111 protein-coding genes and 1 tRNA gene (2 of these 112 cut by a window edge) are annotated in these 111942 nt (G+C 66.5%); 76 read left to right on the top strand and 36 right to left on the bottom strand.

Annotated elements, in window-relative coordinates:
• A protein-coding gene (locus tag V5F89_RS08280) for an ABC transporter permease (protein ID WP_338445183.1) crosses the window boundary here: on the top strand, positions 1-853 show its 3' portion. The gene continues 50 nt to the left of window position 1, outside the view; 853 of the gene's 903 nt are visible here — the last part of the coding sequence; its start codon lies beyond the left edge, outside the window; it ends in the stop codon at positions 851-853.
• Positions 854-885: 32 nt separating this feature from the next.
• On the opposite strand, the gene hspQ is transcribed toward V5F89_RS08280, so the two are convergent.
• Positions 886-1266, bottom strand: a complete 381-nt coding sequence (hspQ, locus tag V5F89_RS08285) for a heat shock protein HspQ (RefSeq protein ID WP_338445184.1) — start codon at positions 1264-1266, stop codon at positions 886-888.
• 160 nt (positions 1267-1426) lie between these two features.
• On the opposite strand from hspQ, the gene V5F89_RS08290 reads away from it, so the two are divergent.
• Positions 1427-1516: transfer RNA gene (locus V5F89_RS08290), tRNA-Ser, on the top strand.
• A 210-nt stretch (positions 1517-1726) separates the two neighbouring features.
• Here V5F89_RS08290 and ruvX read toward each other — a convergent pair.
• From ruvX to pyrE, 7 genes are all read right to left on the bottom strand, one after another.
• A complete protein-coding gene (gene ruvX, locus V5F89_RS08295; RefSeq protein ID WP_338445185.1) occupies positions 1727-2212 on the bottom strand; it encodes a Holliday junction resolvase RuvX in 486 nt (161 codons plus the stop codon).
• Positions 2194-3333 (bottom strand): DUF3089 domain-containing protein, encoded by a 1140-nt coding sequence (locus V5F89_RS08300; protein WP_338445186.1) that lies wholly within the window; start codon positions 3331-3333, stop codon positions 2194-2196. The genes ruvX and V5F89_RS08300 overlap by 19 nt, the downstream gene beginning before the upstream one ends.
• Positions 3333-4445 carry an AI-2E family transporter gene (locus V5F89_RS08305; RefSeq protein ID WP_338445187.1) on the bottom strand — a complete coding sequence of 371 codons (1113 nt, stop codon included), beginning with the start codon at positions 4443-4445 and terminating at the stop codon, positions 3333-3335. Before V5F89_RS08305 ends, V5F89_RS08300 begins: the two co-directional genes overlap by 1 nt.
• A complete protein-coding gene (lepB, locus tag V5F89_RS08310; protein WP_338445188.1) occupies positions 4432-5331 on the bottom strand; it encodes a signal peptidase I in 900 nt (299 codons plus the stop codon). The genes V5F89_RS08305 and lepB overlap by 14 nt, the downstream gene beginning before the upstream one ends.
• The gene (acpS, locus tag V5F89_RS08315; protein WP_338445189.1) at positions 5328-5729 is read right to left on the bottom strand and encodes a holo-ACP synthase; all 402 of its coding nucleotides are present in this window, start codon (positions 5727-5729) and stop codon (positions 5328-5330) included. Before acpS ends, lepB begins: the two co-directional genes overlap by 4 nt.
• 136 nt (positions 5730-5865) lie before the next feature.
• Complete coding sequence (locus V5F89_RS08320) at positions 5866-6594, bottom strand: pyridoxine 5'-phosphate synthase (protein WP_338445190.1); 729 nt, start codon at positions 6592-6594, stop codon at positions 5866-5868.
• Position 6595: 1 nt separating this feature from the next.
• On the bottom strand, positions 6596-7174 hold the full coding sequence (pyrE, locus tag V5F89_RS08325; protein WP_338445191.1) for an orotate phosphoribosyltransferase: 579 nt from the start codon (positions 7172-7174) through the stop codon (positions 6596-6598).
• 183 nt (positions 7175-7357) lie between these two features.
• Here pyrE and coxB point away from each other — a divergent pair, with 183 nt between their 5' ends.
• The 8 genes from coxB (at position 7358) to V5F89_RS08365 (ending at position 13688) form a co-directional block, all read left to right on the top strand.
• Entirely contained in the window at positions 7358-8401 is a 1044-nt protein-coding gene (coxB, locus tag V5F89_RS08330) for a cytochrome c oxidase subunit II (protein ID WP_338445192.1), read from the top strand.
• A gap of 24 nt (positions 8402-8425) precedes the next feature.
• Positions 8426-10132: a cytochrome c oxidase subunit I gene (gene ctaD, locus V5F89_RS08335; RefSeq protein ID WP_338445193.1), complete on the top strand. Its 1707-nt coding sequence runs from the start codon at positions 8426-8428 to the stop codon at positions 10130-10132.
• Between the two features lie 75 nt (positions 10133-10207).
• Positions 10208-11125: a heme o synthase gene (locus tag V5F89_RS08340; RefSeq protein WP_338445194.1), complete on the top strand. Its 918-nt coding sequence runs from the start codon at positions 10208-10210 to the stop codon at positions 11123-11125.
• Complete coding sequence (locus V5F89_RS08345; protein ID WP_338445195.1) at positions 11122-11247, top strand: hypothetical protein; 126 nt, start codon at positions 11122-11124, stop codon at positions 11245-11247. Before V5F89_RS08340 ends, V5F89_RS08345 begins: the two co-directional genes overlap by 4 nt.
• Before the next feature lie 3 nt (positions 11248-11250).
• Positions 11251-11835 (top strand): cytochrome c oxidase assembly protein, encoded by a 585-nt coding sequence (locus V5F89_RS08350; protein WP_338445196.1) that lies wholly within the window; start codon positions 11251-11253, stop codon positions 11833-11835.
• Between the two features lie 64 nt (positions 11836-11899).
• On the top strand, positions 11900-12721 hold the full coding sequence (locus V5F89_RS08355; RefSeq protein ID WP_338445197.1) for a cytochrome c oxidase subunit 3: 822 nt from the start codon (positions 11900-11902) through the stop codon (positions 12719-12721).
• Entirely contained in the window at positions 12721-13122 is a 402-nt protein-coding gene (locus tag V5F89_RS08360; protein WP_338445198.1) for a DUF983 domain-containing protein, read from the top strand. Before V5F89_RS08355 ends, V5F89_RS08360 begins: the two co-directional genes overlap by 1 nt.
• Positions 13119-13688 (top strand): SURF1 family protein, encoded by a 570-nt coding sequence (locus tag V5F89_RS08365; protein ID WP_338445199.1) that lies wholly within the window; start codon positions 13119-13121, stop codon positions 13686-13688. Before V5F89_RS08360 ends, V5F89_RS08365 begins: the two co-directional genes overlap by 4 nt.
• Positions 13689-14126: 438 nt before the next feature.
• Here the strand turns inward: V5F89_RS08365 and V5F89_RS08370 are convergent, their stop codons facing one another.
• Positions 14127-14606: an SRPBCC family protein gene (locus V5F89_RS08370; RefSeq protein ID WP_338445200.1), complete on the bottom strand. Its 480-nt coding sequence runs from the start codon at positions 14604-14606 to the stop codon at positions 14127-14129.
• 49 nt (positions 14607-14655) lie between these two features.
• Between V5F89_RS08370 and V5F89_RS08375 the strand changes: the two genes are divergently transcribed.
• Genes V5F89_RS08375 through V5F89_RS08410 form a run of 8 tightly spaced genes read left to right on the top strand, consistent with a single transcriptional unit; the run spans position 14656 to position 19793 of the window.
• A complete protein-coding gene (locus tag V5F89_RS08375) occupies positions 14656-15021 on the top strand; it encodes a helix-turn-helix domain-containing protein (protein ID WP_338445201.1) in 366 nt (121 codons plus the stop codon).
• Between the two features lie 48 nt (positions 15022-15069).
• Positions 15070-16467 (top strand): threonine synthase, encoded by a 1398-nt coding sequence (gene thrC / locus V5F89_RS08380; protein WP_338445202.1) that lies wholly within the window; start codon positions 15070-15072, stop codon positions 16465-16467.
• On the top strand, positions 16467-17357 hold the full coding sequence (locus V5F89_RS08385; protein ID WP_338445203.1) for a class I SAM-dependent methyltransferase: 891 nt from the start codon (positions 16467-16469) through the stop codon (positions 17355-17357). Before thrC ends, V5F89_RS08385 begins: the two co-directional genes overlap by 1 nt.
• A 9-nt stretch (positions 17358-17366) precedes the next feature.
• Positions 17367-17741, top strand: a complete 375-nt coding sequence (locus V5F89_RS08390) for a dihydroneopterin aldolase (protein ID WP_338445204.1) — start codon at positions 17367-17369, stop codon at positions 17739-17741.
• Positions 17738-18085, top strand: coding sequence for a Rossmann fold domain-containing protein (locus V5F89_RS08395; protein WP_338445205.1), 348 nt, complete (start codon positions 17738-17740; stop codon positions 18083-18085). Before V5F89_RS08390 ends, V5F89_RS08395 begins: the two co-directional genes overlap by 4 nt.
• A gap of 4 nt (positions 18086-18089) precedes the next feature.
• The gene (gene moaA / locus V5F89_RS08400; protein ID WP_338445206.1) at positions 18090-19094 is read left to right on the top strand and encodes a GTP 3',8-cyclase MoaA; all 1005 of its coding nucleotides are present in this window, start codon (positions 18090-18092) and stop codon (positions 19092-19094) included.
• The gene (locus V5F89_RS08405; RefSeq protein WP_338445207.1) at positions 19091-19345 is read left to right on the top strand and encodes a MoaD/ThiS family protein; all 255 of its coding nucleotides are present in this window, start codon (positions 19091-19093) and stop codon (positions 19343-19345) included. The genes moaA and V5F89_RS08405 overlap by 4 nt, the downstream gene beginning before the upstream one ends.
• A gap of 4 nt (positions 19346-19349) precedes the next feature.
• Positions 19350-19793 carry a molybdenum cofactor biosynthesis protein MoaE gene (locus tag V5F89_RS08410; RefSeq protein WP_338445208.1) on the top strand — a complete coding sequence of 148 codons (444 nt, stop codon included), beginning with the start codon at positions 19350-19352 and terminating at the stop codon, positions 19791-19793.
• A 1-nt stretch (position 19794) separates the two neighbouring features.
• On the opposite strand, the gene V5F89_RS08415 is transcribed toward V5F89_RS08410, so the two are convergent.
• A complete protein-coding gene (locus tag V5F89_RS08415; RefSeq protein WP_338445209.1) occupies positions 19795-20304 on the bottom strand; it encodes a hypothetical protein in 510 nt (169 codons plus the stop codon).
• 197 nt (positions 20305-20501) lie between these two features.
• Between V5F89_RS08415 and rplU the strand changes: the two genes are divergently transcribed.
• The 3 genes from rplU (at position 20502) to V5F89_RS08430 (ending at position 22015) form a co-directional block, all read left to right on the top strand.
• A complete protein-coding gene (gene rplU / locus V5F89_RS08420; RefSeq protein ID WP_338445210.1) occupies positions 20502-20996 on the top strand; it encodes a 50S ribosomal protein L21 in 495 nt (164 codons plus the stop codon).
• A gap of 12 nt (positions 20997-21008) precedes the next feature.
• On the top strand, positions 21009-21278 hold the full coding sequence (gene rpmA, locus V5F89_RS08425) for a 50S ribosomal protein L27 (RefSeq protein ID WP_338445211.1): 270 nt from the start codon (positions 21009-21011) through the stop codon (positions 21276-21278).
• A 203-nt stretch (positions 21279-21481) separates the two neighbouring features.
• Positions 21482-22015, top strand: coding sequence for a GNAT family N-acetyltransferase (locus V5F89_RS08430; protein ID WP_338445212.1), 534 nt, complete (start codon positions 21482-21484; stop codon positions 22013-22015).
• A 138-nt stretch (positions 22016-22153) separates the two neighbouring features.
• On the opposite strand, the gene V5F89_RS08435 is transcribed toward V5F89_RS08430, so the two are convergent.
• Together V5F89_RS08435 and V5F89_RS08440 are read right to left on the bottom strand one after the other, a co-directional pair.
• Positions 22154-23029 (bottom strand): metal-dependent hydrolase, encoded by an 876-nt coding sequence (locus V5F89_RS08435; RefSeq protein WP_338445213.1) that lies wholly within the window; start codon positions 23027-23029, stop codon positions 22154-22156.
• Between the two features lie 179 nt (positions 23030-23208).
• Complete coding sequence (locus tag V5F89_RS08440; protein WP_338445214.1) at positions 23209-24117, bottom strand: metal-dependent hydrolase; 909 nt, start codon at positions 24115-24117, stop codon at positions 23209-23211.
• A 30-nt stretch (positions 24118-24147) separates the two neighbouring features.
• On the opposite strand from V5F89_RS08440, the gene V5F89_RS08445 reads away from it, so the two are divergent.
• Positions 24148-24747: a TetR/AcrR family transcriptional regulator gene (locus V5F89_RS08445; RefSeq protein WP_338445215.1), complete on the top strand. Its 600-nt coding sequence runs from the start codon at positions 24148-24150 to the stop codon at positions 24745-24747.
• Here the strand turns inward: V5F89_RS08445 and V5F89_RS08450 are convergent.
• Positions 24713-25471: a folate-binding protein gene (locus V5F89_RS08450; protein ID WP_338445216.1), complete on the bottom strand. Its 759-nt coding sequence runs from the start codon at positions 25469-25471 to the stop codon at positions 24713-24715. The two genes, V5F89_RS08445 and V5F89_RS08450, sit on opposite strands and share 35 nt — an antisense overlap.
• 39 nt (positions 25472-25510) lie before the next feature.
• On the opposite strand from V5F89_RS08450, the gene pyrC reads away from it, so the two are divergent.
• Positions 25511-26557 (top strand): dihydroorotase, encoded by a 1047-nt coding sequence (gene pyrC / locus V5F89_RS08455; RefSeq protein ID WP_338445217.1) that lies wholly within the window; start codon positions 25511-25513, stop codon positions 26555-26557.
• Positions 26558-26560: 3 nt separating this feature from the next.
• Here pyrC and rarD read toward each other — a convergent pair whose 3' ends face one another.
• Positions 26561-27469 carry an EamA family transporter RarD gene (gene rarD / locus V5F89_RS08460; RefSeq protein WP_338445218.1) on the bottom strand — a complete coding sequence of 303 codons (909 nt, stop codon included), beginning with the start codon at positions 27467-27469 and terminating at the stop codon, positions 26561-26563.
• Positions 27470-27660: 191 nt separating this feature from the next.
• Here rarD and V5F89_RS08465 point away from each other — a divergent pair, with 191 nt between their 5' ends.
• Positions 27661-28128, top strand: coding sequence for a glycine zipper 2TM domain-containing protein (locus V5F89_RS08465; RefSeq protein ID WP_338445219.1), 468 nt, complete (start codon positions 27661-27663; stop codon positions 28126-28128).
• 185 nt (positions 28129-28313) lie between these two features.
• Here the strand turns inward: V5F89_RS08465 and moaB are convergent, their stop codons facing one another.
• The 3 genes from moaB to V5F89_RS08480 are packed head-to-tail and all read right to left on the bottom strand — an operon-like array spanning position 28314 to position 31391.
• Positions 28314-28853 carry a molybdenum cofactor biosynthesis protein B gene (gene moaB, locus V5F89_RS08470; protein ID WP_338445220.1) on the bottom strand — a complete coding sequence of 180 codons (540 nt, stop codon included), beginning with the start codon at positions 28851-28853 and terminating at the stop codon, positions 28314-28316.
• The gene (locus tag V5F89_RS08475) at positions 28853-30631 is read right to left on the bottom strand and encodes a lytic transglycosylase domain-containing protein (RefSeq protein WP_338445221.1); all 1779 of its coding nucleotides are present in this window, start codon (positions 30629-30631) and stop codon (positions 28853-28855) included. The genes moaB and V5F89_RS08475 overlap by 1 nt, the downstream gene beginning before the upstream one ends.
• Positions 30618-31391: a hypothetical protein gene (locus tag V5F89_RS08480; RefSeq protein WP_338445222.1), complete on the bottom strand. Its 774-nt coding sequence runs from the start codon at positions 31389-31391 to the stop codon at positions 30618-30620. Before V5F89_RS08480 ends, V5F89_RS08475 begins: the two co-directional genes overlap by 14 nt.
• An 86-nt stretch (positions 31392-31477) precedes the next feature.
• Here V5F89_RS08480 and V5F89_RS08485 point away from each other — a divergent pair, with 86 nt between their 5' ends.
• The 7 genes from V5F89_RS08485 (at position 31478) to V5F89_RS08515 (ending at position 39692) form a co-directional block, all read left to right on the top strand.
• The gene (locus tag V5F89_RS08485; RefSeq protein ID WP_338445223.1) at positions 31478-33124 is read left to right on the top strand and encodes an electron transfer flavoprotein-ubiquinone oxidoreductase; all 1647 of its coding nucleotides are present in this window, start codon (positions 31478-31480) and stop codon (positions 33122-33124) included.
• A 69-nt stretch (positions 33125-33193) separates the two neighbouring features.
• Positions 33194-34012 (top strand): 4-(cytidine 5'-diphospho)-2-C-methyl-D-erythritol kinase, encoded by an 819-nt coding sequence (locus V5F89_RS08490; protein ID WP_338445224.1) that lies wholly within the window; start codon positions 33194-33196, stop codon positions 34010-34012.
• Positions 34009-34737 carry an N-formylglutamate amidohydrolase gene (locus V5F89_RS08495; RefSeq protein ID WP_338445225.1) on the top strand — a complete coding sequence of 243 codons (729 nt, stop codon included), beginning with the start codon at positions 34009-34011 and terminating at the stop codon, positions 34735-34737. The genes V5F89_RS08490 and V5F89_RS08495 overlap by 4 nt, the downstream gene beginning before the upstream one ends.
• 147 nt (positions 34738-34884) lie before the next feature.
• Positions 34885-36741, top strand: a complete 1857-nt coding sequence (ilvD, locus tag V5F89_RS08500; protein WP_338445226.1) for a dihydroxy-acid dehydratase — start codon at positions 34885-34887, stop codon at positions 36739-36741.
• Positions 36738-37115 carry a hypothetical protein gene (locus V5F89_RS08505; protein ID WP_338445227.1) on the top strand — a complete coding sequence of 126 codons (378 nt, stop codon included), beginning with the start codon at positions 36738-36740 and terminating at the stop codon, positions 37113-37115. Before ilvD ends, V5F89_RS08505 begins: the two co-directional genes overlap by 4 nt.
• Positions 37102-38490, top strand: coding sequence for an NAD(P)H-hydrate dehydratase (locus tag V5F89_RS08510; RefSeq protein ID WP_338445228.1), 1389 nt, complete (start codon positions 37102-37104; stop codon positions 38488-38490). The genes V5F89_RS08505 and V5F89_RS08510 overlap by 14 nt, the downstream gene beginning before the upstream one ends.
• The gene (locus V5F89_RS08515; protein WP_338445229.1) at positions 38487-39692 is read left to right on the top strand and encodes a class I SAM-dependent RNA methyltransferase; all 1206 of its coding nucleotides are present in this window, start codon (positions 38487-38489) and stop codon (positions 39690-39692) included. Before V5F89_RS08510 ends, V5F89_RS08515 begins: the two co-directional genes overlap by 4 nt.
• Here the strand turns inward: V5F89_RS08515 and V5F89_RS08520 are convergent.
• The 4 genes from V5F89_RS08520 to V5F89_RS08535 all read right to left on the bottom strand — a co-directional run bounded on the left by V5F89_RS08520 (position 39689) and on the right by V5F89_RS08535 (position 42425).
• Positions 39689-40474 carry a hydrolase 1, exosortase A system-associated gene (locus tag V5F89_RS08520; protein WP_338445230.1) on the bottom strand — a complete coding sequence of 262 codons (786 nt, stop codon included), beginning with the start codon at positions 40472-40474 and terminating at the stop codon, positions 39689-39691. The genes V5F89_RS08515 and V5F89_RS08520 overlap by 4 nt on opposite strands.
• Positions 40471-41058: a hypothetical protein gene (locus V5F89_RS08525; RefSeq protein ID WP_338445231.1), complete on the bottom strand. Its 588-nt coding sequence runs from the start codon at positions 41056-41058 to the stop codon at positions 40471-40473. The genes V5F89_RS08520 and V5F89_RS08525 overlap by 4 nt, the downstream gene beginning before the upstream one ends.
• A 101-nt stretch (positions 41059-41159) precedes the next feature.
• Positions 41160-41441 carry an acyl carrier protein gene (locus V5F89_RS08530; RefSeq protein ID WP_338445232.1) on the bottom strand — a complete coding sequence of 94 codons (282 nt, stop codon included), beginning with the start codon at positions 41439-41441 and terminating at the stop codon, positions 41160-41162.
• A 33-nt stretch (positions 41442-41474) separates the two neighbouring features.
• Entirely contained in the window at positions 41475-42425 is a 951-nt protein-coding gene (locus V5F89_RS08535; protein WP_338445233.1) for a GNAT family N-acetyltransferase, read from the bottom strand.
• A gap of 62 nt (positions 42426-42487) precedes the next feature.
• On the opposite strand from V5F89_RS08535, the gene V5F89_RS08540 reads away from it, so the two are divergent.
• The 13 genes from V5F89_RS08540 (at position 42488) to V5F89_RS08600 (ending at position 59262) form a co-directional block, all read left to right on the top strand.
• Positions 42488-44014, top strand: a complete 1527-nt coding sequence (locus tag V5F89_RS08540; protein ID WP_338445234.1) for an acyl-CoA ligase (AMP-forming), exosortase A system-associated — start codon at positions 42488-42490, stop codon at positions 44012-44014.
• Positions 44011-45252, top strand: coding sequence for a pyridoxal-dependent decarboxylase, exosortase A system-associated (locus V5F89_RS08545; protein ID WP_338445235.1), 1242 nt, complete (start codon positions 44011-44013; stop codon positions 45250-45252). Before V5F89_RS08540 ends, V5F89_RS08545 begins: the two co-directional genes overlap by 4 nt.
• Positions 45253-45426: 174 nt before the next feature.
• Entirely contained in the window at positions 45427-46071 is a 645-nt protein-coding gene (locus tag V5F89_RS08550; RefSeq protein WP_338445236.1) for an XrtA/PEP-CTERM system exopolysaccharide export protein, read from the top strand.
• Positions 46072-46087: 16 nt separating this feature from the next.
• Entirely contained in the window at positions 46088-47608 is a 1521-nt protein-coding gene (locus V5F89_RS08555) for an XrtA system polysaccharide chain length determinant (RefSeq protein WP_338445237.1), read from the top strand.
• A gap of 10 nt (positions 47609-47618) precedes the next feature.
• A complete protein-coding gene (locus tag V5F89_RS08560) occupies positions 47619-48695 on the top strand; it encodes a capsular biosynthesis protein (protein WP_338445238.1) in 1077 nt (358 codons plus the stop codon).
• Between the two features lie 4 nt (positions 48696-48699).
• Positions 48700-50346 (top strand): preprotein translocase subunit YajC, encoded by a 1647-nt coding sequence (locus V5F89_RS08565; RefSeq protein WP_338445239.1) that lies wholly within the window; start codon positions 48700-48702, stop codon positions 50344-50346.
• 13 nt (positions 50347-50359) lie between these two features.
• Positions 50360-51532, top strand: coding sequence for an XrtA/PEP-CTERM system-associated ATPase (locus V5F89_RS08570; protein ID WP_338445240.1), 1173 nt, complete (start codon positions 50360-50362; stop codon positions 51530-51532).
• Between the two features lie 10 nt (positions 51533-51542).
• Positions 51543-52415 carry an XrtA system polysaccharide deacetylase gene (locus V5F89_RS08575; protein ID WP_338445241.1) on the top strand — a complete coding sequence of 291 codons (873 nt, stop codon included), beginning with the start codon at positions 51543-51545 and terminating at the stop codon, positions 52413-52415.
• Positions 52412-53470, top strand: coding sequence for a FemAB family XrtA/PEP-CTERM system-associated protein (locus V5F89_RS08580; RefSeq protein ID WP_338445242.1), 1059 nt, complete (start codon positions 52412-52414; stop codon positions 53468-53470). Before V5F89_RS08575 ends, V5F89_RS08580 begins: the two co-directional genes overlap by 4 nt.
• Entirely contained in the window at positions 53470-54708 is a 1239-nt protein-coding gene (locus V5F89_RS08585; RefSeq protein ID WP_338445243.1) for a TIGR03087 family PEP-CTERM/XrtA system glycosyltransferase, read from the top strand. The genes V5F89_RS08580 and V5F89_RS08585 overlap by 1 nt, the downstream gene beginning before the upstream one ends.
• 28 nt (positions 54709-54736) lie before the next feature.
• On the top strand, positions 54737-56257 hold the full coding sequence (gene xrtA / locus V5F89_RS08590) for an exosortase A (protein ID WP_338445244.1): 1521 nt from the start codon (positions 54737-54739) through the stop codon (positions 56255-56257).
• Positions 56258-56267: 10 nt separating this feature from the next.
• Positions 56268-58166 (top strand): XrtA/PEP-CTERM system amidotransferase, encoded by a 1899-nt coding sequence (locus V5F89_RS08595; protein ID WP_338445245.1) that lies wholly within the window; start codon positions 56268-56270, stop codon positions 58164-58166.
• A 271-nt stretch (positions 58167-58437) separates the two neighbouring features.
• Entirely contained in the window at positions 58438-59262 is an 825-nt protein-coding gene (locus tag V5F89_RS08600; protein WP_338445246.1) for a crotonase/enoyl-CoA hydratase family protein, read from the top strand.
• A 115-nt stretch (positions 59263-59377) separates the two neighbouring features.
• On the opposite strand, the gene V5F89_RS08605 is transcribed toward V5F89_RS08600, so the two are convergent.
• From V5F89_RS08605 to V5F89_RS08625, 5 genes are all read right to left on the bottom strand, one after another.
• Positions 59378-60076, bottom strand: coding sequence for a pirin family protein (locus V5F89_RS08605; RefSeq protein WP_338445247.1), 699 nt, complete (start codon positions 60074-60076; stop codon positions 59378-59380).
• Between the two features lie 67 nt (positions 60077-60143).
• Positions 60144-61256: a cell division protein ZapE gene (gene zapE, locus V5F89_RS08610; protein WP_338445248.1), complete on the bottom strand. Its 1113-nt coding sequence runs from the start codon at positions 61254-61256 to the stop codon at positions 60144-60146.
• Positions 61253-61708 carry a PaaI family thioesterase gene (locus V5F89_RS08615; protein WP_338445249.1) on the bottom strand — a complete coding sequence of 152 codons (456 nt, stop codon included), beginning with the start codon at positions 61706-61708 and terminating at the stop codon, positions 61253-61255. The genes zapE and V5F89_RS08615 overlap by 4 nt, the downstream gene beginning before the upstream one ends.
• A gap of 2 nt (positions 61709-61710) precedes the next feature.
• Positions 61711-62493, bottom strand: a complete 783-nt coding sequence (locus V5F89_RS08620; RefSeq protein WP_160732288.1) for a succinate dehydrogenase iron-sulfur subunit — start codon at positions 62491-62493, stop codon at positions 61711-61713.
• A 70-nt stretch (positions 62494-62563) separates the two neighbouring features.
• A complete protein-coding gene (locus tag V5F89_RS08625) occupies positions 62564-63571 on the bottom strand; it encodes a phosphoribosylglycinamide synthetase (protein WP_338445250.1) in 1008 nt (335 codons plus the stop codon).
• A gap of 113 nt (positions 63572-63684) precedes the next feature.
• On the opposite strand from V5F89_RS08625, the gene V5F89_RS08630 reads away from it, so the two are divergent.
• A complete protein-coding gene (locus V5F89_RS08630; protein WP_338445251.1) occupies positions 63685-65160 on the top strand; it encodes a hypothetical protein in 1476 nt (491 codons plus the stop codon).
• Between the two features lie 16 nt (positions 65161-65176).
• Here the strand turns inward: V5F89_RS08630 and V5F89_RS08635 are convergent, their stop codons facing one another.
• Together V5F89_RS08635 and V5F89_RS08640 are read right to left on the bottom strand one after the other, a co-directional pair.
• Positions 65177-66193, bottom strand: coding sequence for a phosphoribosylglycinamide synthetase (locus V5F89_RS08635; protein WP_338445252.1), 1017 nt, complete (start codon positions 66191-66193; stop codon positions 65177-65179).
• A 154-nt stretch (positions 66194-66347) separates the two neighbouring features.
• Positions 66348-69155, bottom strand: coding sequence for a ribonuclease E/G (locus V5F89_RS08640; RefSeq protein ID WP_338445253.1), 2808 nt, complete (start codon positions 69153-69155; stop codon positions 66348-66350).
• 438 nt (positions 69156-69593) lie between these two features.
• Between V5F89_RS08640 and V5F89_RS08645 the strand changes: the two genes are divergently transcribed.
• The 6 genes from V5F89_RS08645 (at position 69594) to V5F89_RS08670 (ending at position 77044) form a co-directional block, all read left to right on the top strand.
• Positions 69594-70463, top strand: coding sequence for an N-acetylmuramoyl-L-alanine amidase (locus V5F89_RS08645; protein WP_338445254.1), 870 nt, complete (start codon positions 69594-69596; stop codon positions 70461-70463).
• 60 nt (positions 70464-70523) lie between these two features.
• Positions 70524-73040 (top strand): penicillin-binding protein 1A, encoded by a 2517-nt coding sequence (locus tag V5F89_RS08650; protein WP_338445255.1) that lies wholly within the window; start codon positions 70524-70526, stop codon positions 73038-73040.
• Between the two features lie 32 nt (positions 73041-73072).
• A complete protein-coding gene (locus V5F89_RS08655; RefSeq protein ID WP_338445256.1) occupies positions 73073-73612 on the top strand; it encodes a peroxiredoxin in 540 nt (179 codons plus the stop codon).
• Between the two features lie 70 nt (positions 73613-73682).
• The gene (gene prfB / locus V5F89_RS08660) at positions 73683-74810 is read left to right on the top strand and encodes a peptide chain release factor 2 (RefSeq protein WP_338445257.1); all 1128 of its coding nucleotides are present in this window, start codon (positions 73683-73685) and stop codon (positions 74808-74810) included.
• A gap of 59 nt (positions 74811-74869) precedes the next feature.
• Positions 74870-75610 carry a class I SAM-dependent methyltransferase gene (locus V5F89_RS08665; protein ID WP_338445258.1) on the top strand — a complete coding sequence of 247 codons (741 nt, stop codon included), beginning with the start codon at positions 74870-74872 and terminating at the stop codon, positions 75608-75610.
• Between the two features lie 27 nt (positions 75611-75637).
• Complete coding sequence (locus V5F89_RS08670; RefSeq protein ID WP_338445259.1) at positions 75638-77044, top strand: NAD(P)H-dependent flavin oxidoreductase; 1407 nt, start codon at positions 75638-75640, stop codon at positions 77042-77044.
• Between the two features lie 45 nt (positions 77045-77089).
• Here the strand turns inward: V5F89_RS08670 and V5F89_RS08675 are convergent, their stop codons facing one another.
• Positions 77090-78394, bottom strand: coding sequence for an ammonium transporter (locus V5F89_RS08675; RefSeq protein ID WP_338445260.1), 1305 nt, complete (start codon positions 78392-78394; stop codon positions 77090-77092).
• 14 nt (positions 78395-78408) lie between these two features.
• Positions 78409-79431, bottom strand: a complete 1023-nt coding sequence (locus V5F89_RS08680) for a D-glycerate dehydrogenase (protein WP_338445261.1) — start codon at positions 79429-79431, stop codon at positions 78409-78411.
• Positions 79432-79523: 92 nt separating this feature from the next.
• Between V5F89_RS08680 and V5F89_RS08685 the strand changes: the two genes are divergently transcribed.
• Entirely contained in the window at positions 79524-79991 is a 468-nt protein-coding gene (locus V5F89_RS08685) for an SH3 domain-containing protein (protein WP_338445262.1), read from the top strand.
• A gap of 70 nt (positions 79992-80061) precedes the next feature.
• Here V5F89_RS08685 and V5F89_RS08690 read toward each other — a convergent pair whose 3' ends face one another.
• Both V5F89_RS08690 and V5F89_RS08695 read right to left on the bottom strand, forming a co-directional pair.
• The gene (locus V5F89_RS08690; RefSeq protein ID WP_338445263.1) at positions 80062-80475 is read right to left on the bottom strand and encodes a hypothetical protein; all 414 of its coding nucleotides are present in this window, start codon (positions 80473-80475) and stop codon (positions 80062-80064) included.
• A gap of 96 nt (positions 80476-80571) precedes the next feature.
• The gene (locus V5F89_RS08695; RefSeq protein WP_338445264.1) at positions 80572-81768 is read right to left on the bottom strand and encodes an acetyl-CoA C-acyltransferase; all 1197 of its coding nucleotides are present in this window, start codon (positions 81766-81768) and stop codon (positions 80572-80574) included.
• A gap of 144 nt (positions 81769-81912) precedes the next feature.
• Between V5F89_RS08695 and V5F89_RS08700 the strand changes: the two genes are divergently transcribed.
• From V5F89_RS08700 to V5F89_RS08795, 20 genes are all read left to right on the top strand, one after another.
• Entirely contained in the window at positions 81913-83343 is a 1431-nt protein-coding gene (locus tag V5F89_RS08700) for a coniferyl aldehyde dehydrogenase (protein ID WP_338445265.1), read from the top strand.
• Between the two features lie 150 nt (positions 83344-83493).
• The gene (locus tag V5F89_RS08705; RefSeq protein ID WP_338445266.1) at positions 83494-83868 is read left to right on the top strand and encodes an NADH-quinone oxidoreductase subunit A; all 375 of its coding nucleotides are present in this window, start codon (positions 83494-83496) and stop codon (positions 83866-83868) included.
• Positions 83869-83871: 3 nt separating this feature from the next.
• On the top strand, positions 83872-84414 hold the full coding sequence (locus V5F89_RS08710) for an NADH-quinone oxidoreductase subunit B family protein (RefSeq protein WP_338445267.1): 543 nt from the start codon (positions 83872-83874) through the stop codon (positions 84412-84414).
• Positions 84415-84424: 10 nt separating this feature from the next.
• A complete protein-coding gene (locus tag V5F89_RS08715; RefSeq protein WP_338445268.1) occupies positions 84425-85273 on the top strand; it encodes an NADH-quinone oxidoreductase subunit C in 849 nt (282 codons plus the stop codon).
• Positions 85270-86484 carry an NADH-quinone oxidoreductase subunit D gene (locus tag V5F89_RS08720; RefSeq protein WP_338445269.1) on the top strand — a complete coding sequence of 405 codons (1215 nt, stop codon included), beginning with the start codon at positions 85270-85272 and terminating at the stop codon, positions 86482-86484. The genes V5F89_RS08715 and V5F89_RS08720 overlap by 4 nt, the downstream gene beginning before the upstream one ends.
• 120 nt (positions 86485-86604) lie before the next feature.
• On the top strand, positions 86605-87273 hold the full coding sequence (gene nuoE / locus V5F89_RS08725) for an NADH-quinone oxidoreductase subunit NuoE (RefSeq protein ID WP_338445270.1): 669 nt from the start codon (positions 86605-86607) through the stop codon (positions 87271-87273).
• Positions 87273-87413, top strand: a complete 141-nt coding sequence (locus tag V5F89_RS08730; RefSeq protein ID WP_338445271.1) for a hypothetical protein — start codon at positions 87273-87275, stop codon at positions 87411-87413. The genes nuoE and V5F89_RS08730 overlap by 1 nt, the downstream gene beginning before the upstream one ends.
• Entirely contained in the window at positions 87410-88705 is a 1296-nt protein-coding gene (gene nuoF / locus V5F89_RS08735) for an NADH-quinone oxidoreductase subunit NuoF (protein WP_338445272.1), read from the top strand. The genes V5F89_RS08730 and nuoF overlap by 4 nt, the downstream gene beginning before the upstream one ends.
• Before the next feature lie 117 nt (positions 88706-88822).
• Positions 88823-90820 (top strand): NADH-quinone oxidoreductase subunit NuoG, encoded by a 1998-nt coding sequence (gene nuoG, locus V5F89_RS08740; protein WP_338445273.1) that lies wholly within the window; start codon positions 88823-88825, stop codon positions 90818-90820.
• A gap of 217 nt (positions 90821-91037) precedes the next feature.
• The gene (nuoH, locus tag V5F89_RS08745) at positions 91038-92096 is read left to right on the top strand and encodes an NADH-quinone oxidoreductase subunit NuoH (RefSeq protein WP_338445274.1); all 1059 of its coding nucleotides are present in this window, start codon (positions 91038-91040) and stop codon (positions 92094-92096) included.
• Complete coding sequence (gene nuoI, locus V5F89_RS08750; RefSeq protein WP_338445275.1) at positions 92093-92578, top strand: NADH-quinone oxidoreductase subunit NuoI; 486 nt, start codon at positions 92093-92095, stop codon at positions 92576-92578. Before nuoH ends, nuoI begins: the two co-directional genes overlap by 4 nt.
• 143 nt (positions 92579-92721) lie before the next feature.
• Entirely contained in the window at positions 92722-93345 is a 624-nt protein-coding gene (locus tag V5F89_RS08755; RefSeq protein WP_338445276.1) for an NADH-quinone oxidoreductase subunit J, read from the top strand.
• The gene (gene nuoK / locus V5F89_RS08760) at positions 93342-93647 is read left to right on the top strand and encodes an NADH-quinone oxidoreductase subunit NuoK (RefSeq protein WP_338445277.1); all 306 of its coding nucleotides are present in this window, start codon (positions 93342-93344) and stop codon (positions 93645-93647) included. Before V5F89_RS08755 ends, nuoK begins: the two co-directional genes overlap by 4 nt.
• A gap of 6 nt (positions 93648-93653) precedes the next feature.
• Complete coding sequence (gene nuoL, locus V5F89_RS08765) at positions 93654-95717, top strand: NADH-quinone oxidoreductase subunit L (RefSeq protein WP_338445278.1); 2064 nt, start codon at positions 93654-93656, stop codon at positions 95715-95717.
• Positions 95717-97279 (top strand): NADH-quinone oxidoreductase subunit M, encoded by a 1563-nt coding sequence (locus V5F89_RS08770; RefSeq protein ID WP_338445279.1) that lies wholly within the window; start codon positions 95717-95719, stop codon positions 97277-97279. Before nuoL ends, V5F89_RS08770 begins: the two co-directional genes overlap by 1 nt.
• Positions 97279-98739: an NADH-quinone oxidoreductase subunit NuoN gene (gene nuoN / locus V5F89_RS08775; protein ID WP_338445280.1), complete on the top strand. Its 1461-nt coding sequence runs from the start codon at positions 97279-97281 to the stop codon at positions 98737-98739. Before V5F89_RS08770 ends, nuoN begins: the two co-directional genes overlap by 1 nt.
• Positions 98736-99446, top strand: coding sequence for a biotin--[acetyl-CoA-carboxylase] ligase (locus V5F89_RS08780; RefSeq protein WP_338445281.1), 711 nt, complete (start codon positions 98736-98738; stop codon positions 99444-99446). Before nuoN ends, V5F89_RS08780 begins: the two co-directional genes overlap by 4 nt.
• 12 nt (positions 99447-99458) lie before the next feature.
• Positions 99459-100250, top strand: coding sequence for a type III pantothenate kinase (locus V5F89_RS08785; RefSeq protein ID WP_338445282.1), 792 nt, complete (start codon positions 99459-99461; stop codon positions 100248-100250).
• Positions 100247-101896 carry a ribonuclease J gene (locus V5F89_RS08790; RefSeq protein WP_338445283.1) on the top strand — a complete coding sequence of 550 codons (1650 nt, stop codon included), beginning with the start codon at positions 100247-100249 and terminating at the stop codon, positions 101894-101896. Before V5F89_RS08785 ends, V5F89_RS08790 begins: the two co-directional genes overlap by 4 nt.
• Before the next feature lie 4 nt (positions 101897-101900).
• A complete protein-coding gene (locus V5F89_RS08795; RefSeq protein ID WP_338445284.1) occupies positions 101901-102170 on the top strand; it encodes a DUF1467 family protein in 270 nt (89 codons plus the stop codon).
• Here V5F89_RS08795 and V5F89_RS08800 read toward each other — a convergent pair.
• Entirely contained in the window at positions 102159-104798 is a 2640-nt protein-coding gene (locus V5F89_RS08800; protein WP_338445285.1) for an ATPase, read from the bottom strand. The genes V5F89_RS08795 and V5F89_RS08800 overlap by 12 nt on opposite strands.
• 71 nt (positions 104799-104869) lie before the next feature.
• Here V5F89_RS08800 and V5F89_RS08805 point away from each other — a divergent pair, with 71 nt between their 5' ends.
• The 4 genes from V5F89_RS08805 to V5F89_RS08820 are packed head-to-tail and all read left to right on the top strand — an operon-like array spanning position 104870 to position 108836.
• Positions 104870-105178 carry an Hpt domain-containing protein gene (locus tag V5F89_RS08805; protein ID WP_338445286.1) on the top strand — a complete coding sequence of 103 codons (309 nt, stop codon included), beginning with the start codon at positions 104870-104872 and terminating at the stop codon, positions 105176-105178.
• Between the two features lie 60 nt (positions 105179-105238).
• Complete coding sequence (locus V5F89_RS08810; protein WP_338445287.1) at positions 105239-106456, top strand: hypothetical protein; 1218 nt, start codon at positions 105239-105241, stop codon at positions 106454-106456.
• Positions 106457-106465: 9 nt separating this feature from the next.
• Positions 106466-107428, top strand: a complete 963-nt coding sequence (locus V5F89_RS08815) for a hypothetical protein (RefSeq protein ID WP_338445288.1) — start codon at positions 106466-106468, stop codon at positions 107426-107428.
• A gap of 4 nt (positions 107429-107432) precedes the next feature.
• Complete coding sequence (locus V5F89_RS08820) at positions 107433-108836, top strand: HAMP domain-containing sensor histidine kinase (RefSeq protein WP_338445289.1); 1404 nt, start codon at positions 107433-107435, stop codon at positions 108834-108836.
• Positions 108837-109693: 857 nt separating this feature from the next.
• On the opposite strand, the gene V5F89_RS08825 is transcribed toward V5F89_RS08820, so the two are convergent.
• The 3 genes in view from V5F89_RS08825 to gltX are tightly spaced (at most 22 nt apart) and all read right to left on the bottom strand, a layout consistent with a single transcriptional unit that may run on beyond the window.
• Positions 109694-109885, bottom strand: coding sequence for a hypothetical protein (locus V5F89_RS08825; RefSeq protein ID WP_338445290.1), 192 nt, complete (start codon positions 109883-109885; stop codon positions 109694-109696).
• A 1-nt stretch (position 109886) separates the two neighbouring features.
• Entirely contained in the window at positions 109887-111173 is a 1287-nt protein-coding gene (locus V5F89_RS08830) for a citrate synthase (RefSeq protein WP_338445291.1), read from the bottom strand.
• A 22-nt stretch (positions 111174-111195) separates the two neighbouring features.
• Positions 111196-111942: the 3' portion of a glutamate--tRNA ligase gene (gene gltX, locus V5F89_RS08835; protein WP_338445292.1), read on the bottom strand. The gene runs 666 nt beyond the window's last position; 747 of the gene's 1413 nt are visible here — the last part of the coding sequence; the start codon falls outside the window, past its right edge — the gene reads right to left on this strand; the stop codon is at positions 111196-111198.

Genomic DNA, 111942 nt, shown 5'->3' on the forward strand with positions numbered 1-111942 from the left:
ATCCATCGTGGAGGAAATTCCCGGCGACCTGCGCCGTTTTCCGCCCCGCGGAGTGCCCGTGTTCGACGGGATCAACCGCATCGGACTGTGGAGCCTCTATATGAAGGAGGTTCGCCGATTTCTCAAGGTCCAGACGCAAACCGTCTGGGCACCTGCGGTCACCACTTTGCTGTTCCTGGTCATCTTCAGCGTCGCGCTCGGGCGTGGGGGACGCGAAGTGCTGGGGGTGCCCTTCGCCACTTTCGTCGCCCCCGGCCTGATCGTCATGGGCATGATGCAGAACGCTTTCGCCAATGCCAGCTTCTCCCTGCTGGGCGGGAAGATCCAGGGGACGATTATCGACGTGCTGATGCCCCCCCTGTCGGAAGGGGAATTGATGGCCGGCATCGTCGGTGCCGCCGTGACGCGCGCGATCATGGTCGGCGCCGCCGTGGCCCTGGCCATGGCGTTCTATCCCGGCGTCAGCCTGGCGGTGGAGCATGTCTGGGCGGTCGTCTGGTTCGGCCTGATGGGGGCGGTCATGCTGTCGCTCATGGGCCTCCTGACCTCGATCTGGGCGGAAAAGTTCGATCACAACGCCGCGATCACGAATTTCATCGTCGCGCCGCTCGCTCTGCTCTCGGGCACGTTCTACGTGATCGATAACCTCGCCCCGGTGTTTCAGACGATCAGCCGCGCAAATCCGTTCTTCTACGTGATTTCCGGCTTCCGCTACGGTTTCCTGGGAGAAAGCGATATCGGCAACAGCGATGCGGCCCTGGTGCAGAGCGCGCTCGGCCTCGGCTTGCTCAACCTGGTCCTGGCCTATGCCTGCTACCGCGTGCTCAGAACGGGCTGGAAGCTGAAAGCCTGACGCTCTGCCGGCCGATCCGCCCGACGGCGCGATCAGTGAGTCAGCGAACGGCGCATCTTGTAGCGCCCGTTGCGGAAATCCTCGAACAGTTCGGCCACGTTGGGGTGGTCGACCGGTCCGCCGTCCGCATCGGGCACCAGATTCTGCTGGCTGACATAGGCGACGTACGAGGAATCCTCGTTTTCCGCGAGCAAGTGGTAGAACGGCTGGTCGCGGCGCGGGCGGATATCCTCCGGAATCGCCTCGTACCACTCCTCGCTGTTGGAGAAGACCGGGTCGACATCGAACACGACGCCGCGGAAATCGAACATGCGATGGCGCACCACGTCGCCTATGCCGAAGCGGGCGCGTGCGTGGCGTGGCATTTCGATGAACCGGCCCGCCTGGGCGGAAAAGAACTGCGATCGTTCCATTGCAGCGGCGAATATAGGATTTCGCAGCCGCGAAACAAGCGTGCCGCCGCGGTCATCCCCCGCGAACCGGGAACAAGGGGCTTGGCAAGCCATGACCGCTCCGCTAACCGGCCCGCTCCCGACGCGACCGGGGGCACGGTCCCCAAGCGCTTTCTCGTGCGGAGAGGTGCCGGAGTGGTCGAACGGGGCGGTCTCGAAAACCGTTGTGCCCTTACGGGTACCGAGGGTTCGAATCCCTCCCTCTCCGCCACTTGCATGCAGGCCGCGGGAACGCCCCCGGGCCCGATCCTTCGGCCCATTTCCGCTCGCCGCCTGCGGGTGGGCGGCTGTCGAGCGCGGATACCTGTTGTCCCGCTCGGCGCTCGGCGCCCCGAACACCCGTTCGTCGCCTCTGGCGAAATCCCGGAAACCTGCGAATCGCCAATCGTTTCGTGGGGGATTGCTGGAATGTCGATCCGTCCTAAAACGCCGCGCCGGTGAGGGCATCGATCGCGCCCTGGAGGATCACGGCGGCCGCGTGGCTGTCGATCCGCTCGGCGCGTTTGCGCCGGCTCAGGTCCTGTCCGATCATGTCGCGTTCCGCGCTTGCGGTGGACCAGCGCTCGTCCCACAGCAGCACCGGCAGGCCCAGGCCGCTCGCGAGGTTGCGCGCATAGGCGCGGCTCGACTGGGCCCGCGGCCCCTCGCTGCCGTCCATATTGCGCGGCAGGCCGACGACGAGGCCCTTGACCGCACGCTCGCGCACCAGAGCCGCCAGGGTTTCCAGATCGCGCCCGAACTTGCCGCGCGCGATTGTCTTGCCCGCGGTCGCGAAGTGCCATCCGGCATCGCAGGTCGCCGTGCCGATGGTCTTCGTGCCCAGGTCGAGGGCCAGCAGGGTGCCGCCGTCGGGCAGGGCGGCGGCGAAATCGGCGCTGCTTTCGGTTATCAGGGGCGGTTCGACCACGCCGAAACCCGCCGCGAGACGTCCTGCTTCACGTTTTCCCAGAACAGCGGGATGTCGTAGACGTGATAGTTGTTGCCCGGCAGGACCGCGCTGCCGATTTCCGGCGGGTCGCCGATCAGCAGCAGGCCCTGTTCGCTGCATCGCGCGGGAACCGCACCGGGCACCAGCTCCCCGCTGGAATAGTCGGCCTCGGGAATCAGCGTGCCCAGGTTCGCCTCGGCCGGCGCCGCCCCGCCGATTCCCCCGGTCAGCGGATTGGTGCAGAGGATCGGGCTGTCGCCGCGTATCGTGCCGTCGAATCCGGCCGAACCGCTGTAGGCTTCGATCACGCGGCCGGGATCGGCCGGTTCGGCGAATGTCGACCAGCTCAATATGCAGCCGGCCTGCGAGGCGGTGGCGCAGGCGGGGAAGCCCAGCGCGGGAAGGTCGTGCTCGACCGAAATCGGCCAGCCGATGGCGTAGACCGCGGCGACGCGCCCCTTGAGCGCACTGTCGGCCAGCTCTTCGCGCAAGAGGCGCAGCAGGTGCAGCGCGCCCTGGCTGTGCCCGGCGAGCACGATCGGCGTTTCCGCGTCGACGCTGGCGACGAAAAAGTCGAAAGCCTGCTTCACGTCGGCATAGGCGGCGTCGATCGCCTGACGCGCCTCGTCCGAATCGGTCAGGAACGCGCCGAACGTCGCCTGGCGATAGCGCGGCGCCCAGATCTCGCTCGCCCGGTTGAACGGGCTGGCCATGCCGCGGACGTAGATCCTGGCGATCCGCTGCGATTCGGCATCGTCGAGCGGGGCGTTCCACTGCGCGCGGTCGAGATAGCTGGTCGGATGGATGAAGAAGACCGCGAAGTCGCCGGGCGCGTTCGCGTCCTCCGCGGGCAGTTGCCGCCCTTCGCCCTGCATCGCCGGCTGCCAGCGCGCGGCATCGTCCAGCCCGATGCCGGGGCGCGACAGCCACATCGCCGGGTCCTGATAGGCGTTCGTTTCCAGCGGCGCCTGCTCGACGAATGCGGTGCCGGGGACGTAGGCGATTTCGGCCAGGTCGTCCCAATAGAAGCGCAGCGCAAACATCGCCGCGATCGCCAGGACGATGAGGATGGCGACGAAATAGAGAAACTTGCGTGCCATCAGTCCTCCGGCCCGGTTGAAGGGGTTTCGCTGTTCAGCCGCGCGGCGCGCCGTTCCAGGCCGACCTTGATCATGGCGAGCAGGGGGTCGGCCAGGGCCAGGCCGAGGATGCCGAACAGGACGCCGAAGATCAGCTGCGCGCCCAGTACCAGCGCGGGGGCCAGGTCGACCGTCTTCTTGGCGATCATCGGGATCAGGACGTAACCGTCGAAGTTCTGCACCAGCAGGTACACGAAAATGGTGTAGAGGCCCATGTCGGTGCCGCCGGAGAAGCCGACGAGCACCATCAGGACCCCCGAAATCAGCGCCCCGATATTGGGAATGAACGCCAGCAGACCGGTCAGCAGCCCCAGCAGGACGGCCATGGGCACCGGGCCGATCCCGATGAGCTGGCCGCCGTATGCCAGCAGGGCCCAGGTGAATATCCCCTCGGCGAACATGCCCACCAGACGCCCGGCGAGCAGGCGGCGCATGGTGAACGACATGCTTTCTATCGTTTCGTGGAAAACCTTGCGCTGTTGGGGCGGGACCATCCACGCCACGCCGCGTTCGTAGAGGTTGGGGTCGATGGCGATATATACCCCGATGATCAGGATCAGCGCGATCGTGGCGAAGCCGCCGAAAATGCCGCCGATCGCGCGGGTGACCGTGCCCACCCCGCTGACCAGGTTGCCGGCGACGTTCTGCACGTCGTTCTGGCTGATGGCGAAACCCTGTTCGCGCAGCAGGCTCAGCAGCCGCCCGACCTGCTCGCCGATGATCGCGGGAAACTGCGCCGCCTGTTGCGAAATCTGCGATCCGGCGAAATAGCTGAGCCAGGCGAGGAAGGCGACCATCGCGACGATCACCATCGCCACGCGCCAGCCGCGCGCGATCTTGAGATAGCGGCCGAGCAGCCGCGAGCCGCCGTCGATCATGGTCGCGAACACCATCGCGCCGAAAATCACCAGCAGCGACTGCGAGATATAGACGGCGAGCGCGAACAGGCCGACGACCCCTGCCCAGACGAGCGCGCGCATCGCCTCGAATCGCAATTCGGGGCTGCGGATGTGAGCCGGGCTCTTGCCCATCGATACCTTCGGCGCGCCGCGCGCTTCGCTAGTCTCGCTCACTCTCGGTGCCCCTGTCGGCGATTGCGGGACGCAGTGTGCTCCAGGCGCGGTCGCCGCGCAAGGATGTGAACCAGGTGACGGGATTGAACCCGGTCGTGCCGTCCAGCGAGAACGTGATGAACTCCGCGCGGCCGCCGACGTTTTCCAGCGGCACCGGCCCCATCAGCCCGCTCGGGTCGTAGGCGCGGCTGTCGGCCGAATGGTCGCGGTTGTCGCCCATCACCATGACATGCCCTTCGGGAATCACGATCGGGCCGAAATCGTCGAGCGTCTGCTGCTTGTGGTCGATGATCAGGTAAGTCGCCCCGTTGGGCAGCGTTTCGCGCAGCGTCGGCGGCTCGCACACTTGCGTGCCGTCGGGCAGCGTGGCGGTGTAGTCGAGCGGCATTCCGGTGCGCGGATCGCCGCCGAAATCGCACCGCATGTTGGCGTCGATCGGAATCCGCAGCGGCGGCTCCACCTCCTGCGGGACAGGAACGCCGTCGATCACGATCTGCCCGCCGCGCACTTCGAATGTGTCGCCGGGCAGGCCGACGACGCGCTTGATATAATCCTCGTCCCGCACCGGGTGCACGGGGATCACGATGTCCCCGTATTCGGGCGTGGCCGGCCAGATACGCCATTCGCCGCGCGGCATCAGGTGGAACGAGATCGAGGCCCAGCTCCAGCCATAGGGATATTTGCTCACCACCAGGCGGTCGCCCACCAGCAGGTTGGGCAGCATCGATTCGCTGGGGATGTAGAACGGCTTGGCGATGAAGCTGTGGAAGCCCAGCACCGCGAGCAGCATCACGGCCAGCCCGCGGATTTCGGACAGCCAATCGATCTTTTCCTTCTTCTTCGTCTTGTCGGCGGTGTCGGTCACGGCGGAAGATGCGCTGCTCATAACGGTCGGGCCTCGATGATCACGAAGGCCTGGGCCCATGGATGGTCGTCGGTTAGGGTGAGATGAATGACGGCCTCATGGCCTTGCGGCGTCAATTCCGCAAGCCGCGCGGCCGCGCCCCCGGCCAGCGCGAGCGTCGGCGCGCCGGACGGAGCGTTCACCACCCCGATATCCTTGTGGAACACCCCGCGGCGAAAGCCGGTGCCGACGGCCTTGGCGAACGCCTCCTTCGCCGCCCACCGCTTGGCGTAAGTGCCGGCGCGTGTATAGGGGCGCCTGGCGGCCTTGGCCCGCTCGACATCGGTGAAGCAGCGCGCCTCGAACTTCTCGCCCCACCGCTCCAGCGAGGCGGCGATCCGCTCGATATTGGTGAGATCCGATCCGAGGCCGATGATCACGACGGGTTCCCCAGCCCGTCGCCCCGGACTCGATCCGGGGTCCCGCTTCCTTCGGGCGCCGCGCAAGCAGAAGCGGGACCCCGGCTCGGGGGCCGGGGTGACGAGAAGCTGGCTGGCGAGGCTATCGCACCCGCCATCACCGCGCCTCGTCCATCAACGCGCGCATCGCGCGGACCGCCTGTTCCAGCCCGACGAAAACCGCCTCGCCGACCAGATAGTGCCCGATGTTCAGTTCCGCGAGCTGCGGGATGGCGGCGATCGGCTGGACGTTGTCGTAGGTGAGCCCGTGGCCGGCATGCGGCTCGATCCCGTTCTTCGCCGCCAGCGCGGCCATGTCGGCAATGCGCTTCAGCTCGCGCGCGCGATCTTCGCCCGTGGCATGGGCATATTCGCCGGTGTGGAATTCCACCACCGGCGCGCCCAGGCGCAGCGCGGCGTCGAGCTGGCGCTCGCTCGCCTCGATAAACAGGCTGACCCGGATACCCGCATCCAGAAGGCGGGCGACCACCGGGGCGAGCTGATTGTGCAGTCCCGCTGCATCCAGCCCGCCCTCGGTCGTGCGCTCCTCCCGCTTCTCGGGGACGATGCAGGCCGCATGGGGGCGATGCCGGAGGGCGATTTCCAGCATTTCCTCGGTCGCGGCCATTTCGAGGTTCAGCGGCAGCTCGGTCGCGGCCTGGATTCGGGCCAGATCCTCGTCGCGAATGTGCCGGCGGTCTTCGCGCAAGTGCGCGGTGATGCCGTCGCCGCCGACCGCCGCGACGATTTCGGCCGCGCGCACCGGGTCGGGATGGTCGCCCCCGCGCGCATTGCGGATCGTGGCGACGTGGTCGATGTTGACGCCGAGGCGGAGAGGAGCCGGCATCCTACTTCCTGCTGCCCGGCTTGGTCACGGGTATGGCCGCGAGTTCGGGCGGAACCTCGTCTTCCGCATATGTCGGGAAGGCGATGTCGAGCAGCGCGTGATAGGGCACGTCGAAAGCGACCCCTTCGGCCCGCCGATCGACCAGCGAGACGAGGCCGACGACATGGCCGCCGGCCGCTTCGACCGCTTTCATCGCCTCGCGCGAGGAAAGGCCGGTGGTCACGACGTCTTCCACCACCAGCACGTTTTCCCCCGGCTCCAGCCGGAACCCGCGACGCAGCTCGAACGTCCCTTCCGGCCGTTCGAGGAAGATCGCCTCCTTGCCCAGCGCGCGGCCCATTTCGTGCCCGATGATGATGCCGCCCATGGCCGGGGAGACGACTTTCGCGACCGCGCTGCGCAAGTCGCGCGGCATTTTCGCGGCCAGTGCCGCGGCCAGCCGGCTGGCGCGCATCGGGTCCATCAGGACGCGGGCGCATTGCAGGTAATAGGCGCTGTGCCGGCCGGAAGAGAGCTTGAAGTGCCCTTCGAGCAAGGCTTCGCTGGCGCGGAATTCGTGCAGGACTTCGTCTTCTGTCATCGATGCTTACCGTCCGTTCCCGGGGCAGAATCCGGCGCTTCTGGCCGGTTGGGGATTTTTCTCCTAGAAGCGCTTGAGACAGGGGGCAAGCGCGCGTATAGGCCCGCGCAGACCTGTCCCCCGACGGGGTTTTCGCGGCTGCGCATGTGGCCTCCAACGACAAGAACGGAAAGCGTCGGACAGATGAAATTCGGTGATTGGCCCGGCCGGGCTGCGCGGCTTGCAACTATTCTCTGGGCGGCTCTCGTGCTGGCCCTCGCGCCCCAGGCGGCGCTCGCCCAGGCGGAGCCTGAGGCGCCCGTGACGGAGGCGGTTGCAAGCGATGTTCCCGCTGCGGCTGCGGCGACGGACCAGGCGGATGCCGCCGCCGCCGACGCCGCGGGCGGATACGAGCCGCTCGGTCCCGAATGGATCAGGGGGCAGCCGACGCCCGGCGGCTGGGACGTTCAGGAACAGTTTTCCCCGATCGGCAGGTCCGCGACCGGCCTGCACGTCGGGCTGATGTGGGTCATGGGCGTGATCAGCCTGTTCGTGCTCGGGCTGCTGCTCTGGGTCATCGTCCGCTATCGCCGCGGCGCGAACCCGACGCCGTCCAAGACGACGCACAACACGCTGATCGAGGTTGTCTGGACTCTGGTGCCGGTGCTGATCCTGGTGGCGATCGCCATTCCTTCGATCTCGCTGCTCACCAAGCAGTACGAATCGCCGCCGGAAGACGCGGTCACGATCAAGGTGACCGGTTATCAATGGTATTGGGGGTACGCCTATCCCGACAACGGCGGGTTCGAAGTGATCTCGAACATGATGCCGGAGGACGAGGCGCGGGCGAAGGGCTTCCCGGCGCAGCTGGAGGTCGACAACCGCATGGTCGTGCCGGTCGATACGCCGCTGCGGATCCAGACCACGGCCGCCGATGTCATTCACGCGTTCGCGGTGCCTTCGCTGTGGTTCAAGATCGACGCCGTGCCGGGCCGCCTCAACGAGCGTATGCTGACGATCGACGAGCCGGGCATCTATTACGGCCAGTGCTCGGAGCTGTGCGGGGCGCGGCACGGCTATATGCCGATCGCGGTCGAGGCCCTTCCGCGCGACCAGTGGGAGGCCTGGGTCCGCTCGCAGCCGGGCGGGACCGTGGGCGAGCCAGAGGCCGCCGCTGCGGCAGCCCCTTCCGAAGCGGGTGAAACCGCCGATGCCGAGGCTGCCGATCCGGCCGCCGCGACCAACTGATTTACGTCGAAGAGAAACGCGATCATGGCTACTACCGCTGAAGCCTTCCAGGCCCACACCGATGACGCTCATCACGATGCCGATCACAAGCCCGGCTTCTTCGCGCGTTGGTTCATGTCGACCAACCACAAGGACATCGGCACGCTTTACCTGATCTTCGCGATCGTCGCCGGCATCCTGGGCGGGGCGATTTCGGGCATCATGCGCGCCGAGCTGGCCGAACCCGGCATCCAGGTGCTGGGTTACTGGGTCAACCTGATGGGCGGGGAGGCGAATTTCGACGCCAACCTCCACATGTGGAACGTGCTCATCACCGCGCACGGCCTGATCATGGTCTTCTTCATGGTCATGCCGGCGATGATCGGCGGGTTCGGCAACTGGTTCGTGCCGCTGATGATCGGCGCGCCCGACATGGCCTTTCCGCGGATGAACAACATCTCGTTCTGGCTGACCGTGGCGGGGTTCTGCTCGCTGCTGTTTTCCGCCTTCGTGCCGGGCACGGCCGCGGGTTACGGCGCGGGCACCGGGTGGACGGTCTATGCCCCGCTGGCGACATACGGACATGACGGTCCGGCGGTCGATTTCGCGATCTTCGCGCTCCATCTCGCGGGTGCCGGCTCGATCCTGGGCGCGACCAACTTCATCACCACGATCTTCAATATGCGCGCACCGGGCATGACGCTGCACAAGATGCCGCTGTTCGTGTGGTCGGTGCTGGTCACCGCCTTCCTGCTGCTGCTGGCGCTGCCGGTTCTGGCCGCGGCCATCACCATGCTGCTGACCGACCGCAATTTCGGCACGACGTTCTTCGATCCGGCCGGGGGCGGCGATCCGCTGCTCTACCAGCACTTGTTCTGGTTCTTCGGCCACCCCGAAGTGTACATCATGATCCTGCCCGGCTTCGGCATGGTCAGCCAGATCGTGGCCACGTTCAGCCGCAAGCCGGTGTTCGGCTATCTCGGCATGGCCTATGCGATGGTCGCGATCGGCGTGGTCGGCTTCGTCGTCTGGGCGCACCACATGTATACCGTGGGCCTCGACGTGAACACGAAGATGTATTTCACCGCCGCGACGATGGTTATCGCGGTGCCCACGGGCGTGAAGATCTTCAGCTGGATCGCGACGATGTGGGGCGGCAGCCTCGAGTTCAAGAGCCCGATGGTCTGGTCGCTCGGCTTCATCTTCCTGTTCACCGTGGGCGGCGTGACCGGGGTCTATCTCGCCAACGGCGGGATCGACGATGTCGTGCACGACACCTATTTCGTGGTCGCGCACTTCCACTACGTGCTGTCGATGGGTGCCGTGTTCTCGCTCTTCGCCGGGTTCTATTACTGGTTCCCGAAGATGAGCGGGCGGATGCACAGCGAATTTCTGGCCCATGTCCACTTCTGGGGCTTCTTCATCGGCGTGAACGTGATCTTCTTCCCGCAGCATTTCCTCGGCTGGCAGGGTATGCCGCGGCGCTATCCCGATTTTGCCGAGGCCTATGCCTACTGGAACCACATCTCGTCGGTCGGCTACGCGATCATGGCCGTGTCGATGCTCGTGTTCTTCGCCAACCTCGTCTACGCCTTCACGGCGGGTCGCCGGGCGCCGGCGAACTACTGGGGCGAAGGCGCGACGACGCTCGAATGGACGCTGTCGAGCCCGCCGCCCTATCACCAGTTCGAGACGCTGCCGGTGATCGAGGAGCATCACGACTATCACGATCACCGCCCGGCATCCGCCTGACGCCCCGGCCTCTCCCCGATCGGGGGAGGGCGGTGCCGATCGGTCGGGCGGGGCGGGGCCGGGCCGGAGAAAGATATGACCGCGACCACGACCCGAATCCCGGCGGCCGACTGGCGCGATTTCTTCGCGCTGACCAAGCCGCGGGTGATGAGCCTGGTGATCTTCACCGGGCTCTGCGGCCTGCTGGCGGCGCCCGGCGCGGTCCATCCGGTGATCGGGTTCGTTGCGGTGCTGTGCATTGCGCTCGGCGCGGGCGGCGCGGCGACGCTCAACCAGTGGTGGGAGGCGGATCTCGACGCGGGGATGAAGCGCACGGCCGGCCGGCCGATCCCCGCCGGCCGCCTGGCGCGCACCGATGCGCGCGATTTCGGCGTGGCGCTGTCGGTCGGCTCGGTTCTGCTGATGGGGCTGGCGGTGAACTGGCTGGCCGCGGCGATCCTCGCGATCTCGATCGTCTACTACGCGGTCGTCTACACCGTCTGGCTGAAGCCGCGCACGCCGCAGAACATCGTCATCGGCGGCGGGGCAGGGGCCTTTCCGCCGATGATCGGCTGGGTCGCGGTGACCGGCGAGATCACGGCGATGCCGATCCTGCTGTTCGCGATCATCTTCATGTGGACGCCGCCGCACTTCTGGGCGCTGGCGCTGTTCGTCCAGTCGGATTACGCCAAAGTCGGCATTCCGATGATGCCGGTGGTGAAGGGCGAACGGTCCACGCGGCGGCAGATCCTGGTTTACGCTCTGCTCCTGCTTCCCGTCGCGCTCGCGCCGTGGTTGATCGGCGGCACGGGGGCGATCTATGGCGCGGCGGCGGCGGCGCTGACCGTGCTGTTCGTGCTGCTGTCGCTGCCCGTGGCGTTTCGCGAATCGCAAGCCGGCGACCGGATGCGGCCGGAAAAGCGGCTGTTCGGCTATAGCGTGCTATACCTGTTCGTGCTGTTCGCGGCGCTGGTCGCGGATCGCGTGGCCCAAACCCAAGGATGGATCGCATGACACCCGAAGAGCAGGAAGCGTTCAAGAAGCGGCAGAAAGGGCGCAACGTCGCGCTCGCGCTGGTTCTCGGCTTTTTCGTCGTGCTGTTCTACATCCTCACATTCGTGAAGATGGGAGACTGACCGATGACGAGCGCCGCGCTCGAACGCAAGAACCTGCGCGTGGGGCTGCTCGGCTTCCTCGCCGCGGGGGCGATGCTGGGCCTGGGCTATGCCGCGGTTCCGCTGTACCAGCTGTTCTGCCAGGTCACCGGCTTCGGCGGGACGACGCAGCGCGCGACGGAAAGCGATGCCGACCTGGCCGCCCGCCTGGCCCAGAGCGCGGGCGCGCAGACGATCTCGGTCCGTTTCGACGCCACGACCTCGCGCAACATGCCCTGGACTTTCGCGCCTGAGAAAGTGACCGAAACCGTCCAGATCGGCGAGCGCGAGATGGCCTTCTTCGTCGCTCGCAACGACAGCGGCGAACCGATCACCGGGACCGCGACGTTCAATGTCGAGCCCGAGCAGACCGGCAAGTATTTCAACAAAATCCAGTGTTTCTGCTTCACCGAGCAGACGCTGCAACCGGGCGAGGAAGTGCGCATGCCGGTGCTGTTCTTCGTCGACCCGGCGATCCTCGACGATCCCAACGCGCAAGGCGTGGAGCAGATCACGCTGAGCTACACCTTCAACCGCAAACCCGAGCCCGCTTCGACGGGCGCATCCTAACACTGGACCAACGCCGCGCCGCCGATTAAGGGCCGCGCAACCGTTTAGACAGGACCTGCGATCAATGGCCGGAACCAAGAACCACGATTATCACATCCTTCCCCCCGACATCTGGCCGCTGATCGGCTCGCTGTCGGCGCTGGTCTTCACCAGCGGCCTGGTGCTCTACATGCACGAAATGGCGAACTGGCAGATCGTGCTCGGGCTTGGCATCGCGGGACTGATCGCGACGTTCTTCAGCTGGTTCGGCAATATCGTGAAGGAAGCCGAAGGCGGCTATCACACCCCGGTGGTGCAGCTTCACATGCGCTACGGCATGATCCTGTTCATCGCGTCGGAAGTGATGTTCTTCGTCGGCTGGTTCTGGAGCTGGTTCGATTTCGCCCTGTTCCCGAGCGAGATTTCCGAAGTGATCGGCGGCCAGTTCCCGCCGGTCGCGATCGAAGCGGTGATGAACCCGTTCGACCTGCCGCTGCTCAACACGCTGATCCTGTTGTGCTCGGGCACCACGGTCACCTGGGCGCACCACTCGCTGATCCACGGCGATCGCGACGGGCTGAAGAAAGGCCTGTGGCTGACGATCCTGCTGGGCATCCTGTTCAGCGCCATCCAGGCCTACGAATACATGCACGCGCCGTTCGCGTTCGGCGAGAACACCTACAGCTCCGCGTTCTACATGGCGACCGGCTTCCACGGGTTCCACGTGATCGTCGGCACGATTTTCCTGATCGTCTGCCTCGTGCGCACCTACAAGGGGCACTTCACCCCGCGCCAGCACTTCGGCTTCGAAGCGGCGGCGTGGTACTGGCACTTCGTCGACGTCGTGTGGCTGTTCCTGTTCGTGACAGTCTACGTCTGGGGCAGCTGGGGCGCGCCCGTCCATTGATGGATGCGCGCGAGCCATCCGCCGACCCATCCGCCGACAAGGGGCAGCCCGGCACCGCCGCGGCTGCCCTTTTCGGTTTGTGTCCCCGCTGCGGCGGCAAGACACTCTTCGCCCGTGGGGTCCGCTTCGCCGAGCGCTGCGGCGCCTGCGGGCTGGACTATTCGAAGTTCAACGTGGGCGACGGGCCGGCCGCTTTCCTGACGCTGGCGATCGGCGCGCTCATCACCGGCCTGGCGATCTGGCTGGAGCTGGCAGTGCAGCCGCCGTTCTGGGTCCATGTCCTGCTGTGGGTGCCGATCACCGCGCTGGCGGTGGTCTTCGGCCTGCGGATCGCGAAAGGCTGGCTGATCGGCGCGGAATATCGCAACGCGGCGAAGGAAGCGGGCGGGCCGGACGTATGACGCGCAAGGTCCCGATCGTCCCGACGATTATCGTGCTGGCCGCAGTCGCGACGATGATCGCGCTCGGTTTCTGGCAGCTCGACCGCAAGGCGCAGAAAGAGGCGCTGCTCGCCCGTTACGAAGCGGCGCGGACGATCTCGGCCGCCGTGCCCTGGCCGCGCGATGCGCAAGAGGCCGAACAGAACCTGTTCCGCCACGCGCAGCTCGATTGCGAGCGCGTGCTCTCGCTCTCCAGCCGGGCGGGAACCAGCGCAGAAGGGCGCAAGGGCTGGGCGCATATCGCCCGCTGCGCGATCGGCAGCGGCGAAGAGGCCGACATCGCGATCGGATGGTCCGAACGGCCAGCTACGCCCGACTGGCAGGGGGGCACGGTCGAAGGGGTGATCGCCTCCGGCCCTCGGCTCGTCGCCGATCGGCCGGTGGCCGGGCTGGCCCCGCTGGCTCCGCCCGACCCGGCGAACGTGCCGAACAATCACCTCGCCTATGCCGGGCAGTGGTTCTTCTTCGCGCTGATCGCACTGGTGATCTACGTCCTGGCGCTGCGGCGGAGGTGGCGCGAGGCCTGAAGGCCTTTTTGGCCTGGTCACCCGGGACTGAAGCTTATTGCCTTGCGCCCGTCATGCTGAACTCGTCAGTATCCATCGTGCCTCCAGACATCGTCGGTGCAAAAAGGAGGAATGGACCCTGGAAGCGAAGCTGTGCAAAGCACAAGCAAGTTCAGGGTGACGAGCTTTCGATGAAAGCGACTCCAGGCGGGTCGGTTCTTTACCATGCCGACATGGGCTTCGAAGAAGGGTGGGGGGCGGCGATCGACCAGCTCGCCGCCGTGGCAACGACGCTGCGGGCGTAGCCAGGCGCAGTCGAGCGGCCACGAAGCGCGTATTCGCGGCCCCTCCCTTTCCCGATCCCCCGCGAAGGCGGGGGCCTCGGGCCGTCGGGCGGAGCGCCGGCGGCCCGAGGTCCCGGCCTTCGCCGGGACACGCGAGGGGGCCGCGGATCGCGGCCTACTTGTAAAAGCCCTCGCGCAAGTTGATGCCATGCTCCAGCCAGGCCTTCATCGCGATCAGCATCCCGGTCCAGCCTTCGCAGTTGTTGTAGGAACCGCGCCGCCCGCCGGGCGTGTCGCGCCAGCCTTCCTCGGCGATTTCGACCAGGGTGCGTCCGTCTTCGATGGGCTTGAACAGCATGGTGACGGTGGTCTTGTAATCCGCCGGCTGCATCGTCGCGCCGACTTCGCCGCTTTCCCCTTCGCTCGCATCCCATTCCAGAACGATCTTCTCGTTCGGAACGACCTCGATCACCTCGACCGGGAAGGCGCCGGGGAAATCGTGGAAATCCCATGTCACCGTGGCGCCGGTTTCCAGCCGCCCTTTCGCCCCGCCGGTGGTGAAGAAGCACGACAGCTTCTCCGGGTCGGCGACCGCTTCGAACACGTCCTCCACCGGCTTTGCGATCCGGCCGGACACTCTGAAATTCACCTGCATGATTCACGCTCCTCTTGAGATGCGATCAATTATGTTATAAAAATCTAACATGTCAAACGAAGACGAACTCGATCGTGTTTTCAAGGCGCTGGCCAACCGGGTGCGGCGGGAAATCTGCGATGCGCTGAAATTGCGGCCGCTCACCACCAAGCAGCTGTGCACCTCGTTTCCGGCGCTGGATCGCACCACGGTGATGATGCACTTGCGCGTGCTGGAGGAGGCCGGGCTGGTGGTGCCGGTGCGCAAGGGGCGCGAGCGGTTCAATCACCTCGACGCCATGCCGATCCAGGCGATCCACGAACGCTGGATCGGCCCGCACGCGGCGGCCGCCGCCGCCGGCCTCCATCGCCTCAAGCGCGGGCTGGAGGCAAAGGACGAGAGTGCCGGAAAGAAGCAAAGCCACGGTCAAGCCTAGCCGGTGTTGCTTGCGGGGCGCGCGGGGCGCGGCTAGTCGCTCGGTTCGATGGACTACATCTCAACACGCGGCAGCGCTCCGGCGCTCGATTTCGAAGGCGTTACGCTCGCCGGTCTGGCGAGCGACGGCGGGCTTTACCTGCCGCGCGAATGGCCGCGCCTTTCGCAAGACGAGATCGCGGCGCTCGCCGGGCTGCCCTATCCCGTGCTGGCCGCGCGGATCATGCAGCCTTTCGTGGGCGAGAGCCTGTCGCCCGAGCGGCTGCTGGCGCTGTGCGAGCAGGCCTATGGCCGCTTCGCGCACACGGCGGTGACCCCGCTGGTCCAGCTCGACCAGCGCAACTGGCTGCTCGAACTGTTCCACGGGCCGACGCTGGCGTTCAAGGATGTTGCGCTGCAATTGCTCGGCCTGCTGTTCGAGGAATTTCTGGGCCGCAAGGGCGGGCACCTGACGATTGTCGGCGCGACCAGCGGCGACACCGGATCGGCCGCGATCGACGCGGTCGCGGGGCGCGAGGGGGTGGAGATCTTCATGCTCCATCCGAAAGGGCGGGTCAGCGACGTTCAGCGGCGACAGATGACGACCGTGCTCGCCCCCAACGTCCACAATATCGCGATCGACGGCAGCTTCGACGATGCCCAGGCGATGGTGAAGCGCATGTTCGCCGATCCCGCGCTGACCGGGCGCTTCGGCCTGGGCGCGGTCAATTCGATCAACTGGGCGCGGCTGATGGCGCAGGTGGTCTATTACTTCGCCGCCGCGCTCCAGCTCGGCGGGCCGGCACGCAAGGTCGCTTTCGCCGTGCCGACCGGCAATTTCGGCGATGTCTTCGCCGGCTATGTCGCCGCGCGCATGGGCCTGCCGGTCGAACGGCTGGTGGTCGCGACCAACGTCAACGATATTCTCCACCGCGCGCTCACCGACGGGGACTATTCTGCCGGCGCGGTGACGCCCACCGCCGCGCCGTCGATGGATATTCAGGTCAGCTCCAATTTCGAACGCCTGCTGTTCGATGCCGGCGGGCGCGACGGGATCGCGCTGGCCGAACAGATGAAGGGGTTCGAGGCGAGCCGGGCGATGCGGCTCACCAATGCCCAACGGCAGGGCGCTTCCGCGCTGTTCACCAGCGCGCGCGCCGATCCGGGCGACATGGCGCAGGCGATGCGCTGGGCGTGGGAAAACTGCGGCGAGACGATCGATCCGCATACCGCGATCGGCCTCCATGCCGCGCGGCAGCAGGATCTGCCGGACGATGTGCCGGTGGTCACGCTCGCCACTGCGCATCCGGCCAAGTTCCGCGACGCGGTGGAGCGCGCGACCGGCTTCCGCCCGCCGCTGCCGCTGCGCGTCGGCGAGCTGTTCGAGCGGGAGGAGCGGATGGTCGAGCTGCCCGGCGATTACGACGCGGTCGCGGCCTATATTGCCGGGAACGCGACGCCGCGCTGATGGCGAGATTGATCGAACAGCCGCTGGTCATGGCAGGGGAGGGGTGGTCCGATTACGGGCTGGTCGACAGCGGGCACGGGCGCAAGCTGGAGCGTTACGGCCCCTATCGCTTCATCCGTCCCGAACCGCAGGCGATGTGGGCTCCGCGCGATGCCGACTGGCAGGCGCATGGCGAATTCGTGCCCGGCTCGGACGAGGACGGCGGCGGGCGCTGGCAGTTCGCGCAGGACGTGCCGCGCGAAGGCTGGCCGCTGGCGTGGGAAGGGGTGCGCTTTACCGCGCAGTGCACGCCGTTCCGCCATCTCGGTTTCTTCCCCGACATGGCGCCGGTCTGGCGCTGGATGGGCGAACGGCTCGGCGGGTGCGAGGATGCGGAGCTGCTCAACCTGTTCGGCTATACCGGGGTCGGCACGCTGGCGCTCAGCCGCTTCGGGCGCGTGGCGCATGTCGATGCGTCGAAGAAGTCGGTCGCCCGGGCGCGGGCGAACGCGGCGCTGTCGGGGCTGGAGGACCGCCCGGTCCGCTGGCTGGTCGACGATGCGGCGAAGTTTACCGCGCGCGAGGTGCGGCGCGGGCGGCGCTACGACGGGATCATTCTCGATCCGCCCAAGTTCGGCCGCGGCCCGAACGGGGAAGTCTGGCGGCTGGAGGAGGGCCTGCCCGGCCTCGTCGCCGACTGCCGCCGGCTGCTCGATGCCGACAGCCGCTTCCTGTTCCTGACCGTCTATGCCGTGCGCATGAGCAGCCTCGCGCTTGGCGGTCTTCTTACCTCCGCCATGCAGGATCTGCCGGGGGAAATCCAACACGGCGACCTTTCTGTGCGCGAAGATGGCAAAGATCCCCGCCTCCTCCCCACCGCGATCTTCGCGCGCTGGTCGAATACAGGCTAAGCGCAGCCGATGGCCGATTCGCTCATCCTCGAAGTCGCCGATCTCGAACACGATGTCCTGACCGGGATCTATTCGGAAGAGACCGGCAAGCCGCAACCGCTGCGGATCACGATCCGCGCGCGGCTCAAATGCGCGCCGCACTACGCGCCCGACACGCCGCTCGATGCGAGCAAGAATTACATGGATCTGAAGTTCGCCGCCACCGAGGCCCTGCCGCCGGGCGTTCACTTCAAACTGATCGAAGCGGTCGCCGACCATATCTGCGAAACGCTGTTCCTTCAGGATTCGCGGGTCGAGGCGGTGACGGTGAAGATCGTCAAGCTGGCGATTGCGGAAGCCGGCGAGAAGATCGGCATCACGCTAACCCGCGAGCGGCGCGAATGAAAGCGATCGCGGTCGACGACCTGCCCGGCGATCCCCTGGCGGCGGCGGCCGTGTTCCACCAGCACTGGCTGCCCTATGCCGAGGAGGTTCTGGAATCGGGCGACGACCTGTTGCTCGTTTTCGCCCCTGCCGATCACACCCACAGTGAATGGCGCCGCGCCGCAGTGGCGGGTCTGGCCCGCAAACATGCGCCGCGCCGGGTGAACGCGGTGGCTGCCGGCCAGCAGGAGGCCGCGCGGCAGGCGCAGGCCTATCTCGCTGCCGCTCCCGGCGTGACCGGGCAATACCTGCCGCTCGCCGAACCCGGTGGGGGTGGCTTCCCGGAACTGCATAGGGCAGGTTAGGCCCATGAACGTCAGCGCGCCTCTGGTAGACACCCATTGCCGCAGGATCGACTACCTGCGCCTTTCGGTGACCGATCGCTGCGATTTGCGCTGCACCTATTGCATGCCAGAGCGGATGCAGTTTCTCCCCCGCCGCGACATCCTGAGCCTCGAGGAGCTTCATCGGCTTGCACTGGGTTTCATCGCTCGCGGGATCAGGCGCATTCGGCTGACCGGGGGCGAGCCATTGGTCCGGCGCGACGTCATGGACCTGGTGCGCGCGCTGGGGCGACGGATCGGCGACGGGCTGGACGAACTGACGCTGACCACGAACGGTCTCCAGCTTGCGGCTCATGCCGATGCGCTGGCGGCGGCTGGGGTGCGGCGGATCAATGTCTCGCTCGACACGCTCGATCGCGCGACCTTTGCCCGGCTCGCGCGGCGCGACCGGCTCGACGATGTGCTCGCCGGGATCGCGGCGGCCCGGGCGGCCGGGCTGGCGGTCAAGATCAACACCGTCGCGCTGCGCGGCGTCAACGAACGGGAGATTCCCCAGCTCGCCGAATGGGCCCACGGGCAAGGGCACGCGATCACCCTGATCGAACTGATGCCGCTGGGCGAAGTGGAGGAGGATCGCTTCGACCGCTACCTGCCGCTTTCGAGCGTCCGTTCGGCGCTGGAGAAGCGCTGGACCCTCACACCCTCGCCCCACCGCACCGGCGGGCCCGCGCGCTATGCCGAGATTGCCGAGACGGGCGGGCGGATCGGTTTCATCACTCCCCTGAGCGCCAATTTCTGCGACGGGTGCAACCGCATCCGCGTCACCGCGACCGGGCAGCTCTACCCTTGTCTTGGCGGGGCGGAGCGAGTCGATCTGCGCGCCGCGCTGCGATCGGGAGACAGCGAAGCGGCCATGGCGCGCGCGCTGGACACCGCGATGCGGATCAAGCCGGCGCGTCACGATTTCCGTATCGACGCACCGGGTGCCGCCCCCGCGCAACCCCGGCACATGTCGGTGACGGGCGGATGAAGCTGGTCTTCCTGGGAAAACTGGCGGACCTGGCGGGGTGCGAGGAGCACGATTTTTCCGCCTCCGGCGCGCGCGATTGGCACGGACTGAGTGCGTGTCTTGGGAGGCTGGGGGGCGATTCCCTGATCGAGGCCGCCGCTTCCGACAGCGTGAGAGTCGCGGTCAACGGCACGCTGATCGCCGACAAGCATGGATTGCAGGTGGGCGAGGGGGACGAAGTGGCCTTCCTGCCCCCGGTCAGCGGCGGCTGAGCGAATGCGCGACTTGCGCCTGCTTCACGCCCCCTTCGATCCTGCGGAGCCGGCCGATCGCCTCGCCGCGGCCTGCCCGCAAGCCGGAGCGATCTGCAGTTTCGTCGGGCAGGTCCGCGCCGATGGCGAAGTCGAGGCTCTCGAACTGCAACATTACGAACCGCTGACGCTGCCGGGCATCCACGCGCTTGCCGACAGAGCCTTTGCCCGTTTCGACCTGATGGGGCTGGTCATGCTTCACCGGGTCGGCCGGCTCGCCCCCGGCGAAGCCATCGTCTGTGTCGCGGCCGCCGCCCGTCACCGGCGCTCTGCCATCGAGGGGGTCGATTACTGCATGGACCACCTGAAGTCCGCGGCCTGGCTTTGGAAGCGCGAGAAACGCACCGACGGCTGGCACTGGATCGAACCGCGTGCAGAGGATCGACGCGACCTCGCCCGCTGGCGCTAGATCAAAGCGCGCTGCGAAGCTCTTCCAGCACGGCATCTTCCTGTGCGATCATATCCGTAACGTCTTCGCGCGTATCGGCGATCGCCTCCTGCAGCTCGAAAGCGAGCACGGCATCGGCGAAAAGAAGGTCGAGATCGCCCAGCGCGATCGCCACGCGACTGCGATGCGAATCGAGGTCGGCCAGCGCAACCTGGGCGCTGGCATATCGGTCGCTCTCCACCGCTGCGCCTCGAGCGGCGCGTACCGCCTGCCGCGTTCCGGGCACGGCCGCCAGGAACGCCTGGTGCGCGCTGCCGGCTTCGGACCGCAATTGCCCGAGGCGCGCGAGAAGGTCCGCGCCGGGCGGGGCGGGCTGGGCGGGCGGTGCTTCGGGCTGCGGCGCCGCGAGGCTGCCCCCGATGCGTTCGGCATCGCGGATCGCGAGCGACGGATAGTTGTCTGCGCCGGTCGCACAGGCCGCCAGCGGGACGGTAAGCAGTACGGGTGCGAAACGGAGATGGACTGACATCATGTCCATGCTCTAGCACGGTGGCGGCCGCGCGCCAGACACGATGGGTGCGGGCGGGCACCTGTCGGAATCCGTCGTTGACTTGCGGCATCGGTTCCCTTAACGGCACCCATCTTTCCGGGAGCCGCCCTGCGCGGCGCATCGGACGCGTTCCTTCCACGAAGGCGGGGACACAAGCAACGAGATTGGAAGTTAGCACCATGTTCGCAGTAGTGCGCACGGGCGGCAAGCAATACCGGGTTGCCGCCGGAGACAAGATCGCGGTCGAGAAGCTCGCCGGGGAAGCCGGCGACACGGTGACGCTGGGCGATGTCCTGCTTGCAGGCGAGGGCGAGAAGATCGCCGACGCATCGAAAGTGTCCGTTTCGGCCGAGATCATTGCTCAGGCGAAGGGCGAGAAGGTGGTCGTGTTCAAGAAGCGCCGCCGCCACAACTATCGCCGCAAGGCCGGGCATCGCCAGCAGCTGACCTTGCTGCGCATCACTGCGGTGGGCGACGCGAAGGCTTCGCCGAAGAAGGACGAGGCGAAGGAAACGCCGAAGAAGGCTGCTCCGGCCAAGAAGGCCGCGCCTGCGGACGCGACCGAAACCGCGGAGAAGAAGCCGGCGGCGAAGAAGGCCGCCCCGAAGAAGGAAGGCGCCACGAAGAAGGCGCCGGCCAAGAAGGCTCCGGCCAAGACCGAAGCCAAGAAGTAAGGATCACGAACGATGGCACATAAGAAAGCAGGCGGTTCGTCGCGTAACGGTCGCGATTCGGCTGGCCGTCGCCTTGGCGTGAAGAAATTCGGCAGCCAGGGCGTGATTCCGGGCAACATTATCGTGCGTCAGCGCGGGACCAAGTTCTATCCCGGCGCCAATGTCGGGATGGGCAAGGATCACACGCTGTTTGCGCTCGCCGAAGGCGTGGTGCGATTCCACACCGGCAAGCTCGGTCGCAAATACGTATCGGTCGACATGCTGGCGCAGGCCGCAGAGTAACCGGACGATTCGATAACGGGATCGTCCAGACGGGACGGTCCCAGCCGGGGCAAACCGCCGGCAGACGAAGAGGGAGATGGGGCCACCCGTCTCCCTCTTGTCGTATCTCCCTCTCATATCGGCGAAAATCGTTTTTCGCCGCCATGCCATTGTCACGCATCCGCCTTACCGGGCGTGACGGGGGCGAAGAGGAGAGAGCGCAGATGTTCCATCGCAGCCAAAGACTGCTCCTGAGACCGCCGTGGCCCGAGGACTGGAGCGAAATCCTCGGCGGAATTGCCGACGAAAGCGTCGTGCGCAATCTTGCGCGCGCACCCTGGCCCTACCGCCCGCATCACGCGCGCGAATTCGTCGCTCGCCCCGTGCCTCCGCATTTCCCGCGCTTCGTCGTGGCTCGTGCCGACGATTCGGCCATGGTCGGCTGTGTCGGGATCGATCCGGCCGGGGAGGTGGCCGAACTGGGTTACTGGATCGCGCGCCCTTACTGGGGGCGCGGATATGCGACCGAGGCCGGCCGGGCGGTGCTCGAAATCGCGCGGATGCTGGGGCATCGGCGGATAGTCGCGAGCCATTTTCTCGATAATCCGGCATCCGGCCGGGTCCTGCGCAAGCTTGGCTTCGCCTGCACCGGTTCGGTCCGCCTTCGGCACAGTTGCGGACGCGGGGGCGAAGCGCTCGCCGCAGAATATGCGCTGGATCTCGAAGGCGAATGCGAACCGGGGATGCGCGCCGCGTGATTCCTGGCGTACATGAGCCCCGCGAGGCGGGGAACTCGGGCCACCGGGCTCCGCCTGACAGCCTGTGCCCGGCGGAGCGCCAGTGGCCCGAGGCCCCATCCTTCGCTGGGGCTCGGCACTTCGGGCTCGGCGCCGCGATTACTCCGTCGGCAGCAATGCGTCCGCAAAATCGCCTTCGTAGAGGCCGATCAGTTCGCGATCGTCGTGATCCCAGGGGTGGAAGCCGGGCCTGAAATAGGCGAGCCAGGCGGGAAAGATGCGGCGGACCACCCCGGGGCTGACCACGAGATAGCGGAACAGGCCCCAGCGGGCTTTCCAGCCGGTGATCCCGTCCTGGGCGAGCAGGTTCATCGAATCTTCCCAGCGATTCTTGAAAAAGCGGCCTGTGACGATCAGCATCATCAGACTGCGGACTTTCCATCGCCGCCATTTCGACCAGTCGCGGGTGGCGTGGTTCCAGGTGTCGAAAGCCACGCCCTTGTGCTCGATTTCCTCGACCGCGTGCCAGCGCCACATATCGCGGACCTCCGCATCGGCCGCCGCAAAATGGCGGGGATTGGCGAGGAATTCGTGCGCCATCATCGCCGTATAGTGCTCCAGCGCCATCGTCGCGGCGAGATTGAGGATTTCCGGCCGTCCTTTGGTCAGGGCCAGCATCTCCTCCACCCGCTTGTCGATCGCCTTGATGTCGTAGCCCGCGTTCTCGGCCAGCTTGTTGAACGCGATATGCTCGCGCGTGTGGTTGATTTCCTGCTTCACAAAGGCGCGGATTTCGGCGTCGAGTTTGGGGCCGGCGCCTGCGCGATGCGCCTTTACCGCCTCGATGAAGAAGGCTTCCCCGCGGGGGAATGTCGCGGAAAGGGCATTGTGCCAGGCGGTTCCGAAAGGCTCGCCGGCCCACCAGCGGCGCGGCGTGGTCTCGCGATTGAACCGCTCGTCCCGGACCGTAATCGTCAGGTCGGCGGGCGTCGGTGCGGAAGAGCGTTCGAGAGAGATTTGGGCAGGGGCGTTCATGGGAAGCTCGCTAGTTATTGACACATGTGTAAGTAATTTCTGCTTACACATGTGTCAATAGTGCGGATCCTCGCGCAGGCAGGGGGCTCGGGCCGCTGGCGCTTTGTCCGATCGTCTGAAGCCCGGCGTTCGTTGGTTCTCGGGAAAGGGCTCGACAGGGGCAAGGTGGGCGCCCCGCCTTACTCCGCCGGCATCACCGCGTCGGCATAGGGGCTGTCGAACTTGCGGATCAGCGCCCGATCGTCCTGCTTCCACGGGTGGAAGCCGGGCAGCAGGATCTTGGCCCAGTCGAAGAACATCCGCCGCATCATGCCGGGCGCAATCCACAGGTGCCGGAACAGCAGCCACCTGGCGCGCAAGCCGGTGATCCCGTCCTGCCGCAGCAGACCCAGCGCATCGCGCACGCGATTGTTGAAATAGCGCCGCGTGATCAGCAAGGCGAGCAAGGCGCGCACGCGATAGCGTTTCCATGCCGACCATTCGCGTGTGGCATGGAGCCAGACGTCGTAAGTGATGCCCTTGTGCTCGATCTCCTCGATCGAATGCCAGCGCCACATCTCGGCGATTTCCGGGTCCACCCCGTCGAGATAGCGCGGATCGGTCAGCAGGCAGTGGCTGATCGCAGCGGCGAAATGTTCGAGCGCGATGGTAATCGCGAGATTGAATTCGGCCGGGCGCCCCCTCGTCAGGGCGAGCATCTCCTCGATACCCTTGTCGATGCTCTCGATATCGTAACCGTGACTCTGGGCCAGATTGTTGAATGCGACGTGTTCGCGGGCGTGATTCGATTCCTGGCGGGTGAAGGCACGAAGCTCGGCCGCCATGCGGGGCGGAACCTTGTCGTCGTAATACTTCATCACCTGGATGAAGAACTTCTCGCCGCGGGGAAGGCTTGCGGAAACCGAGTTGTACCAGGCGGTTGCCACCGGATCGCCCGAATGCCACCACCGTTCCGGCCGGCCGTCGCGGCAGAACTTGCGGTCGCGAATGCTAAGGGCGTGGTCGTCGGGTGTTGCGCTGCCCGACGTGCGCGGAACCTTGCCGCCGGCGTCGGGGCGTTCTAGGCCGCTCGCTTGGTCCGCGTTCATGGACCTGCATTTTATTGTTCAAGGAACCGCATGGCAAGTCGCAAGCGCCTGACCCCCGAAGAAAGCCGCCGGGCCGCGCTCGAGGCCGCACGGCGGCTCTTGATCGAAACCGGCCCGCAGTCGGTCACGCTCAAGGCCGTTGCGGGGCGGATCGGGCGAACCCACGCAAATCTGCTGCATCATTTCGGCTCAGCCGCGGGGCTGCAGAAGGAACTTGCCAAGCATCTTGCGGAAACCGTGTGCGAGAGCATCAAGGACGCGGTCCGCGCCAGTCGTGCCGGGCTCGGCTCTCCGCGCGAAGTCGTCGACCTCGCTTTCGATGCGTTCGACAAGGAAGGCGCAGGGGCCCTGGCAAGCTGGATGATCCTGACCGGCAACGAAGACGCGCTGTCGCCGATCGTGGAAACGATTCATCAGCTGGTCGACGAAATCGCGCCCGAGGAAGCGACCTCACACGGCGATGTGGCGAGAGTTCACGAGGACACGCTGGCGCTGGTCCTGATGGCGATGGGGGACGCGCTGATCGGCTCCGCCCTGTCTCGTTCGCTGATGCTGCCCGAAACCGCGGCGCGGGACCGGGCGGAGCGGATGCTGCTCAATTCGATTGCGACCGCGAGTCAGCCGAACTGAGCGCGCTCCCCATCCAGTCGGGCGCAAGCGAGGGATCGATCGCATCGACCCGCAAGTGGTCGACGGCCAGGCCCAGCGCGGGATAGGCGGCGCGGCGCCGCTTTTCCTCCGACCGGTCGAGCGGCACGACCAGCAGGCGGCGATTGACCTTCTGGCGCCAGTTCATCCGCGCGGTATTCTCCTGCCCGACATAGCACCCCTTGTCGAAGCTGACGCCGTTCAGTTCGATCGCATTGGTTTCGAGCCAGAGCACGTCGCCCAGCTCGGCCTGTCCCTCGGGGACGCCGAGGGCCAGCCGGTGGGCGCGCCATTCGTCGTCTGCCGGCGCGTCGTCGGGCGAAACCGGCGCTATCCAGCGCTGCCCCAGGTCCGCCAGGCGCGGATCGGACGCGGCGCCATCGCCGATCTGCCGCCGCCAGTGCACCGCGAGGCCATCGTCGATGCCGATCGCGATCTTGCGCCGCAGCCGATAGAGCGACAGGCGCTTCACGAGGTCCTCGGCCCGTTCGGCTTCGCAGTCGAGCAGCAAGTCGCGCTCGCCGCCGGGCCAGACGAGCACGTCGAACAGGGCCTTGCCCTGCGCCGTCAGCAGGGCGGCATAAACGGGCAGCGGCCCGGCCACGTCGTTGGTCAGCAAACCCTGAAGGAAGGCGCCAACGTCCTCGGCATCGTCTTGCGGGGAGAGGCGCACTATGGCGCGATCGAACAGGCGGGTTGCGGTCATGGGTGACAGATAGGGCGCTGCCGGCCTAAGGGAACCCCCATGAACGCGACCCCCGAATCCCTGACCATCCGCCGGCCCGACGACTGGCACGTGCACTTGCGCGACGGCGCCCTTCTGCAAGCGGTTACGCCTTATACCGCACGACAGTTTGCGCGGGCCATCGTGATGCCCAATCTCGCGCCGCCCGTCACCGGGGTGGAGGCCGCGAGCGCCTATCGCGAACGCATTCTCGCTGCGGTGCCCGAGGGGGTGGCATTCGCCCCGCTGATGACATGCTATCTGACCGACGATACCGATCCCGACGAACTCGCCAGGGGCTTCGAGCAAGGGGTGTTTACCGCGGCCAAGCTCTATCCGGCGAACGCCACGACCAATTCCGCGCACGGGGTGACCGACGTGGCGAATATCCGCAGCGCGCTGGAACGGATGGCATCCATCGGGATGCCGCTGTGCGTCCATGGCGAGGTGACCGATGCCGAAATCGACGTCTTCGACCGGGAAAAGGTCTTTATCGATCGGGTGCTGGAACCCCTCCTTATCCGCCTGCCTGCGCTGAAGGTGATCTTCGAACACATCACGACGGCAGACGCAGTCCAGTTCGTCGTTTCGGCTGGCGAGAACGTGGCGGCGACGATCACGCCGCAGCACCTCCACATCAATCGCAATGCCATGCTGGTCGGTGGAATCCGGCCGCATGCCTATTGCCTGCCGGTGGCGAAGCGCGAACGGCACCGCATTGCCCTGCGCGAGGCCGCGACCTCGGGCTCCCCCAAATTTTTCCTCGGCACCGACAGCGCGCCCCATGCGCGCGATGCAAAGGAAAGCGCCTGCGGCTGCGCGGGCATCTTCAACGCCCCCTTCGCGCTCGAAAGCTATCTCGAGGTGTTCGAAGACGAGGGCGCGCTGGAAAATTTCGAAGGCTTCGCCAGCGAGCATGGCCCGCGCTTCTACGGATTGCCGCTGAACGAGGAACGGATCACGCTGGAACGCACCGGGATGCAGGTGCCCGATGAGATCGACGCGCTTGGTACGCCGATCGTCCCCTTCCATGCGGGCGAGAGGCTGCGCTGGGCCATGCGCGCCTGATCTTCAGGCCTGCAGCACCTTGTCGGCTTTGCGACGGGAAAGAATGTCCCAGACGAAAATTGCGATCGCCGTCCAGATCAGCACGAAGCAGGCGATCTGCACCGTCTGCAGCGGCTGATCGAAAACGGTGAGGCCGAGGACGAAAACGATCGTCGGCGCCAGAAATTGCAGGAAGCCGATCGTGGAGTAATCCATCCGCCGCGCGGCAATCGCGAACAGCAGCAGCGGGATGGCGGTCAGCGCGCCGCCGAGGACGATGGTAAAGCTCAGCTCCGGCGATTGGGCGAATGCCGACCCGGCCGGGGAGGCCGCGTACCACAAGGCGATTGCCGCGGCCGGCACGAGCAGCAATGTCGATTCGATCGTCAGCCCCGGCAATGCGCCGACATCGACACGCTTGCGCAGCAACCCGTAAGTTCCGAAGCTGAGACCGAGCGTAAGACTGATCCACAGCGTGGTCAGCGCGCCGCCGAGAAGAAGAGCGACTCCCGCAGCGGCAATCGCCACCGCGAGCCATTGGCGCCGGCTCAACTTCTCGCCGAGAATGAAAGTGCCCAGCAGCACGTTGATCAGCGGATTGATGTAGTAGCCCAGGCTGGCGGCATAGAGGTAATCGTGCTGGATCGCCCAGACGTATACCAGCCAGTTCAGTCCGATGAGAACCGAACTTGCTGCCAGCGTGGCAAGGCTGCGCGGGTTGGCAAACGCCCGCAGGACCTCTCGCCCCTGCCGCCGGATCGCGACGATCACGAGGCAGATCGGCAGGGTCCAGATGATTCGCCAGCCCACGAATTCGAACGCGGGCACTTCGCGCACGAGCAACAGATAGAGCGGCAGAAAGCCCCAGATGAAGTAGGCCGAAAGCCCGGCGGCGAGGCCCGATTGCCGGGTTTGGGGGATCTCACCGCTCATTTCGCAGGTGATCTAGGCATCGCGCCGGAGCTGCGCAACGATCATTCCGCCTCCGCGCGAACTCGGCTCGTCGCAAAATGAACTTGCTGCAATGTCCGTTGCGATCCGTTCATGGAGGGCTCGATATTTATGAACGGATCGAGCGGACGACCTTCCCCGAGTGTCCGGCGAAACGATGAGAGGAACGAGCGATGACCAGGATCAGTCTGAAGTTCGCCGCGCTTGCGATTGCGGCGCCGGGCCTTGCGCTGGCGATGCCGGCCCAGGCCGCCGAGCCGGCCCGAGCCTATCAGGCGGTGCACGGCGCGACCTATGAAACCGACAGTTACAACCAGTGGCGCGATCGCGACCGCTATCGTGACCGCGACTACCGCGATTATCGGCGGTACGATCGTGGCCGTTACGACCGCGATCGGTACGACCGCGACCGATACGACAGGGTGAGCCGCGATGCGCGTATCTGGCGCGGCCGCGACGGGCGATACTATTGCCGTCGCGACGACGGCACGACCGGTCTGCTGATCGGCGGTGCCGTGGGCGGCCTCTTGGGTCACGAGATTGCCGGCCGGGGCGACCGCACCCTCGGTGCGATCCTGGGCGCGGCTGGCGGCGCTCTGCTTGGGCGCGAAATCGATCGCGGAAGCACTCGCTGCCGCTGAACGATCACCGACGATCTTCGGCTGCACCCACCTGCAGCCGCAGCGCGGTTGCCACCGGCCGCGGAAGACGCCTCGCTGTCAGACGGCAGTGGGGCGTCTTCGATTGACGGCGCCTGGAGTGGTTTTCAGCAAGGCTGAAGCGGCCGGTGCCGTCTCAATGAAAGCGTCCCTAGGGGTGCCCGCGATCAGACTTCGCGCAGGCGCGGCATCAATTCCGCGAAGTTGCACGGGCGGTTGCGGCTGTCGAGCTGTTCGGCGAGAATTCCGTCCCAACCGTCCTTCACCGCGCCGTTGGAACCGGGCAGGGCGAAGATATAGGTCCCAGCGGCGACGATGGCGCAGGCGCGGCTTTGGATCGTGCTGGTGCCGATGGATTTGTAACTGAGCCAGCGGAACAACTCGCCGAAACCCGGAATGTCGCGCCCGGCGTGGTCGCGGCGAACTTTCTCGAGCGCTTCGGGGGTGACATCGCGGCCGGTCAGCCCGGTGCCGCCCGTAGCGACGATCGCGTCGATCCGGGAATCGGCCATCCAGGCTTCCAGCCGATGCGCGATTGCATCGCTATCGTCGCGAACGATCGCCCGCTCGACCAGCCTGTGGCCGGCGCCTTCGATCCGGCCTGCGAGGATATCGCCCGACGTATCGTCGGCTGCCGTGCGGCTGTCGGATACCGTCAGCACTGCGATCCCGATCGGCGTGAAGGTGCGGTCGTAATCGATGGGCATCAGTCGCGCGATGTCAGGCGCACGCCGCCGCCGCCCGAAAGCTCCGGGAAAGTCGGCCACATGCCCTGCGCCAGAGCGATCCGGCTTTCCGAAGCGCCGCCGGCCTGCCGCTCGTACATCCAGTAATTGCGCATCACGATCGCGACATAGCCGCGCGTTTCCCAATAGGGGATGCTTTCCATGTAGAGCAGGGGATCGCCCTGGTCGCGGATCTCGGTGTTCCACCGGGTGACCGGCGAAAGGCCGGCGTTGTAAGCGGCCATCACTTTCGGCAGCAGGCCGCCGGTGGCGCCGGAATCGCGCAGCATCTGCAGGTGTTCCTGGCCGAACGCGAGATTGATTTCGGGCCGGGCGAGATCGCTGGCATTGCCCGAAACGCCCAGTTTCGCGCGGTGATCGATCGCAGCGGCGGGCATGATCTGCATCAGACCGCGCGCGCCGGCCGGGCTGACGGCATCGGCCCGAAACACCGATTCCTGCAATGTATGGGCATAGGCGAGCGCGGGATCGACGCGCCATCCGTTCACCGGCTGCCATTTCGGGGCGGGATAGCGCAGCGCCGGTTCGGCCCGCGCACCGCGCGGCGCATTGTGCGCCATCCACAACTGTGTCGATGGCAGGCCCATTTCGCGCGCGAGCCGGGACAGCTCGTCGTAGTTTTCCGGGTCGCCGATCTGCGCCTCGTGCCGCAAAACCTCGTCGGCGAGACGATCGCGTCCGATCTCGGCCAGGGCCACCGCGATACGCACGTTCTCGATCTCGCGCAGCTTGCGCCAGTCCTCCATTGCGAAATCCGCGCTCGCGTGGTTCTGCGGGAGATGCTGGCCGAGCTGCTCGCGGGCGAGCATGCCGTAAAGCGTCTCGTCGAGCCGTGCGGCACCGCGCAAGCGCTCGGCTGCCTTCTCCGGCTGGCGGCACCGGATCGATGCACGGCTCGACCAGTAGAATGCGGCTGCCGTCAGCTCGTTGTTGGTGGAACCGCGCGCTGCCCGTTCGAAGCTGTCGGCGGCGGTCTCGCAATCGTTCAACCGCCATGCCGCCAGTCCGGCCACCCAGTCGCCTTCCGCGACCCAGGCGCCCGAGCCGTCGCGCACGGTCTGCGCCATGGCGAGCGCGGCCGGATCGTTGTTCTCGATGTAGTAGCTGAAAGCCACGCGCTGCCGCCATTCGGCGCGAGCGGGCGGGCTGAGCAGGGCATCGACGCCGTCGAGGAGCTGGCGTGCGCCGTCGGGGTCGTCGTTGCTGATCCGGTCGAGAATGGCCTGGCGCACATCCGCCGGCATTGTCCCGTCGTCGACGGTCGAGGGCCGTACCCGTTTCGAGGCGTACGGCTGCCTGACGAAGCTCTGCCGCTGCGGAAGATAGGGGGCCGACATCAGGCCGCGCTTCAGCCCCAGATTGCCCATTTGCTCGGCATGCGGCAGGCGGCTGCCCTCTGCCAGCCAGGCCTGGATCGCGGGCAATTCCACCCGCGGGCTGGTTGCAGCCAGGTAATATTCCGCTTTCGCCACCTGGTGCAGCGGGCCGTCGGAGCGCTCTGCCAGCATGGCCTCCACCCGCGACCAGTCCTGCCGATCAATCGCCTGGAACAGGTCCGTGTAGTATTCGCGGTCGGGGCGGCTGAGCAGTTCGGGAACATTGCTGTTGAGGGCACGCGAACGGAAATACTCGGCGGCACTGCTGTTGGCGGCCGCCGGCGTCGCAACGACCGCGGAAGCGAAGAGCGCTGCAGTGGCCGCTATCAGCGTCAACCATCGGGTCGGGTCAGGTTTCGCCATAAGTCCAATCGAGCCAGCATCGCCAGAACCGCTCGCGCCGCCGTGCCGATCGGCGCATATCCGCGAGCCCTCCGGCACCCATCGCGGGAATGCTTGTTCCTTCATGGTTAATATTGCGTAAAATTGCAGGGCCTTGCGTCATATCGTGCCCCAGAAGCGGCGGAATGTTGCGCCCGAGAAAAAGGATTCTGCCCGGTTTCACCAGCCCGACATGATGAATCAGAAGCTCGCCCAGGCCGGCGGCACGAATGGCGTCCCAGTCCGGCGCGACATCGTGGCGAGGCAGCAGGGATGCGGTGTAGACCGTCTCGGGTGTCAACCCCGCCGCGCGCAGGAACCCTTGCAGCAGCGCGCCGTCGGGGCCGGAAAGCAGCCGTTCGCGATCTCCCTCCTCGGGCTGGTTGACAACGACCATCAGGCGGGCCTGTGCAGGACCGGCAGGCGGCACGCGCGGAAAGGAGCCGCCGGTATCGAGCACGTCGGCGGTGAGCCACCACTCGCGGAACGCCGCCAGGTCGCCCGGCCAGCTGCTTTTGTCCACATCGACCCGAGGGGTCGCTTCAACCGCGGGTGCGCGTTCGCGGACCGGCTCTGCCGGCCGGGACTCGACCGCGGGAACGGCCGGGGCCTCGGCCTCTTCCGGCGAAGCCAGCCAGGCCGTAGCGTCGTCGGCGAAATCGCAATCGACGCCGGCATCGCGCCACCAGTCGATCGCGGCGGCAAACTGGCCGGAAAGCGGGAGGGGCGGGCGTTCTGCCATCAGGCTTGCGGTCTTGACCTGCCCTGCCGCAGCAATCAAGGCATGATGCAAGCCCGGGGCAGCAAAGAGACGAAGGATCATTTGGGATGAGCGAACGCGAATCGATGCCGTGCGACGTGGTGATCGTGGGCGGCGGGCCGGCCGGCCTCGCCGCAGCGATCCGCCTCAAGCAGATCAACGACGCGCTCGAGGTGGTCGTACTGGAAAAAGGCTCCGAGATCGGAGCGCATATTCTTTCCGGCGCGGTGGTCGATCCCAAGGCGCTCGACGAACTTCTGCCCGAATGGCGCGACCAGGGTTGCCCGATGGCGGAAGTGCCGGTGACAGATAACTGGCACTGGGTGCTGTCGAGGGGCGGCAAGAGGGCCATCCCCCACCTGTTCATGCCGCCGTTCCTGTCGAACGACGGCTGCTACACCGGTTCGCTGGGCAATATGACCCGCTGGCTGGGCGAGCAGGCGGAAGCTCTCGGCGTCATGGTCTTCCCGGGCTTTCCCGCTGCCGACGTGCTCTTCGACGATAGCGGCGCGGTCGCGGGCGTGGTGACGCAGGACATGGGCGTGGCCGCCGACGGCAGCCACAAGCCCGATTACCAGCCCGGCATGGAAATCCACGCTAAGTATACCCTGTTTGCCGAGGGTGCGCGCGGCAACCTGACCAAGCGGATCAAGGCGCGCTTCGATCTGGAGGCCGACTGTCAGCCGCAGGTCTATGGCCTGGGCATCAAGGAGCTGTGGGACATCGATCCCGACAAGCATGTGCCGGGCCGCGTGATCCACACGCAGGGCTGGCCCCTGTCGGAAAGCGACACCTGGGGCGGCGGCTTCCTCTACCATCAGGCGGGCGGGCAGGTCGCGCTCGGTTTCGTCACCGCGCTCGATTACGAGAACCCCTACGTCTCGCCGTTCCAGGAATTCCAGCGCTGGAAACTGCATCCGGCCATCCGCGAATACCTCGAAGGCGGGAAGCGCGTCGCCTATGGCGCGCGCGCGATCAACGAGGGCGGTTGGCAGTCGGTCCCGAAGCTGGCCTTCCCCGGTGGCGCGCTGATCGGCTGCGCGGCGGGCTTCGTCAACGTGCCCCGGATCAAGGGCAGCCATACGGCGATGAAAAGCGGGATGCTGGCGGCAGAAGCCGTCGCGGCCGCGATCGGCGGCGGCGCGGAGAAGACCGAGTTGGGCGACTACGATGCCGCCGTGCGGTCGAGCTGGATCGCCGACGAGCTGAAGAAGGTGAAGAACGCCCAGCCCGCAGTGGCGAAGTTCGGCGGCGATGTCGGCACCGTCATTGCCGGGATCGACATGTGGATGCGCACGCTGGGCATCGGCCTGCCGGTGACGATGAAGCACGATCCCGACTATACCCATACCCACCGGGCGGACCTCCACCGGCCGATCGATTACCCCAAGCCCGACGGCGAGATCACGTTCGATCGGCTGACCTCGGTATCCTATTCCTACACCAATCATGCAGAGGACCAGCCCTGCCATCTGAAGGTGAAGGACATGGCGCTGCAGGAGGCAAGCGAGCTGGGCGTCTATGGCGGCCCCTCGACGCGCTATTGCCCCGCCGGGGTCTACGAATGGGTCGATGTCGAGGAAGGCGATCCCAAGTTCGTGATCAACGCGCAGAACTGCGTCCACTGCAAGACCTGCGATATCAAGGACCCGAACCAGAACATCGAATGGGTCACGCCCGAAGGCGGCGGCGGACCGAACTATCCGAATATGTGACGGGGACCTTTGCCAAACGCTCGCGTCGCCCTGGATCCGAACCGGGGCGACGGAAACGGCAGGAATTGCGTGAGCATCACCGAAACCGCCTACGCCAAGATCAACCTGGCGCTGCATGTCCGGCGGCGGCGGGAAGACGGGTATCACGAGCTGGAGACGCTGTTCGCCTTCGTCGATACCGGCGATGTGCTGACGGCGCGCACCGCGGCGCAGGACAGCCTGACCGTCACCGGCGAATTTGCCGGCGCGCTCGACGATCCGTTCGGCAATATCGCCGCGAAAGCGCTCGCCAAGCTGCCGCGCGCGGACGGCCTTGCCCTCACGCTCGAAAAGCGGCTGCCGGTCGCTGCCGGACTGGGCGGCGGCTCCGCCGATGCCGGGGCGGTGTTTCGCCTGATCCGCGAGCGCTATGGCCTGCCCGGGGACTGGCGCGAACGGGCGGCGAGCCTGGGCGCGGACGTTCCCGCTTGCGTGGAGAGCGTTGCCTCTATCGGGCGCGGGACCGGCACCGAGTTGTCGCCGGTCGAAAACGATCTGGCCGGAACGCCGGTTCTGCTGGTCAATCCGCGGGTGCCGCTCCCCACCGGCCCGGTTTTCGCCGCCTGGGACGGAGCCGACGCGGGGCCGCTGGCGGGCACGACCGCCCGCGAAATTGCCGAAAGCAACGGCAACGATCTCGAGCGGATCGTTTTCGAACGCCTCCGCGTGGAAGAGGCCTTGTCTGCCTGGAACGCCCTGGCCGACAGCGGCGGGTTTCTGACTCGCATGTCCGGCTCGGGCGCGACGTCTTTCGCCTTGTTCGAAACGATCGAGGCGCGTGACCGGGCGGCTGCGGATATTGCCGCCGCAAACCCCGGCTGGTGGCAAATGAAAGGTGCGCTGCGATGATCGACAGTCTTCCGTTCCGCCGGGTTGGCGAACCGACCCGGGGCGGTATCGTTTGCGTGGTCGATCATGCGTCCAACCGCGTCCCCGCGGACATCGAACTGGGGATCGCGCCCGAGCTTCTGGACAAGCATATCGCGGTCGACATCGGTGTCGAAGGCGTCGCCGAACGCATGGCGCGACGGCACGCGATCCCCGCCCATCTCGCGTGTGTCAGCAGGCTGGTATGCGACCTCCATCGTGAAGAGGAGTCGCCTGCCGTCGTCCCCGAAACGAGCGACGGCCACCTGATCCCGGGAAACATCGGCGCCGATATCGAACGGCGTCTCGCGCTGTTCCATCGCCCCTACCACGCTGCGCTGGCCGAGTGGCTCGACGCCGCGCAGCCCGAGCTTGTCATTGCGCTCCACAGCTTCACCCCCGCGCTCGAAAGCGGTGGTGAGGAACGGCCGTGGGAAGTCGCCCTGCTCTATAACCGGGACGATCGCGCCGCGCGCCACGCGATCCGCCTGTTCGCGGAAGAAGGGCTGACGGTCGGCGACAACCAGCCTTATTCGGGCAAGCAGTTGAACGCGACGATGGACCGCCATGCGGAGGCGCACGGGAGACCCTATCTGACGATCGAGATCAGACAGGACATGATCGAGCGGGAGGCCGATCAGGCGCGCTGGGCGGCACTCGTCGCGGATGTCGCCGGCCGCACTGCGCACGCGCTGAAGGACGCTTAAGGGCCCCTGGCGGCGCTCGGGGAGTGCTCACGGGTGCCCGAGCGGCACGCGAGAGCTGTTGCCGGCAAAAGAATTTCCCTTTCGACCGGCCCGTGCGATGCTTTAGGGGTTGGAATCCCCTCGAACGCGCAACATCTGGAACTCGCCATGCCTGCCTACCGCTCCCGCACTTCGACCCACGGCCGCAACATGGCCGGCGCGCGCGGGCTGTGGCGCGCAACGGGCATGAAGGACGACGATTTCGGCAAGCCGATTATCGCCGTGGTCAATTCCTTCACCCAGTTCGTGCCTGGTCACGTCCACCTGAAAGACCTGGGCCAGATGGTCGCGCGCGAGATCGAGGCTGCGGGCGGCGTGGCCAAGGAGTTCAACACGATCGCGGTCGACGACGGGATCGCGATGGGCCACGACGGCATGCTCTATTCGTTGCCCAGCCGCGATCTGATCGCCGACAGCGTCGAATACATGGTCAACGCCCATTGCGCCGACGCGATGGTCTGCATTTCCAATTGCGACAAGATCACGCCGGGAATGCTGATGGCGGCGATGCGGATCAACATTCCGGTCGTGTTCGTTTCCGGCGGACCGATGGAAGCGGGCAAAGTCGTCCTCAAGGGCAAGGAAGTCGCGCTCGATCTGGTCGATGCGATGGTCGCCGCCGCCGACGAGCGCATGACCGACGAGGAAGTTCTCGATATCGAGCGGTCCGCCTGCCCCACATGCGGATCGTGCAGCGGCATGTTCACCGCCAATTCGATGAACTGCCTGACCGAGGCGCTCGGTCTCTCGCTGCCGGGCAACGGATCGACCCTTGCCACCCACGCCGACCGCAAGGCGCTGTTCCTGCGCGCCGGGCGGCTTGTCGTCGAACTCTGCCGCCGGTGGTACGAGGAAGACGATGCGAGCGTCCTGCCGCGCACGATCGCCGATCGGTCGGCTTTCGAAAATGCCATGAGCCTCGATATCGCGATGGGCGGATCGACCAATACCGTGCTGCACCTGCTTGCCGCCGCGCACGAGGCGGGGCTGGACTTCACGATGGCCGATATCGACCGCCTCAGCCGCCATATCCCGTGCCTTTCCAAGGTCGCACCGGCGAAGGACGACGTGCATATGGAGGACGTTCACCGGGCCGGCGGAATCATGGCGATCCTGGGCGAACTCGATCGCGCGGGCTTGCTTAACACCGCGGTGCCCACCGTTCACAGCCCGACACTGCGCGATGCTCTCGACGAATGGGATATCGCGCGCACCAACAGCCCGGCGGTGCAGGAGTTTTTCCGCGCCGCGCCCGGTGGCGTGCCGACGCAGACGGCATTCAGCCAGAACCGGCGGTGGGCCGAACTCGACCTCGATCGCCGCGAGGGGGTGATCCGCTCGGCCGAACATGCCTTCAGCCAGGATGGCGGGCTTGCGGTTCTCTACGGCAATCTGGCGGAAGATGGCTGCATCGTGAAGACCGCCGGGGTCGACGAAAGCATTCTGACGTTTTCCGGCCCGGCGAAAGTCTACGAAAGCCAGGACGCGGCCGTGACGGCCATCCTGACCGACCAGGTTCGCGAAGGCGATGTCGTGGTCATCCGCTACGAAGGGCCGAAGGGCGGCCCCGGCATGCAGGAAATGCTCTATCCCACCAGCTACCTCAAGTCGAAGGGGCTGGGCAAAGCCTGCGCGCTGGTGACCGACGGGCGCTTCTCCGGCGGCACGTCGGGCCTGTCGATCGGCCATGCTTCGCCCGAGGCGGCCGAAGGCGGCGCAATCGGCCTGGTGCGCGAAGGCGACAGGATCGTGATCGACATTCCGAAACGAACGATCCATCTCGACGTCTCGGAATCCGAACTGGCCGAGAGGCGAGCGGAGATGGAGGCAAGGGGAGATCGGGCATGGAAGCCGGTGGAAAAGCGCAAGCGGCAGGTTTCGACCGCGCTGCAGGCTTATGCCGCGATGACCACCAGCGCCGCGCGCGGCGCGGTGCGCGACGTTTCGCAGCTCGTCCGCAAGTGAGACCGTCCCGAGCCGGTGCCGCGGCCGTGCTGACGCTTGCGGCCGCCTGTTCCTCTGCCGATGCGCCGGTGCAGGCGCAGGCGGATGAAGGCGCCCAGCCGATCGAATGCGCCATCGGCCCGGGGGCCGGCTTCGGGCCGGATTGCCTGGTGGAACGCGCCGAGATCGACGGAACGATCGTGCTGACGGTGCGCCATGCCGACGGCGGCTTCCGCCGGTTCGCGCAGTTGCCGGAAGGGCGCGGACTGGTTGCCTACGATGGCGCCGACCCGGTCGAACAGACGCTGGCGGGCGAGGTGCTGGAGGTCGCGATTGCCGGCGAACGCTACCGCTTTGCCGCGCGGCCTTCTCAGGGAACCGATGCCGGCGAGTGATCCCGTCCTGACGGTCGCCGAAATGCAGGCGGCGGAACAGGCGCTGGTCGATGCCGGCACGGATGTCGATACGCTGATGCAGCGGGCAGGGTGCGGGGCGGCCGAATGGGTCTGGCGCCTTGCCGCCGGCCGGCCGGTGACGGTCCTGTGCGGACCGGGCAACAACGGCGGCGACGGCTACGTTATCGCGCAGGTCCTGCATCGGCGCGGGCTGGATGTTGCGGTCGTGGCGCCGATCGCGCCCGGAACCGATGCAGCGCAGAACGCATCCGCGCTCTATCGCGGAGCCATCGGGCGGACGGCCAGCGGACGGCGCGGAGCGGTGCTGGTGGACTGTCTGTTCGGCAGCGGGCTTGCCCGGCCGCTGTCGACCGAACTCGCCGGGTTGCTGGCCGAACTCGCGGCCGGTCATCGTCATGCGGTCGCGGTGGACCTGCCGAGCGGGATCGAAAGCGATTCCGGTATGCCGCTCAACCCCGACCTGCCCGCTTGCGACCTGACGCTGGCGCTGGGGGCGTGGAAGTTCGCGCACTGGACCATGCCCGCCTGCGCCCGGATGGGCGTGCGGCGGCTGGTCGATATCGGCGTGACCGCGCCGCCGTGTTCGGCGCGTCTTTCCGCCCGCCCCCGGCTCGATCCTCCGGCGCCCGATGCGCACAAGTATCGGCGCGGCCTGCTCGGTGTGGTCGGCGGGGCCATGCCCGGGGCGGGCCTGCTTTCGGCCCGTGCCGCGATGCACGCGGGCGCGGGCTACGTGAAGCTTTTCTCCGGCCATTCGCATCCCGCCGCTCCCGCTGCGCTGGTCGTCGACGCGCGCCCGCTGGCCGAGGCGCTCGGCGACGCGCGTCTGGGGGCGATCCTTGCTGGCCCCGGCCTCGGCCGCGACGAGGGTGCGAAGGCGCGGCTGGAGCAGGTTCTCGACACCGACGCGCCGCTCGTCCTCGATGCCGATGCGCTGATTTTGCCGGGGCCGCGCAGGTTTGCGCGCGAGACGCTGCTGACCCCGCACGAGGGGGAATTGGAAAGCCTGTGCCGTCTCTTCGGCGTCGATGGCGGCAGCAAGCGCGCGAAGGCGCAGGAACTGGCGCGCAAAAGCGGGGCCGTGGTCCTGGCCAAAGGGCCGGATACGCTGCTGTGCGCACCCGACGGCAGGCTGCATCTGTTCCCGCCGGGCCCGAGCTGGCTTTCCGCCGCTGGCACGGGCGACGTTCTTGCCGGCGTGGCGGCAAGCCGCATGGCGACGGGCGCCGGCGCTTTCCTCGCGGCCGAGCAGGCCGTGTGGCTGCACCACGAGGCCGCGCGGATCGCGGGGGTGGCATTCAGCGCCGACGAACTGGCGAAAGCCGTGAAAGCCGCCTACGCGCGCTTCCTGTGACCGAGACAAACGAGATCCTGCGTATCGCCGCCAAGGGCGACGGCGTGACCGCCGATGGCCGCCATGTGCCCTTCGCCGCCCCGGGCGATGTGCTGCAAGCCGATGGCACGCTGGAACCGGGGCCGCACCGGGCCCAGCCGCCGTGCCGCCATTTCGGCACGTGCGGGGGGTGCCAGCTTCAGCATTGCGATAGCCAGGCGATCGCGCGCTACGTCGGCGAGCGGGTCGCCTTTGCCGCGCAGGGGCAGGGCGTCGCCATCGGCGAAATGCTGGCGCCGCACCTTTCGCCCCCGCGCAGCCGCCGGCGTTGCACGCTTCATGCGGCGAGCGCGGGGGGTAAGCCGCTGCTCGGGTTCCGGCAGGCAGGCTCGCACCGGATCGTGGACATGCGCGAATGCCATATCCTCCGCCCGGAACTCTTCGCGCTGGTGCCGCCGCTGCGGACATTGCTGGCGGCGCGGAAAGAGCGGCTATCGGCAAAGATCGAACTGACTCTGACCGATCAGGGGGTCGACTGCGCGATAGCGGGGCTCGCGGTGGAAGGACTGGCCGCCACCGAGGCGATGCTGGCTTTCGCGCAGCAGAACGGCTTGGCCCGCCTGACGCTCGATCACGGATACGGGCCGGAGCCGGTGTGGGAGCCGGAGCCGGTCACCGTTTCGCCCGCCGGCGTTCCGGTCGGTTTCCCCAGCGGCGGGTTTCTGCAGGCGACTGCGGATGGCGAGAAGGCCCTGACGCAGATCGCCGGCGACTGGCTGTCGGGCGCGCGCTTCGTCGCGGACCTGTTCTCCGGCCTCGGCACTTTTGCCTTTGCCCTGTCGCGCGAATCGAAGGTCCTGGCGGTCGAGGCCGCCCGCGATGCCCATCTGGCGTGCAAGTCGGCTGCCGCGCGCACCGGCGGGGCGGTCCATGCCATGCACCGCGACCTTTTCCGCAACCCGCTCCAGCCCGAAGAGCTGAACCGGTTCGACGCCGTGCTGCTCGACCCGCCGAGAGCCGGCGCGCGCGAGCAAGTGGCGCGGCTGGCCGAAAGCACGGTGCCGCGGATCGTCTACGTCAGTTGCAATCCGGCGAGCTGGGCGCGCGACGCTGCGCGGCTGGTGGCCGCCGGATACCGTCTGGAAGCTGCCAAGCCGGTGGGCCAGTTCGTCTGGTCGACCCACGTCGAACTGGCGAGCCTTTTCGTGCGGGAGCGGGGCTAGGCGCGGCTGTCCCGCAAAGCCCCCAGCAGTTGTTCGAACAGCCAGTCGCGCGCATGGGGCTCGACATAGGCGTGGCTGGCCCCCGGGCAGCGGGCGATCCGCGAATCGGCGAGGTCCCATGCTTCGGCGAATGCCTGCGCGGTCCGGTCGGTTTCGGCCAGAAGGATGCGCACCGGCCCTTCGAACCGTTCCAGCCCTGCCGCCATTTCTTGCGCCAGCGATCCCGGGCCGGATCGGGGCAGGGCGGCTCTGGCCAGGCCGCGTGCCAGCTTGCGGAAATCGACCCGACCGGTGACGAGGCGGGCCAGTTCTCCGGGATTTTTCAGCTTTTCGAGATAGCGCGAACGTATCGCGGTGGACGGGGGAAGGTCGTCCTGCTCGTCCTCGATCGTCCACGGGTTGGACAGGACGAGCGCGTCGCAGCCGGCCCCGCTCGCCAGCATCAGGGCGCTGGCGGCATCGCAGTTGCCGAAGGCGACGACCCGTTTCATCTGGGGCGCCATGGCGCGGAATGCGTCGATTGCCGCTGCGATATCCTTCGCGCTCGCGCGAAACCCGCGATTCTTGCCCTCGCTGTCGCCGACGCCCCGCCGGTCGAAACGGAACACCGGAAAGCCCGCCCTGGCGATTCTTTCGGCGAGCCGGGCCTGGCCGGAAAAGGCGCCGGCGCGAATCTCGTTGCCGCCGCTGACGATCAGCAGCCCGACCGAGGCGGGGGCGGTGTCGATCGTTCCCGCCAGCGTCTGATCTTCGCAGGCGAATGTGAGGGGGAGCCGGTTCACGCTTCCTGCATCCCCTGTCCGACAGCGGCGGCAAGCGCTTCTGCCTGTTCGCGCGATTCGCCCGGCTCCGCGCGCAGCCACAGCCCGCTGCCCCCGAGGGCATCCTGTTCGATCCGCACCTGAGCGGATTGCGACGGCAAGTCGGCCGCTTCCAGTTCGCGGAAAAGGTCCCGGCCCAGCGACCATCCGGCCAGCTCGATGCCTTCCGAGCGGCCCAGTTGTGCGAGGCCCCCGGTCGTCTCCTCGGTCCCCGCCTCGCGCGCGGAAAGCGTGCGTGCGCGGAGCATCGGCCGCAGGACCTGGCGCCCGGCAATCGGGGCGTAGTTCCAGCCAGGCATATCGGTGGGGGCAAGCAAGGCCCCGCCACGCAGGGTGAGCACATGGGTCGCCTCGAAATGCCCGGCGGCCGCAAGCGCGGCGTGCCGCCATCCTTCCAGCGTCTGCGTGTCGAGCGGTCGGCGGCTTTCGTTGCAGCCGGGAAAATCGGCCAGCACGCTGGCAATTCCGTCGTCGGCGAGGCATCGCATGACCTCCACCGTGAAGCGGCGCAGCTTGTTCGCTTCGTCGAACAACGCAGGCAGCACCAGAACCCGCGCCGATCGTCCTCCGCGGAAGGCCAGCGCGATTTCGTCGTGGGTGCCGCCGTCCGGGTCGGGGCAGGGCCAGGTCGTGACGATGGGCGCGGTCAGCTGTCTACGACTTTCGCCTCGGCAAAGGCGAGCAGCCCGCCATAGGTCTCCAGCATTTCGCCATCGACTTCGTCGTCTTCGATGATGATGTCGAGGCGATCCTCGATCTCGGTCAGAAGTCCGGCGACGGCCATCGAATCGAGTTCGGGCAGATGGCCGAAAAGGCCCGTGTCATTGTCGAAACTCTCGACTTTGGCAGCGTCGAGGCCAAGCACGTCGCACAGGATGGTGCGCAGCTTGGTATCGATTTCGCTGCGGCTAGGCGCAAGACTGCTCATGCCGGCGTGGTTCCCCTGCAATTCGGCGGCGCCTTAGCCCTGCCGGGCACCCGGCGCAAGGCGGCGGACGAGGCGCTTTGCCAGAAGCGGCCAGGCGCGGGGCTGGCGCGGGTCGAGGCAATCGATGCGGAAGCGCGGCCGAACGATCTCCATCCAGTCCGCCTTGTAGGGATCGTTCCCGGTCCCGAAATCGACCCATTCCACGCGGTCGCGATCGATGACGTGTTCGAACAGCGCGGCGGTCAGAGTCGTTCCGGCCGAAAGCGCCTTGTGCGCTTCGCGGTGGGCCAGTTTGTGAATATAGGCCGTGCCGCCCTCCACGGTCCAGAACTGCGCCGCCACCGGCACGCCCTGGTGCTTGGCCACGGCGAGCCGGATGCGGCCCGCATCGCCTTCCTGCTGCGCGAAACGGCGCAGAAGGCCGGGCGTCTCCTCGTCCGGCTTCCAGCTTTCGGCATAGATCGCCTCGTAGGCCGCCCAGTCGTCCGCATCGAAGCGCTCGCGGATCGTGACGTCGACCCGCTTGCCCTTGCGCTTGAGCGTGGTGCGCATACGCCCGGGCCGCGCGGACCAGTATTCGGCAAAGCTGCGGCCTTTGACTTCGAGGACGTGATTGTGATCGCACTGTTCGCGCACCACGCGCCAGCCGCCGCCGCGAAATGCGCGTTCGAGCCGGGTGGCCGAGCCGTCCTCGTCGGGAACGGGCCAGAGAGTCACCCGGTGGGCGCGCTGGCGAAGATCGCGGGCCAGCGCGATCAGCAGGCGTTCGCGATCGGGGCCCCCGGTGCCGAGCGGGCGCCAAGTGAAGCTGTACCAGTTGCGCAGCGCCTCCAGCCGGCCATTGGCGCGGGTCAGCGGCAGCGCGGCCTGCTCTCCACCGTCCTCGGCCAGCGCGAAGATCGGGGGCATACCGCTGTCCGCCAGCAGCGCGAACCATTCGGGCCGGTCGAACGGACAGGCGACCGGTGGAATGGTCCCTTGCAAGACGTTAACCCTGTCGTGATAGCTGACGGCGACCACAGCGAATGCACTCCACGAAAGAACCCATGCCCGACGCACCCGACCCGAACCCCATGCCGCTCGACCATCTCGCCGAACGCGGCGAGGCGAGTGCGCCTGCGCTGGTGCTGCGCGAGGGCACGCTTAGCTACAAGGCCTTAAGAACCCGTGTCGCCCGCATGGCGGCATGGCTTCAGGCAAAGGTGCCCGCGCGCGGCGCGCGTGTGGCGAGCTGGGCGGCGAAAGGGGAGCTGACCTGCCTCCTCCCTCTCGCCTGTGCGCGTGCGGGGCTGGTCCATGTGCCGATCAATCCATTGCTCAAGCGTGCGCAGGTCGCGCACATTCTGGCCGACAGCGGCGCCGCGCTGCTCATGGCGACCGCCGCGCGCGTGCAATCGCTGGAGGAAGGCGACGTGCCGCCGGGCTGCGCGGTCATGGCGGAAGCGGATGCGCTGGCGGGAATCGCCGGGTGCGATGGCGCGCTGGCGCCTTCTCAGGCGGACCCGGATGAACTGGCCGCCATTCTCTATACCAGCGGTTCCACCGGTCGCCCCAAGGGTGTGATGCTGAGCCATGCCAACATGTGGTTGGGGGCGGTCAGCGTTGCGCACTACCTCGGCATCGAAAGCGACGACGTCACGCTCGCGGTTCTGCCGCTGTCTTTCGATTACGGTCAGAACCAGCTGCTCAACAGCTGGTATGCCGGGGCCAGCGTGGTGCCGCTGGACTATCTGTTCCCGCGCGACGTCGCGAAAGCCTGCGCTCGCCATGGCGTAACCACGCTTGCCGCCGTGCCGCCATTGTGGGTGCAGCTGACCGAACTGGAATGGCCGGGCGATGCCGTGGCATCGATCCGGCGGCTGACCAATACCGGCGGTGCGCTGACTGTCGATCTTGTGCGAAATTTGCGCGGTATCTTCCCGCAGGCAAAGCTTTTTCCGATGTACGGCCTGACCGAGGCGTTCCGTTCCACATATCTCGATCCGGCGCTGGTGGACAGTCATCCGACATCGATGGGAACCGCCGTCCCCTTTGCCGAAATCCTTGTGATCGGCGACGACGGACAGGTAACCGGCCCGGGCGAAGAGGGCGAACTGGTGCATTGCGGCCCGCTGGTGGCGCAGGGCTATTGGCAGGATGCAGAGCGCACCGCCGAACGGTTCCGCCCCGCGCCGGCGCAATCGCGCTATGGCGGCACCGCCGTATGGTCGGGCGACCGGGTGAAACGCGACGCGGACGGCTTGCTCTACTTCGTCGGCCGCCGCGATGCCATGATCAAGAGCGCGGGCAATCGTATCAGCCCGCAAGAGGTGGAGGACGCGGCGATCGCCACCGGACTGGTCGCGGAAGCCGTCGCGCTGGGCGTCCCCGATGCGCGCCTGGGGCAGGCGGTCCATCTCGTCGCGCGCGCCGCGGCGGGTGCCGACGATGCGGCGGAGCGGCTTCCGCTCGCGCTTGCGAAGGAATTGCCCAACTTCATGCAGCCGCAGGCCATCCACTGGCGCGAGGCGCTGCCCGTCAATCCCAACGGCAAGCTCGACCGGACCGCGATCGCGCGGGAGCTGGGCGCGTGAAGCCGCTGGGCCCGATCCCGGCCGGCTTCACGGCCATCGACGGCGAGCTTGCGATCGACGGACGCAAGGCGAGCGATCTCGTCACCGAGGCGGGCGATACCCCGCTGTTCGTCTATTCGGGCGCCATGCTCGCCCGGCGCATCGCCGACCTTCGCGCTGCGATGCCGCCGCGGCTCAAGCTGCACTATGCGATCAAGGCCAATCCTTACCCGCCGTTGCTGGCGTTCATGGCCGGCCGGGTGGACGGGTTCGATGTCGCATCGGGCGGCGAGCTGGCGATGCTGGAAGCGGCCGGGATAGCGCCGGACCGGGTCAGCTTTGCCGGCCCGGGCAAGCGCGATCGCGAGCTGGAGCAAGCGATAACAAGCGGTTGCACGATCAATCTCGAATCGGAGGGAGAAGCACGGCGTGCGCTGGAGATCGCCGGGCGGACGGGGCACCGCCCGCGTCTGGCGATCCGGGTCAATCCCTCGTTCGAGCTGCGCGGCTCCGGCATGAAGATGGGCGGCGGCGCGAAGCAATTCGGGATCGACGAGGATCGCGTGCCGGCTCTGGGGCGGGAGTTGATCGCCGCCGGGGCGCAATGGTGCGGCCTGCATATCTTCACCGGCAGCCAGGCGCTCGATGCCGAAGCGATCGTCGAAACGCAGGCCAACGTTCTCGCGCTGGCGGATCGCCTGGCAGGAGAAATCGGCGAGCCGATCCCGAAGCTCAACATGGGCGGTGGCTTCGGCATTCCCTATTTCCACGGCGACAGGCCGCTCGACATCGCGGCGATCGGCGCGGCCTTGGCGGAGCGTTTCGCCGGCCTGCCGCCGAGCCTTGCGGAAACCGAACTCTGCATCGAACTGGGCCGCTATCTCGTCGGCGAAGCCGGCGTCTACCTTGCCCGGATCGTGGACCGGAAGGTGAGCCACGGGCACACGTTTCTGATCACCGACGGGGGGCTGCACCACCAGCTCGCCGCATCGGGCAATTTCGGCACCGTCGTGCGCCGCAACTATCCGCTGGCGATCGCAACCCGCTTCGATGCCGCGCCGGAGGAAGAGGCAAGCGTGGTCGGGTGTCTTTGCACCCCGCTCGACCGGCTGGCGGACGCGGCCCATCTGCCGCGTGCCGAGGTTGGCGATCTCGTCGCGGTGTTCTGTGCCGGCGCCTATGGCGCGACCGCCTCGCCTGCCCGGTTCCTCGGGCAGGGCCCGGCGCTCGAGATGCTTGTCCCGCCCGCGCGGCGTTAACCTTCGTCCGCCGGGCGTCCCAATCCGGGACTGCCCGAGATCAGGCGGGAAAGGCTAACAGAATGTTCACCCTTTTTCGCGAGGAAGCACGCCTGTGAACCGCGGGTGCGGCAGGCGAGGTCGCTCCTCTCCTGTCGCTCGCAATGCCCGCACGACAGGCAAGGACGCGCATCGATGCCCATCGCTCGAATTTCCCATTCTTTCGCCGCCGGCGCGGTCGCGGCGCTCTCTCTGGCAGGCTGTGCTGCCGGCGGGGGGGCGGAGCTGCCGCCGGCGTCGTTCGTCGCCATGCAGGAAGGGCCGGGCGAGGAATATGTCATCGGCCCGCTCGACGAGTTGACGATCCACGTCTGGCGCAATCCCGAACTCGGGGCCGAGAAGATCCAGGTGCGGCCCGACGGGCGGATCACCACGCCGCTCGTCGCCGACATGCCCGCGGTCGGCAAGACGCCGGCAATGCTCGCGGAAGACATTCGCCTGCAGCTCTCGCAATATATCGAGGAGCCGCTGGTCTCCGTCATCGTGACCAATTTCGCAGGCACGTTCAGCCAGCAGATCCGGGTCATCGGCGCGACCGAGAAGCCGGCCTCGATCCCCTATCGCGCCAATATGACCGTGCTCGACGCGATGATCGCGGTCGGCGGGCTCAGCGAATTTGCCGCCGGCAATCGGGCCAAGCTGATCCGGTTCGACAAGCAGGCCGGCCGCCAGCGCGAATATGCCCTGCGGCTGGGCGACCTGCTCAAGGAAGGCGACAGCCGCGCGAACGTCATGCTCCAGCCAGGGGACGTGATCATCATCCCCGAAAGCATGTTCTGAGGAAGGCCGCGGGCAGATGAACGAGGTTTTCGAAGAACTGCAGGCGGCGCTGCATTCGGCATGGCACCGGCGCTGGCTGGTGCTGGCAGTGGCCTGGGGCGTGTGCATCCTGGGCTGGCTGGCAGTCGCGATGATCCCGAACACCTACGAATCGAAGGCGCGCGTCTTCGTCCAGCTCGACGACGTGCTGTCGCAGCAGATCGGCATTGCCAATGCCGGCAAAGGCGAAATCGAGCGCGTGCGCAAGACGCTCGCAAGTTCGGTCAATCTGGAAAAGGTCGTCCGCTCGACCCGGCTCGGCGACGACGTGACCACGCCATCGCAGATGGAACGCACGGTCGCCGGCCTGGCCGAAAGCGTCAAGGTCGTCAGCACCGAAGACAACTTGTTCGAAATCACCGCACAGATCGGCAAGTCGAGCCTGTCCGATGCCGAAAACGCGGCGCTGGCGCAGGATGTCGTGCAGAAGATGATCGACATCTTCCGCGAGGAGAACATCGCCGGCAGCCGCGGCGAAGTGGCCGAGACGATCGTGTTCCTCGACCAGCAGCTGGAGGATCGCAAGCGCGAACTGGAAGCTGCCGAGCAGCGGCGTCTCGCGTTCGAAGCCCAGCACCCGGATCTGATCGGCGGGACGGGCACTCTGTCCACCCGTCTGCAGCAACTTCGCGCCGAAATGCGCGGTGTCGATGCCGATCTCGCCGCGGCGCAGAGCGCGCTTGCGGCGGTGAACGGTCAGATCGCCGGCACCCCGCGAACGCTCGTCACTGCGGGCGAGGGCGGCGGCGCGCGCGGCGCGCTGATGCAGGCGCGTTCCCAGCTGGCGGCGATGCAGGCGCGCGGACTGACCGACAACCACCCCGACGTGGCCGCGTTGCAACGCCAGATCGACCTGCTGGAAAAGCAGGTCGCCAACGAAGGCCCGAACGCGTCGGGCACGGTCAACCCGGCTTACAGCTCGCTCGTCGCAATCCGCGCGGAGCGCGACGCGAACGTCCAGGCGCTGATGTCCCGCAAGGCCGCGCTCCAGGCCGATCTGAGCGCGATGATGGCGAGCCAGGCCGACGAACCCGCGGTCGCCGCCGAGGCCAACCGTATCAGCCGCGATTACGAAGTGCTGAAGACCAAGTACGACGAGCTGCTGCGGGACCGCGAGGAAATGCGCCTGCGCGGCCAGGTCGAAAGCGAGCGCAGTTCGTTCAGTTTCGAGGTGATCGACCCGCCTTCCACCCCGCGCGCGCCGGCGGCGCCGAACCGGCCGATATTGCTGATCGGCGTGCTGATCCTCGGGATCGGCGCCGGGGTCGGCGCGGCGTTCGCCTTCGGCCAGATCCGTTCGACGTTCGCCACCGGGGCCAGGCTGGAACGGTCGCTGGGCCTGCCGGTGATCGGCACGATTTCCCACGCGATGACCGACGCCGGACGAGTGCTCGCGCGCAAGCGGATGCGGATGTTCGCGGCCGGCTCTGCGTCGCTGGCCGGGGTCTGCGTGCTGCTCCTCGCGGTCGAATTCGTGCAGCGCGGAATGGTCGGCTGAGGAGAGGACGATGACCGAACACAGGAAAATACCCTCTCCCTCCGGCGAGAAGAAGGAAAGCTCGCTGCTGGAACGTGCCAGCGGCGCGTTCGGCTTCGATCCCTTCAAGCCGGCGCCGGTGCCGCACCGCCTGGCCGACGATACGATGAAGCGGGCCAAAGTGCGGCGCAAGCCATCCGGGACGGCCGCGAAAGACGCGAAGGAAGAGCCTGCCGAAGATCGCGATACCGGACCCGCCGCTCCGCAGGACGATGTCGGCGCGGACCGCGCACCCGAAACGGCCGCGCCGGCGACCGGCCTGCCGGCCGAGGTGCCGCCTTCCAGCATGACGATCGAGCGCCAGATCGGCGCCGTCGCGCTGCAGGGCAAGCGTTTCCCGGTCGATCGCGAACTGCTCCGCGAACAGGGGCTGATCGTTCCCGAAGGGGCGGTCAACGCGCTGCTGGAAGAATTCCGTATCGTGAAGCGCCGGGTGCTCGAAGCTGCAGATGAGGCGGGCACCGCCCGCTCGCGCCGGGTGCTGATCTGTTCGCCGCACACGGGCGAGGGCAAGACGTTCTGCGCAAGCAATCTCGCCATCGCGCTGGCGGCCGAAAGGGACAGGGAAGTGCTGCTGATCGATGCGGACTTCGCCAAGCCCTCGATCCTCTCGACCTTCGGCCTGCCCAGGGGGCCGGGTTTCATGGACAGCCTCGCCGACGAGCGCGCCGTGCCGGAGGATCTGGTTATCGGCACCGATATTCCCGGCCTCTGGGTCCTCCCCGCAGGCGACCAGACCAATGTCGACAGCGAATACCTTTCCAGCCGGCGTACCGCGGAGGTGCTGGACCGGCTCACCATCGGGGCGCCCAATCGCATTCTGATCTTCGATTCGCCCCCCGCGCTGGCGGCGTCGCCCGCGGCCGAACTCGCCCGGCATGTGGGCCAGGCGATCCTGGTCGCCCGCGCCGATGCGACCTCGCAAAGCGCGCTGGAGGATGCCGTCGAGCTTCTTTCGGGATGCCCCGACGTCAAGCTGATGCTCAACGACGCGCACTTCAGCCCCAGCGGCCGCAAGTTCGGAACCTATTATGGGTATGGGGAGTAACCCGATGAAACCCAGTCATTTTCTCTCGGTCTGCGCGTGGGCGACGCTTGCCTGTGCCGGGCCGGCAGCGGCGCAGCAGACCGCGAACGAGGATGCGCGCGCGGAGCGTGGCGAGCGCCGGGCCAGCGTCGATCCCTATATCGAGGCGTCGCAGGTGCTGATGGCCGAGCTTTCGCCGGGCGACGATGTCGTCACCTACACGCAAGTCGCCGCCGGCGTCGATGCCAGCCTGACCGGCCGCAACAACGGCGGCTCCGTCTCCGTGCGGTATGAACGCAATATCGCATATGGCGACGACATGCGCGATTCCGACACCGTCAGCGGCGTCGCGCGCGGTTATGCGACCGTCGTGCCCCGGACGCTGACGATCGAGGGCGGCGCGCTCGCGGCGCGCACGCGGGTCGACGGCAATGGCGGGGCGACGCTCAACCCGCTGGTGGGCGACGACAGCGAGAGCCGGATCTATTCGGCCTATGCCGGGCCGAACCTCCATACCCGGGCGGGCGATGTGGAGGTGAATGCCAATTACCGCATCGGCTATACCCGCGTGGAAGCGCCCGATGCACTGGTCCTCGAACCCGGGGAAAATCCCGTCGACGTGTTCGACGAGAGCCTGGCGCAGAGCGCCGGGTTCCATCTCGGGACGAAACCGGGCGAACCCCTGCCGATCGGCCTGGGCGTGGGCGGCGGTTGGGTTCAGGAAGACGTGTCCAACCTGGACCAGCGCGTGCGCGACCGGTTCGTGCGCGGCGATGTGCAGGTTCCCGTGGGGCGCAGTCTCGCCGTGGTCGGGGGCGTCGGATACGAGGACGTCGAAGTGTCGAGCCGCGATGCCGTGCGCGATGCCGACGGCAATCCCGTGATCGGCGACGACGGCCGCTTCGTGACCGACAAGAGCGCACCGCGCGAGATCGCCTACGACGTTTCCGGCCTGATCTGGGATGTCGGCGTGATGTGGCGGCCCAGCACGCGCACCGCGCTCGAGGCGCATGTCGGCCGGCGTTACGATTCCACCACCTATTACGGCACCTTCGCCTGGGCGCCGAACGCGCGCAGCAACGTGAACGTCGCGGTTTACGACACGGTGTCCGGCTTCGGCGGCCTGCTCAACAGCGCGCTGGCCGATCTGCCCACGGAATTCAGCGCCGCGCGCAACGCGCTGAGCGGGGATTTCACCGGATGCGTCGGCAGCGACGAAGGGGCGGACTGCCTCGCCGGAGTGCTCGGATCGGTCCGTTCGTCGGTCTTCCGCTCGCGCGGGATTGCGGCGAGTTACGGCGTGCGGCTGGGCCGCATCGATACCGGCGTCGGCGCGGGGTATCAGCGGCGCAAGTTCATCGCGGCCCCCGGCACGGTACTGGAAAGCGCCAACGGCGTGGTCGATGAAGCCTATTGGGTGAATTATTACCTGAACGCCCGGCTGGGCCGCAATGCCGGCTTCGGGGCCAATGCCTATGCGAGCCGGATCGACAGCGGTTTCGCTGCCGACGGCGAGGTCCTCGTGCTCGGCGCGTCGGCCGCCTATCGCCGGTCGATCACCGATCGCCTGTCCGCGCGCGCAGCGGTCGCGATCGACCATCTCGATAGCGAGGCGACGGTCGAAGACTACACGTCGGCATCCGCGCTGCTCGGCCTGCGCTACGATTTCTGAGGGGTATGTGACGATGTTCGAAGATTTCTACGGCCTGACCGGGCGCCCCTTTCAACTGACGCCCGACCCCGATTTCTATTTCGAAAGCACGACCCATCGCAAGGCGCTGTCCTACCTCGGCTATGGCATGGCGCAGGGCGAAGGCTTCATCGTCATCACGGGCGAGGTCGGCGCGGGCAAGTCCACCCTCGTCGCGCACCTGATGCAGAAGATCGACCACAGCCGGATGACCGTGGGCCAGATCGTCACCAGCAATCTCGACGGCGAAGAACTGGTCTATGTCGTGGCCCAGAGCTTCGGCCTCGATATCGAAGGGCACGACAAGGCCGGCGCGCTGGGCGCGATCGAGGCTTTCCTGCACGAAGAGGCGCGCAGCGGGCGCCGCTGTATGCTGGTGGTCGACGAATCGCAGAACCTCAGCGTCGAGGCGCTGGAAGAGCTGCGGATGCTGTCCAATTTCCAGCTCGGCTCGCATCCGCTGTTGCAGACGCTGCTGCTGGGCCAGCCCGAATTCCGGCAGGTCCTTGCCGAGCATCCGGCTCTGGAACAGCTGCGCCAGCGTGTGATCGCCACGCACCATCTCGAACCGATGGGCGAGGAGGAGATCGAGCCTTATATCGCGCATCGCCTCCGGTGCGTGGGATGGGACGGCAATCCCGAATTCGACCGGCGCATCTTTGCCGAGCTGCACCAGGCGGCGGGGGGCATTCCGCGCAAGGTGAACCAGGTGGCGACGCGCCTCCTGCTGCTGGGCGCGGTGGAGCAGCGCACGCGGATCGACAGCGCCATGCTGCGCGCGGTGCTGGAGGAAATGCAAAGGGACAGCGCCTCTTCCGAAACCGAGCCGGGCGCGACGAAGCCCAGGCTCGGCCCGGTTCCGGCCTCGGGCCCGGTCAAGCACGCGGCGCGGGCGGGCGCGGCGGAGGAGCCGCAGGCACCGGCCGAGCCGTCCGTCGACCTGATGGCGATGCTCGCCGAACGCGACGCCCAGATCGCCGAGCTTCAGCAGGCGGTGATCGAACTGTCGCACGCGATCGAACGCGGCGACGGGGAGACTGCCGACCTGAACGAGCGGGTCGCGGCTTTCGGGCGGCGGCTGGACGAGCAGGAGCGGTCGGTGCGCGAAGTGCTCGCCATGCTGATCGAGTGGATCGAAACCGGACAGCCGCCCCGCGTTGCGGCCTGAGGAGGCGCTTGTGGCCGAACGCCCGATCGTCAACGGCCTTTCGGTCGATGTCGAGGACTGGTTCCAGGTCGGCGCCTTCGAGAAGGTGATCGACCGCCAGGACTGGGACAGCCTCGCGCTGCGGGTGGAAGACAACGTCGCCCGCATTCTCGACCTGTTCGGGGAAGCGGGCGTGAAGGCGACGTTCTTCACACTCGGCTGGGTGGCGGAACGCAACGGCCCGCTGATGCGGCGGATCGTCGATGCCGGGCACGAACTGGCCAGTCACGGCTACGACCACGCGCGCGTGTTCACGCTCGACCGCCGCCGCTTTGCAAACGACATACGTCACACGCGCAAAATTCTGGAAGATGCCGGCGGCGTCGCAGTAACCGGCTACCGCGCGCCGAGCTTCTCGATCGATGCGCGCACCCCGTGGGCCTACGACGAACTGGTCGAGCAGGGTTACAGCTACTCCTCCAGCGTCGCGCCCGTGGCGCACGACCATTATGGATGGCGCGCGGCGCCGCGGTTCGCTTTCCGCCCGGTCGCGGATGCCGCGCTGCTCGAGATACCGGTGACCACCGCGATCCTCGGCGGGCGCCGGGTCGCGGCGGGCGGCGGCGGGTTTTTCCGCGTGCTGCCCTATGGCTTTTCGCGTTGGGCCATTCGCCAGGTCAACCGGCGCGAGGGGCGCCCGGCGATATTCTATTTCCATCCGTGGGAAATCGATCCGGATCAGCCGCGAGTGCCCGGCGCCCCGGCCAAGTCGCGCCTGCGCCACTATACCAACCTTCGCCGCATGGCCCCCAAGCTGCGCGAACTGGTGCACGAATTCGCCTGGGGCCGCATGGACGAGATCGCCCGCCGCGAGGGGCAGGGCGCGATCCCGCTGGCGGCATGAACGCGCCTTTCGCCATGACGAGAACGGGGCTCGCACTGGCGGACCTGAACGATCCGCCGGAAGCGGCACGGATCGAAGCCTTCGTGGCGGATGCAGGCGGCACGCTCTTCCATCGCCCCGCCTGGTTGCGCATGGTGGAGCGCGGGACGGGGCAGCGTGCGCTGGGCATCGTGGCCCGACGCCGCGGCACGATCGCGGGGTGGCTCCCGCTCACCCGGGTGCATTCGCCGATCTTCGGCCGCGCGCTGGTGTCGAGCGGGTTCGCGGTTGGTGGCGGCATTCTCGCCCCCGACAGCGAGGCAGCCAACGGGCTGGCGCAGGCCGCCGAGGAACTGGCCTGTCGCCGCAGTTGTCCGACCGTCGAACTGCGCGGCGGAGCCATGCCGGGCGGATGGGACACTCGCAGCGATACTCATGTCGGCTTCGTCACGGCTCTGGCGGATGACGACGAGGCGCAGCTGCTGGCCGTTCCGCGCAAGCAGCGGGCGGAAGTGCGCAAGAGCCTGGCCGGCGATCTTTCGGTGCGCGTCGGCCGCGGGGAAGGCGATCGTGCGGCGCACTACGCCGTCTATGCCGAGAGCGTGCGCAACCTCGGCACCCCGGTGTTTCCCCGCAGCCTGTTCGATGCCGCGCTGGACGAACTCGACGCCGATATCCTGACAGTGTTCCACCGCGACGCACCCGTCGCAAGCGTGCTGTCCTTCTACCACAGCGGCACGGTCCTGCCCTACTGGGGCGGGGGCACATTCGCGGCACGGCGGCTGCGGGCCAACGAACGGATGTATTTCGAACTGATGCTCCATGCCCGGCGGCGTGGCTGTATGCGGTTCGACTTCGGCCGTTCCAAGACCGGCAGCGGCCCGGCCGCTTACAAGAAGAACTGGGGTTTCTCGCCCGAGCCGCTGATTTACGCGACCTGGAGCATGCCGGGCAGCTGGGGGCGGAACATCGACCCGACCGACGACAGCTATTCGGCGAAGATTGCCCTGTGGAAGCGTCTGCCGCTGGAGCTGGCCAACCGCATCGGGCCGCCTATCGCGCGCGGACTTGGCTGATGGAGGGCGAAATCCTCTTCCTGGCGCATCGGGTGCCGTTCCCGCCCGATCGCGGCGACAAGATCCGCTCGCACCACCTGTTGCAGGCGCTGGCGAAGATCGCGCCGGTCCACGTCGGATGCCTCGGCGAAACGGCGAGCGATATGGCGCAGGCAGGCGAGCTGGGCAGGATGGCCGCCAGCCATTGCCTCGTTCGCCGCAAGCGCAATCTCGCCGCCGCGGGGGCGGAGGCGCTGTTGCGCGGGCGCCCGGTCAGCCTTGCCGCTTTCGACCATCCGCGTCTGCGCCGCTGGGTCGGCGAGACGCTGGCCGCACGGCCGATCGATACCGTGTTCGTGTTTTCCGGCCAGATGGGTCAATACGTGCCCGAAGACTTTCGCGGGCGCGTCGTCATCGACCTGTGCGACGTCGATTCGGCCAAATTCGAGGCTTACGGTGCGCGAAAGGGCGGCTTGCGCGGACGGATCGACCGGCGGGAAGCGCGCTTGCTGGCGCGCGAGGAAGAGCGCCTGGCCCGGCGCTGCGATGCCACCTTGCTGGTAAGCGAAGCGGAGGCAACCTTGTTTCGCAGCCGGCTGACGGACCCTGCCGCCGCCGATATTCGCACGGTGCGCAACGGGATCGACACGGCAAGGTTCGATCCGGCGCGGATCGCGCCGCACCCGCAGCTGGTCGGCAGTCCGGGCCCGCATCTCGTGTTCACCGGGCAGATGGACTACGCACCCAATGTCGAGGCGGTGCGGCGCGCCGCCGAACGCATCCTGCCGGCGATCCGCCGGACGCATCCCGGTGCCGTGCTCCACATCGTGGGGCGCGCGCCGGTGGCGGGGGTGCGCGCTCTCGAACGGCATAGCGGGGTGCGGGTATGGGGCGAGGTCCCCGATGTCCGCCCCTTCCTGGCAGGCGCCGATCTCGTGCTGGCCCCACTGGCGATTGCGCGCGGAATCCAGAACAAGGTGCTGGAGGCCATGGCGATGGCCCGGCCGGTGGTGCTTTCGCCGGAAGCAGCGACCGGGATCGAGGCGAGGGACGCAGAGCACTTCGCCGTCGGGGATGACGATCCGGCGCTGATCGAGCGGGTCCTGTCGTTGCTGGCCGATCCTTCGATGGCGCAGGAGATGGGGGCAGCGGCGCGGCGATATGCGGTCGAGAGGCAGGGCTGGGCCGCGATGCTGGCGCCCCTGGCCGACCTCGTCGGGGCCGCCCCGCAAGGGCGGAGGCAGCGGGATGCCGCCTGAGGCCATCCTCTCGCCGCCGCGCAGTCGATTGACGGACCGGGTTGCCGATGGCTGGCGCCTGCCGCTTGCACGGCTGGGTCTGGCCTGGCTGACGCTGTTCCTGCTGACCGGCCGCGACTGGCTGACGATGGCCGACAAGTGGTGGAACGTTTCCACCTACAACCATGTCCTGTTCGTGCCGCCGATCGTCGGCTGGCTGGTGTGGAACCGGCGGCGCGAGCTGGCTCGGCTCGTGCCGCAGGCCTGGGGTCCGGGCCTGGTACTGCTGGCCGGAGCCTTGTTCCTGTGGCTGCTGGGCACGCTAGCCGGGGTCAACAGTGCGAGCCAGCTGGGCGCCGTGCTGGCGCTGCAGGCAGCCGTTCCGGCGCTTCTCGGCCCGCGGGTGACCGCGGGGCTGGTGTTCCCGCTGGCCTATATGCTGTTCCTGGTGCCTTTCGGCGACGAACTCGTGCCCGCCTTGCAGATGGTGACCGCCGATATCGTGATCTGGCTGACGCGGATCAGCGGCATTCCGGCCCATATCGAAGGTGTCTTCATCGATACCCCTGTCGGATTGTTCGAAGTGGCGGAGGCGTGTTCGGGCGTTCAGTTTCTCGTCGCCATGCTGGCATTGGGCGTTCTGATCGCGCAGACCTGCTTCCGGAGCTGGGGCAGGCGTATCGCATTTCTCGCCTTTGCCCTCGCGCTGCCGATCCTTGCCAACGGCGTGCGCGCCTGGGGCACGATCTATATCGCCCAGTTCCAGGGGATCGCGTTCGCCGAAGGGTTCGATCACATCTTCTACGGGTGGATTTTCTTCGCGCTCGTCGTCGGCATTCTGCTTGCGCTGACCTGGCGCTGGTTCGACCGCGATCCCGAAGATCCGGGGATCGATGCGCAGACCCTGCTGAATTCCCGTGCACTCGGCCAGCTGAGCCGCGGTGCGGTCGGCGCGAACGCCGCGCTTGCCGGCGTTGTCGCGCTGGCGGCCGGTTTCGCGCTCTGGGCTGGATACGCGTCCCGCATCGAGGCGGACGTGCCCGCCAGAATCGCCTTGCCCGCCGTGCCGGGATGGCAGCAGGTCGATTACAACCCGCAAGTGGACTGGGCGCCGCGGGCAAGCGGTGCCGCCCACCGTCTGCTCGCACGCTATCGCAACGATGCGGGGGACGAGGTCGATGTGTTCTTCGCGCTCTATCCGGCGCAGGGCGATGCGCGCGATGCCTCCGCTTATGGCGAAGGCGCGCTGGTGCCCGATACGCCGTGGCGCTGGGTGGAGCCGGGCCGGCACTCTCCCGAAGCCGCGGGGGAGGTCCTGCTCGCCAACGGCACCGTGCCGCGCATCGCGGAGACGAGCTGGCGCACGGGAGACCTCACGACGGGCAGCGTGGTGCGGCTCAAGCTCGCGACGATGCGCGACCGTTTGTTGCTGCGACGGCGCCCGACCGCCACGCTGATCCTTTCGGTCGAGGGCAGGAACGCCGAAGCGAGTGCGGAGGCGATCGACCGGTTCGTTGCCGCGATGGGTGGACGCGGCGCGTGGATGGACCGCGCGGCCGGCCTGCGATAGAGGCCGGCCCATGTGCGGCATCGCCGGGATCTTTCATTGCGGCACTCCCAAGCCGGTCGATCCCGAGCGTGTCGCGCGCATGTCGGACGCGCTTGCCCATCGCGGGCCCGACGGTTCGGGGGTCTGGACCGGCCCCGGCGTCGGTCTCGGGCATCGCCGGCTCTCGATCATCGACATCGAAGGATCGCCCCAACCGATGCATTCGGCCGACGGGCGCGCGACGATCGTGTTCAACGGCGAAATCTACAATTTCCGCGAGCTTCGCCGCGAGCTGGAGAATCTGGGCGAACAGTTCCGCACCGATGGCGATACCGAGGTGATCCTGGCCGCCTGGTCGCGCTGGGGAATCGAGTGCCTGCCGCGGCTGCAGGGCATGTTCGCCTTTGCGCTCTACGACGCGCACCGGCGCGAACTCGTGCTTGCGCGCGATCGGCTGGGGGTGAAGCCGCTGTTCACCGCCCACCTGAGCGACGGCAGCCTGGCCTTCGCCTCCGAACTCAAGGGCTTGCTCGCCCACCCGCTCCTGCGTCGTCAGGTCGATCCGTTTGCGATCGACGACTATATGGCGTGGGGCTACGTGCCCGATCACCGCTCGATCCTGAAAGGGGTGAAGAAGCTCCCCGCCGGCCATTACCAGGTTCTGCGGCACGAGACGCCGCCGCCGCCGCCGGTGCAATGGTGGGATGTCGACTTCAGCCGGCGCCGGAGCGGCTCGACCGCGGACCTTTCGGCGGAACTGCTGCACCATATGCGCGAGGCCGTGCGTTCGCGCATGGTCGCCGATGTGCCGCTGGGTGCGTTTCTGTCGGGCGGCGTCGATTCGTCTTCGGTCGTGGCGCTGATGGCGGAAAGCGGCGGCGATCCGGTGAGCACCTGCTCGATCGGCTTCGACGTTGCGGAGCTGGACGAAACGCGGCACGCGGAAAAGGTCGCGCGCCTTTTCGCCACCGATCATCATGCTCGCTCGGTCGATCCCGACGATTTCGCAGCCGCAAACCGGATCGCCGGCATGTTCGACGAGCCTTTTGCCGACGCCTCGGCCCTTCCGACCTGGCGCGTCTGCCAGCTTGCGCGCGAGAAGGTGACGGTCGCGCTTTCGGGCGACGGTGCGGACGAGGCGTTCGCCGGCTATCGTCGCCAGGTTTTCCATGCGCGCGAGGAACAGGCCCGGGCGGTCATTCCGGCGGCGCTCCGCAGTTCCCTGTTCGGCGGCCTGGGCGCGATCTGGCCCAAAGCCGACTGGGCGCCGCGCCCCTTCAGGGCGAAAGCGACATTGCTGTCTCTCGCCCGCGACGGCGCCGAAGGATATGCGCGCGCCGTGGGCGTCGTGCCCCCGGAAACGCGCGCGCGGCTCTATGCGGACCGGTTCGCGCGCGAGATCGACGGATACCGGGCAGAGGATGGCTTCACCCGCCTGATGCGCGATGCCCCGGCGCAAAGCGGGCTGGACCGGGCGCAATACGCCGATCTCAAGTTCTGGCTGCCCGGCGATATTCTGACCAAGGTCGACCGAACGAGCATGGACGTCGGCCTCGAAGCGCGCGAGCCGCTGCTGGATCATCGCCTGATCGAATTTGCCGCCCAATTGCCGCAGCGAGAGCGGATCCGCGGCCGTCAGGGCAAGTGGCTGCTCAAGCACACCATGCGCCGCTACTTGCCCGACGACGTGCTGTTTCGCCCGAAGCAGGGCTTCGTCACCCCAATCGCGCAGTGGCTGCGCGGGCCGTTGGCCGGGGAGGCGCGCGCCATCGCGACCGGCGCACGCCTGGCGAGGACGGGCTGGTTCGATGCCGCGCACCTCGCACGAATTGCCGAATCGCACATTTCCGGCCGATCGGACAATTCGCGCCTGCTGTGGCAGCTCCTGATGCTCGACCGCTCGCTGGATCGGCTGGGAATTACCGGTTGAGGCGATCAGGCGCCTGCGATGCCCCAAAGTGGGACCGCTGCACAGAATGATTAATTAATCGTTTGCCAGCCGAGACCGGCTTCGTTTACCTTTATGTAAATCGAGAGAGCGATGCCGCCAGACGAGCGGGGGGATCCCAATGGATCGGGTAAGTTCAAGGTCGGATAACGAGCAGGTTGATTCGACCGCGAAAGCATCGGCCATTTCGCTTACGAATGATGAAGAAATGCTCGTAACGGAGGGCAGGCGTCATTCCTCTATTCCCGAAGGATTGTTTAATCTTCAGGAGCTTGACGTCTTCTACGAAGACGAAACCCACACGCTGTGGACTTATATGAATCCTGCCGGACGCCCGAGCTTTACCCCGGGAATGCTCAGCGATTTCGAGAACTGGCAGGTCTATATCGAACAGGGCTTCGGCCCCGAGAAAGTGCCGCTGCGGTTTCTCGTGCTCGGCAGCCGCTCCCCCGGGGTCTTTTGTTTCGGTGGCGATCTCGACCTGTTCCAGCGTTTGATCCGCCTTCGCGATCGCGACGCTCTCGTGCGTTACGGCCACCGGTGCTGCAAGATCCTGCATCGCAACATGGCCTCGCTCGATCTGCCGATGTTGACGGTCGGCCTGGTCGAGGGCGCCGCACTGGGCGGCGGTTTCGAGGCGCTGCTGTCGTTCGACTACATCGTGGCGGAGCGCGGTGCGACGTTCGGCCTGCCGGAAATCATGTTCGGACTTTTCCCGGGCATGGGGGCCCACGCGCTGTTGAGCCGCAAGGTGGGCGGCGCGATGGCCGACCGGCTGATCGTGTCGAACGAGACTTATACGGCAGAGCAGATGTACGACATGGGTCTGGTCCACCGGCTTGCGGAAAACGGGGAAGGGCTTGCCGCCTGTCGGGACTTCATCAAGAAGTCGGAGCGGCGCCATGCCGGTCTGGTTAATTCGCGACGCGCGATGAAGGTCGCCTGGGCTCTCGAACTGGCCGAACTCAACCGCATTACCGAGCTATGGGCCGATTCCGCGCTCCAGCTGCGCGAACAGGACCTCAAGGTCATGGGCCGCCTTGTGGCCGCGCAGGCGCGGCTCGCCAAGGCGGCCTGAGGGGGCGAACCTCCCGAGTCCCAGCGAAGGCTGGGACCTCAGGCCGCTGGCGCTTCGCCCGATAGCCTGAGACCCCAGCCTTCGCTGGGACCTGTCTCCTTTATCGCAACTCTAGCTAGCGGGCGTCGACCAGCACTACCTGCGCGTCGTCGATCGCTTCGACGACGATCTCCTCCTCGCTGGTGACGGCAATGCCGTCGCGCGGAGCGGCTTCGACGCCGTTCACCCGAATGCGGCCGTCGGGGGCGACGAGATACTGGTGCCGCTCGCCGGAGGTGCGCCAAGTCGCCGACTGGCCCGCCGAGAGGGTCGCTGCGGCCACTTTGGCGTCGGTGCGGATCGGCAGGGCGTCGTCCGCCTCGGGCGTGCCGCTGGCGACGATCTCGAACCCGCCCTCGCGCGCGGCCTTGGGGAACTCACGCTGGCCCCACGCGGGGGCTTCGCCGCGCCGGTCAGGGATGATCCAGATCTGGAACAGCGTCGTCTCTTCGTCCTCGAGATTGTACTCGGCATGGGTGATGCCGGTCCCCGCACTCATGACCTGAACGTCGCCAGCGGCGGTCCGCCCTTCGTTGCCCAGACTGTCTTTATGCGTGATCGCGCCGGTGCGGACGAACGTGACGATTTCCATGTCGCTGTGCGGGTGCGGCGGGAAGCCGCTCTTCGCCGCGATGGTGTCATCGTTCCACACGCGGATCGCGCCCCAGCCTATGCGGTCGGGATCGTGATAGCTCGCGAAACTGAAATGATGGCGTGCATCGAGCCACCCGTGGTCGGCCGCGCCCAGCGTGGCGAAAGGTCTGACATCGATCATCGATTTTCTCACCTCGGCGGGGTGTTATCGCCGGAATAATCGATAAGTGGGGCCCGTGGGCGGCGATTCAACCCTGGGCGCCGTGGCCCAGCGCCATGTAGTCTGCGCTGCGCATTTCCTCCAGTCGGCTGACCGTCCGCGCAAATTCGAAACTGCCGTCGCCGGCGGGATAGAGGCCGGACGGTTCGGCATCGGCCGTGGCGAACAGCTTGACCCGCAGTTCGTAAAGCGCGTCGACCAGCTTGGTGAAACGAATGGCCTCGTTGCGCCGGTCGGGGCCCATGACCGGAATGCCGACGACGATCACGGTGTGATAGGCGCGGGCGATCGCCAGATAGTCGGCCGCGCCGCGGTTTTCGCCGCACAGGCGCTTGAAACTGAAGACGGCGACGCCCTTCAGGCTCTTGGGCACACGAAGCGTGCGTCCGCCCCCGAGATCGAGATCGGCGCTCGGCACATGGGCAGCGTCTTCGGGCTTGTAGTCGGTCAGCCGAAAAAAGGCCTCGCGAACCTGGGCGGTGGATTCGGGCCCGAGCGGGGTGTGCCAGTTGTCGATTTCTCCCAGCCGGTCGAGGCGATAGTCGACCGGGCCGCTGAGCGCCAGAACGTCCAGCTCCTCCTCCACCAGGTCGATGAAAGGCAGAAACAGCGAGCGGTTGAGCCCGTCCTTGTAAAGATCGCGCGGGGGGCGATTGCTGGTGGTCACCACGGTCACCCCCTCGTCGCGGATCAGGGCTGTGAACAGCCGGCTCATGATTGCCGCGTCGGCGGTGTTGTTGACCACCATCTCGTCGAACGCCAGGCAGCGCACCCCTTCGGCAATGCGGGCTGCCGCCGGTCCGACCGGATCGCCGGCCTCCTTCGCCCGTTCCTCGCCGATCAGCGCGTCGACCTCCAGCATGAAGGCGTGGAAGTGAACGCGGCGCTTCCGCTCGATCGCGAGAGTATCGACGAACAGGTCCATCAGCATGGACTTGCCGCGGCCCACGCCGCCCCACATGTAGATTCCGCGTGGGGGGGCGGGCTTGCGCGCGAAAAGACGGTCGAGAAAGCCGGGCTTGCCGCGCTCCAGCGCATTCTGAAGGGCCTGGAGCCGTTCGGCGGCGGCGCGCTGCTGCGCGTCGGGACGCAGCTCTCCGGCCGCCACCAGCGCTTCGTAGCGCGCAAGCATTCCGCTCACTTGCGGCTTGCCTTGCGCACCAGCGCCGTGAACCCGGCGACGAGGTGGTCGCGCTGGACAACCTCGCCGCGCAGGAACAGCAGGCGCCCGGTCTCACGCAGGATCTCGACCACGGCGTCGAGCGGCTCGTCCACTTTCCCCGCGCCGATGAATTGGGTCGAAAGCTCCAGGGTTACCGCCGGACCTGCATCGCCGCAGGTCAGCGTGCGCATGGCTGCAAAAAGCGAGATGTCGATCAGCGACAGCGTAACGGCGCCGTGAATCATGTCCTGCAGGTTCGTATGGCGCCGCTCGGGAAACATCCGCAGGCGGCACTTGTCGCCCTCGGTCCGGACCAGCATTTCGCCCATGACGACGGGATTGAACCGCGTTTCGTCGCGCAGCCGCCAGGTGTGCCAGCCGGGATGATCGGGATGCTCCCGGTATTCGAACGCCGACGATTCGCTGTTCACGCTCAGATCTGGCGCTCGACCAGCATCTTCTTGGTCTCGGCAATCGCCTTGGCCGGGTTGAGCCCCTTGGGGCAGACATTGGCGCAGTTCATGATCGTGTGGCAGCGATAGAGCCGAAACGGGTCCTCCAGCGCGTCGAGCCGCTCACCGGTCATTTCGTCGCGGCTGTCGGCCAGCCAGCGATAGGCCTGGAGCAGGATCGCCGGGCCGAGGAACTTGTCCGAATTCCACCAGTAGCTGGGGCACGCGGTCGAGCAGCAGGCGCACAGGATGCATTCGTAAAGTCCATCCAGCTTCTCGCGCTGTTCGGGGCTCTGCAGCCGCTCCTTGCCGCTGGGCGTCGTGGAAACGGTCTGCAGCCACGGGCGGATCGATGCGTACTGGGCATAGAAGTGCGAGAAATCGGGCACCAGGTCCTTCACCACGTCCATGTGGGGCAGGGGGGTGATGCGGATTTCTCCCTTCAGGTCCTCCATCGCGGTGGTGCAGGCGAGGCCGTTCTTGCCATTCATGTTCATCGAGCACGAACCGCAGATCCCCTCGCGGCACGAGCGGCGGAAGGTCAGGGTGGGATCGACCTCGTTCTTGATCTTGATCAGCGCGTCGAGGACCATGGGCCCGCAATCGTCCAGATCGATCTCGAACGTGTCGTAGCGCGGATTTTCGCCGCTGTCGGGATCGTAGCGGTAGATCCGGAACTTCTGCACTCGCGCGGCCCCTTCGGCCCGGTGGACGTTGCCCTTGCGCGAGATCTTCGAGTTCTTGGGGAGGGTGAAGGTCGCCATTGTTCGATCCTGTTGCTTTGGCAGTCTCTCTAGCGCTTCGCAGTGCGCTGGCAAGGGCGGCGCGCAAACTTCATCGATCCATCAGCCCGTGACGAAGAAGGCCTTCGGCCAGGATGGTTTCGATCAGCTCCGACTGGTTCCACCCGGCCAGCGCCGCCGCGCGTCCGAAAACCTTCTGCGACCAGAGATTGCAGTTGAGATTGAGTTCGAGGAACGTGATCTCCCCCGTTTCCTCGTTCACGCGAAATTCGAACCGGCCATAGTCGAACGGGCGATATTCGTTCCAGGCCTTGCGCGTTAGCTCCGCGATTCGCGCCGCCATCTCCCGGTTCTCGAACGGGTCGAGCGAGTATTTCTGGCTCCGATCCACGAGGTCGCGCTTTTCCTGGTATGTGCGCAAGTGCGAGGGGTCGGCCTGGCGGAAGATCATCATCGGCAGGATCGCCGGTTCGCCGCGCACCGTGATGACCGGCACCTCGACATCGCTGCCCTCCAGGAACGGTTCGACCAGGGCGTCATGCCCCAGTGCGTGGACAGCCGCTACGGCCTGCTCCACGCTGGCCAGGTCGGTCGCGTCGTTGACGCCCCAACTGGCCGAAGAGGCATTGGGCTTGATGACGTAGCGGTCGGCCTGCGGCACCAATGCCGGATCGACCGGGGCGCCGCGGCGGAAAATCGCCCAGGGGGCGGTCGGCACGCCGGCGACTTGCGCCGCTCGCTTGGCGAGGTGCTTGTCGTCGGAAAGCCCGCGCAGGATCGGGCTCGCACCGAGATAGGGGATGCCCTTGCGCTCGCACAGAAGCGGGCAGAGCATTTCCGAATTGAAGAACCCCGCCCGGTTGAGCAGCGGAAAGACGAAATCGACGTCCGGGTTCTCGAACAGGATCTCGAACCGGTCGGCGAGCACGAGATTGAGGCCGAGCCCTTCGAGCACCTGCCGCATCTCACGATGATAGAGCGCGTGATTGCCGTCTTCCGGGTGAAGCTCGCCTTCCCACAGCGCGTTCTTCGCAATGAAGAGGATGCGTAATCGCTCCTTCACCGCAGGATCGATCGTCATGGGTCGGAGTTCGGTCACGAGAGCGGCCTCTTTCTGATGCTGCCAGACTGTCGTATTGCAGCAATTGCGGTGGCGTGCGTCCCTAAGTCTGTTAAGGCTGGGCGCAAGCGAAAATGCAAGCCGGGTCGACGATGCCAATATCCACCAGCAACCTGTCGCCCGACTTTGCCGCCGACGACCGGACGCACGATCTGATAGCCTTGCTGGCCGGGGGTGGCGACGAACGCCTCGTGCTCGACCCGGAAACCGGGCTCAACCGATATATGTCGGGGCCGTATCCGCGCGACGTTCTCGCCTATGCCTCGTCCACCGCCAACGATATTTCGCCCGCCGCCTTTCGCTATCTGCTGGACCGGCCAGAGGTCGGTCCAGCCGGCTATGCCGGCGCGCTGGACGCGCTTCGCCGCCGTCTGCGCGCGGTTTTCGCGCTGGAGAAAGACGTCGGGATCGTTTTTGCTCCCTCGGGCACCGATCTCGAATACGTTGCGCTCGCGGCGACAATCGGCCGGGCGCCGGGCGGCGTGCACAACGTGCTGCTGGGCGCCGACGAAGTCGGGCGTGGCTGCATCCATTCGGCGGCGGGCAATTTCTTTGCCAGCAGGACGCCGCTCGATCGCACGGTCGAGGCAGGGGAGAGCGTGCGCGGGCTGGAAGCCGTTTCGCTGTCGGATATTCCTGTGCGATGCGGCGAAGGCCATGCCCGCAGCAGCCGCGAGATCGCGGCTGCGATCGACCGGGAAGTGGAATGGGCGCGTGCCGACGAGCGGCATGCGCTGGTGCATGTGGTTCACGGGTCGAAGACCGGTCTCATCCTGCCGCGTCTGGCAGAGCTGGACCGGCTTCGGGCGCGTTGGGGCGATGCCATGACGGTCGTGGTCGATGCCTGCCAGGTGCGCCTCGCGCCCGGGGATGTGGCAGCTTATCTCGATCGCGGCGCGATCGTGCTGATGACCGGTTCGAAGTTTATCGGCGGGGTTCCGTTCAGCGGTTTTGCCCTGGTGTCTGCGGCGCATATCCGGGCGGCCCCGCCCTTGCCGACCGGGTTCGATGCGCTGTTCCGCCGTGCCGAATGGCCGGAGAACTGGCCGGGTCGGCAGGCTTTGGCCGACGACGCCAATCCCGGCCTGCTGGCGCGGCTGGACGGGGCGGTGTTCGAACTGGAACGCTTTCGGGCGCTTCCGGCAGCCGCAATCGCCGCTGTCGTCGATACGTTTCAGCGCGTCCTCGCGCAGGAACTGATAGTACCGCTGGGCTTGCGCGAGGTCGAAACGTCCGCCGAAGACGGCGCGAGTGTCGCGGCGGACAATGTCGATCTTCTCAAGACACTGGTCACGCTCGACGTTTCGATGCTGCCGTCGGCCCGGACTTTCGACCGGGCGGTTGCATTGCATGCCCGCCTGGCGCGCGCCGGCATCCGGCTCGGCCAACCGGTCAAGAGCGTCCGCCTGCCCGGTGGCGAGTGGGGCGGCACTTTGCGCGTGGGGCTGTCGATGCCGCAAATCGCTGCCCTTGCCGCCGTGGAGCCGCCGATCCGCGAGCGGTCGCTCGCGGAACCGTTCGGCACGGTCGCGGCGGCATTGCGCCAGCAGGACGTTGTCGACGCCTGAGCCGGATGGGTAGCCGTCAGCCTGCGATCAGCGCATTCCTACGCCAGGATTCGGCCAGCAGCGTCTCGATCAGATCGGCATGGCTGAAGCCGGCCTGCGCCGCAGCTTTGGCCATGACCTTCTCCGACCACAGATTGCAGTTGAGATTGATCTCGATGAAGTTGATGTCGCCGGTGGCGAGGTCCAGGCGAAACTCGATCCGGCCATAGTCGAACGGGACGAATTCCTGGGCGACTTTCCTCGCCATCGCCTCGATCCGGGGTGCGAACTCGGCATGATCGAAACGCTTGAGCGCGGCCTTCTCGGTGTTCTGCACCAGGTCGCGCTTTTCGTAATAAGTCCACAGCTTCTGCGTGTCCTCGCGCTCGTACCACAGCATGGGCAGGGCGACAGGCTGATCGCGAATGGTGATGAAGGCGCACTGGATGTCGTAGCCGTCCAGATAAGGCTCCACGATGGCGTCGTGGCCCTGACCGTGAATGTCGGCAATGGCATTGGCCACCCCGTTCCAGTCGAATGCGTCGGAGATGCCCCAGCTGGCGGACGAGGCATTGGGCTTGATGACCCAGCGGCCGCCGGGGGCGGGGGGCAGGTCTTTCTCCAGAACCGGGGCGCCCCGGCGATAGCAGAACCACGGCGCGGTCGGCACCCCGGCATGGACTGCGGCCAGTTTGGACACCGATTTGTCGTCGCCCATGCCGCGCAGGAACGGCATCGCGCCGAGATAGGGGATGCGGTGCATGTTGCACAGCAGGGGGATCAGCATCTCGCTGTTCACGAAGCCGCCGCGATTGAGCAGAGGGAAGACGAAATCGGCTTCGGGCCGATCGAACAGCACCTTGTAGTTGTTCGCGAACTGGAGGTTCAGTCCCAGGCTTTCCAGAGTCGTGCGAACTTCGTGGTGGTAGATCGCGTGATTGCCATCCTCCGGATGCATCCCGCCGCCCCACAGGACGTGCTTGGCCATGAACAGCAGGCGGACGCGCTCTTTGGCTTCTTGGGGAATGCGAAGGGGTTCGGCGGAATCGGGCATAGGGGCTCTCGCAGCTGGAAGTTCGCGGCCATCTAGGCACGAACCCCCTCTGCCGCCAGTACCCGGCAAGGCAAAAAAAGCGCCGGGTGCGATCGGAACCGGTTCCGGCGGAGCCTCCTGCAAACGATGCCGCAGGAGACTCCGCCGGTTCACGTTATTGCCCGAAAGTGCGCTGCCACCAGCCGCGGCGGGGAGAAGCGGACCCTTCGTCCTCGCGCGAGTTGTCCGCCGCTTCCGCGTCGTTCGCAGGGGCGGATGCTTCCGCAGCCGCTTCGCTCGACACGTCGCCCGAGGATTGCGTCGGCGCGGCCGCTTCGAGCGCGGGTTCCTCCTCCACCTTCTTCTTGCGCCGCGTACGCTTGGGCTTCTCGGCCGGTTGCTCGGCCTCCGCCGGTCCGGCCTCTGCCGGCGCGGTTTCCGCAGGCGTGGCCGCCTCGGGTTCGTCGGCCTTCTTGCGGCGCGTGCGCTTCTTCGGCTTGGGAGCCTCCTCGGCATCGGCGTCGGCAGGTGGCGCTTCCGCGGCTTCGCTCACCGGCTCTTCGGGCGGCTTGGCCTTGGCTCTCGAGGCGCGCGGCTTGCGGCCGGCGGCTTCTGCCGGCGCCTCGGCCGTTTTCGCACGGCGCGTACGCCGTTTCGGCTTCGGTGCGTCTTCGACCGTTTCCTCGCCGGCTTCGCTCGGAGCTTCTTCTGCGCCGTCGGGGGCGACCGCCATATCCTCGCTCACCCGCTTCGAGACCGTCTCGCCCGTATCGGAGCCGGCATCGCCGTCGCTCTCGTTCTCGCCCTCTTCGCGATCGCGACCCCCGCGCCGACGGCGGCCCCCACGGCGCCGACGCTTCTTGGGCTTGCCCTCGTCTTCGCTGGAGGGGTGGCCATCGTCGTCGCGTTCGTCGTCCGCATCGCCGCTGTCGTCACTGCCGTTGTCGGCGGCCTCATCGCCATTGCGGCCTTTGTTGCGCCCGCGGCCGCCGCGCCGACGCCGACGGCGCTTCCTGTTGCCATCGTCGTCGTCATCGTCGGCTCGTTCGTCCGCTCCAGCGGGAACCTCGTCCTCTTCCGGCGCCTCGTCGTCGACGATCGGTTCGAACTTCGGCGCTTCGGTCGGCTTCGGGCCGGAGCTGGAGACGCTCATCTTGGCACCTTCCTGCTCGCCCTCGGGCACGACTTCGACGCTGACGCCATAGCGGCGCTCGATCTCGACCAGGTCGTCGCGCTTGGAATTGAGCAGGTAAACCGCCGCCTCGGTGCTGGCCGCGAGCGTGATCACCGTTCCCTTGCCCTTGGCGGCCTCGTCCTCGATCAGGCGCAGCGCGGACAAGCCCGCGCTCGAGGCTGTGCGGACAAGGCCGGTGCCATCGCAGTGCGGGCATTCGCGCGTCGTCGCTTCCAGCACGCCGGTACGCAGGCGCTGACGGCTCATTTCCATCAGGCCGAAGCCGGAGATGCGGCCGACCTGGATACGGGCGCGGTCGTTTTTCAGCGCGTCCTTCAACGCGCGCTCCACCTTACGGTTGTTGGAGTTGTACTCCATGTCGATGAAGTCGATCACGACCAGGCCGGCCATGTCGCGCAGACGCAGCTGGCGGGCGATTTCCTTCGCCGCTTCGAGATTGGTCGCGAGCGCGGTCTGCTCGATCCCGTGTTCCTTGGTCGAGCGGCCCGAGTTGATGTCGATCGACACCAGCGCCTCGGTCGGGTTGATGACCAGGTAACCGCCGCTCTTGAGCTGCACGACCGGGTCGTACATCGCGCGCAGCTGGTCCTCCGCGCCGTAGCGCTGGAACAGCGGCACCGGGTCGGAATAGGCCTTCACCCGACGCGCGTGGCTGGGCATCAGCAGTTTCATGAATTCCTTGGCCGAGCGGTAACCCGCTTCGCCTTCGACCACGACTTCCTCGATCTCGCGGTTGTAGATGTCGCGGATCGCGCGCTTGATCAGGTCGCTGTCCGAATGGATCAGTGTCGGCGCGCTGGAGGACAGGGTCTTTTCGCGGATCTCGTCCCAGAGGCGGGCGAGATAGTCGAAATCGCGCTTGATTTCGGTCTTGGTGCGCTGGAGGCCGGCAGTGCGGACGATCAGGCCCATCGTGCGCGGCAGCTTGAGATCGCCGACGATCTGCTTGAGCCGCTTGCGATCGCTGGCGCTGGAAATCTTGCGCGAAATGCCGCCGCCGTGGCTGCTGTTGGGCATCAGCACGGTGTAGCGGCCGGCCAGGCTGAGATAAGTCGTCAGCGCCGCGCCCTTGTTGCCGCGCTCTTCCTTGACCACCTGCACCAGCAGCACCTGACGGCGCTGAATGACGTCCTGGATCTTGTAGCGACGGCGCAGCGCCTGGCGGCGGGCGCGGACTTCGTCCACTTCCCTGGCGCGTGCCCGGCCCTTGCCCGGGCGGCGGCCACGGCCGCGGCGCCCACGGCGCGAATCCGATCCGCCCCGGCTCTCGTCGCTGTCGTCGTCGCTGTCGTCGTCATCGTCGTCGCCATCGCCGTTGGCGAGTTGGCCTTCTTCGAACGTTGCGACTTTGTCTTTCTCGGAGGTGTCGATTTCCTCGACCCCCTCTTCGGCGAACTCCTCGACCAGCGCGCCGCCGGTTTCGTCGTCGGCATCGTATTCGTCACCCGGGAGATCGCCGCGCTCCTCGTCCTCGGCGCGCAGGCGCGCCTCTTCTTCGGCGGCTTCGGCCTCTTCGGCCAGGAGCTTTTCGCGGTCTTCCCTCGGGATCTGGTAGTAATCGGGATGAATCTCGCTGAAGGCGAGGAAGCCGTGCCGGTTGCCGCCGAAATCGACGAAAGCGGCCTGGAGGCTGGGTTCGACCCGGGTTACCTTGGCGAGATAGATATTGCCTTTGATCTGCCGATGTTCGGCGGATTCGAAATCGAATTCCTCAATCCGGTTGCCCTTGAGTACCGCCACCCGCGTTTCTTCCGGGTGGCGCGCATCGATCAGCATGCGCGTTGCCATGTAGTATTCTCCGTGCGCGTCCGGGCGGGCTCAGGCCTGCCGGGAGGTTCTGCGCAAATAAGTGGGATCCGCCGATCGCCTCGCGATGGGCGGCAATGTCGGACCGGACACGGCGAACGGTTTCGCCGCGCCGGAATGATGTGTCTGCAATCATGCGAATGCGCCTGTGTCGCGCTGCCTGGCCCGCCAGCGCGACTACGCCTGCCGGGGGCAGCGTCGTCATGCTCGGGGAGAGGCTTCTCATGAACTGCATCAACCTGTTGCGAGCGCCGGAGCAGAAAGCTGCCGGCGGGCCTGCGACCCGTTTCGCGCGCATCCCGGTTTGGCGGGATCGAGCTTTCGCGGGCCGGATTTTCGGCCTTGCAGCGCTAGCATCCCGGCTTTCGTTCGGCAACCATGTTGCGCAAGGGGCCTGCAACGCCCTAACAACCGCGCGCAATGTCGACGCGGCTTCAGATATGGCTGATCTTTCTGGCGCCGCCGGTCCTGCTGGGGGCGCTCTATGCCCTGGACCTGGCCATCCCCGTGCCGCATCTGGGGCGCGATTACGTCGTGCGGATTGCACTGCCCGATGCCGGCGATCCGGTCGGCCTTCCGGTGATTCACGGCCCGCCCGACCGTTCGCGCCCTCTCGTGGTGATCGACCCGGGGCACGGAGGCAAGGACCCGGGGGCGAGCGTCGAACACTATCGCGAGAAGGATATTGCACTCGCCCTGGCACTTGCCCTGCGCGACCGGTTGATCGCCGAAGGGGGCGTGCGCGTGGCCCTGACGCGCGAAGACGACAGGTTCCTCGTGCTGGAGGAACGGCCCGAAATCGCGCGGCGAATGAATGCCGACCTGTTCGTTTCGATCCACGCCGATTCCGCCGGCGAGGCGAGCGGGGCCAGTGGCGCGAGCATCTATACGCTGTCGGCGCAGGCATCGAGCGAGGCCGCCGCACGTTTCGCCGAACGGGAAAACAACACCGACCGGCTCAACGGCGTTCGGATCGAGGGGCAGAGCGCCGAAGTCAGCGCGATCCTGGTCGAGCTTTCGCAGCGCCGCGTGCAGGAAGCCTCCGCGGAGTTCGCCCGCCTGATCGTGCGCGAGGGCGAGGGGGAACTGGTGTTCCATCCCCGTCCGCACCGATCGGCCGCGCTGGCCGTGCTGCGCGCGCCCGACGTGCCGGCGGTTCTCTACGAGGCGGGGTTCATCACCAACCCGGACGATGCCGCCCGTTTGACGAGCGCGGAAGCGCGCGACCGTTTCGCCGAAGTCATGGCCCGCGCGATCCGCATCTATTTCGCCCGTCAGGCCGGCGTCTAGAGGTGCGGGCCGAAACCATATGGCGCAACGCGGAAATCGCGTGCTAGAGACGCCCCGATCATGGCCGAACCCTCTTCCACCGATTATTTCCGCTATCGCATCCGGCGCGATACGTCGGGTGCGTTGAGCTGGCTCGCGGCGAGCTGGCGCGAAAAGCGCTGGTTCCGCTGGGGGGCGATCCTGTTCTGCATCGCGCTGGCCGTGTGGCTGGCGGGCTGGGCCCTGCTTGCGCGCGGGCTGCCCGACGCGGATACGCTGCTGGAATACGAGCCGCCGCTGCCCACGATGGTCCGCGCGGCCGACGGCGAAATCGTTCACTCCTATGCCCGCGAGCGGCGCGTGCAGCTGCAGTATGCGGATTTTCCCGAAACGCTGATCGAGGCCTATCTTGCGGCCGAGGACAAGACGTTCTTCACCCATGGCGGGATCGACATGGGCGGTCTGGCCGGTGCGGTGATCGACTATGTCAGCAAACTCGGCTCCGGCGAACGCGCGGTCGGCGGGTCGACGATCACGCAGCAGGTGGCCAAGAACATCCTGCTGTCGAACGAATATTCCATCACGCGCAAGCTGAAGGAAATGATCCTCGCCCGGCGAATCGAGGACGCTCTGACCAAGCAGCAGATCCTCGAACTCTATCTGAACGAGATCCCGCTGGGCCGCCGCAGTTTCGGGGTTCAGGCAGCCTCGCGCGCCTATTTCGACAAGGATGTCGGCGAGCTGGATCTGCACGAGATGGCCTTTCTGGCGATCCTGCCCAAGGCGCCCGAGCGCTATGGCCGCAGCCAGCACCGCGAGCTTGCGCTGGCGCGGCGCAACTTCGTGCTCGACCAGATGGTGGACAACGATTTCATCACCGCCGCCGAAGCGGCCGAGGCGCGCGCCCAGCCGCTGGGGCTCAAGCCCATGCGTGCGCAGTACAGCACGGCCGATGCCGGCTATTTTTTCGAGGAAGTGCGGCGTCAACTGATGGAGGATTTCGGCGAAACCGCCGAAGACGGCCCGAACAGCGTCTATGCCGGCGGGCTATGGGTGCGCACATCGCTCGATCCCGAACTGCAGTCCGCCGCGCGCGATGCGCTGCGCGGGGGAATGCTGCGTTATCACGGCAATCGCGGCTGGCGGGGCCCCTTGGCGACGATCGACCCCGACAACGGCGACCTGATTGCGCAACTGCGCTCGTCGAACCTGGGGCTCAACTATCGCGGCTGGCGCGTGGGCGTGGTGACCGCGCGCAGCGGCTCCGCCGCGACGATCGGATTGACCGATGGCGAAACCTATCCGCTGTCGGGTTTCCCGGACGCCTTGAAAATCGGCGATGTCGTGGCGGTGGAAAAGGCCGGATCCGGGTACCGCCTGCGTTCGATTCCCGAGGTTTCTGGCGGCTTCGTCGCGATGGCTCCGCTCACGGGGCGCGTGTTGGCGATACAGGGCGGTTTCGACAGCCGGCTGGGCGATTTCAACCGGGCGACGCAGGCCGAGCGCCAGCCCGGCTCGACGATCAAGCCGTTCGTTTATGCCACCGGCCTCGATCATGGCATGACGCCGGCTTCGCAAGTGCCCGACCAGACCTTCTGCTATTATCAGGGGGCGCGGCTGGGCGAAAAATGCTTCCGCAACTTCGGCGGCGGCGGCGGTGGTGTGCACACGATGCGCTGGGGGCTGGAGCAGAGCCGCAACCTGATGACCGTGCACATCGCGATGGATGCCGGAATGCCGGAGGTCATCAAGACCTTCGAGCGCGTGGGGATCGGCAGCTACGAGCCCTATCCCGCATTCGCGCTGGGGGCGGGCGACACGACCGTCCTCAAGATGGTCAACGCCTATGCGGCGCTGGCCAACCACGGCCGCCAGCACACTCCGACCCTGATCGACTATGTGCAGGACCGGCACGGCAAAGTGATCTGGCGCGCGGACAAGCGCGCATGCGGGCGCTGCAACATGCCCGAATGGGACGGCAAACCGATGCCTCGCCCGGGCCTGAGCGGCAAGCAGGTGATGGACCCGCGCACGGCATACCAGGTGGTTCACATGCTGGAGGGCGTCGTCCAGCGCGGAACCGCGGTGCGGCTGCGCGATCTGGGCCTTCCGCTGTTCGGCAAGACGGGCACGACCACCGGGCCGACCAATGCGTGGTTCGTGGGCGGGTCGCCTGATATGATTGCGGGCATGTATCTCGGCTTCGACCAGCCGCGCAACATGGGCGGATGGGTTCAGGGCGGCAACACGGCCGCGCCGATATTCAAAGACTTCGTGGAAAAGACGCGCGACCGCTGGTCCGACGATCCTTTCGTCGCCCCGGCCGGCGTGCGCATGGTGCGGATCGACCGCCGTTCGGGCAAGCGCGTACTCGACGGCTGGCCAAGCGACGATCCGCGCGCGGCGATCATCTGGGAGGCGTTCAAGCCCGACACCGAACCGCCGCGCCGCACGCGGGCCGACGCGATCGAAAGCAGGCGGCGCGAGATCCTGGAGCTGATCCGGCGGGGCGAAGCCGCGCGGCGGGCGGCGGTATCGGGCGGCAACCGCCACGACGAACCATCCGATTTCGTCGAGGATCAGGGCGGAATCTACTAGGCGATAGAGCCTGCGGGCGAGGAGAGTACGACATGCGGCGATCGATTCCGGCGGCATTGCTGGCCCTGACGATGGCGGCGCCTGCCGCCGCCCAGCTTCAGCCCGGTAAGCAGGCTCCGGCGTTCTCGACCCGGGCGGCGCTGGGCGGCGAAGCGATGGCGTTCAACTTGCGCAGCGCGCTGGCGAAAGGGCCGGTGGTCCTGTACTTCTATCCCCGGGCCTTCACCAAGGGGTGCACGCTGGAGGCGCGGCAATTTGCCGAGGCCGCCGAGGCGTTTGCGGCGGCCGGTGCAACGGTGATCGGCCTGTCGGCCGACGACATCGACACGCTGAAACGGTTTTCGGTGGAGGAATGTCGCGACCGGTTCGCGGTCGGCGTGGCCAGCCCGGCCATTATCGCGGCTTACGATGCCGCTCTCGTGCACGAGGGGCGCGAAACGGGTATGGCGCAGCGCGTCAGCTATGTCATAGATCGCGATGGGCGGATCGTTTTCGTCCATTCGGATGCCGACTATCGCGACCATGTCCGCCTGACGCTGGCCGCCGTGCGCCGGCTGGCCGAGGGCGGCTGAGGCGGCACCCTTTCGCAATCGGGCGCGCTCGTCTAAGCGGGCCGCCAATTCCTGATCGGAGACTGAATTCATGCGTGCCGAAGGGCAGGCCCATATCGACCGTATCGACGCAGCGCTGGCTCTCGTTCGCCAGTCGCTCGACTGGGACCGTGCCTTGCGCCGGCTCGACGAACTGAACGCGCGCGTCCAGGACCCGGCGCTGTGGGACGATCCCCGCGAGGCCCAGGCGATCACGCGCGAGCAGAAGCGGCTGGAAAGTGCGATAACGACCGTGCGCGAGATCGAGAGCGAGAAAAGCGACGCGATCGAATTCATCGAAATGGGCGAAGCGGAAGGCGACGACGCTATCGTCGCCGACGGTCTCGCAAGCCTTGAGAAGCTGGCCGAGCGTGCCGATGCCGACAAAGTGCAGGCTCTGCTCGCCGGCGAAGCCGACGCAAACGACACCTATCTCGAAATCCATGCCGGGGCAGGCGGCACCGAGAGCCAGGACTGGGCCGAAATGCTGCTGCGCATGTATGCCCGCTGGGCCGAACGCCGCGGTTTCAAGGTCGAAACGGTGGAGTATCAGGCGGGCGACCAGGCCGGGATCAAGAGCGCGACCCTGCTGCTCAAGGGCGAGAACGCCTATGGCTACGCCAAGACCGAAAGCGGCGTGCACCGGTTGGTGCGGATCAGCCCTTACGACAGTGCGGCGCGGCGGCACACCAGCTTCAGTTCCGTCTGGGTCTATCCCGTGATCGACGACAATATCGCGATCGAGATCAACCCGGCGGATCTCAAGATCGACACCTACCGCGCGAGCGGCGCGGGCGGGCAGCACGTCAACACGACCGATTCGGCGGTTCGCATCACGCACGTGCCCAGCGGGATCGTGGTCGCGAGCCAGAACGACCGCAGCCAGCACAAGAACCGCGAAACCGCGATGAACATGCTCCGCGCGCGCCTGTACGAGGAAGAGCTGCGCAAGCGCGAGGAGGCCGCCAGCGCCGAGCACGCGAGCAAGAGCGACATCGGCTGGGGCCACCAGATCCGCAGCTACGTCCTCCAGCCGTACCAGATGGTCAAGGATCTGCGGACCGGAATCACGTCGACCTCGCCCGACGACGTGCTCGACGGCGCGCTCGATCCGTTCATCTCGGCGGCACTGGCCCAGCGTGTGACCGGCGAGGCGGTCGAGGTCGAGGACGTCGACTGACAAATGCCTGCGGAAGGCTTTTGCCAGCATTGTTGCGGAGCGCTAGTGCGATGGGGATCATGAGAGCCTTTCTGTCCCCTTTGTGCCTCGTTGCGGCGCTTTGCCTGGGCGCTTGCGAACCGGTCGATTCCGACCGGCCCGAAACCGCGCGGGCCTTCCCCAGGCCCGACCGGCCGGTGTCGGAACCGGGCGCCAACCAGTTTTCCACCGAGGTCGCGCGCGACAGCGTGGGCGAGGCGCGCAAGGTGATGGATCTGGCCGAGATTTCGCCGGGCATGAGCGTGGCCGATATCGGCGCAGGCGAAGGATACTATACCGTCCGCCTGGCCGACCGGGTGGGAGAGAACGGCCGGGTGCTAGCGCAGGATATCGATCGCGAGGCGCTCGACCGGCTGGCATTGCGCGTGGAACGCCAGCGGCTCGACAACGTTTCTATCAAGCTCGGCGCGGGCGACGACCCGATGTTGCCGCAAGGGAGCTTCGATCGCGTGTTCATGGTTCACATGTATCACGAGGTGCGCGAACCTTACGCCTTTCTGTGGCGTCTGTGGCCGGCCCTGCGCGAGAATGGACGGGTGATCGTGGTCGATGTCGATCGCCCGGCCGACCAGCATGGTATCGACCCGCTCTTGCTGGCCTGCGAATTCAAGGCGGTGGGGTTCGAACTCGATACGTTCCGCGACGCGCCGGAGCTGGCGGGGTACTATGCACAGTTCAAGCGGGCCGCTAAGAGGCCCGAACCGGAAGAGATCAGGCCCTGCCGCGGAACGGCGGGCAGGGCGGAAGGCAACGCGGCCTAGCGGGCCGCCACAAGGATTATCAGTTCGATGGCATTCAAGGGGCTCAGCCCGATCGTTTACGGCGGACGCGAAGTCTGGCCGCTCATCGAGGGCGGCAAGGGCGTTTCCGCGACCAATCATCTGAGTTCCGGCGCATGGGCGGCGGCCGGAGGTATCGGCACGGTCAGCGCGGTCAACGCCGACAGCTACGACGCCGAAGGCAAGATCATTCCCCAGGTCTACGACCAGCTCACGCGCAAGGAACGCCACGAGCAGCTCGTCCGCTACGCGATCGACGGCGCGACCGAGCAGGTTCGACGGGCCTACGATGTCGCCAACGGCAGGGGTGCGATCAACATCAACGTCCTGTGGGAAATGGGCGGCGCGCAGCAAGTGCTCGAAGGCGTTCTGGAGCGCACGCGCGGGCTCGTCACCGGCGTGACCTGCGGTGCCGGAATGCCATACAAGCTGGCCGAGATCGCCGCGCGTTTCAACGTCAGCTATCTGCCGATCATCAGTTCCGCGCGCGCCTTCCGCGCGCTGTGGAAGCGCAGCTATCACAAGGTGAGCGAGTTGATGGCGGCCGTGGTCTATGAGGATCCCTGGCTGGCCGGCGGGCACAACGGCCTGTCCAACGCCGAGGATCCGACCAAGCCCGAAGACCCCTATCCGCGGGTGAAGGCCTTGCGCGAAACGATGCGCAAGGAAGGCGTTTCCGAAGACGTGCCGATCGTCATGGCCGGGGGGGTCTGGTTCCTGCGCGAGTGGGAAAACTGGATCGACAACCCGGAACTGGGCAAGATCGCCTTCCAGTTCGGCACCCGTCCGCTGCTGACCGAAGAAAGCCCGATCCCGCAGCAGTGGAAGGACATGCTGCGCACGATCGAGCCGGGCGACGTCCTGCTGCACAAGTTCTCCCCCACCGGTTTCTATTCCTCGGCGGTCAAGAATCCGTTCCTGTGGGATCTGATCCATCGCAGCGAGCGGCAGATCCCCTATTCCAAGGTCGAGGCGGGCGAGCATACCGTCCAGCTCGATGTCGGGATCAAAGGCAAGAACTTCTGGGTCACGCCCAAGGATCGCGAGCGCGCGCGGGGCTGGGCGGCCGAGGGATATACCGAGGCGCTCAAGACCCCTGACGACACGGTCGTGTTCGTGACGCCCGAAAGCCGCGCCGAAATCCGCAAGGATCAGGCCGATTGCATGGGCTGCCTGTCGCATTGCGGATTTTCGTCGTGGAAGGATCACGACGACTATACCACCGGCCGCCTGGCCGATCCGCGCAGCTTCTGTATCCAGAAAACGCTGCAGGACATCGCGCATGGCGGCGACGTGCAGCAGAATCTCGCCTTTGCCGGGCATGCCGCCTATCGCTTCAAGCAGGACCCGTTCTATTCGAACAACTTCACCCCCACGGTGAAGCAGCTCGTCGATCGCATCCTGACGGGGGATTGAGGGCGGCAGCGACCGCGGCAGGCGGGTTCCGACCGCGGCCGAACCTCAGCCGGCGGGCCCGCGATGGCAGGCGGTGTCGAGGCCTGCGTTCTCTTCGTCCTCGCCGACACGCATCGGCACGACGAGGCTGACCATCAGAGCGACGATCGCGGTTGCGATCGCGCTCCACAGGACGACCGCGGCGGTGCCGAGAAGCTGGGCGACGATCTGGCCGCCCATGGCCATTCCTTCCGCATAGCCGATGCCGCCAAGCGTTTCGGAAAGAAACAGGCCGAGCAGCATCGCGCCGAGCATGGCACCCACGCCGTGAACTGCGAAAACTCCCAGGGTATCGTCGATCCCCAGTCTGCCGGAGACCAGCGCCAGCGCGCCGCGGCAAGCCATCGCCGCACTTGCGCCGAAGACGATCGAAGCCCCTGGCGAGACGAACCCCGATGCGGGCGCGATCGCCGCCAGGCCGGAAAGCACGCCCAGCGCCAGCCCGCCGGCCGTCGTGCGCCCGGTGGCAAGGCGTTCGAGCGTCAGCCAGGTCAGCGCCCCCGCACAGGCGGCGACGTGGGCATTCAGGATGGCGGTCGAGGCATCGTCGGTCGCAGCGAGCGCGCTGCCGCCATTGAGCGCGAGCCAGCCGACCCACATCATCGCCATCCCGGCAAGGCCCAGGACCGGGGCCGATCCCGCTTCGCCGTCAGCCGGCAGGTTGGCGCGCCTGCCCAGGAACAAGGCAACCACGAGGGCGGAGACGCCGGCGGTGACATGCATCGTCAAGCCGCCGGCGAAGTCGAGCGCGCCCAGCGTCCTGGCGATCCATCCGCCGCCCCATACCCAGTGCGTGACCGGGGCGTGGACGATCAACGCCCAGAGCGCGGCGAACCCCACGGCCCAGCCGAACCGGGCGCGGCCGATCCAGCTGCCGGTCATCAGGCAGGCAGCAAGAACGGCAAAGATCATCTGGAACAGCACGAAGGCGCTTTCGGGCAGCAGCGTGCCCGCGCGCACGTTGCCCAGGCTGCCGAGCATCCAGTGGGCATAGTTGCCGAGCCAGCCGACCGTGACCGGGCCGAAAGCCAGTGTGTAGCCGAGCACGATCCAGCCGAGCGACACAGCCGCTGCGATGGCCCCGATCTGGATCGCGACCGAAACGCCGCTTCTTGCAGGTCCGCGGCCTGCATAATGGAGCGCCAGGCCGGGCAGGGCGGCCAGCAGGGCGATTGCCGATGCCGCCATTATCCATGCGGTGTCGCCGCCGTCGTTCGCCGCGAACTGGACCAGTTCCTGCGCGCGCAGCGGGGTGGTTGCGCCAACCGAGGCGAAGCCCAGCAGAGCTGTACCGGCAAACCGTCTGCGCATCGCATTATCCCCGATTACGGCTGGACCAGCGCTTCGAGCACCTGGTCGGGCGGGCGATGCCCATCGGCCCAGAAGCGGATGTTGGCGATGACTTTTTCGCCCGACGCTTCGCGTCCCTCGACCGTGGCGCTGCCGATATGGGGCTGGGCGATCACATTGGGCAGGGCAACGAGACGAGCATCGACTTTCGGCTCGTCGGGAAAGACATCCAGGCCTGCGCCGCCCAGGTGGCCGCTTTCCAGCGCCTCGATCATCGCCTCGTAGTCGACGAGATCGGCCCGCGCGGTGTTGATCAGCGCAGCCCCCCGCTTCATCAGCGCAATGCGGCGTGCGTCGATCATCCCGCGCGTCTGCGGCGTGGCGGGGCAATGCAGGGTGACGATATCGGATTCGGCCAGAAGGCGGTCGAGATCCTCCTCGAACCTGGCGCCGAACATCGTTTCCACCGCTTCTGGCAGGCGATGGCGGTTGTGATAGCGGATTTCGAAGCCGAAGGCGCGCGCGCGCGATGCGACCGCCTGACCGATCCGGCCCATGCCCACGATCCCCAGCACTTTGCCGCCCAGCTTGCGGCCGAGCATGGCCGAGGGTGCCCAGCCGGTCCAGCGTTCCCGGCGGATCAGCGCGGTGCCTTCGCGCAGACGGCGCGGAACGCCGATGATCAGCGCCATTGTCAGATCGGCCGTGTCGTCGGTGAACACGCCCGGCGTGTTGGTGACCATGATCTTGCGCGCCGCGGCGGCGGCGAGATCGATATGATCTGTTCCTGCACCGAAATTCGCGATCAGGCCGAGCTGCTCGCCCGCTTCTGCCAGCAATTCGGCGTCGATCCGGTCGGTCACGGTCGGGACAAGCACGTCGCACTCGCGCATCGCGGTGGCGAGTTCGTCGCGCGACATGGCAATGTCGGCGGGGTTGAGCCGGACATCGAACAGCTCCTCCATCCGTGCCTCGATCGAGGGGAGGAGGTGCCGCGTCACTATCACGCGCGGCTTGCCCGCGACGCGCCGGTTCGAGTCCGCTCCCGTCTGTTCCATGTCTTTTGCGCTAGGACGCCGGAGGCCTCGCGGTCAAGCGGCGCGGAAGATGACTTGAAGGGCAGGGGGTGCGCGATTTATGGAAAGCGGCGATGTACAGGCTTTTTGTTGTTCTTTTCACGGCGTTTATCGCCATTGCCGCGCCCGCGGTCGGGCAAGAACGCGAGGTGCCCTACTGGGCCACGATCGACACCACCGAACTGAACATGCGCGTCGGCCCCAGCGTCAACTACAGGATCGAATGGGTCTATCGCCGCGAAGGCCTGCCGGTGAAGGTCGTCCGGGTGATCGACGGCTGGCGCCTGATCCGCGACCCCGATGGCGCCCGGGGATGGGTGGCGGCGCGTCTGCTAAGCGCGGAGCGCGGTGCGATCGTCGTGGGCAAGGGGCTTGCGGCATTGCGCGCAGAACCGGCCGAAAATGCGCGGTTGAAATGGAATGTCGAACCCGGCGTCGTCGGCAAGCTCGGCGAATGCGAGGCGGGCTGGTGCAATTTCGACGTGGACGGCCGGGCCGGCTGGATCAGGGCCGACCGCCTGTGGGGCGCCGGCGACCCCTGAGGCTGCCGAGGGGCACCGGCCGGCCGCCGCCAGCCCGGCTCGACAGCGACTTTCGAGAAAAAGCGCCCGCTCAGCCGTCCGGCGCGGCAGCCCGGCGCGTGACGGTGACCGTCGTTCCGTCTTCGGCCGTCGCGGTCCAGCTTCCGTCCGGTGCCGGCGGGCTGTCGGTCCAGCACAGTTCCGCGCCGCCTTCGGGGGTCAGGCAGTTTCGGTTGTCGCGAACTTCCCAGGTGCCGCGCGCCGTTTCCGTGCCGTCCATGAGATCGACGTAAGTGCCGTCGGCGTTGATCCTGGTGGTGGTGACCGTGCCATCGGCCCAGGTCACCTCGTAATCCCCCGCCGCGTCGTCGCCCGCAAGGGCGGACGTGCCGGTCTGGACCGGATCTGCCGGTTCCGCCGTCTGTGCGTCCGCAGCCGCTTCCTCGCCCTGCTGCGAACACGCGCATAGTGCGAGGACAGCCGCGGTCAGAACAGTCTTTCTCATCTCCCAATTCTCCTTATGTTTTGGAGGTAAGGCGATGATACGCGTCTCTAACCGCAGCAGCAAACGGCAGGTGCCGATTTGTCCCCGGCCCTCCGGTCAGGCCAGTTCCACCGCCACCGCAGTGGCCTCGCCGCCGCCGATGCAGAGCGATGCGATCCCGCGCTTCTTGCCCTGGTTCTTCAGGGCATTGAGCAGGGTGACGAGGATTCGCGTGCCGCTGGCCCCGATCGGATGGCCCAGCGCGGTGCCGCCGCCGTTGATATTGATCTTGTCGTGCGGGATGCCGATGTCGCGCATCGCGAACATGGCGACACAGGCGAAAGCCTCGTTGACTTCCCACAGTTCCACATCGTCGACCGACCAGCCGGCCTTGTCGAGAACCTTCTGAATGGCCCCGATCGGCGCGACGGTGAACTGCGCCGGCTCCTGCGCGTGCGCGGCCATGGCGACGATCCGGGCCACCGGTTCCAGGCCCTTGCTCTTCGCTACGCTCTCGCGCGTCAGCACCACCGCAGCGGCACCGTCGGAGATCGAGCTGGACGTGGCGGCGGTGATCGTCCCGTCCTTCGCGAAAGCCGGCTTCAGCGTCGGAATCTTGTCGGGCTTGCCGCGGCCGGGCTGCTCGTCGGTGTCGACGACGGTTTCGCCCGCCCGGGAAGAGACGGTGACCGGGACGATTTCGTCGGCAAACGCGCCGCTGTCGATCGCGGCATTGGCGCGGCGCAGCGACTCGATCGCGTAGTCGTCCATTTCCTCGCGCGTCATCTGATAATCATCGGCGGTGGACTGGGCGAAGGTCCCCATGGCGCGGCCTTCTTCGTAAGCATCCTCCAACCCGTCGAGGAACATGTGATCGTAAGCCGTGTCGTGGCCGATCCGCGCGCCCGAACGGTGTTTCTTGAGCAGGTAGGGGGCATTGGTCATGCTCTCCATCCCGCCCGCGACGACGACATCGATCGTCCCCGAGGCAAGCGCTTCGGCGCCCATGATGACCGTCTGCATGCCGCTGCCGCAGACTTTGTTGACCGTGGTCGCCTGGACCGACTTGGGCAAGCCGGCCTTGATCGCCGCCTGGCGCGCGGGTGCCTGACCAAGCCCGGCGGGCAGAACACAACCCATATAGATTCGGTCGATATCGTCCCCGGCAACGCCTGCGCGCTCGACCGAAGCCTTCACCGCGGTCGCGCCGAGCTCGGTCGCGCTGACGGCAGCCAGTGCGCCCTGCATGCCACCCATCGGCGTGCGGGCGTAGGAGAGGATGACGACGGGGTCGTTCGCGGAAAACTGGGCCATGGGGACGATGCCTTTCGCTGGAGATCGTGGTTGGGGTGCTACCTAATGTTGCACTGCGGCAAAGGCAAATGGCCGGTTGTCCGCTTGCCAACAGGTGCCATGTGGTGGACACTCGGTAGCAAAGCAAAACCGATGGAGAGAGCGATGGCCCGGCATGACCCTTCCGCGATGCACGAAGTGCTGCGCAAGCAGCGCGAATCCTTCGTCGCTGCACGGCCCGAAGGGCTCGATGTGCGCCGCGACCGGATCGCGCGCGCGATCGCTCTGCTGAAGGAGAACAGCGACGCCTTGTGCAAGGCGATGAGTGCGGATTTCGGCAATCGCAGCCCGCACCAGTCGATGATCACCGACATCGCCAGCACGGTTTCCTTCGGCAAATATTGTCTCAAGCATCTCGGCAAATGGGCGCGGGCGGAAAAGCGGCATGTTCGGTTTCCGCTGGGGCTGCTGGGAGCGAAGGCGGAACTGCGATACGAGCCCAAGGGCGTGATCGGCATTCTCAGCCCCTGGAACTTTCCGGTCAATCTCAGCTTCGGCCCGCTGATGCAGGTGCTCGCAGCCGGCAATCGGGCGATGATCAAGCCGAGCGAGTTCACCGAGAGAACATCGGACCTCTCGGCCGAGCTGAGCGCGAAATACTTCGACGAGAGCGAGGTTGCCTTCGTCACGGGCGGGCCGGAGGTCGCCCATGAATTCTCCTCGCTCCCGTTCGATCACCTCGTTTTCACCGGATCGACTGCGACCGGGCGCAAGGTGATGGAGGCGGCGGCCCGGAACCTGTGCCCGGTCACGCTGGAGCTGGGCGGCAAATCGCCGGTGTTCCTGGGGCGCGGGGCGAATCTGGAGCAGGCGGGCGAGCGGATCGCGATGGGCAAGATGATGAACGCCGGCCAGATCTGCCTGGCGCCCGATTACATGTACGTTCCGCAGGATCAGGAAGACGCGGCGATCGCGGCGGTCGAGCTGGGGGTGCACCGGATGTACCCGACCCTGCTGGAGAACGAGGACTATGCCTCGATCGTCACCGACCGGCATTTCGACCGGCTGAAAGGCATGGTCGAGGATGCGCGCGACAAGGGGGCCGAGGTGATCGAGGTCAATCCGGGCAAGGAGGACTTTTCCGGCACCAACGCGCGCAAGATGCCGCTGACCATACTGCGCAACGTGACCGACGACATGCAGGCCATGCAGGAGGAGATTTTCGGCCCCGTCCTGCCGGTGAAGACCTATCGCGATGTCGGCGAGGCGATCGATTACGTCAACGAACGCGACCGGCCGCTGGGTCTCTATTATTTCGGGACCGATGCCGGCGAGCGCGAACAAGTGCTGAGCCGCACGATTTCCGGCGGCGTCACGGTCAACGACGTGATCTTCCACGTTTCGATGGAAGATCTGCCGTTCGGCGGCGTGGGGCCGAGCGGAATCGGCGCGTATCACGGCGTCGAAGGTTTTCGCGAATTCAGCCACGCGCGCGCCGTTTACACCCAGCCGAAGATCGACGTTGCGAAGCTCGGCGGTTTCAAGCCGCCCTATGGCGCGGCGACGGAAAAGGCGGTTCGCGGCTTGATGAAATAGCCTGCCCGACAGGCGGCCCGCGCGGCACGCATTTATTGCGAAAGGTTCGCATTTCCGCGCCCTTGCGCCATGCGGACGAGCGGCCTAGAGGCGGGCGCGAAACATCCGCCCCGCGGGAATCGCCCCAAGGAAACCGCTCAAGGAATCATCGTGGTCGACCTGAGCCAATATCTTCCGATCCTGATCTTCCTGATCATTGCGCTGGGACTCTCGGCGCTGTTCGTGTTCCTGCCGATGGGCGTCTCACGTCTTACCGGCGCGCACAACCCGAGTACGGAGAAGAACAGCGAGTACGAATGCGGCTTCCCCGCGTTCGAGGATTCGCGCAGCCAGTTCGACGTGCGGTTTTATCTCGTCGCGATCCTGTTCATCATTTTCGACCTCGAAGTGGCGTTCCTGTTCCCCTGGTCCGTCTCGGTGTTCGATCTCGGCTGGCCCGCATGGATCGCAATGATGATCTTTCTCGGCATCCTGACCGTCGGTTTCATCTATGAATGGAAGTCCGGCGCGCTGGATTGGGAATAAGTTATGAATCAAGTCACCCCCGCAGCCCGCCCCGGCGAAGTGCGTCAGCCCGACGCGGAGTACTTTCGTGCCCTGCAGACAGAGGTGAACGACAAGGGTTTCCTCGTCACCAGCACCGAGGAGCTGTTTCAATGGGCGCGCACCGGCTCGCTCTGGTGGATGACGTTCGGCCTCGCCTGCTGCGCGGTGGAAATGATTCACGTCAACATGCCGCGTTACGACATGGAGCGTTTCGGGGTCGCCCCGCGCGCCAGCCCGCGGCAGAGCGACGTGATGATCGTCGCCGGCACGCTGTGCAACAAGATGGCGCCCGCGCTGCGCAAGGTCTACGACCAGATGTCGGATCCGAAATACGTGATTTCGATGGGCAGCTGCGCCAATGGCGGCGGCTATTACCACTACAGCTACAGCGTGGTGCGCGGCTGCGACCGCATCGTGCCGGTCGATATCTATGTCCCGGGCTGTCCGCCGACTGCGGAGGCGCTGCTTTACGGCGTGATGCAGTTGCAGCGGAAAATCCGGCGCGAAGGGACGATCGAAAGGTGATTGCCCGACAATGACCGCTGTTCATTCCGCCCCCAGATACGCCTCCAACGACGGCGTGAAGGCTGCGCTGTCCGCAGCGCTCGGCAAGATGCTCGTCGATGCGCACGAGGAGCACGGCGAAATCCTGCTGACCGTGAAGCGCGATTCGATCGAGGATGCTCTGCGCCTCCTGCGCGACGAGCATGAATATCAGCAGCTTATGGAGATCGCGGGGGTCGATTACCCCCAGCGTGCCGAGCGTTTCGAAGTCGTCTACATGCTCCTCAGCGTAACCCGGAACCACCGGGTCATGGTGAAGGTGACGGCGTCGGAAAAGACGCCCGTGCCGACGGTCACCACGCTGTGGCCCAACGCCGGCTGGCTCGAACGCGAGGTTTTCGACCTTTACGGCGTGCTGTTCGACGGCAACACCGACTTGCGCCGAATCCTTACCGACTACGGGTTCGAGGGGCATCCTTTCCGCAAGGACTTTCCGCTCACCGGCTATCACGAACTGCGCTATTCCGAAGAGGAGAAGCGCGTCGTTTACGAGCCTGTCGACCTGCCGCAGGAGCTGCGCCAGTTCGATTTCATGAGCCCCTGGGAAGGGGCGGACTATGTTCTGCCCGGCGACGAGAAGGCTGCGACACCGCCGGTCGACGAACCCAAGACGACCGAGAAGCCCTCCGAAACCGGCGCCGGTGCGAAGGCCGACGAGGAAGCCGCCGACAAAGTCAGCGCCGCGGCCCCTGCCGAAGGCGACAGCGAACTCGAAGAATCCGCCCCCGAGCCGACCGAAGATCGCGAAGATCGTGCGAAGCGCGAGGGCAAGACGCGGGAGACCAAGTCCGCGACAGAGCCGAAGGAGAAGGGCGAATGAGCGGTCTCGTAGCCGAAGACTCGCCGACCACCGAAGGCGAGGTGATCTCCAACTACACGATCAACTTCGGGCCGCAGCACCCCGCCGCGCACGGCGTGCTGCGCATGGTGATGGAGCTCGACGGCGAGGTAATCGAACGGATCGATCCGCATGTCGGCCTGCTGCATCGCGGCACCGAAAAGCTGATCGAGCACAAGACGTACCTGCAGGCGCTGCCCTATTTCGACCGGCTCGATTACTGCTCCCCGCTGTGCCAGGAGCACAGCTACGTCCTGGCGATCGAAAAGCTCCTCAACGTCGAAGTGCCGATCCGTGCGCAGTACCTGCGCGTGCTGTTCGCCGAGCTGACGCGCATTTCGAACCATATGCTGAACATCGGCGCGCACGTAATGGACGTGGGCGCGATGACGCCCAACCTGTGGGTCTTCGAACTGCGCGAAGACTGCATGAACTTCTTCGAGCGGGCATCGGGCGCACGTATGCACAGCGCGTGGTTCCGTCCCGGCGGCGTCCACCAGGACGTGCCGCTGAAGCTGCTGACCGACATCGGCGACTGGGTGGATGGCCGCCTGCCCGAGCTGTTCGGCGATGCGATGAGCCTTGTCATGGACAATCGCATCTTCAAGCAGCGCAACGTCGATATTGCCGTGGTGAGCAAGGAAGACGCCCTGCGCTGGGGCTTTTCGGGGCCGATGATCCGCGCCGCGGGCATCCCCTGGGATCTGCGCAAGTCGCAGCCTTACGACGTATACGACCGGATGGATTTCGAAATCCCGGTCGGCACCAATTCCGATTGCTACGACCGCTTCATGGTGCGCGTGAAGGAAGTTTACGAAAGCGCGAAGATCATCAAGCAGTGCCTGGCCGAAATGCCCGAAGGGCCGATCGCCAGCACCGACGGCAAAGTCTCTCCACCCAAGCGCGGCGAGATGAAGCAGTCGATGGAAGCGCTGATCCACCACTTCAAACTCTATACCGAGGGGTTCCACGTGCCCGCCGGCGAAGTCTACGTCGCGACCGAAAGCCCGAAGGGCGAATTCGGCGTCTATCTGGTCAGCGACGGGTCGAACAAACCCTACCGCTGCAAGATCCGCCCGACCGCGTTCAGCCACCTTCAGGCGATGGATTTCATGTCGAAAGGCCACATGCTGCCCGATGCCACCGCCATCCTCGGCGCCATCGACGTCGTGTTCGGGGAGTGCGACCGGTGACTATGCAACACCACACCACCGTCATCCCGGGGTTGATCCGGAATCCCGCTTTTCTTCCGTCGCACCTCGATGCAGCGGGACCCCGGATCAAGTCCCGGGCGACGATCCGGAGGGATCGTCGTGGCTGACCGTCAACCCGTGCCCGACACCCCCGAGCTGCGCGAGCGCTGGGGATCGTTCGAATTCACGCCCGCTTACAAGGCGAAAGCGGACAAGGCGATTGCGCGCTATCCCGAGGGGCGGCAGCGCTCTGCGGTGATGCCGCTGCTCGACCTGGCGCAACGCCAAGTCGGTGAAGAGACGGATACGCAGGGCTGGCTGCCGCTGCCGGTGATCGAATATGTCGCGCGCTATCTCGACATGCCGGTGATCCGCGTGCTCGAGGTCGCCACGTTCTATTTCATGTACAACCTCAAGCCGGTGGGCAAATATCACGTCCAGGTCTGCGGCACGACGCCGTGCATGCTGCGCGGTTCCGACGGGTTGTTCGAGACTTGCAAGAAGCGCGGCATGAAGAAAGGCGCCGTGTCGGAAGACGGCCTGTGGACTCTCACCGAAGTCGAATGCATGGGCAATTGTGCGACCGCGCCGATGGTCCAGATCAACGACGACAATTACGAGGATCTGACGCCGGAGCGGCTCGACGCCATTCTCGACGCGCTGGCCGCGGGCGAGCAGCCCAAGACCGGGACGCAGGAGCCCGGCCGCCATACCAGCGAGCCTTTGGGTGGGCCGACCACGCTGAAGGACATGGTCGAGGCCAACCACGATTACCGGGGCGAATGGTAATGGACATCGTCGCCATCATCGTCGCGCTGATCCTGGTGTTCATCGCGTGGAAGGTCCTCGTCGGCCTGGTCAAGTTCGGCGCGATCGCGCTGATCGTCGTCGCGGCGGCGTGGTTCGTTTCGCAGGGAGGGTTCGCGTGAGTCTCGCTGACAAGGATCGCATCTTCACGAACCTTTACGGCTTCCAGGACTGGGGCCTGAAGGCGGCGCAGGCGCGCGGCGACTGGGACGACACGAAGGCCCTGATCGCGCGCGGGCAGGATTCGATTGTCGAGGAAATCAAGGCTTCCGGGCTGCGCGGCCGCGGCGGCGCCGGGTTCCCGACCGGCCTCAAGTGGTCGTTCATGCCCAAGGAAAGCAAGGACGGACGGCCGAGCTTCCTGGTCATCAACGCCGACGAATCCGAGCCGGGGTCGTGCAAGGACCGCGAGATCATCCGCCACGATCCGCACAAGCTGATCGAGGGCGCGCTCTGCGCCGGCTTCGCGATGCGCGCGCGCGCGGCCTATATCTACATTCGCGGCGAGTTCATCCGCGAGGCGGAGACGCTGCAGGCGGCGATCGACGAGGCATACGACGCCGGGCTGATCGGCAAGAACGCCAGCGGGTCTGGATACGATTTCGACGTGTTCATGCACCGCGGCGCGGGCGCCTATATCTGCGGCGAAGAAACCGCGATGATCGAAAGCCTCGAAGGCAAGAAGGGGCAGCCGCGGCTCAAGCCGCCGTTCCCGGCCGGGGCGGGGCTCTACGGCTGCCCGACGACGGTGAACAACGTGGAGAGCATCGCGGTCGTCCCCACGATCCTGCGCCGCGGCGCAAGCTGGTTCTCGGGCTTCGGGCGCGAGAACAACGCGGGCACCAAGCTGTTCCAGATTTCCGGCCATGTCGAGAAGCCCTGCGTGGTCGAGGAAGCGATGAGCATCCCGTTCCGTGAGCTGATCGAGAAGCATTGCGGCGGCATTCGCGGCGGGTGGGACAACCTGCTGGCCGTCATCCCCGGCGGCTCGTCGGTGCCGCTGGTGCCGGCCGAGCAGATCATGGATGCGCCGATGGACTTCGACGGGCTGAAGGAACTCGGCTCCGGCCTCGGCACCGCGGGCGTGATCGTGATGGACAAGTCCACCGACGTGGTCCGCGCGATCAGCCGCATCAGCTATTTCTACAAGCACGAAAGCTGCGGCCAGTGCACCCCGTGCCGCGAGGGCACCGGGTGGATGTGGCGCGTGATGGAGCGCCTGCGCACCGGCGATGCGGCGATCGAGGAAATCGACATGCTGCACCAGGTGACCAAGCAGGTCGAAGGCCACACGATCTGTGCGCTGGGCGACGCGGCGGCCTGGCCGATCCAGGGCCTCATCCGCCACTTCCGCCCCGAGCTGGAGCGGCGGATCGAGGAACACAACGCGAAGTTCGCGGAGGCCGCGGAATGAACGCATTCACCTTCAATCGTCACCCTGAACTTGTTTCAGGGTCCATCTCTCCATCCGCGCCGTCAGGTCAGGCGGCGGGATGGATGCTGAAACAAGTTCAGCATGACGGAGTGTGTCATGCCTAAAGTCACCGTAGACGGTCAGGAAATCGAGGTTCCCGACGGCGCGACCGTGTTGCAGGCGTGCGAGCTGGCGGGGAAGGAGATTCCGCGTTTCTGCTATCACGAACGCCTCAGCATCGCGGGCAACTGCCGCATGTGCCTGGTCGAGGTGAAGCCGGGGCCGCCCAAGCCGCAGGCGAGCTGCGCGCTCCCGGCCACCGACGGGCAGGAGATCCGCACCGACAGCCAGATGGTCAAGACCGCGCGCGAAGGCGTGATGGAGTTCCTGCTCATCAACCACCCGCTCGACTGCCCGATCTGCGACCAGGGCGGCGAGTGCGACTTGCAGGATCAGGCGGTCGCCTACGGCCGCGGCGGCTCGCGCTATCACGAGAACAAGCGCGCGGTGACCGAGAAATACATGGGCCCGCTGATCAAGACGATCATGACCCGCTGCATCCACTGCACCCGCTGCGTGCGCTTTTCCGAAGAGATCGCGGGCGTGGACGAGATCGGCGCGGTCGGCCGCGGCGAGGACATGCAGATCACGACCTATCTGGAGCAGGCGGTCCAGCACGAGCTGTCGGCCAATGTGATCGACCTGTGCCCGGTCGGCGCGCTGACCAGCCGCCCCTATGCGTTCGAGGCGCGGCCGTGGGAGCTGAAGAAGACGCTGAGCATCGACGTCAGCGACGCGGTCGGCGCGAACATCCGCCTCGACAGCCGGGGCCGCGAGGTCATGCGCGCGCTCCCGCGCAACAACGACGATGTCAACGAGGAATGGCTGTCGGACAAGGGCCGCTATATGGTCGACGGCCTGACCCGCCGCCGGCTGGACAAAGTCTGGATTCGCAAGCGGGGCAAGCTGCAGCAGGCAAGCTGGGAGGAAGCGTTCAAGAAGATCGCCTCCGTCAAGCCCGGTAGCAGCGTCGCCGCTATCGCCGGCGATCTGGTCGACTGCGAGACGATGTTCGCGGCCAAGAAACTGCTCGGCGCGATGGGCTCCACACTGCTCGAAGGGCGGCAGACCGGAATGGACTATCCGGCCGACAACCTGGCCGCGGTGGCGTTCAATTCGACCTTCGCCGGGATCGAGACGGCCGATGCGATCCTGATCGTCGGCAGCCACGTCCGCTGGGAAGCGGCGCTGGTCAATGTCCGCCTGCGCAAGGCGGCACAGCGGGGCGCCAGGGTCTTCGTGGTCGGCCCGCAGTGGGAGACGACTTACCCGGCCGAATTTCTCGGCGACGATGCCGGCGTGCTGCACGACCTGCCGGCGCATGTCGCCGAGGCCTTCGACAAGGCCGAACGACCGGCGGTGATCGTTGGCGCGGGCGGCCTTGCCGCAGGGGCCTTCCACGCAGCACTCGGCCTGGCGCAGGGCTGGCAGCGGGAAGGGTGGAACGGCTTCAACGTGCTCCACACCGCGGCCGCGCGGATGGGCGGGCTGATGCTGGGATATGCGCAGAAGGGCGGGATCGCCGATATCGCGAAGGCGCAGCCGAAGGTCGTCCTCGCGCTGGGTGCGGACGAGGTCGACTGGTCGGCCTTCGACCAGAGCCTCAAGGTCTATATCGGCCACCACGGCGACAAGGGCGCGCATGCGGCGGACATCGTCCTGCCCGCGGCGAGCTATGCCGAAAAGGACGGGACTTACGTCAATACCGAAGGCCGCGTGCAATTTGCCGAGAAAGCGGTCTTCGCGCCGGGCGACGCGCGCGAGGACTGGACGATCCTGCGCGCGCTGGCAGATAGCGTGGGGGTCGAGGTCGGCTTCGACAGCTTCGCCGAATTGCAGGCGGCGATGATCGCCGAAGTGCCCGCGCTGGGCGAGGAAGGCCTGGCCGACCTGGGCGCGCTGCCGAAGGCGAAGGCGGTTAAAGCCAAGGGGCGGATTTCCTACCCGGTCAAGGACTTCTACCTCACCAACCCGATCGCCCGCGCCAGCGCGGTGATGCAGGAATGCTCGGCCGAACTGCTCCACGGTGAGGAAATCCTGGAGGCGGCGGAATGATGGGGGCTAACCGGATGCTCCCCCGCTGGGGGAGCTGGCAGCGCGTAGCGCTGACTGAGGGGGTTTTCCAGGTGCGCACCCCCTCCACCACGACGCTTCGCGTCGCGGTTCCCCTCCCCCAGGGGGGGAGGATCGGGCGACTTTGTTCGCATTTTGTTCTTGACTTTTGCAACCTATTTGGTTATATTTCCAGATCGGTTATCGGGAGTCGCTGGCAATGACCGCGTTTTTCCAATCGCTCGGCATGAGCTACGAGTGGGCGTGGTTCGTCGCCACGGTCTCCGGCATCCTGCTGATCGCGCTGCCGCTGATGCTGGCCGTCGCGATGATCATCTACGTCGACCGCAAGGTCTGGGCCGCGATCGCGCTGCGCCGCGGGCCCAACGTGGTCGGCCCGTTCGGCCTGCTGCAAAGCTTTGCCGACGGGCTCAAGGTCTTCCTCCAGGAAACGATCGTCCCCTCGGCCGCGAACAAGGGTCTGTTCCTGATCGCGCCGATCGTGACGTTCACTGTCGCGCTGCTCGCCTGGGCGGTGATCCCGTTCGGGCCCGACGCCGTGCTGGCCGATATCAACATCGGCCTGCTCTACGTGCTCGGGATCAGCTCGCTCGGCGTGTACGGCGTCGTCGTCTCGGGCTGGGCTTCGAACTCGAAGTATCCGTTCTTCTCCGCCATGCGTGCCGCCGCGCAGATGATCAGTTACGAAGTCTCGATCGGCTTCATCCTCGTTTGCGTCATCATGTGGGCCGGTACGAGCAACATGAACGGCATTATCGAGGCGCAGCGCGGCCACGGGCTGGGACTGGTCAACGGGTTCTTCTTCAACCCGCTGCTGTTCCCGATCTGGATCATGTTCCTGATTTCGGCACTGGCCGAGACGGCGCGCGCGCCGTTCGACCTGACCGAGGCGGAAAGCGAACTGGTTGCCGGCTATCAGACCGAATATTCTTCGATGAGCTTCGCGCTCTTCTGGCTGGGCGAATATGCCAACGTCCTGCTGATGTGCGCGCTCAACGCGATCCTGTTCTTCGGCGGCTGGCTGCCCCCGCTGAACGTGGACCTGATCCCGTGGTTCGACATCCCGGGCTGGATCTGGCTCTTTGCCAAGATCTTCCTGTTCTTCTTCATCTTCAGCTGGGTGAAGGCCACCGTCCCGCGCTTCCGCTACGACCAGCTCATGCGCCTCGGCTGGAAAGTCTTCCTGCCGCTGAGCCTGGTGTTCGTGGTGCTGGTGAGCGGCTGGCTGATGATCACCCGTTACGGAGTCGCCGCATGAGCGTCGCCCATCTCATCAAGTCGTTCACCCTGTGGGAATTCGTGAAGGCCCATGCCCTCACGCTGAAATACTTCTTCAAGCCCAAGGTGACGATCAACTATCCGTTCGAGAAGAACGCGATCAGCCCGCGTTTCCGCGGCGAGCACGCGCTGCGCCGCTATCCCAACGGGGAAGAGCGCTGCATCGCCTGCAAGCTGTGCGAGGCGGTGTGCCCGGCGCTGGCGATCACGATCGAAAGCGAACCGCGCGACGACGGCAGCCGCCGGACGACGCGTTACGACATCGACATGACGAAGTGCATCTATTGCGGTTTCTGCCAGGAAGCCTGCCCGGTCGATGCGATCGTCGAGGGGCCGAACTTCGAATATGCGACCGAAACGCGCGAAGAACTGCTTTACGACAAGGCGAAACTGCTGGCCAACGGGGACAAGTGGGAGCGGGCGATTGCCGCGAACCTTGAAGCCGATGCGCCGTATAGATAGGGGGCCGCGATGCTGAACGGTTCGAGGGTGAAAGCCCTCCCCCTTGGGGGGAGATGGCAGCGCGAAGCGCTGACGGAGGGGGCCCCCTCCACCACCGCGCTGCGCGCGGCGGTCCCCCTCCCCCGGGGGGGGAGGATTTGGGCATGATCCAGGTTCTCGCGTTCTATCTGTTTGCGTTTCTCGTGATCGCCAGCGGCGTGTTCACGATCATGGCGCGCAATCCCGTGCATTCGGTGCTGTGGCTGATCCTCGCGTTCTTCAACGCGGCGGGCCTGATGGTTATCGTGGGGGCGGAGTTCATCGCCGCGCTGCTGGTGATCGTCTACGTCGGCGCGGTCGCGGTGCTGTTCCTGTTCGTCGTGATGATGCTCGACATCGATTTCGCCGAATTGCGCGCTGGCTTTATCAAGAACTTTCCGCTCGGCATCGCGATCGCGCTGGTTCTTCTGGCCGAGCTGGTCCTGGGCATCGGCGCCTATCGCGCCGGCGCCCTGGAACTGGGCGTGGCCGATGGCAGCGCGGCGCCGATCGTGGATCGCAGCAATATCGAGAACCTGGGGGCAGTGCTTTACGGCAAGTACCTGTTCCTGTTCGAGGTCGCGGGCCTCATCCTGCTGGTGGCGATGGTCGGCGCGATCGTGCTGACCCACCGCGAACGGCCCGAGGGCGCGCGCGGCCATCAGGATATCGGCAAACAGATTCGTCGCCGGCCAGGCGATGCGACAGAGATGAAGAAGCCGGACATCGGCAAGGGGGTCGAGCTGTGATCGGTATCGAACACTACGTCGTGGTCGGCGCGATCCTCTTCGTGCTTGGCGTTCTGGGCATCTTTCTCAATCGCAAGAACGTGATCGTGATCCTGATGGCGATCGAGCTGATCCTGCTCGCGGTGAATATCAACCTCGTCGCGTTCAGCGCCTTCCTGGGCGACATGACGGGGCAGGTCTTCGCGATGTTCGTGCTGACCGTCGCCGCCGGCGAGGCGGCGATCGGGCTCGCGATCCTGGTCGTCTATTTCCGCGGCCGGGGCACGATCGCGGTCGACGACGTCAACCGGATGAAGGGATAAACACCGGTGGAAACGTCGATTCTCCTCATCGTCTTCCTGCCCCTGCTCGCGGCCATCGTCGGCGGGCTGGGCAATCGCGCGCTGGGCAACACGGTGGTGAAATCGCTCACCACCGGGGCGCTGTTCGTTTCCTGTGCGCTGTCGTGGCCGATTTTCCTCGGCTTCGTTGCCGGCAGCGCCGAGGCGCAGGTCGTGCCCGTGCTGCAATGGGTGCAGTCCGGTGCGCTGAGCTTCGACTGGGCGCTGCGGGTCGATACGCTGACGGCGGTGATGCTGGTGGTGATTACTACCGTTTCCGCGCTCGTCCACCTCTACAGCTGGGGCTACATGGCGGAAGACCCGGACCAGCCGCGGTTCTTCGCCTACCTCTCGCTGTTCACGTTCGCCATGCTGATGCTGGTGACGGCCGACAACCTGGTGCAGATGTTCTTCGGCTGGGAAGGGGTGGGCCTCGCCAGCTACCTGCTGATCGGCTTCTGGTTCCGCAAGCCGAGCGCCAACAAGGCGGCGATCAAGGCCTTCGTCGTCAATCGCGTCGGCGATCTCGGCTTCATGCTCGGCATCTTCGGCACTTTCCTGGTGTTCCAGACGACCTCGATCCCCGAAATCTTCGCCGCGGCACCGGGGATGAGCGGCAGCTCGATCGGGTTCCTGGGGATGCGTTTGCAGACGATGGACGTGCTCTGCATCCTCCTGTTCATCGGCGCGATGGGCAAGTCGGCGCAGCTCGGCCTGCACACCTGGCTGCCCGACGCGATGGAAGGGCCGACGCCGGTTTCCGCGCTGATCCACGCCGCGACGATGGTGACCGCGGGCGTGTTCATGGTCTGCCGCCTTTCGCCGATGTTCGAGATGGCGCCGGTCGCGCTGGGCATGGTCACGTTTGTGGGCGCGGCGACGTGTTTCTTCGCCGCCACGATCGGCACGACCCAGTGGGATATCAAGCGGGTCATCGCCTATTCGACCTGTTCGCAGCTCGGCTACATGTTCTTCGCCGCGGGCGTCGGCGCCTATGGCGCGGCGATGTTCCACCTGTTCACGCACGCTTTCTTCAAGGCGCTGCTGTTCCTTGGCGCCGGTTCGGTCATCCATGCGATGCACCACGAACAGGACATGCGCTATTACGGCGCGCTGCGTAAGCATATCCCGCTGACGTTCTGGGCGATGATGGCCGGCACGCTGGCGATTACAGGGGTCGGCATCTACTGGCTGCACGCGGGCTTCGCCGGGTTCCATTCGAAGGATGCCATTCTGGAGGTCGCCTTCGCGCGCGGGACCGAGCTGGGCACGTTCGCTTTCTGGATGGGGGCTGTCGCGGCGCTGCTGACCAGCTTCTATTCCTGGCGGCTCATGTTCCTGACGTTCTGGGGCAAGCCGCGCTGGGCGGGCAGCGAGCATATCCGCCATGCCGTCCACCACGGCCACGACGAGCCGGACGAGGCGAACCCGCCGGCGCAGGAAGATGCGGGCGAAGATGCCGTGCACCACGTTCCCTCGACCGAGGAGAACGACGGCACAGCCGGATACCACCCGCACGAGAGCCCGGTTTCGATGCTCATCCCGCTTGGCGTGCTGACGCTTGGCGCCGTCTTCGCGGGCTGGGTGTTCAGCCACGCGTTCCTGGACGACCCGGCCTTCTGGGGCGGTTCGATCTTCTACAACGAGGCGCTGATCCACGAGATGCACGCCGTGCCGCTGTGGGTGAAGCTGGCAGCAAGCGTGGTCATGCTGCTCGGCCTGTTCGGTGCCTGGCTCGCCTACATCCGCGACACCTCGATCCCCGGCAAGTTCGTCGAGCAGTTCAGCCTCGTGCACAACTTCGTCTACCGGAAATGGTACTTCGACGAGCTTTACGACCTCGTCTTCGTGAAGCCGGCCTTCTGGCTCGGCCGCCAGCTCTGGAAGCGGGGCGACAAGGGCATTATCGACCGCTTCGGGCCCGACGGCGCCGCCTGGGTCGTCGCGCACGGCGCAGTGGCGGCGCGCAAGGTGCAATCCGGATATCTCTATAGCTACGCGCTGATCATGCTTCTCGGCCTGGTCGCCGCGGTCACCTGGGTGCTGATGTAATGGGGGGCTTCCCGATCCTTTCGCTGATGCTGGCGGTGCCGCTGCTGGCGGGAATCGCATGCCTTTTCGTGGAGGCGAAAGCGGCGCGCGCGATCGCGCTCGCCGCCACGCTGATCGACCTGGCGCTGGCCATCGCGCTGTGGGTGAATTTCGATATTGGCGGCGCGCAGTGGCAGTATACCGAACGTTACGCGCTGTTCGCGGGTTTCAATTATGCACTGGGCATAGATGGCATCGCGCTGCTCCTGATCGTGTTGAGCGCGTTCCTGATGCCGATCTGCATCCTCGCCAGTTGGGAATCGATTACCCGGCGCGTGGGTGAATACATGGCGGCGTTCCTGCTGATGGAACTGCTGATGATCGGCGTGTTCGCGGCGCAGGATCTGTTCCTGTTCTACATCTTCTTCGAAGCCGGCCTGATCCCGATGTACCTGATCATCGGCATCTGGGGCGGGCAGGACCGGATCTACGCCAGTTACAAGTTCTTCCTCTACACGCTGCTCGGCTCGGTCCTGATGCTGATTGCGATGCTGTGGATGGTGAACGAGGCGGGGACGACCGACATCCCGACGCTGATGCAATACGACTTCCCGCCGGCGGCGCAGACATGGCTGTGGCTCGCCTTCTTCGCCAGCTTCGCGGTGAAGATGCCGATGTGGCCGGTGCACACCTGGTTGCCCGATGCCCACGTGCAGGCGCCCACGGCCGGCTCGGTCATCCTGGCCGGCGTGCTGCTCAAGATGGGCGGCTATGGCTTCATCCGCTTCAGCCTGCCGATGTTCCCCGAAGCGAGCGCGCAGTTCGTCTGGCTGATCTGGGGCCTGTCGATGGCGGCGGTGGTCATCACCAGCCTGATCGCGCTGGTGCAGCAGGACATGAAGAAGCTGATCGCCTATTCGTCGGTTGCGCACATGGCGATCGTGACGGTCGGGCTGTTCGCCTTCAACGTCCAGGGGCTGGAAGGCGCGATGATCGTCATGCTGAGCCACGGGCTGGTCTCGGGCGCTCTCTTCCTGTGCGTCGGCGTGATCTACGACCGGCTGCACACCCGCGAGATCGACCGCTACGGCGGGCTTTCGATCAACATGCCCAGGTATGCGCTGTTCTTCATGGTGTTCACCATGGCCAGCATCGGCCTGCCCGGCACGAGCGGTTTCGTCGGCGAGTTCCTGAGCCTCGCCGGAATCTATCAGGTTAATTCCTGGGTCGCACTGGTCTGCACCACCGGGATCATCCTTGCGGCGGGTTACATGCTCTATCTCTACTGGCGCATTGCCTTCGGCATTCAGAAGAATGCCGACGCGGCGGCCATGCCCGATCTGAACGCGCGCGAATGGGCCATGCTGGCACCGATCGCGGCGGCGGTCCTGTGGATGGGCGTCTATCCCGAAAGCTTCCTCGCGCCCATGCGCCAGGATATCGCCGCGCTGGATGCGCGCCTGGCGCGTGCAGAGCCCGATAGCGACGCAGACCTGGCCGTCGGCCCGCCGCTTGCCGAGCCCGCGAATGCGGTTGCGGGCGAACATGACGCTGCGGATGGCGAGACGGAGGGAGCGCACTGATGGACCTCAAGTCTTCCCTCGCGCTCATCGCGCCGGAAATCGTGCTGAGCCTGTCGGCGCTGGCGCTGCTGCTCTTTGCCGCGTGGAGCCGCAATTCCGGCCGCCCGGTCGGCATTCTTGCCGCGATCGCGCTGGGCGGGGCGAGTTTCCTCGCCGCGCCGGCTCTTTGCAGCGGTGCCATGGGCGCCGATACGCTTGCCTTCGGCGGGCAGTTCGCGGCCGATGCTTTCGCGTCCTTCGCCAAGATCCTGATCTTCCTGTCCGCGATCGGCTGCCTGATGGTGGCTCCGAAGTTCTTCGACCGCGACGGAGGGCTGCGGCCCGAGTATCCGGTGCTGATGCTGTTGGCCACGCTGGGCATGGCGATCATGGTTTCGGCAACCGATTTCATGACGCTCTATATCGGGCTCGAACTCAACAGCCTTGCCGCCTATGTCCTGGCGTCGTTCATGCGCAGCGACGATCGCTCGGCGGAAGCGGGTCTCAAGTATTTCGTCCTCGGCGCGCTCGCCAGCGGCATCCTGCTCTATGGCGCCAGCCTCGTCTACGGCTTCACCGGCACGACCTCGTTCGAAGGCGTGCGCGCGGCGATGGCCGGCGAATTGTCGATGGGCATGCTGTTCGGGCTGATCTTCGTCCTCGCCGGGCTGGCGTTCAAGATCGCCGCCGTCCCGTTCCACATGTGGACTCCCGACGTCTACGAAGGTGCGCCGACGCCCGTGACGACCTTTTTCGCCACCGCGCCGAAGGTCGCCGCCATAGCGCTGACGGCGCGTGTCGCGCTCGATGCCTTCGGCGGCCAGACCGACGCTTGGCGCCAGATCGTGATCTTCGCCGCGCTCGCCTCGATCGTGGTCGGCGCGCTGGGCGCGATCGGGCAGAGCAATCTCAAGCGGCTGCTGGCCTATTCCTCGATCAACAACGTCGGCTTCATCCTGATCGGCCTTGCCGCGGGCACGGCCGGCGGGGTCTCGGCCATGCTGGTCTATCTCGCGATCTATGTCGCAATGTCGCTGGGCAGCTTCGTCGCGGTGCTCATGCTGCGCAATGCGCAGGGTGAGCAGGTGGAGAACCTGGCCGACATTGCCGGATTGTCCGGCACGCGCCCGCTGCTCGCGCTCTGCCTGGCGATGATGATGTTCAGCCTGGCCGGCATTCCGCCGCTGTTCGGCTTCTGGGGCAAGTTCGTGGTGTTCTGGGCCGCGGTCGAGGCCGATCTCGTGGCACTGGCGGCCATCGGTATCGCGGCCAGCGTGATCGGCGCGTTCTATTACATCAAAGTCGTCAAGGTGATGTATTTCGACGAGCCGGTCGGGGTGGTGACGGGCAGGAGCGACTGGGCCCACTGGCTGATCCTGGGTGTCACCGCCGTGATCGTTTCCCCGCTCGGTTACCTGTTGACCCGCGTGCTGGGCGACTTCGCCGACCGCGCGGCGCAGGCGCTGCTGTTGATCGCTTGATCGAGATCGTCGCCGAAACCGGATCGACCAACGCCGACCTCGCCGCGCGCCTGCGCGGCGGCGAGCGGGTGGCGGAGGGGGACTGGCTGGTCGCGGATCGCCAGGTGGCGGGCCGCGGGCGGCAGGGGCGGCCCTGGTCCGACGGCGCCGGAAACTTCATGGGATCGACCGTGGTCAGGCCGGGGGCGGGCGACCCTCCGGCCCATACCCTGACCCTGGTAACGGCCCTGGCGGCTTACGAAGCGGTTCTGCCGCTCCTCGCCGATCCGCGGGCGCTCGTCATCAAGTGGCCCAACGATCTGCTGCTGCGCGGGGCGAAGCTTTCGGGCATTTTGCTGGAGCGGGCGGGCGATGCGGTCGTCGTCGGCATCGGGATCAACCTGGCGCAAGCGCCCGACCTGCCGGATCGGCCCACCGTGGCGCTGGCGCACCTCGGCCCCGCGCCCGACCGGGATTCGTTTGCCGCAACGCTCGCCGAAACGTTCGACCGCGAGCTGGAACGCTGGCGCAGCTTCGGCGTGGAGCCGCTGATCCGCCGATGGCTGGCGGCCGCCCATCCGGTGGAGACGCCGCTGCGCGTGCACGATGCGGACGGGGCGGCGATTTCGGGCCGGTTTGCCGGGCTGGCGCCCGATGCCTCGCTGCTCCTGCGCTTGGAAGACGGGACGACCCGTGCCATCCATGCAGGCGACGTCACGCTCGGTTGAAGGAAAACGGTCATGCTGCTCGCCGTCGATGTCGGAAACACCAACGTGGTCTTCGCCCTGTTCGCCATGGCGGACGAGGGGGGGCGCGAGATCCGGGCGCGCTGGCGGATCGCCACCGATGCGCGCCGCACCGGCGACGAATACGCGGTCTGGCTGCTCCAGCTGATGAAGATCGAAGGGATCGCGCGCGATGCGATCACGCAGATCATCTTCGGCTCGGTCGTTCCGCGCGCGGTGCACAACCTGACCGTGCTGGCGGAGAAATATTTCGGCCTGACGCCGTTGATCGCGGGGGAAGGGGCGGCCGGCTGGGGCATGGCGATCGATGTCGACGAACCTCGCTCGCTCGGCGCCGACCGGGCGCTCAACGCCATTGCGGCCCATGCGCGCTATTCGGGCGATCTGATCGTGGTCGATTTCGGCACTGCGACGACCTTCGACGCCGTCGATTTCAACGGCGCCTACAAGGGCGGGATCATCGCACCGGGGATCAACCTTTCGCTCGATGCCCTGGTCGGCAACACCGCGAAGCTGCCGCGCATCGCGATCGAGGCGCCGCGCGGGGCGAGCGTGATCGGCACCAATACCGAAGACCAGATGCTGATCGGGGTTTTCTGGGGCTACGTTTCCATGATGGAGGGCCTTATCGCCCGAATGCGCGAAGAGATCGGCCGGCCCGCGAAAGTCGTCGCCACCGGCGGCCTGGCGATCCTGTTCGACGAGCACACCGAAATCTTCGACGCGGTCGATGCCGACCTGACGCTGGAAGGGCTTGCCCTGCTGGCCGAGAGGGCATCGGCATGAGGAAGGATTTCACTCCCGAAAATGAACTGCTGTTCCTCGCGCTCGGCGGTTCGGGAGAGATCGGCATGAACGTCAACCTCTACGGGTGCGACGGCAAGTGGCTGATGGTCGATCTCGGCATGACCTTCTCGGGCGGCGAATACCCCGGGGTCGACCTGGTGTTCGCCGATCTCGAATTCATCGAGGAGCGGGCGAAGGATCTGGTCGGTATCGTCCTGACCCACGCGCACGAGGACCATATCGGCGCGGTGCCCTACTTCGCGGACGAACTGGGCGTGCCGCTCTACGCCACGCCGTTCACGGCCGATCTGGTGCGGCGCAAGCTGGACGAGGCGGGGCTGACGCGAGAGGTCAAGCTCAACGTTGTCGACAACACCGATCGGTTCCGGCTGGGGCCGTTCGGCATCTCCTATGTGCCGCTCGCGCATTCGATCGCCGAAGGCCACGCGCTGCTGGTCGACACCCCTTACGGCCGGGTGTTCCACACCGGCGACTGGAAGCTGGACGAAGACCCGATCGTGGGCGTTCCCACGACCGAGGAAGAGCTGATCGCCATCGGCGACGAGGGCGTGCTCGCCCTGGTGTGCGATTCGACCAATGTTTTCAATCCCAACCCGAGCGGTTCGGAAGGGGCGGTCTATGCCGGCCTGATGGACGAGGTGAAGCGCCACGCGGGGCGGCGCGTGCTGGTGACCACTTTCGCCTCCAACGTCGCGCGCCTGCATACGCTGGGCGAAGTGGCCAAGGCGACCGGCCGCCAGCTATGCGTCGCCGGGCGCTCGCTGGACCGGATCATCGAAGTCGCGCAGGACAACGGCTATCTGGAAGATCTGCCCGCTCTGGTCGATTTCGACACCGCCATGCGTTTGCCGCGGGGCGAAGTGCTGATCGTCGCGACCGGCGGGCAGGGCGAACCGCGCGCTGCACTCGCTCGGATTGCAGAGGGCAATCACCCGATCGAGCTGGTTGCAGGCGACGTGATCCTGTTTTCCAGCCGCCAGATCCCGGGCAACGAGATTGCCATCGGCCGGCTGCAAAATCAGTTGGCCGAGCGCGGCATCGTGATGGTGACCGACCGGCAGAGCGAGATCCACGTCTCGGGCCACCCCGGCCGGCCGGAGCTGGAGGCGCTCTACGGCTGGCTGCGGCCGCAGATGCTCGTCCCGGTGCACGGCGAAATGCGCCATATACAGGAACAGGCTCGGCTCGGCCTCGCCCACGGCATCCCCCGCGCCATTGCGCAGAAGAACGGCGACATGGTGCGTCTGGCGCCGGGCGAGCCGGGCAAGATTGCCGAAGTGCACGCCGGCCGCCTCGTGCTCGATGGCGACATTATCGCCCCGGCGAACGGCGAGGGGATCGTCATGCGGCGGCGCATTGCGGCGGAAGGCGCGCTGGTGGTGATTCTGGGGCCGAAGCGGGAGGACGTGACGCTCGAATCCTTCGGCCTCCCGCTGGAGGAGGATATGGACGAGTTTCTTCTGGAAGCCAGAAGCGATGTCCTGGACGCAATCGCCAAGTTGCGGGGCAAGGCGCGCCGCGATCGCGACGAAGTTTTCGAAGCCGCGCGCCTCGCCGCGCGTCGTGCGGCCCGCCGCTGGTCGGGCAAGAGCCCGCAGGTCAAGGTCGTGCTGGTGGGGGGCTGATGCGATGCAATGGACCTCGTTCCTTGCAATCTACCTGCTCGTATGGGTGCTCAGCGCCTTCGTGATGCTGCCCTGGGGCATTCGCACGCACGACGAACTGGGGCTCGACAAAGTCCCGGGCCAGGCCGACAGCGCCCCCGGCAATTTCCGTCCATGGCGGGTCGTGGTGCGAGCGACGATACTGGCGGCGGTTCTGACCGGCCTCTTCGCGCTCAATTACCAATATGGCTGGATCGGGGTTTCCGACCTCGACGTGACGCGGCTAGCCTCTTAGCCGCTTGATCGCCTGGGCCAGCGCGACGTAGAGCTTGCCCATGTCGGAGCTGAGCAGCGTCACGCCCAGCGCATTGCCGTCGCGGGTTGAAAGCATGGTGCGCAACATGCCTTCGAAATCGGCGACGTAGCGGTTCACGTTCTCGCGAAACTCCGGTTCGCTTTCGTAAAGGCCAGCGACCGAGCGCGCTTCGGCATTGTCGAGCAGCCGCACCGCGCGCCGCGTGAAGATGCCGCGATCGCCGCGCAGATACGAAGCCCAGGCGGTGTCGCTCACTTCGCTGGAGAGCGCCTTGGTGATGTCGATCGCGTTGGAATTGAGGCTTTCGGTGATCAGCGCCATCCTGCGGGCGAAATCGTTGTCCACCTGCTCTTCGGCCCGTTCGCGCGCACGGGCGACGCGGGTTTCCAGATTGCCTGCCAGCTCGTCCACTTTGGCCAGCTGATCCCGCAGCTGAACCGCTGCCTGCCGGCTGGAATCCGATGCTTTCGACGCCGCTTTCTCGAGCTGGCCGATCGATTGTTCGGCCTTCTCCCGGATCACCGCATCGAGGGCTCGCGAGGTTTCGTCGCCGATCCGTTCGGCCAGTTCGCGAATGCTCTCGCCGGCATCTTCGCCGATGGCAGCGCGGGCCGACCGCGCCGCCATTTCCAGCGTTTCGATCGCTTCGCGAAGGTCGTCCTGCGCCTTTCCGGCCACGGCTGCGCCCTCTTCGCCCAGGCTCGCGATCGTATCGCGCAGCCGCGCGATCTGGTCGGCGTAAGTTTCGTTCGCCTGCGCGAAGCGTTCATGCAGCGCGTCGATATCGGCTATCGTCTCACGGCCCGTATCTTGCGCACCGGCCACATATTCGGAAAGCCTGGCTCCGGTGAGGCTCGCTTCCTCGACCGTATCCTTCAGCGCCGTGGCCCGCTCTTCCACGAGAGCAAGGCGCGCTTCGGCCTCGCCGATCGCGGCCGGCAGGTCCTCGGCCGAATGCTGGCTGCTCGCCCGAAGCAGCTCGAGCAGCCGGACGCTCGCTTCGGTCAGGCCGGCCACGGCCTCGTCGGTTCCGGCGAGCGACGCACGGCTGGCAACGAGCTTGGCTTCCAGCCGCTCGAGGCTGCCGGTCAGGGCTTCCTCGGTCTCGCCTCCATGGCGCGCTATCGCTTCGGCCTCGTCGCGCAATTGCGCGATCCTTGCGGTGATCGCTTCGCCCTTGCCGGCCAGTTCGTCCACTTGCGCAATGTGCGCCTCGCGCCGTTCGGCGATAGCGGTGTCGATCTCGGCCAGCCGCGCGGCGAAGGCTTCGGCGATTTCGCCTTGCGCAGCGTCCAGCGCGGCATGGCGTTCCGCCATGCGTTCCGCGAGCTGACGGTCGCGTTCCTCGATCCCGCGGTCGACCGTCTCGGCGTCGGACTTCAGTGCCTGCAGCTTGCGATTGGCAGCGGCGAGGGCATTTGCATCTATGCCCTTGATCGTGTCGATCGCTTCCGCGAGCCGGGCCTGCATCGCCTCGATCTGCGCGTTCCAGCTCTCGAGCGCGGTTTGCTCGCCCTCGCGCAGCGCATTGCCGATCGTTTTCGCCTCGTCGCGCAGGCCGCCCAGGCGCGCGCGCAGGGAAACGAGGGCTTCCTCCTCCTCCGTCGCGAGCGCCTCGTGCGCCGTGCGCAGCTCTTCCGACAGCGCGTCCGCCCGCCGGCGGAGCGCGGCGAGCGTTTCGATCTCCCGCGCTTCGAGATCGACGCGGAATGCTTCGCTCTTCTCGCGCAGGGCGGAAAGCCGCTCGGCAGTCGCGTGGTCCAGCTGCTCGCCATGCTCTTCGAACAGGCGAAGCGCCTCGTCGATGCGGCTCCGCAGCGAATCGACCCGCCGTTCGCTTGCCTGGCCGAAGTCGTCGAGACGCTCGAACCCGGCGACCAGCTCGTCAACGTGGTCCCGCGCGATGCGCCCGGCATTGCCGATCTGGCTGGAAACGTCGCGCGCGGAATTCGCGATGACCGGGAGATCGTCGCGCAGCTTGTTCATGTTGTCGAGCGCGGTCGTGCTGACGCTCGCCAGCGCATCGACCTGCTGCCCGTTGTCCCGAACCAGGCCCTGCAGGCGATCGGCATGGGTGGAAAGACGTTCGGTGGCGACGCGCCCGAGCGATTCCAGCTCGCGCGACTGCGAGGCAAGAAATTCGCGGGCCAGGCTCAGCTCGCGGTTGACCGTCGCCAGCCGGGCTTCGAGCATTTGCGATTCATGCGAAAGCAGTTGCGCGACTTCGCCGAAACGGCGCGCCTCGCGGCGGCTGTTGCGGGTGGCAAGCAGCCACAGGACCGCCACGAGGGCGACCGGGGTGGCCCACTGGCTGATCCAGCCGATCCACTGGCCCGGGCCCGCGCCGTCCAGCATCGGGCCCCGATATGTCCAGACAAAGAATGCCGTCCAGGCGAGGAATGCAAGGACGGCCAGGGCAGGCACCAGCCAGCCACGTTTCGGCGCCCGATCGCCATCCGCTTCCGTGAAACCGTTTGCGTCGTCGTCGCCGGCTTCTGCGGCAGCGGGTTCGATCGCCGCAGGGTCCGCGAAGGCGTTTTCGCCGTTCGCCGGCGCGTCGACCGGTGTGTCGGAACCAATGGCCCTGATATGGGATCCCCCGTTCATTGGGCGGACGCTATCACGAAACTTTCCTTCTGAAACCCTGTTTTAACCTATTTTACGATAGGTTGAGCCCGATGGTCCATGAAAACGGCACCCTCGATGCCACACTGGCGGCCGCGGCGGGGGACGATCCCGCGCTGCTCGCGGAACTGCGGGCGGCCTTTGTCGAAAGTCTCGAACGTCAGATCGACCTGCTGGGGCGGGCCCGGTGCGACGGCAATTGGGAAGTGGCCGCGCTGCGCCTGAAAGGGCTCGCCGCAAGCTTCCACGCCGGGCCCTTGCTCCGGCTCGCCGAAGATGCGATCGCGGCTGCACCCGGCGACCCGGTAATCCTCCGAAAGCTGAGGGACTTTACCAGGTCCTTTTCCGCCGGATCGGGCTGATCGCTTGGCAGGTGCGCCCGGCGCGCCTAAATTCGCGTGTTTTCACGCGGGAGACGCCAATTGCGGGTCGCGATCCTTTCGGCAATCCATCCGACCGGAGACGACGGCGAGGGGCCGGTTCGCGGCCACCTGACCGTCGCCGGCCGCAGCGCCGCTGCGTTCCAGCTCGATCTTGCCCTGCGGCTGGGCTGCGAGCGGATCGTCTGTTTCGCCGAAGGGCTGGACGAAGCGGTTCTGCCCCTGCTGCATCATGCGGAGCAGGCCGGGGCAAGTTTCCATGCCCTGGGCAGCGCGCGGGCGCTGTCGGGCCTGGTGAAGGCGCAGGACGATCTCTTCGTGTTTGCCGAAGGCGTCGTGCCCGATCCCCTGGCGGCGGGCGAATTGCTCGCCGAACGGCCGGGGATCGTCACCCTGCCGGCCGAGGCGGGGCTGGAGGCAGGGTTCGAACGGATCGATCGCGATCACGCCTGGGCCGGCCTGGCGCGCCTGCCCGGTTCCGCGGTCGAGCGCCTGGCCGAAATGCCCATCGACGTCGACGCCGTTCCGGCGCTGCTGCGCGTGGGGCTGCAATCCGGCATGCGGCTGGTGCCCCTGCCGCGCGCGTCGCTGGTGGAGCGCCGCTGGACGCTGCTGCGCGACGAGCGGGACGCGCAGTCTTTCGAGGCGGCATGGCTCCACCGGCGGATCGTGCCGACATCGTTCGCGGCGCCCGCTTACGCGACAGCCGACCGGATATCGCTGGCATTCGCCCCGCGGTTCCTTGCCCGCCGCGGCCGCGCGCTGCTTCCCTTTGCCGGCGGATTCCTCGGCCTGGGGGGAGCGCTGCTCGCGGCGCATGGGCAGATGGCCGCGGTCGCTTTCGGGCTGCTCGCCGTGGGCGCGTTCCTCTTGCGAATGGGCCTGACCCTCGGCGCCCTGTTGCGCGACGAGCCGATGCGCGGATGGTCTGGTCGCCTGCTGCGCGCCGTGCCGGGGCTGGCCGTCGATGCGGCGATACTCGCCGTGGTCGCGCTGGTCGCGCCGTCCGCCGCGCTGGCCGCATGGGTGTTCGCCGGCCTTGTCGCCTTGCTCGCTCTGCGCGCGACGCAGAGGGCGGGCGCCGGCGTGGCTTCGGTCGTCGCCACCGACCGGGCGGCGCTCGCGGCCCTGCTGGTCCCCTGCGCCGCGACCGGCCAGCTTCTTCCGGCGATCCAGGCGATCGCCCTGATCGGCCTTGTCTTTCTTGCCAGCAATTGCCGGGCGTCGACGGATAACGCCGATTTAACTATGTCGCGCTAGGGCCGGCGGATGAGCGATTCCGGCATGAACCACAAGTCGCAGACGCCGATCGAGGCCGTCCTGAGCGGCGAACTGGCGCGGGGCGACGTCGTGCTTGGCACGGCCGGCCCGATGCTGGGCATGTTGCTCGCCAATTACGGCAATGCCCTGTTCAGCGACGAGGTCGTGGCCCAGGTTCGCGGCATGGGCGCCCATGTCGCCCGGCAACTGCTGTTCGCCCAGGCGAGCGCAGCCGGGATGGCGGACCCGCCGGCCTTTGCCGGCCCCCGGTGCGACGATCTGGCGGAGCGCATTCTGCGCGACCCGCGCTTTCTCGGGCATTGCCATGCCCTTGCTCTCGAATACCGGCTCGCCGTCCGGCTCGAGGCGCGCAGTTCGATCGACCCGGTTCTTTCGCCTGCGCTGCAGACGCTGATCGCATCCCCGGACGGCGAGACCGCGCGGCTGGCGATGCAGCTGCTTTCCGCGCAGGCGCGCTTCGTTCAGCAGCAGCGCCGCATGGAGCTGCCGCTCGACGAATTGCCGGGCCGATTGTTCGAGGATGCGCTTGCCGCCTGGCGCGCATCGGCGAGCGGCACCGACGGCCATGCCGTGGACCAGGCCGACCGGCACCTGCGCGAGGCGCACGCCGCGCAGGCGTGCCGCCTGTCGCTGCTTGCCCGGGTCGCGGCGCTGGCCGATGCGTCCGACGAGCAGTCGCTGTCGATCGAACACCTCGGCGTGGCGATCTTCTTGTCCTCGCTGGCCGCAGCCGCGGGGCAGGGGCGCGACCTGATGGCCCTCGCCACCGATGAAAGCCAGGTCGGCCGACTGGCGCTGGCCCTGCGCGCCGCGGGTGCCGGGCCCGACCGGATCGCCGAGCAATTCGTGCTGATCCACCCGGAAATCGCTTTGCCCGATGCTTTCGATACTTTGCGGGCGGATCGCGCGGCGGCCATTCTGGCCACGTCCGGGCGCAAGGAGCTGGGCTGAAGCCATGAACGCGCAATCTTCCGGTTTTCTTGCCCGCGGACGGGTCGATGCCGACGACCGCCTGATCGAGGCCGACGAACCCATCGCCGGCCTTCAGCGCCAATGCGGCGGCGAGATCCCCGGGCCGCTGGCGATCCCTGCCTTGCGCAACGCGATCGGCCGGGCGCGCATGGCGGGCAGGCGCTTCGGCACCGGGTTCGAGGCGCAGGGCGACGACGAAATCGTCCGGGCGCGGGTCGAAATCTTTCCCCATACCGATCGCGGCGGCGAATGCTCGATCGGCGTTACCGACTGGCAGGTCTCGCCCGTGCCGGGGGAAAGCGACGCCCAGGCCGCGACGCGCCGTCTGGAAATCGAGCGCAATGTCGCGGAGCTGTGGGCGCGCCTCGATTCGGCGCAATGCGTTCTCGCGGTGGAAACGCAGGCGCCCGATCTCGAGCCGCTGGGCCGGCGTATGCGCGAACGGCTGGGATATCCCTGGACCGACTTCGTCGAATTGCCCGGCACGGTACACCGGCAACCGCTGCACTGGCGCCTGCTCGACGACACCCGGGTCCGGGTGCCGGAATCGCAGCGCGAATGGAAAGTCGTGCTGGCGCCGCTCGGCCCGCAGGACCGGGGGAGCCGCGGTTTCGACTTGTTCCTGGTCGCGGATTCGGCCCCTGTCCCGGGCCGGCCCGAAAGCGGCGCGGAACCGGCCGCCCCCCCGGTGACCCGCAGGATCGGGCAGGAACTGTCGCCCGTCCTGCGCCAGCCGATCGCTCGCATCATTGCCAATGCGGAAACGATCCGCACCCGTCTGGCCGGGCCTCTGGCGGAAGAATACAGCAACTATGCGGCGGACATTGCCGCGGCAGGGCAGCATCTGCTGGCGCTGATCGACGACCTGTCCGATCTCGAAGTCGTGGAATCGGAAGATTTCGCCACGGCGCCGGACCGGATCGATCTGGGCGACGTCGCCCGGCGCGCGGCGGGCATTCTCGCGGTTCGGGCCAGGGAACGGCACATCGAACTGGTCGCCCCGGAAGAAGGGCAATCGGTCCCGGCGATCGCGGAGTTCCGCCGGGTCCTGCAGATATTGCTCAACCTTCTGGGCAATGCGATCCGCTACGCGCCCGAAGGTTCGACCGTGCGGCTGAAGCTTTCGGCCAGGAAAGGGCGCGCGCGCGTCAGCGTGATCGACCAGGGGGCGGGCCTGTCAGCGGAGCAGCAGGCGCGCGTGTTCGAGAAGTTCGAACGCCTGGGCCGCAGCGGCGACGGCGGTTCGGGGCTGGGCCTTTACATTTCCCGCCGGCTGGCCCGCGCGATGGGGGGCGATCTTTCGGTCAAGAGCAAGCCGGGCCAGGGCGCGAGCTTCCGCCTCGACCTCCCCCTCGATCGCGCGAAAAGCGAGACGTCATCCGGCTAACGCCCTCCGAGTCCCCGCGAAGGCGGGGACCTCAGGCCATCGGCGCTGCGTTTGAAACTTCCCGAGCCCCAGCGCAGGCTGGGGCCTCAGGCCACTGGCGTGTCGCCTGTTAGCACGAGGTCCCAGCCTTCGCTGGGACTCGGAAAGGGGGCCGGGTTATGGCGAAAATGGCTTGACAATTGTAACCCATTGGGTTATAGGAGCCCAGCCAGCACACTCTGGCACACAGCGACGGGGGCGGAGCGTGTACGCGTCACGTAAGTCCGCTTCGTCCAGACGGCCGGTGCCTCGGGGGGCTAGTGACCTTCAGAGAAAGCCCCCTTTGCCGGTATGCGAGGAGTTTTCGGGGGACCTGTCCCTTCCCGCCCTGCGGTGGGCCTCAACGCCGCAGAGCCAGGGACACCCCCCGACGGATACGGTGCCGGCGAGCCCTGGCCGTATCTCGCCTCGCAGCCCTCAGGGCCGAGCGGAAGGTTGCCGTAACCCCTTTCGCCGTTCGCAACGATGTTACCAAGGCAACCCTGTGACGCCCAGGTGGCAATCCTGTGATGCCCAGGCGGCACCGGCCGATTCCGTCCGCTTGCCTGTATGCCCTGGCGTAAGGTCCGCACTCGCCAGCGGATGGTGGGGTGTGTCAGTCTGCCTTTCCGTTTCTCTCCCCTCCGTTTCCCCCTTCACCGATCCCCAGCGCAGGCTGGGGTCTCGTGCTAACAGGCGACCCGCCAGCGGCCTGAGACCCCAGCCTGCGCTGGGGATCGGGGAGGCATCAGACGACACGCCAGCGGCCTGAGGCCCCTGCCTTCGCAGGGGCTCGGGAGGGGGCGTTCGCGGGGAACGAGGCGCCGCGCAAAGCGCCTCTAGCGGCGCCGGCTGGCGAGCCAGAACAGCAGCGCGCCCGCGAGGAAGGCGAGAGCGCCGTTGATCGCCCATTGCCGCTCGGCCAGCATGAAGCTTTCCGCCGGCCACATGACGAGGCCGAGCCCCTGAAGCGTCCACAGGCCGCCGGCAAGCATCAGGGCAACGCCGGCAACCTGCAGGACGAACTTCATCTCAGCGCTTGTCTATCGGAACGTAATCGCGCTCGGTCGGGCCGGTGTAGAGCTGGCGCGGGCGGCCGATGACCTGGCCGGGATCCGAGATCATCTCGTTCCACTGCGCGACCCAGCCGACCGTGCGGGCGAGCGCGAAGAGCGCGGTGAACATCGTGGTCGGGAAACCGATCGCCGAAAGAATGATGCCCGAATAGAAATCGACGTTCGGAAACAGCTTCTTTTCCTTGAAGTAATCGTCGTTGAGCGCGATTTCCTCCAGCCGCAGCGCGGTTTCGAACACGGGGTCGGAGACCTTGAGCGCGTCGAACACCTCGCGCACCGTCTTCTGCATGACAGTCGCGCGCGGGTCGTAGTTCTTGTAGACGCGGTGGCCGAAGCCCATCAGGCGGAACGGATCGTTCTTGTCCTTCGCGCGCTCGATATAATGCGGGATGCGATCGGGCGTGCCGATTTCCTTCAGCATGTTCAGCGCCGCCTCGTTCGCGCCCCCGTGCGCCGGGCCCCAGAGGCAGGCGATGCCCGCCGCGATGCAGGCGAAGGGGTTGGCGCCCGACGAGCCGGCGAGGCGCACGGTCGAGGTCGAGGCGTTCTGTTCGTGGTCGGCGTGGAGGATGAAGATCCGGTCCATCGCCTTTTCCACCGCGGGGTGAAGCTCGTATTCCTCCGCCGGCACGCCGAAGGTCATGCGCATGAAATTGCCGGTGTAGCTGAGCGAGTTGTCGGGATAGAGGAACGGCTGCCCGATCGAATACTTGTAAGCCATCGCCGCGATCGTCGGCATCTTGGCGATCAGGCGGTGGCTCGAAATCTTGCGATGTTCGGGATCGGAGATGTCGGTGCTGTCGTGGTAGAACGCCGACAGCGCCCCGACCACGCCGCACATGATCGCCATCGGATGCGCATCGCGGCGGAAACCGCGATAGAATGTCGCCAGCTGCTCGTGCAGCATCGTGTGCCGGGTGATCGTGTAGTCGAAATCGTCCAGTTCCTGCTGCGTCGGCAGTTCGCCGTTGAGCAGCAGATAGGCGACTTCCATGAAGCTCGATTGTTCGGCCAGTTGCCCGATCGGATAGCCGCGATGGAGGAGGACGCCTTCCTCGCCGTCGATATAGGTCAGCGCGCTTTCGCAACTGGCGGTGGACTTGTAGCCGGGATCGAACGTGAACGCGCCGGTGCTGCCATAGAGCTTGCGGATATCGATCACGTCGGGACCGACGCTGCCCTCGAGAACCGGAAAGTCGTAACTCTTGCCCCCGAAATCGAGTTTCGCCTGCTTGTCCGCCAAATTCGTTCTCCTTCTCGCTATCTTATCGTTCGGCTGCCGGAGCGGCCTGCGCGTCCAGCCGCGCGAGAGCCTCTTCCCGTCCGAGCAGGACCAGCACATCGAAAATTCCGGGTGACGTCGTCGTCCCCGTCAACGCCGCGCGCATCGGTTGCGCGAGCTTGCCGAGACCCAGTTCGAGCTCCTCGGCGAGTGATTTCGTAGTGGCTTCGAGAGCCTCGATTGTCCAGTTATTTTCGGCTCGCAGCCGGTCGCTCACCCGACGCAAAATTGCGCGCGCATCGCCTTCGAGCAGCGATGCGGCCTTGTCGGTCAGCGAAAGGGGGCGGGTCTTGAACAAGAAGGCCGCCCCTTCGGCCAGCGCGTCGAGATCGCGCGCGCGGGTCTTGAGCACCGGCATGGCGCGCGCCAGCAGCGCCTCGTCGGTCGGCAGGTCGATCCGTTCGGCCACCAGCCGCGCCAGGCGCGCATCGTCGGCCGCGCGGATATAGTGGCCGTTGAGGTTCTGCAGCTTCTTCAGGTCGAAGCGCGAAGGGCTCTTGCCCACGCCGTCCAGGTCGAACAGCGCGATCGCCTCTTCCCGGTCGATCTCTTCCCGGTCGCCGTGGCCCCAGCCGAGCCGCAGGAGATAGTTGAACAGCGCTTCGGGCAGAATGCCGAACTCGTCGCGGTAGGTTTCCGCGCCCAGCGCGCCGTGCCGCTTCGACAGCTTGGCTCCGTCGCTGCCGTGGATCAGCGGGATGTGCGCATAAACCGGCTCCGGCCAGCCCAT

The organism is Pelagerythrobacter marensis (assembly GCF_036700095.1).
Taxonomy (GTDB): domain Bacteria; phylum Pseudomonadota; class Alphaproteobacteria; order Sphingomonadales; family Sphingomonadaceae; genus Pelagerythrobacter; species Pelagerythrobacter marensis_A.

What these genes read in the sequence shown, in the direction of transcription:
- rarD (WP_338445218.1), bottom strand. Translation starts at nt 27,469, where the DNA reads ATGAGCGGTGAGATCCCCCAAACCCGGCAATCGGGCCTCGCCGCCGGG.
- V5F89_RS08795 (WP_338445284.1), top strand. Translation starts at nt 101,901, where the DNA reads ATGCAATGGACCTCGTTCCTTGCAATCTACCTGCTCGTATGGGTGCTC.
- V5F89_RS08555 (WP_338445237.1), top strand. Translation starts at nt 46,088, where the DNA reads ATGAACGAGGTTTTCGAAGAACTGCAGGCGGCGCTGCATTCGGCATGG.
- V5F89_RS08465 (WP_338445219.1), top strand. Translation starts at nt 27,661, where the DNA reads ATGACCAGGATCAGTCTGAAGTTCGCCGCGCTTGCGATTGCGGCGCCG.
- V5F89_RS08300 (WP_338445186.1), bottom strand. Translation starts at nt 3,333, where the DNA reads ATGGCACGCAAGTTTCTCTATTTCGTCGCCATCCTCATCGTCCTGGCG.
- V5F89_RS08430 (WP_338445212.1), top strand. Translation starts at nt 21,482, where the DNA reads ATGTTCCATCGCAGCCAAAGACTGCTCCTGAGACCGCCGTGGCCCGAG.
- pyrC (WP_338445217.1), top strand. Translation starts at nt 25,511, where the DNA reads ATGAACGCGACCCCCGAATCCCTGACCATCCGCCGGCCCGACGACTGG.
- V5F89_RS08345 (WP_338445195.1), top strand. Translation starts at nt 11,122, where the DNA reads ATGACACCCGAAGAGCAGGAAGCGTTCAAGAAGCGGCAGAAAGGGCGC.
- V5F89_RS08475 (WP_338445221.1), bottom strand. Translation starts at nt 30,631, where the DNA reads ATGGCGAAACCTGACCCGACCCGATGGTTGACGCTGATAGCGGCCACT.
- V5F89_RS08790 (WP_338445283.1), top strand. Translation starts at nt 100,247, where the DNA reads ATGAGGAAGGATTTCACTCCCGAAAATGAACTGCTGTTCCTCGCGCTC.
- V5F89_RS08770 (WP_338445279.1), top strand. Translation starts at nt 95,717, where the DNA reads ATGGGGGGCTTCCCGATCCTTTCGCTGATGCTGGCGGTGCCGCTGCTG.
- nuoN (WP_338445280.1), top strand. Translation starts at nt 97,279, where the DNA reads ATGGACCTCAAGTCTTCCCTCGCGCTCATCGCGCCGGAAATCGTGCTG.
- pyrE (WP_338445191.1), bottom strand. Translation starts at nt 7,174, where the DNA reads ATGACAGAAGACGAAGTCCTGCACGAATTCCGCGCCAGCGAAGCCTTG.
- V5F89_RS08585 (WP_338445243.1), top strand. Translation starts at nt 53,470, where the DNA reads ATGGAGGGCGAAATCCTCTTCCTGGCGCATCGGGTGCCGTTCCCGCCC.
- V5F89_RS08645 (WP_338445254.1), top strand. Translation starts at nt 69,594, where the DNA reads ATGTCGACGCGGCTTCAGATATGGCTGATCTTTCTGGCGCCGCCGGTC.
- moaB (WP_338445220.1), bottom strand. Translation starts at nt 28,853, where the DNA reads ATGCCCATCGATTACGACCGCACCTTCACGCCGATCGGGATCGCAGTG.
- V5F89_RS08415 (WP_338445209.1), bottom strand. Translation starts at nt 20,304, where the DNA reads ATGATGTCAGTCCATCTCCGTTTCGCACCCGTACTGCTTACCGTCCCG.
- V5F89_RS08355 (WP_338445197.1), top strand. Translation starts at nt 11,900, where the DNA reads ATGGCCGGAACCAAGAACCACGATTATCACATCCTTCCCCCCGACATC.
- V5F89_RS08570 (WP_338445240.1), top strand. Translation starts at nt 50,360, where the DNA reads ATGTTCGAAGATTTCTACGGCCTGACCGGGCGCCCCTTTCAACTGACG.
- V5F89_RS08410 (WP_338445208.1), top strand. Translation starts at nt 19,350, where the DNA reads ATGCGCGACTTGCGCCTGCTTCACGCCCCCTTCGATCCTGCGGAGCCG.
- V5F89_RS08685 (WP_338445262.1), top strand. Translation starts at nt 79,524, where the DNA reads ATGTACAGGCTTTTTGTTGTTCTTTTCACGGCGTTTATCGCCATTGCC.
- V5F89_RS08800 (WP_338445285.1), bottom strand. Translation starts at nt 104,798, where the DNA reads ATGAACGGGGGATCCCATATCAGGGCCATTGGTTCCGACACACCGGTC.
- V5F89_RS08370 (WP_338445200.1), bottom strand. Translation starts at nt 14,606, where the DNA reads ATGCAGGTGAATTTCAGAGTGTCCGGCCGGATCGCAAAGCCGGTGGAG.
- V5F89_RS08365 (WP_338445199.1), top strand. Translation starts at nt 13,119, where the DNA reads ATGACGCGCAAGGTCCCGATCGTCCCGACGATTATCGTGCTGGCCGCA.
- prfB (WP_338445257.1), top strand. Translation starts at nt 73,683, where the DNA reads ATGCGTGCCGAAGGGCAGGCCCATATCGACCGTATCGACGCAGCGCTG.
- V5F89_RS08540 (WP_338445234.1), top strand. Translation starts at nt 42,488, where the DNA reads ATGCCCGACGCACCCGACCCGAACCCCATGCCGCTCGACCATCTCGCC.
- rplU (WP_338445210.1), top strand. Translation starts at nt 20,502, where the DNA reads ATGTTCGCAGTAGTGCGCACGGGCGGCAAGCAATACCGGGTTGCCGCC.
- moaA (WP_338445206.1), top strand. Translation starts at nt 18,090, where the DNA reads ATGAACGTCAGCGCGCCTCTGGTAGACACCCATTGCCGCAGGATCGAC.
- V5F89_RS08495 (WP_338445225.1), top strand. Translation starts at nt 34,009, where the DNA reads ATGATCGACAGTCTTCCGTTCCGCCGGGTTGGCGAACCGACCCGGGGC.
- V5F89_RS08720 (WP_338445269.1), top strand. Translation starts at nt 85,270, where the DNA reads ATGAGCGGTCTCGTAGCCGAAGACTCGCCGACCACCGAAGGCGAGGTG.
- V5F89_RS08340 (WP_338445194.1), top strand. Translation starts at nt 10,208, where the DNA reads ATGACCGCGACCACGACCCGAATCCCGGCGGCCGACTGGCGCGATTTC.
- V5F89_RS08385 (WP_338445203.1), top strand. Translation starts at nt 16,467, where the DNA reads ATGGCGAGATTGATCGAACAGCCGCTGGTCATGGCAGGGGAGGGGTGG.
- V5F89_RS08665 (WP_338445258.1), top strand. Translation starts at nt 74,870, where the DNA reads ATGAGAGCCTTTCTGTCCCCTTTGTGCCTCGTTGCGGCGCTTTGCCTG.
- V5F89_RS08445 (WP_338445215.1), top strand. Translation starts at nt 24,148, where the DNA reads ATGGCAAGTCGCAAGCGCCTGACCCCCGAAGAAAGCCGCCGGGCCGCG.
- V5F89_RS08550 (WP_338445236.1), top strand. Translation starts at nt 45,427, where the DNA reads ATGCCCATCGCTCGAATTTCCCATTCTTTCGCCGCCGGCGCGGTCGCG.
- V5F89_RS08350 (WP_338445196.1), top strand. Translation starts at nt 11,251, where the DNA reads ATGACGAGCGCCGCGCTCGAACGCAAGAACCTGCGCGTGGGGCTGCTC.
- V5F89_RS08320 (WP_338445190.1), bottom strand. Translation starts at nt 6,594, where the DNA reads ATGCCGGCTCCTCTCCGCCTCGGCGTCAACATCGACCACGTCGCCACG.
- V5F89_RS08710 (WP_338445267.1), top strand. Translation starts at nt 83,872, where the DNA reads ATGAATCAAGTCACCCCCGCAGCCCGCCCCGGCGAAGTGCGTCAGCCC.
- V5F89_RS08485 (WP_338445223.1), top strand. Translation starts at nt 31,478, where the DNA reads ATGAGCGAACGCGAATCGATGCCGTGCGACGTGGTGATCGTGGGCGGC.
- V5F89_RS08690 (WP_338445263.1), bottom strand. Translation starts at nt 80,475, where the DNA reads ATGAGAAAGACTGTTCTGACCGCGGCTGTCCTCGCACTATGCGCGTGT.
- V5F89_RS08680 (WP_338445261.1), bottom strand. Translation starts at nt 79,431, where the DNA reads ATGGAACAGACGGGAGCGGACTCGAACCGGCGCGTCGCGGGCAAGCCG.
- V5F89_RS08730 (WP_338445271.1), top strand. Translation starts at nt 87,273, where the DNA reads ATGGACATCGTCGCCATCATCGTCGCGCTGATCCTGGTGTTCATCGCG.
- V5F89_RS08435 (WP_338445213.1), bottom strand. Translation starts at nt 23,029, where the DNA reads ATGAACGCCCCTGCCCAAATCTCTCTCGAACGCTCTTCCGCACCGACG.
- V5F89_RS08655 (WP_338445256.1), top strand. Translation starts at nt 73,073, where the DNA reads ATGCGGCGATCGATTCCGGCGGCATTGCTGGCCCTGACGATGGCGGCG.
- V5F89_RS08695 (WP_338445264.1), bottom strand. Translation starts at nt 81,768, where the DNA reads ATGGCCCAGTTTTCCGCGAACGACCCCGTCGTCATCCTCTCCTACGCC.
- rpmA (WP_338445211.1), top strand. Translation starts at nt 21,009, where the DNA reads ATGGCACATAAGAAAGCAGGCGGTTCGTCGCGTAACGGTCGCGATTCG.
- V5F89_RS08675 (WP_338445260.1), bottom strand. Translation starts at nt 78,394, where the DNA reads ATGCGCAGACGGTTTGCCGGTACAGCTCTGCTGGGCTTCGCCTCGGTT.
- coxB (WP_338445192.1), top strand. Translation starts at nt 7,358, where the DNA reads ATGAAATTCGGTGATTGGCCCGGCCGGGCTGCGCGGCTTGCAACTATT.
- ilvD (WP_338445226.1), top strand. Translation starts at nt 34,885, where the DNA reads ATGCCTGCCTACCGCTCCCGCACTTCGACCCACGGCCGCAACATGGCC.
- V5F89_RS08565 (WP_338445239.1), top strand. Translation starts at nt 48,700, where the DNA reads ATGAAACCCAGTCATTTTCTCTCGGTCTGCGCGTGGGCGACGCTTGCC.
- V5F89_RS08390 (WP_338445204.1), top strand. Translation starts at nt 17,367, where the DNA reads ATGGCCGATTCGCTCATCCTCGAAGTCGCCGATCTCGAACACGATGTC.
- V5F89_RS08405 (WP_338445207.1), top strand. Translation starts at nt 19,091, where the DNA reads ATGAAGCTGGTCTTCCTGGGAAAACTGGCGGACCTGGCGGGGTGCGAG.
- V5F89_RS08785 (WP_338445282.1), top strand. Translation starts at nt 99,459, where the DNA reads ATGCTGCTCGCCGTCGATGTCGGAAACACCAACGTGGTCTTCGCCCTG.
- nuoI (WP_338445275.1), top strand. Translation starts at nt 92,093, where the DNA reads ATGAGCGTCGCCCATCTCATCAAGTCGTTCACCCTGTGGGAATTCGTG.
- V5F89_RS08635 (WP_338445252.1), bottom strand. Translation starts at nt 66,193, where the DNA reads ATGCCCGATTCCGCCGAACCCCTTCGCATTCCCCAAGAAGCCAAAGAG.
- V5F89_RS08530 (WP_338445232.1), bottom strand. Translation starts at nt 41,441, where the DNA reads ATGAGCAGTCTTGCGCCTAGCCGCAGCGAAATCGATACCAAGCTGCGC.
- V5F89_RS08825 (WP_338445290.1), bottom strand. Translation starts at nt 109,885, where the DNA reads ATGAAGTTCGTCCTGCAGGTTGCCGGCGTTGCCCTGATGCTTGCCGGC.
- V5F89_RS08640 (WP_338445253.1), bottom strand. Translation starts at nt 69,155, where the DNA reads ATGGCAACGCGCATGCTGATCGATGCGCGCCACCCGGAAGAAACGCGG.
- V5F89_RS08670 (WP_338445259.1), top strand. Translation starts at nt 75,638, where the DNA reads ATGGCATTCAAGGGGCTCAGCCCGATCGTTTACGGCGGACGCGAAGTC.
- V5F89_RS08805 (WP_338445286.1), top strand. Translation starts at nt 104,870, where the DNA reads ATGGTCCATGAAAACGGCACCCTCGATGCCACACTGGCGGCCGCGGCG.
- hspQ (WP_338445184.1), bottom strand. Translation starts at nt 1,266, where the DNA reads ATGGAACGATCGCAGTTCTTTTCCGCCCAGGCGGGCCGGTTCATCGAA.
- V5F89_RS08700 (WP_338445265.1), top strand. Translation starts at nt 81,913, where the DNA reads ATGGCCCGGCATGACCCTTCCGCGATGCACGAAGTGCTGCGCAAGCAG.
- V5F89_RS08650 (WP_338445255.1), top strand. Translation starts at nt 70,524, where the DNA reads ATGGCCGAACCCTCTTCCACCGATTATTTCCGCTATCGCATCCGGCGC.
- V5F89_RS08560 (WP_338445238.1), top strand. Translation starts at nt 47,619, where the DNA reads ATGACCGAACACAGGAAAATACCCTCTCCCTCCGGCGAGAAGAAGGAA.
- V5F89_RS08595 (WP_338445245.1), top strand. Translation starts at nt 56,268, where the DNA reads ATGTGCGGCATCGCCGGGATCTTTCATTGCGGCACTCCCAAGCCGGTC.
- V5F89_RS08605 (WP_338445247.1), bottom strand. Translation starts at nt 60,076, where the DNA reads ATGATCGATGTCAGACCTTTCGCCACGCTGGGCGCGGCCGACCACGGG.
- V5F89_RS08395 (WP_338445205.1), top strand. Translation starts at nt 17,738, where the DNA reads ATGAAAGCGATCGCGGTCGACGACCTGCCCGGCGATCCCCTGGCGGCG.
- V5F89_RS08715 (WP_338445268.1), top strand. Translation starts at nt 84,425, where the DNA reads ATGACCGCTGTTCATTCCGCCCCCAGATACGCCTCCAACGACGGCGTG.
- V5F89_RS08375 (WP_338445201.1), top strand. Translation starts at nt 14,656, where the DNA reads ATGTCAAACGAAGACGAACTCGATCGTGTTTTCAAGGCGCTGGCCAAC.
- V5F89_RS08620 (WP_160732288.1), bottom strand. Translation starts at nt 62,493, where the DNA reads ATGGCGACCTTCACCCTCCCCAAGAACTCGAAGATCTCGCGCAAGGGC.
- V5F89_RS08510 (WP_338445228.1), top strand. Translation starts at nt 37,102, where the DNA reads ATGCCGGCGAGTGATCCCGTCCTGACGGTCGCCGAAATGCAGGCGGCG.
- V5F89_RS08630 (WP_338445251.1), top strand. Translation starts at nt 63,685, where the DNA reads ATGCCAATATCCACCAGCAACCTGTCGCCCGACTTTGCCGCCGACGAC.
- V5F89_RS08480 (WP_338445222.1), bottom strand. Translation starts at nt 31,391, where the DNA reads ATGGCAGAACGCCCGCCCCTCCCGCTTTCCGGCCAGTTTGCCGCCGCG.
- V5F89_RS08755 (WP_338445276.1), top strand. Translation starts at nt 92,722, where the DNA reads ATGATCCAGGTTCTCGCGTTCTATCTGTTTGCGTTTCTCGTGATCGCC.
- nuoG (WP_338445273.1), top strand. Translation starts at nt 88,823, where the DNA reads ATGCCTAAAGTCACCGTAGACGGTCAGGAAATCGAGGTTCCCGACGGC.
- V5F89_RS08815 (WP_338445288.1), top strand. Translation starts at nt 106,466, where the DNA reads ATGAGCGATTCCGGCATGAACCACAAGTCGCAGACGCCGATCGAGGCC.
- V5F89_RS08450 (WP_338445216.1), bottom strand. Translation starts at nt 25,471, where the DNA reads ATGACCGCAACCCGCCTGTTCGATCGCGCCATAGTGCGCCTCTCCCCG.
- V5F89_RS08440 (WP_338445214.1), bottom strand. Translation starts at nt 24,117, where the DNA reads ATGAACGCGGACCAAGCGAGCGGCCTAGAACGCCCCGACGCCGGCGGC.
- ctaD (WP_338445193.1), top strand. Translation starts at nt 8,426, where the DNA reads ATGGCTACTACCGCTGAAGCCTTCCAGGCCCACACCGATGACGCTCAT.
- lepB (WP_338445188.1), bottom strand. Translation starts at nt 5,331, where the DNA reads ATGAGCAGCGCATCTTCCGCCGTGACCGACACCGCCGACAAGACGAAG.
- nuoH (WP_338445274.1), top strand. Translation starts at nt 91,038, where the DNA reads ATGACCGCGTTTTTCCAATCGCTCGGCATGAGCTACGAGTGGGCGTGG.
- V5F89_RS08360 (WP_338445198.1), top strand. Translation starts at nt 12,721, where the DNA reads ATGGATGCGCGCGAGCCATCCGCCGACCCATCCGCCGACAAGGGGCAG.
- V5F89_RS08580 (WP_338445242.1), top strand. Translation starts at nt 52,412, where the DNA reads ATGAACGCGCCTTTCGCCATGACGAGAACGGGGCTCGCACTGGCGGAC.
- thrC (WP_338445202.1), top strand. Translation starts at nt 15,070, where the DNA reads ATGGACTACATCTCAACACGCGGCAGCGCTCCGGCGCTCGATTTCGAA.
- V5F89_RS08820 (WP_338445289.1), top strand. Translation starts at nt 107,433, where the DNA reads ATGAACGCGCAATCTTCCGGTTTTCTTGCCCGCGGACGGGTCGATGCC.